This window comes from Dolosigranulum pigrum ATCC 51524, from assembly GCF_000245815.1.
In the GTDB taxonomy this organism is placed as follows: Bacteria; Bacillota; Bacilli; order Lactobacillales; family Carnobacteriaceae_A; genus Dolosigranulum; species Dolosigranulum pigrum.
The window spans coordinates 799,984-915,326 of the sequence record NZ_JH601103.1 but is presented as its reverse complement, the minus strand read 5'-3'; the positions used below and the strand labels follow the sequence as shown (position 1 = coordinate 915,326).

The 115,343-nt window shown below is 39.4% G+C and carries 114 protein-coding genes, 1 tRNA gene, 1 pseudogene and 1 riboswitch (2 of these 117 only partly in view); of the genes and pseudogenes, 12 read left to right on the top strand and 104 right to left on the bottom strand.

Annotated elements, in window-relative coordinates:
- The 4 genes from HMPREF9703_RS04205 to HMPREF9703_RS04190 form a co-directional block, all read right to left on the bottom strand.
- Window positions 1–1,175, bottom strand: the 5' portion of a protein-coding gene (locus HMPREF9703_RS04205) for a YcjF family protein (protein ID WP_004635888.1). Its footprint begins 43 nt before the window's first position; only the first 1,175 of its 1,218 coding nucleotides appear in the window; its start codon is at window positions 1,173–1,175; the stop codon falls past the left edge of the window.
- 61 nt (window positions 1,176–1,236) lie between these two features.
- The gene (locus HMPREF9703_RS08600) at window positions 1,237–1,959 is read right to left on the bottom strand and encodes a YrrS family protein (protein WP_004635887.1); all 723 of its coding nucleotides are present in this window, start codon (window positions 1,957–1,959) and stop codon (window positions 1,237–1,239) included.
- An 11-nt stretch (window positions 1,960–1,970) separates the two neighbouring features.
- Window positions 1,971–2,549 (bottom strand): ECF transporter S component, encoded by a 579-nt coding sequence (locus tag HMPREF9703_RS04195; RefSeq protein WP_004635886.1) that lies wholly within the window; start codon window positions 2,547–2,549, stop codon window positions 1,971–1,973.
- Window positions 2,550–2,570: 21 nt separating this feature from the next.
- Window positions 2,571–3,008 (bottom strand): MarR family winged helix-turn-helix transcriptional regulator, encoded by a 438-nt coding sequence (locus HMPREF9703_RS04190; protein WP_112767634.1) that lies wholly within the window; start codon window positions 3,006–3,008, stop codon window positions 2,571–2,573.
- A 148-nt stretch (window positions 3,009–3,156) separates the two neighbouring features.
- Here HMPREF9703_RS04190 and HMPREF9703_RS04185 point away from each other — a divergent pair, with 148 nt between their 5' ends.
- Complete coding sequence (locus tag HMPREF9703_RS04185; protein ID WP_004635884.1) at window positions 3,157–4,863, top strand: Rqc2 family fibronectin-binding protein; 1,707 nt, start codon at window positions 3,157–3,159, stop codon at window positions 4,861–4,863.
- Window positions 4,864–4,920: 57 nt separating this feature from the next.
- On the opposite strand, the gene cbpB is transcribed toward HMPREF9703_RS04185, so the two are convergent.
- The 15 genes from cbpB to HMPREF9703_RS04110 form a co-directional block, all read right to left on the bottom strand.
- Window positions 4,921–5,394 (bottom strand): cyclic-di-AMP-binding protein CbpB, encoded by a 474-nt coding sequence (gene cbpB, locus HMPREF9703_RS04180; protein ID WP_004635883.1) that lies wholly within the window; start codon window positions 5,392–5,394, stop codon window positions 4,921–4,923.
- 14 nt (window positions 5,395–5,408) lie between these two features.
- Window positions 5,409–5,915, bottom strand: a complete 507-nt coding sequence (locus tag HMPREF9703_RS04175) for a metallophosphoesterase (RefSeq protein WP_004635882.1) — start codon at window positions 5,913–5,915, stop codon at window positions 5,409–5,411.
- Entirely contained in the window at window positions 5,916–6,539 is a 624-nt protein-coding gene (locus HMPREF9703_RS04170) for an XTP/dITP diphosphatase (protein ID WP_004635881.1), read from the bottom strand.
- A gap of 8 nt (window positions 6,540–6,547) precedes the next feature.
- Window positions 6,548–7,366 carry a glutamate racemase gene (gene racE / locus HMPREF9703_RS04165; protein WP_004635880.1) on the bottom strand — a complete coding sequence of 273 codons (819 nt, stop codon included), beginning with the start codon at window positions 7,364–7,366 and terminating at the stop codon, window positions 6,548–6,550.
- Between the two features lie 103 nt (window positions 7,367–7,469).
- On the bottom strand, window positions 7,470–7,778 hold the full coding sequence (gene trxA / locus HMPREF9703_RS04160) for a thioredoxin (protein WP_004635878.1): 309 nt from the start codon (window positions 7,776–7,778) through the stop codon (window positions 7,470–7,472).
- Window positions 7,779–7,864: 86 nt separating this feature from the next.
- Window positions 7,865–10,237 carry an endonuclease MutS2 gene (locus tag HMPREF9703_RS04155; protein ID WP_004635877.1) on the bottom strand — a complete coding sequence of 791 codons (2,373 nt, stop codon included), beginning with the start codon at window positions 10,235–10,237 and terminating at the stop codon, window positions 7,865–7,867.
- 97 nt (window positions 10,238–10,334) lie between these two features.
- Window positions 10,335–10,910, bottom strand: a complete 576-nt coding sequence (locus HMPREF9703_RS04150; RefSeq protein ID WP_004635874.1) for a CvpA family protein — start codon at window positions 10,908–10,910, stop codon at window positions 10,335–10,337.
- Between the two features lie 10 nt (window positions 10,911–10,920).
- Window positions 10,921–11,202, bottom strand: coding sequence for a cell division protein ZapA (gene zapA, locus HMPREF9703_RS04145; RefSeq protein ID WP_004635872.1), 282 nt, complete (start codon window positions 11,200–11,202; stop codon window positions 10,921–10,923).
- A gap of 84 nt (window positions 11,203–11,286) precedes the next feature.
- Window positions 11,287–13,698 carry a phenylalanine--tRNA ligase subunit beta gene (gene pheT, locus HMPREF9703_RS04140; RefSeq protein WP_004635870.1) on the bottom strand — a complete coding sequence of 804 codons (2,412 nt, stop codon included), beginning with the start codon at window positions 13,696–13,698 and terminating at the stop codon, window positions 11,287–11,289.
- A gap of 5 nt (window positions 13,699–13,703) precedes the next feature.
- Window positions 13,704–14,756 (bottom strand): phenylalanine--tRNA ligase subunit alpha, encoded by a 1,053-nt coding sequence (gene pheS, locus HMPREF9703_RS04135; protein WP_004635869.1) that lies wholly within the window; start codon window positions 14,754–14,756, stop codon window positions 13,704–13,706.
- Between the two features lie 322 nt (window positions 14,757–15,078).
- Window positions 15,079–15,405, bottom strand: coding sequence for a winged helix-turn-helix transcriptional regulator (locus tag HMPREF9703_RS04130; RefSeq protein ID WP_004635867.1), 327 nt, complete (start codon window positions 15,403–15,405; stop codon window positions 15,079–15,081).
- A gap of 90 nt (window positions 15,406–15,495) precedes the next feature.
- Entirely contained in the window at window positions 15,496–16,857 is a 1,362-nt protein-coding gene (mgtE, locus tag HMPREF9703_RS04125) for a magnesium transporter (protein ID WP_004635865.1), read from the bottom strand.
- A gap of 133 nt (window positions 16,858–16,990) precedes the next feature.
- The gene (locus HMPREF9703_RS04120; protein WP_004635861.1) at window positions 16,991–17,515 is read right to left on the bottom strand and encodes an HDIG domain-containing metalloprotein; all 525 of its coding nucleotides are present in this window, start codon (window positions 17,513–17,515) and stop codon (window positions 16,991–16,993) included.
- A 134-nt stretch (window positions 17,516–17,649) separates the two neighbouring features.
- On the bottom strand, window positions 17,650–18,402 hold the full coding sequence (locus tag HMPREF9703_RS04115; RefSeq protein WP_040376814.1) for a TrmH family RNA methyltransferase: 753 nt from the start codon (window positions 18,400–18,402) through the stop codon (window positions 17,650–17,652).
- Between the two features lie 64 nt (window positions 18,403–18,466).
- Entirely contained in the window at window positions 18,467–19,822 is a 1,356-nt protein-coding gene (locus HMPREF9703_RS04110; RefSeq protein ID WP_004635857.1) for a M23 family metallopeptidase, read from the bottom strand.
- 320 nt (window positions 19,823–20,142) lie between these two features.
- Here HMPREF9703_RS04110 and HMPREF9703_RS04105 point away from each other — a divergent pair, with 320 nt between their 5' ends.
- Together HMPREF9703_RS04105 and HMPREF9703_RS04100 are read left to right on the top strand one after the other, a co-directional pair.
- Window positions 20,143–20,898: a GNAT family N-acetyltransferase gene (locus HMPREF9703_RS04105; RefSeq protein ID WP_004635855.1), complete on the top strand. Its 756-nt coding sequence runs from the start codon at window positions 20,143–20,145 to the stop codon at window positions 20,896–20,898.
- A 308-nt stretch (window positions 20,899–21,206) separates the two neighbouring features.
- Window positions 21,207–22,346 (top strand): acyl-CoA dehydrogenase family protein, encoded by a 1,140-nt coding sequence (locus tag HMPREF9703_RS04100; protein ID WP_004635854.1) that lies wholly within the window; start codon window positions 21,207–21,209, stop codon window positions 22,344–22,346.
- Between the two features lie 71 nt (window positions 22,347–22,417).
- Here the strand turns inward: HMPREF9703_RS04100 and HMPREF9703_RS04095 are convergent, their stop codons facing one another.
- From HMPREF9703_RS04095 to HMPREF9703_RS04080, 4 genes are all read right to left on the bottom strand, one after another.
- Window positions 22,418–23,275: an aldo/keto reductase gene (locus HMPREF9703_RS04095; protein WP_004635852.1), complete on the bottom strand. Its 858-nt coding sequence runs from the start codon at window positions 23,273–23,275 to the stop codon at window positions 22,418–22,420.
- An 82-nt stretch (window positions 23,276–23,357) separates the two neighbouring features.
- The gene (locus HMPREF9703_RS04090) at window positions 23,358–24,395 is read right to left on the bottom strand and encodes a M42 family metallopeptidase (RefSeq protein ID WP_004635850.1); all 1,038 of its coding nucleotides are present in this window, start codon (window positions 24,393–24,395) and stop codon (window positions 23,358–23,360) included.
- A 126-nt stretch (window positions 24,396–24,521) separates the two neighbouring features.
- Window positions 24,522–24,983 carry a Dps family protein gene (locus tag HMPREF9703_RS04085; RefSeq protein ID WP_004635847.1) on the bottom strand — a complete coding sequence of 154 codons (462 nt, stop codon included), beginning with the start codon at window positions 24,981–24,983 and terminating at the stop codon, window positions 24,522–24,524.
- 105 nt (window positions 24,984–25,088) lie between these two features.
- Window positions 25,089–25,637 carry a cysteine hydrolase family protein gene (locus HMPREF9703_RS04080; protein WP_004635845.1) on the bottom strand — a complete coding sequence of 183 codons (549 nt, stop codon included), beginning with the start codon at window positions 25,635–25,637 and terminating at the stop codon, window positions 25,089–25,091.
- Window positions 25,638–25,818: 181 nt separating this feature from the next.
- Here HMPREF9703_RS04080 and HMPREF9703_RS09220 point away from each other — a divergent pair, with 181 nt between their 5' ends.
- Window positions 25,819–27,009, top strand: coding sequence for a PAS domain-containing protein (locus HMPREF9703_RS09220; RefSeq protein WP_004635844.1), 1,191 nt, complete (start codon window positions 25,819–25,821; stop codon window positions 27,007–27,009).
- Window positions 27,010–27,063: 54 nt separating this feature from the next.
- Here HMPREF9703_RS09220 and mnmA read toward each other — a convergent pair whose 3' ends face one another.
- The 8 genes from mnmA to HMPREF9703_RS04035 form a co-directional block, all read right to left on the bottom strand.
- Window positions 27,064–28,188 (bottom strand): tRNA 2-thiouridine(34) synthase MnmA, encoded by a 1,125-nt coding sequence (mnmA, locus tag HMPREF9703_RS04070; RefSeq protein WP_004635842.1) that lies wholly within the window; start codon window positions 28,186–28,188, stop codon window positions 27,064–27,066.
- A 59-nt stretch (window positions 28,189–28,247) separates the two neighbouring features.
- On the bottom strand, window positions 28,248–28,592 hold the full coding sequence (locus HMPREF9703_RS04065; RefSeq protein ID WP_004635839.1) for a hypothetical protein: 345 nt from the start codon (window positions 28,590–28,592) through the stop codon (window positions 28,248–28,250).
- A gap of 17 nt (window positions 28,593–28,609) precedes the next feature.
- Window positions 28,610–29,752, bottom strand: coding sequence for a cysteine desulfurase family protein (locus HMPREF9703_RS04060; protein ID WP_004635837.1), 1,143 nt, complete (start codon window positions 29,750–29,752; stop codon window positions 28,610–28,612).
- Window positions 29,753–29,769: 17 nt separating this feature from the next.
- Window positions 29,770–32,061, bottom strand: coding sequence for a bifunctional glutamate--cysteine ligase GshA/glutathione synthetase GshB (gshAB, locus tag HMPREF9703_RS04055; protein ID WP_040376935.1), 2,292 nt, complete (start codon window positions 32,059–32,061; stop codon window positions 29,770–29,772).
- 202 nt (window positions 32,062–32,263) lie between these two features.
- Window positions 32,264–33,613: an NADP-specific glutamate dehydrogenase gene (gene gdhA / locus HMPREF9703_RS04050; RefSeq protein ID WP_004635833.1), complete on the bottom strand. Its 1,350-nt coding sequence runs from the start codon at window positions 33,611–33,613 to the stop codon at window positions 32,264–32,266.
- Window positions 33,614–33,687: 74 nt separating this feature from the next.
- A complete protein-coding gene (locus HMPREF9703_RS04045; protein WP_004635831.1) occupies window positions 33,688–34,377 on the bottom strand; it encodes a 5'-methylthioadenosine/adenosylhomocysteine nucleosidase in 690 nt (229 codons plus the stop codon).
- 11 nt (window positions 34,378–34,388) lie between these two features.
- A complete protein-coding gene (locus HMPREF9703_RS04040; protein ID WP_004635829.1) occupies window positions 34,389–34,583 on the bottom strand; it encodes a hypothetical protein in 195 nt (64 codons plus the stop codon).
- Window positions 34,583–35,137 carry an NUDIX hydrolase gene (locus tag HMPREF9703_RS04035; RefSeq protein ID WP_004635828.1) on the bottom strand — a complete coding sequence of 185 codons (555 nt, stop codon included), beginning with the start codon at window positions 35,135–35,137 and terminating at the stop codon, window positions 34,583–34,585. The genes HMPREF9703_RS04040 and HMPREF9703_RS04035 overlap by 1 nt, the downstream gene beginning before the upstream one ends.
- Before the next feature lie 130 nt (window positions 35,138–35,267).
- Here HMPREF9703_RS04035 and HMPREF9703_RS04030 point away from each other — a divergent pair, with 130 nt between their 5' ends.
- From HMPREF9703_RS04030 to HMPREF9703_RS04015, 4 genes are all read left to right on the top strand, one after another.
- Window positions 35,268–35,999, top strand: coding sequence for a 5-bromo-4-chloroindolyl phosphate hydrolysis family protein (locus HMPREF9703_RS04030; protein WP_004635825.1), 732 nt, complete (start codon window positions 35,268–35,270; stop codon window positions 35,997–35,999).
- A gap of 23 nt (window positions 36,000–36,022) precedes the next feature.
- Window positions 36,023–37,192 (top strand): toxic anion resistance protein, encoded by a 1,170-nt coding sequence (locus HMPREF9703_RS04025; protein WP_004635823.1) that lies wholly within the window; start codon window positions 36,023–36,025, stop codon window positions 37,190–37,192.
- A gap of 103 nt (window positions 37,193–37,295) precedes the next feature.
- Complete coding sequence (locus HMPREF9703_RS04020; RefSeq protein WP_004635821.1) at window positions 37,296–37,532, top strand: GlsB/YeaQ/YmgE family stress response membrane protein; 237 nt, start codon at window positions 37,296–37,298, stop codon at window positions 37,530–37,532.
- Window positions 37,533–37,670: 138 nt separating this feature from the next.
- Window positions 37,671–38,273 carry a lysophospholipid acyltransferase family protein gene (locus HMPREF9703_RS04015; RefSeq protein WP_004635819.1) on the top strand — a complete coding sequence of 201 codons (603 nt, stop codon included), beginning with the start codon at window positions 37,671–37,673 and terminating at the stop codon, window positions 38,271–38,273.
- A 40-nt stretch (window positions 38,274–38,313) separates the two neighbouring features.
- Here the strand turns inward: HMPREF9703_RS04015 and HMPREF9703_RS04010 are convergent, their stop codons facing one another.
- From HMPREF9703_RS04010 to HMPREF9703_RS04000, 3 genes are all read right to left on the bottom strand, one after another.
- Window positions 38,314–38,538 (bottom strand): YneF family protein, encoded by a 225-nt coding sequence (locus HMPREF9703_RS04010; protein ID WP_004635817.1) that lies wholly within the window; start codon window positions 38,536–38,538, stop codon window positions 38,314–38,316.
- Window positions 38,539–38,664: 126 nt separating this feature from the next.
- Window positions 38,665–40,671: a transketolase gene (gene tkt / locus HMPREF9703_RS04005; RefSeq protein ID WP_004635815.1), complete on the bottom strand. Its 2,007-nt coding sequence runs from the start codon at window positions 40,669–40,671 to the stop codon at window positions 38,665–38,667.
- A 12-nt stretch (window positions 40,672–40,683) separates the two neighbouring features.
- Window positions 40,684–40,956, bottom strand: a complete 273-nt coding sequence (locus HMPREF9703_RS04000) for a DUF896 domain-containing protein (protein ID WP_004635814.1) — start codon at window positions 40,954–40,956, stop codon at window positions 40,684–40,686.
- Window positions 40,957–41,166: 210 nt separating this feature from the next.
- Here HMPREF9703_RS04000 and lexA point away from each other — a divergent pair, with 210 nt between their 5' ends.
- Both lexA and HMPREF9703_RS03990 read left to right on the top strand, forming a co-directional pair.
- Complete coding sequence (gene lexA / locus HMPREF9703_RS03995) at window positions 41,167–41,805, top strand: transcriptional repressor LexA (protein WP_004635811.1); 639 nt, start codon at window positions 41,167–41,169, stop codon at window positions 41,803–41,805.
- A gap of 55 nt (window positions 41,806–41,860) precedes the next feature.
- A complete protein-coding gene (locus tag HMPREF9703_RS03990; RefSeq protein WP_004635809.1) occupies window positions 41,861–42,229 on the top strand; it encodes a DUF6568 family protein in 369 nt (122 codons plus the stop codon).
- A gap of 54 nt (window positions 42,230–42,283) precedes the next feature.
- On the opposite strand, the gene HMPREF9703_RS03985 is transcribed toward HMPREF9703_RS03990, so the two are convergent.
- From HMPREF9703_RS03985 to HMPREF9703_RS03815, 35 genes and pseudogenes are all read right to left on the bottom strand, one after another.
- Window positions 42,284–43,360, bottom strand: a complete 1,077-nt coding sequence (locus HMPREF9703_RS03985) for an LLM class flavin-dependent oxidoreductase (RefSeq protein WP_004635807.1) — start codon at window positions 43,358–43,360, stop codon at window positions 42,284–42,286.
- Between the two features lie 30 nt (window positions 43,361–43,390).
- Window positions 43,391–43,906, bottom strand: coding sequence for an adenine phosphoribosyltransferase (locus tag HMPREF9703_RS03980; RefSeq protein ID WP_004635806.1), 516 nt, complete (start codon window positions 43,904–43,906; stop codon window positions 43,391–43,393).
- On the bottom strand, window positions 43,906–46,224 hold the full coding sequence (gene recJ, locus HMPREF9703_RS03975; RefSeq protein WP_004635803.1) for a single-stranded-DNA-specific exonuclease RecJ: 2,319 nt from the start codon (window positions 46,222–46,224) through the stop codon (window positions 43,906–43,908). The genes HMPREF9703_RS03980 and recJ overlap by 1 nt, the downstream gene beginning before the upstream one ends.
- Window positions 46,225–46,239: 15 nt before the next feature.
- On the bottom strand, window positions 46,240–47,055 hold the full coding sequence (locus HMPREF9703_RS03970) for an SDR family NAD(P)-dependent oxidoreductase (protein WP_004635802.1): 816 nt from the start codon (window positions 47,053–47,055) through the stop codon (window positions 46,240–46,242).
- 78 nt (window positions 47,056–47,133) lie between these two features.
- On the bottom strand, window positions 47,134–48,072 hold the full coding sequence (gene rnz, locus HMPREF9703_RS03965) for a ribonuclease Z (protein WP_004635800.1): 939 nt from the start codon (window positions 48,070–48,072) through the stop codon (window positions 47,134–47,136).
- A gap of 26 nt (window positions 48,073–48,098) precedes the next feature.
- Window positions 48,099–49,394, bottom strand: a complete 1,296-nt coding sequence (obgE, locus tag HMPREF9703_RS03960; protein WP_004635798.1) for a GTPase ObgE — start codon at window positions 49,392–49,394, stop codon at window positions 48,099–48,101.
- Between the two features lie 36 nt (window positions 49,395–49,430).
- Entirely contained in the window at window positions 49,431–50,456 is a 1,026-nt protein-coding gene (locus HMPREF9703_RS03955; protein ID WP_004635796.1) for a glutamyl-tRNA reductase, read from the bottom strand.
- Window positions 50,457–50,458: 2 nt separating this feature from the next.
- Complete coding sequence (yihA, locus tag HMPREF9703_RS03950; protein WP_004635795.1) at window positions 50,459–51,052, bottom strand: ribosome biogenesis GTP-binding protein YihA/YsxC; 594 nt, start codon at window positions 51,050–51,052, stop codon at window positions 50,459–50,461.
- A gap of 161 nt (window positions 51,053–51,213) precedes the next feature.
- The gene (gene clpX / locus HMPREF9703_RS03945; protein ID WP_004635793.1) at window positions 51,214–52,473 is read right to left on the bottom strand and encodes an ATP-dependent Clp protease ATP-binding subunit ClpX; all 1,260 of its coding nucleotides are present in this window, start codon (window positions 52,471–52,473) and stop codon (window positions 51,214–51,216) included.
- 100 nt (window positions 52,474–52,573) lie between these two features.
- Window positions 52,574–53,899 carry a trigger factor gene (gene tig, locus HMPREF9703_RS03940; RefSeq protein WP_004635791.1) on the bottom strand — a complete coding sequence of 442 codons (1,326 nt, stop codon included), beginning with the start codon at window positions 53,897–53,899 and terminating at the stop codon, window positions 52,574–52,576.
- Between the two features lie 101 nt (window positions 53,900–54,000).
- Window positions 54,001–54,927 carry a hypothetical protein gene (locus HMPREF9703_RS03935; RefSeq protein ID WP_004635789.1) on the bottom strand — a complete coding sequence of 309 codons (927 nt, stop codon included), beginning with the start codon at window positions 54,925–54,927 and terminating at the stop codon, window positions 54,001–54,003.
- Between the two features lie 61 nt (window positions 54,928–54,988).
- Window positions 54,989–55,348: a DUF2187 family protein gene (locus HMPREF9703_RS03930; RefSeq protein WP_004635787.1), complete on the bottom strand. Its 360-nt coding sequence runs from the start codon at window positions 55,346–55,348 to the stop codon at window positions 54,989–54,991.
- 182 nt (window positions 55,349–55,530) lie between these two features.
- Window positions 55,531–55,604 (bottom strand) — tRNA-Arg (locus HMPREF9703_RS03925).
- A gap of 177 nt (window positions 55,605–55,781) precedes the next feature.
- The gene (gene glnA / locus HMPREF9703_RS03920; RefSeq protein ID WP_004635785.1) at window positions 55,782–57,122 is read right to left on the bottom strand and encodes a type I glutamate--ammonia ligase; all 1,341 of its coding nucleotides are present in this window, start codon (window positions 57,120–57,122) and stop codon (window positions 55,782–55,784) included.
- Window positions 57,123–57,196: 74 nt separating this feature from the next.
- Window positions 57,197–57,475, bottom strand: coding sequence for a non-specific DNA-binding protein Hbs (hbs, locus tag HMPREF9703_RS03915; RefSeq protein WP_004635784.1), 279 nt, complete (start codon window positions 57,473–57,475; stop codon window positions 57,197–57,199).
- 157 nt (window positions 57,476–57,632) lie between these two features.
- Window positions 57,633–58,946, bottom strand: a complete 1,314-nt coding sequence (gene der, locus HMPREF9703_RS03910) for a ribosome biogenesis GTPase Der (RefSeq protein WP_004635782.1) — start codon at window positions 58,944–58,946, stop codon at window positions 57,633–57,635.
- Window positions 58,947–59,046: 100 nt separating this feature from the next.
- Window positions 59,047–60,294 carry a 30S ribosomal protein S1 gene (rpsA, locus tag HMPREF9703_RS03905; protein ID WP_004635781.1) on the bottom strand — a complete coding sequence of 416 codons (1,248 nt, stop codon included), beginning with the start codon at window positions 60,292–60,294 and terminating at the stop codon, window positions 59,047–59,049.
- 88 nt (window positions 60,295–60,382) lie between these two features.
- Window positions 60,383–61,051: a (d)CMP kinase gene (cmk, locus tag HMPREF9703_RS03900; RefSeq protein WP_004635780.1), complete on the bottom strand. Its 669-nt coding sequence runs from the start codon at window positions 61,049–61,051 to the stop codon at window positions 60,383–60,385.
- Between the two features lie 10 nt (window positions 61,052–61,061).
- Window positions 61,062–61,745 (bottom strand): LysM peptidoglycan-binding domain-containing protein, encoded by a 684-nt coding sequence (locus HMPREF9703_RS09260; protein ID WP_004635779.1) that lies wholly within the window; start codon window positions 61,743–61,745, stop codon window positions 61,062–61,064.
- A 27-nt stretch (window positions 61,746–61,772) separates the two neighbouring features.
- Complete coding sequence (locus HMPREF9703_RS03890) at window positions 61,773–63,227, bottom strand: RecQ family ATP-dependent DNA helicase (protein ID WP_004635778.1); 1,455 nt, start codon at window positions 63,225–63,227, stop codon at window positions 61,773–61,775.
- Window positions 63,224–64,243, bottom strand: coding sequence for a helix-turn-helix domain-containing protein (locus HMPREF9703_RS03885; protein ID WP_004635777.1), 1,020 nt, complete (start codon window positions 64,241–64,243; stop codon window positions 63,224–63,226). Before HMPREF9703_RS03885 ends, HMPREF9703_RS03890 begins: the two co-directional genes overlap by 4 nt.
- 140 nt (window positions 64,244–64,383) lie before the next feature.
- A complete protein-coding gene (locus HMPREF9703_RS03880) occupies window positions 64,384–65,010 on the bottom strand; it encodes an ECF transporter S component (protein WP_004635776.1) in 627 nt (208 codons plus the stop codon).
- A 133-nt stretch (window positions 65,011–65,143) separates the two neighbouring features.
- Window positions 65,144–65,257: riboswitch (FMN riboswitch) on the bottom strand.
- 113 nt (window positions 65,258–65,370) lie between these two features.
- Window positions 65,371–66,090 carry a pseudouridine synthase gene (locus tag HMPREF9703_RS03875; protein WP_004635775.1) on the bottom strand — a complete coding sequence of 240 codons (720 nt, stop codon included), beginning with the start codon at window positions 66,088–66,090 and terminating at the stop codon, window positions 65,371–65,373.
- Window positions 66,091–66,108: 18 nt separating this feature from the next.
- Window positions 66,109–66,660: an SMC-Scp complex subunit ScpB gene (scpB, locus tag HMPREF9703_RS03870; protein WP_004635774.1), complete on the bottom strand. Its 552-nt coding sequence runs from the start codon at window positions 66,658–66,660 to the stop codon at window positions 66,109–66,111.
- The gene (locus HMPREF9703_RS03865) at window positions 66,657–67,448 is read right to left on the bottom strand and encodes a segregation and condensation protein A (RefSeq protein ID WP_004635773.1); all 792 of its coding nucleotides are present in this window, start codon (window positions 67,446–67,448) and stop codon (window positions 66,657–66,659) included. The genes scpB and HMPREF9703_RS03865 overlap by 4 nt, the downstream gene beginning before the upstream one ends.
- A gap of 11 nt (window positions 67,449–67,459) precedes the next feature.
- Complete coding sequence (locus tag HMPREF9703_RS03860; RefSeq protein WP_004635772.1) at window positions 67,460–67,864, bottom strand: GNAT family N-acetyltransferase; 405 nt, start codon at window positions 67,862–67,864, stop codon at window positions 67,460–67,462.
- Between the two features lie 245 nt (window positions 67,865–68,109).
- Entirely contained in the window at window positions 68,110–69,279 is a 1,170-nt protein-coding gene (gene deoB / locus HMPREF9703_RS03855; protein WP_004635771.1) for a phosphopentomutase, read from the bottom strand.
- A 71-nt stretch (window positions 69,280–69,350) separates the two neighbouring features.
- Complete coding sequence (gene xerD, locus HMPREF9703_RS03850) at window positions 69,351–70,250, bottom strand: site-specific tyrosine recombinase XerD (RefSeq protein WP_004635770.1); 900 nt, start codon at window positions 70,248–70,250, stop codon at window positions 69,351–69,353.
- Between the two features lie 26 nt (window positions 70,251–70,276).
- A complete protein-coding gene (locus HMPREF9703_RS03845; protein ID WP_004635769.1) occupies window positions 70,277–70,738 on the bottom strand; it encodes a Fur family transcriptional regulator in 462 nt (153 codons plus the stop codon).
- Between the two features lie 125 nt (window positions 70,739–70,863).
- Complete coding sequence (locus HMPREF9703_RS03840) at window positions 70,864–71,718, bottom strand: CvfB family protein (RefSeq protein ID WP_004635768.1); 855 nt, start codon at window positions 71,716–71,718, stop codon at window positions 70,864–70,866.
- 125 nt (window positions 71,719–71,843) lie between these two features.
- Window positions 71,844–73,262, bottom strand: a pseudogene (pyk, locus tag HMPREF9703_RS03835) (pyruvate kinase); the annotation flags it as partial.
- A 47-nt stretch (window positions 73,263–73,309) separates the two neighbouring features.
- A complete protein-coding gene (gene pfkA, locus HMPREF9703_RS03830; protein WP_004635766.1) occupies window positions 73,310–74,275 on the bottom strand; it encodes a 6-phosphofructokinase in 966 nt (321 codons plus the stop codon).
- A gap of 65 nt (window positions 74,276–74,340) precedes the next feature.
- Window positions 74,341–77,655, bottom strand: coding sequence for a DNA polymerase III subunit alpha (gene dnaE / locus HMPREF9703_RS03825; protein ID WP_004635765.1), 3,315 nt, complete (start codon window positions 77,653–77,655; stop codon window positions 74,341–74,343).
- A 12-nt stretch (window positions 77,656–77,667) separates the two neighbouring features.
- A complete protein-coding gene (locus tag HMPREF9703_RS03820) occupies window positions 77,668–79,890 on the bottom strand; it encodes an ATP-dependent Clp protease ATP-binding subunit (protein ID WP_004635764.1) in 2,223 nt (740 codons plus the stop codon).
- 67 nt (window positions 79,891–79,957) lie between these two features.
- Window positions 79,958–80,299, bottom strand: coding sequence for a metal-sulfur cluster assembly factor (locus HMPREF9703_RS03815; protein WP_004635763.1), 342 nt, complete (start codon window positions 80,297–80,299; stop codon window positions 79,958–79,960).
- Window positions 80,300–80,489: 190 nt separating this feature from the next.
- On the opposite strand from HMPREF9703_RS03815, the gene HMPREF9703_RS03810 reads away from it, so the two are divergent.
- Window positions 80,490–81,308 (top strand): Cof-type HAD-IIB family hydrolase, encoded by an 819-nt coding sequence (locus tag HMPREF9703_RS03810; protein ID WP_004635762.1) that lies wholly within the window; start codon window positions 80,490–80,492, stop codon window positions 81,306–81,308.
- An 82-nt stretch (window positions 81,309–81,390) separates the two neighbouring features.
- Here the strand turns inward: HMPREF9703_RS03810 and HMPREF9703_RS03805 are convergent, their stop codons facing one another.
- The 32 genes from HMPREF9703_RS03805 to HMPREF9703_RS03655 form a co-directional block, all read right to left on the bottom strand.
- Window positions 81,391–82,920 (bottom strand): flavocytochrome c, encoded by a 1,530-nt coding sequence (locus tag HMPREF9703_RS03805; protein WP_004635761.1) that lies wholly within the window; start codon window positions 82,918–82,920, stop codon window positions 81,391–81,393.
- Between the two features lie 212 nt (window positions 82,921–83,132).
- Complete coding sequence (gene tsf, locus HMPREF9703_RS03800; protein ID WP_004635760.1) at window positions 83,133–84,008, bottom strand: translation elongation factor Ts; 876 nt, start codon at window positions 84,006–84,008, stop codon at window positions 83,133–83,135.
- A gap of 55 nt (window positions 84,009–84,063) precedes the next feature.
- On the bottom strand, window positions 84,064–84,819 hold the full coding sequence (gene rpsB / locus HMPREF9703_RS03795; protein WP_004635759.1) for a 30S ribosomal protein S2: 756 nt from the start codon (window positions 84,817–84,819) through the stop codon (window positions 84,064–84,066).
- A gap of 255 nt (window positions 84,820–85,074) precedes the next feature.
- Window positions 85,075–87,855, bottom strand: coding sequence for an isoleucine--tRNA ligase (ileS, locus tag HMPREF9703_RS03790; protein WP_004635758.1), 2,781 nt, complete (start codon window positions 87,853–87,855; stop codon window positions 85,075–85,077).
- A 275-nt stretch (window positions 87,856–88,130) separates the two neighbouring features.
- On the bottom strand, window positions 88,131–88,793 hold the full coding sequence (locus HMPREF9703_RS03785; RefSeq protein ID WP_004635757.1) for a DivIVA domain-containing protein: 663 nt from the start codon (window positions 88,791–88,793) through the stop codon (window positions 88,131–88,133).
- A gap of 79 nt (window positions 88,794–88,872) precedes the next feature.
- On the bottom strand, window positions 88,873–89,655 hold the full coding sequence (locus HMPREF9703_RS03780) for a YlmH family RNA-binding protein (protein ID WP_004635756.1): 783 nt from the start codon (window positions 89,653–89,655) through the stop codon (window positions 88,873–88,875).
- Between the two features lie 4 nt (window positions 89,656–89,659).
- Window positions 89,660–89,947: a YggT family protein gene (locus tag HMPREF9703_RS03775; protein WP_004635755.1), complete on the bottom strand. Its 288-nt coding sequence runs from the start codon at window positions 89,945–89,947 to the stop codon at window positions 89,660–89,662.
- A gap of 15 nt (window positions 89,948–89,962) precedes the next feature.
- Complete coding sequence (locus HMPREF9703_RS08585) at window positions 89,963–90,442, bottom strand: cell division protein SepF (protein ID WP_004635754.1); 480 nt, start codon at window positions 90,440–90,442, stop codon at window positions 89,963–89,965.
- Window positions 90,443–90,465: 23 nt separating this feature from the next.
- Window positions 90,466–91,689, bottom strand: a complete 1,224-nt coding sequence (gene ftsZ, locus HMPREF9703_RS03765; protein ID WP_004635753.1) for a cell division protein FtsZ — start codon at window positions 91,687–91,689, stop codon at window positions 90,466–90,468.
- Between the two features lie 37 nt (window positions 91,690–91,726).
- Window positions 91,727–93,049: a cell division protein FtsA gene (gene ftsA, locus HMPREF9703_RS03760; protein ID WP_004635752.1), complete on the bottom strand. Its 1,323-nt coding sequence runs from the start codon at window positions 93,047–93,049 to the stop codon at window positions 91,727–91,729.
- Between the two features lie 161 nt (window positions 93,050–93,210).
- On the bottom strand, window positions 93,211–94,035 hold the full coding sequence (locus tag HMPREF9703_RS03755) for a cell division protein FtsQ/DivIB (protein ID WP_004635751.1): 825 nt from the start codon (window positions 94,033–94,035) through the stop codon (window positions 93,211–93,213).
- Complete coding sequence (gene murG / locus HMPREF9703_RS03750) at window positions 94,035–95,189, bottom strand: undecaprenyldiphospho-muramoylpentapeptide beta-N-acetylglucosaminyltransferase (protein ID WP_004635750.1); 1,155 nt, start codon at window positions 95,187–95,189, stop codon at window positions 94,035–94,037. The genes HMPREF9703_RS03755 and murG overlap by 1 nt, the downstream gene beginning before the upstream one ends.
- Window positions 95,173–96,561 (bottom strand): UDP-N-acetylmuramoyl-L-alanine--D-glutamate ligase, encoded by a 1,389-nt coding sequence (gene murD / locus HMPREF9703_RS03745; protein ID WP_004635749.1) that lies wholly within the window; start codon window positions 96,559–96,561, stop codon window positions 95,173–95,175. The genes murG and murD overlap by 17 nt, the downstream gene beginning before the upstream one ends.
- Window positions 96,562–96,654: 93 nt before the next feature.
- A complete protein-coding gene (gene mraY / locus HMPREF9703_RS03740; RefSeq protein WP_004635748.1) occupies window positions 96,655–97,623 on the bottom strand; it encodes a phospho-N-acetylmuramoyl-pentapeptide-transferase in 969 nt (322 codons plus the stop codon).
- Window positions 97,624–97,668: 45 nt separating this feature from the next.
- The gene (locus HMPREF9703_RS03735; protein WP_167535650.1) at window positions 97,669–99,837 is read right to left on the bottom strand and encodes a penicillin-binding transpeptidase domain-containing protein; all 2,169 of its coding nucleotides are present in this window, start codon (window positions 99,835–99,837) and stop codon (window positions 97,669–97,671) included.
- 77 nt (window positions 99,838–99,914) lie between these two features.
- Entirely contained in the window at window positions 99,915–100,307 is a 393-nt protein-coding gene (gene ftsL, locus HMPREF9703_RS08580) for a cell division protein FtsL (RefSeq protein ID WP_167535649.1), read from the bottom strand.
- A 5-nt stretch (window positions 100,308–100,312) separates the two neighbouring features.
- Window positions 100,313–101,269 carry a 16S rRNA (cytosine(1402)-N(4))-methyltransferase RsmH gene (rsmH, locus tag HMPREF9703_RS03725; RefSeq protein WP_004635745.1) on the bottom strand — a complete coding sequence of 319 codons (957 nt, stop codon included), beginning with the start codon at window positions 101,267–101,269 and terminating at the stop codon, window positions 100,313–100,315.
- An 18-nt stretch (window positions 101,270–101,287) separates the two neighbouring features.
- The gene (gene mraZ / locus HMPREF9703_RS03720) at window positions 101,288–101,719 is read right to left on the bottom strand and encodes a division/cell wall cluster transcriptional repressor MraZ (RefSeq protein ID WP_004635744.1); all 432 of its coding nucleotides are present in this window, start codon (window positions 101,717–101,719) and stop codon (window positions 101,288–101,290) included.
- Between the two features lie 260 nt (window positions 101,720–101,979).
- Window positions 101,980–102,357 carry a DUF3397 family protein gene (locus HMPREF9703_RS03715; protein WP_004635743.1) on the bottom strand — a complete coding sequence of 126 codons (378 nt, stop codon included), beginning with the start codon at window positions 102,355–102,357 and terminating at the stop codon, window positions 101,980–101,982.
- 88 nt (window positions 102,358–102,445) lie between these two features.
- Window positions 102,446–102,625, bottom strand: a complete 180-nt coding sequence (gene rpmF, locus HMPREF9703_RS08735; protein ID WP_004635742.1) for a 50S ribosomal protein L32 — start codon at window positions 102,623–102,625, stop codon at window positions 102,446–102,448.
- A 24-nt stretch (window positions 102,626–102,649) separates the two neighbouring features.
- Window positions 102,650–103,213, bottom strand: coding sequence for a YceD family protein (locus HMPREF9703_RS03710; RefSeq protein ID WP_040376810.1), 564 nt, complete (start codon window positions 103,211–103,213; stop codon window positions 102,650–102,652).
- Window positions 103,214–103,400: 187 nt separating this feature from the next.
- Window positions 103,401–104,573 (bottom strand): nucleotidyltransferase, encoded by a 1,173-nt coding sequence (locus HMPREF9703_RS03705; protein ID WP_004635740.1) that lies wholly within the window; start codon window positions 104,571–104,573, stop codon window positions 103,401–103,403.
- Between the two features lies 1 nt (window position 104,574).
- Window positions 104,575–105,303 carry a class I SAM-dependent DNA methyltransferase gene (locus tag HMPREF9703_RS03700; protein WP_004635739.1) on the bottom strand — a complete coding sequence of 243 codons (729 nt, stop codon included), beginning with the start codon at window positions 105,301–105,303 and terminating at the stop codon, window positions 104,575–104,577.
- Window position 105,304: 1 nt separating this feature from the next.
- Window positions 105,305–105,661, bottom strand: a complete 357-nt coding sequence (rsfS, locus tag HMPREF9703_RS03695; RefSeq protein WP_004635738.1) for a ribosome silencing factor — start codon at window positions 105,659–105,661, stop codon at window positions 105,305–105,307.
- Window positions 105,662–105,673: 12 nt separating this feature from the next.
- Window positions 105,674–106,279: a bis(5'-nucleosyl)-tetraphosphatase (symmetrical) YqeK gene (gene yqeK, locus HMPREF9703_RS03690; RefSeq protein WP_004635737.1), complete on the bottom strand. Its 606-nt coding sequence runs from the start codon at window positions 106,277–106,279 to the stop codon at window positions 105,674–105,676.
- Window positions 106,266–106,904: a nicotinate-nucleotide adenylyltransferase gene (locus HMPREF9703_RS03685; RefSeq protein WP_004635736.1), complete on the bottom strand. Its 639-nt coding sequence runs from the start codon at window positions 106,902–106,904 to the stop codon at window positions 106,266–106,268. Before HMPREF9703_RS03685 ends, yqeK begins: the two co-directional genes overlap by 14 nt.
- A gap of 15 nt (window positions 106,905–106,919) precedes the next feature.
- Window positions 106,920–107,234, bottom strand: a complete 315-nt coding sequence (locus tag HMPREF9703_RS03680) for a YhbY family RNA-binding protein (RefSeq protein ID WP_004635735.1) — start codon at window positions 107,232–107,234, stop codon at window positions 106,920–106,922.
- 53 nt (window positions 107,235–107,287) lie between these two features.
- Complete coding sequence (yqeH, locus tag HMPREF9703_RS03675; RefSeq protein WP_004635734.1) at window positions 107,288–108,406, bottom strand: ribosome biogenesis GTPase YqeH; 1,119 nt, start codon at window positions 108,404–108,406, stop codon at window positions 107,288–107,290.
- Window positions 108,399–108,929 (bottom strand): YqeG family HAD IIIA-type phosphatase, encoded by a 531-nt coding sequence (locus HMPREF9703_RS03670; protein WP_004635733.1) that lies wholly within the window; start codon window positions 108,927–108,929, stop codon window positions 108,399–108,401. The genes yqeH and HMPREF9703_RS03670 overlap by 8 nt, the downstream gene beginning before the upstream one ends.
- Window positions 108,930–108,951: 22 nt before the next feature.
- Window positions 108,952–109,191, bottom strand: coding sequence for a YkuJ family protein (locus HMPREF9703_RS03665; protein WP_004635732.1), 240 nt, complete (start codon window positions 109,189–109,191; stop codon window positions 108,952–108,954).
- A gap of 167 nt (window positions 109,192–109,358) precedes the next feature.
- Window positions 109,359–111,080, bottom strand: coding sequence for a phosphoenolpyruvate--protein phosphotransferase (gene ptsP, locus HMPREF9703_RS03660; protein ID WP_004635731.1), 1,722 nt, complete (start codon window positions 111,078–111,080; stop codon window positions 109,359–109,361).
- 3 nt (window positions 111,081–111,083) lie between these two features.
- Window positions 111,084–111,350 carry a phosphocarrier protein HPr gene (locus tag HMPREF9703_RS03655; protein WP_004635730.1) on the bottom strand — a complete coding sequence of 89 codons (267 nt, stop codon included), beginning with the start codon at window positions 111,348–111,350 and terminating at the stop codon, window positions 111,084–111,086.
- A 317-nt stretch (window positions 111,351–111,667) separates the two neighbouring features.
- On the opposite strand from HMPREF9703_RS03655, the gene HMPREF9703_RS03650 reads away from it, so the two are divergent.
- Window positions 111,668–113,845, top strand: coding sequence for an ATP-dependent Clp protease ATP-binding subunit (locus HMPREF9703_RS03650; protein WP_004635728.1), 2,178 nt, complete (start codon window positions 111,668–111,670; stop codon window positions 113,843–113,845).
- Window positions 113,846–114,015: 170 nt separating this feature from the next.
- Here the strand turns inward: HMPREF9703_RS03650 and coaD are convergent, their stop codons facing one another.
- The 3 genes in view from coaD to HMPREF9703_RS03635 are tightly spaced (at most 33 nt apart) and all read right to left on the bottom strand, a layout consistent with a single transcriptional unit that may run on beyond the window.
- Window positions 114,016–114,498, bottom strand: coding sequence for a pantetheine-phosphate adenylyltransferase (gene coaD / locus HMPREF9703_RS03645; RefSeq protein ID WP_004635726.1), 483 nt, complete (start codon window positions 114,496–114,498; stop codon window positions 114,016–114,018).
- Window positions 114,498–115,055: a 16S rRNA (guanine(966)-N(2))-methyltransferase RsmD gene (rsmD, locus tag HMPREF9703_RS03640; RefSeq protein WP_004635724.1), complete on the bottom strand. Its 558-nt coding sequence runs from the start codon at window positions 115,053–115,055 to the stop codon at window positions 114,498–114,500. Before rsmD ends, coaD begins: the two co-directional genes overlap by 1 nt.
- A gap of 33 nt (window positions 115,056–115,088) precedes the next feature.
- Window positions 115,089–115,343, bottom strand: the 3' portion of a protein-coding gene (locus HMPREF9703_RS03635; protein ID WP_244325310.1) for a YlbG family protein. 69 nt of this gene lie beyond the right edge of the window; the window shows 255 of its 324 coding nt (coding positions 70–324); its start codon lies beyond the right edge, outside the window — the gene reads right to left on this strand; the stop codon is at window positions 115,089–115,091.

Genomic DNA, 115,343 nt, shown 5'->3' with positions numbered 1-115,343 from the left:
GTTGCTTGCGTGAAAATATTTTTCATCTTTGACTTTTCTAATACGACTTCATCTGTATTGATCGCATCTTTTCGCCGATTTAATTGCTTCTTAAATTGTTTAACCATCATTTTTTGGAGCGTTCGGATGTTCAATGTACCTACTTTTTCTTGTTTTACTAGTAAAGTGAGCACTTCAATATAGCTAAATCCTAATGCGCTAGTAATTGTAGAAGCAGTGGCCCCACTAATTAAACCAACAACAATTGTGCCTACACCTGGCATAAACTTAAAGGCATTGGATACAATCGTGCGTCCCAAAAATGTAGCTGAACTTGTGCCTCCAACTGCTCCTATTAAACTCACTAATGTTGATTGGTCCATCGTAATACCAAAAATCGCTGTAATATGGGCAAGCATCGTCACTTGCATTGGCACTAAAAGCGATGCATCCGCGAATGGTATGGGGACAAACCCGATGCCAAAGGTTGAGGTTATATAGCCATTTGTCCACTTCCGTGCTGCCGCTACTTTTCGTTTCAAATCAACTATTTGAATATTATTTAAAGTATGATAATGATCTGTCGGCACTAGTTCAAAAGACTTATCTAACAACTCCTTTAACCCAAACGGCTCCACTGTCACCTCATCATTAATGACAAACGGTTTAGCCATCACTTGTTGAATAGCCGCCACATGTAAATTAAGCGTTTCTAAAGATGCCTGGAAATAATCTGTTCGTCCTTGAATAGATTGGGTGAGTACTAGAATAACCGGTGTTTTTTTAGCCAATTTATTTATAAATTTAATCTCTAACTCTTCAATTCGATTCGAGAAGGCATTCACACAATAATAAACGAATTGAATGGCCTCTTCAGTCCCTTGATGTTCATCGATCAATTCAAAAATTTCTGTCTGAATCTCTGCCTGTACACGTGCATCCATCTCCAACCCACGTGTATCATACAAATTAAGCGGCATGTATTGCTTTGTTATTTTGCGCAAATGTTGGGTGACTGGTTTACCCACTCCCGTCTCCGCTAAATTATCACGAAATAAGTGGTTAATTAACGTGCTCTTGCCTACTCCTGTTTTCCCGACAACTAATATATTAATCGGTGGCATATTTTCAATTTCTTGTTGGGTTTTCTTCAAAATATCATCAACGACATCAAATGGTGCACTATATTGTTTCATTTTATCTCTCCCATGTTTAAAAACCTTGTTACATGTAACAAGGTTTTTATCATTCATCTAGCTAGTTGTTATGAACACTCTCAACATGCCATTGTCCATTACCATATTGTAAATACACAATATATTTTGCGCCAGTCGATCGACTTTCAACTGTTGCTTCAACTCGTGCAATACCATCATTTCCAATCCAACGCTCGATCATATCGGACTCTGATATTCCAGTCACAGTACTGACCTTATCTCTAATTTCAAGACGATCGCTAGAGCCATCGCTAAAATCAGTATAATGATTCGTATCATGCGGAGGGGTTTCGTTCACGATAGAGGTGTCCCCACTAGTGGTTGTTTGGTTCTGACCACGTTGAGGTTGTTGTCCTTGCTGATTCATCCCTTGCTGTCTTTCTTGACCTTGTTGTTGGTGTGATGGCTGATGTGATTGTGTTTGTTGCTGATTTTGGTTTCGGTTCTGTTTTTGTGTAGCTTGGTTTTCGTCTGTCTTAGCTGCGTCTTCATCATCTTCATTATCATCATCAGCTTTATCATTTTTATCAGTAGACTTTTCTTTCTTAGCCGTTATTCCCGCACTATCGCTACTTTCTTCTGTTTGTTGGACTAAATCATCAGACACTTGCTCAACAGAATCGCCGCCTGAGACAAATATAAAGATAATAATCGCAATTAAGACAACAAATAAACCCGCAATGAGCCAATAGAATAAGCGATCAAACGAATTTGACTCATCTTTTGGTTGTTTATAACGATCTGATCGTTTTTTCATACTCATAAACAGTCCTCCTAATAAATTTTCTTCAACGGTTTAACGACAATTGGTGCAATAATCGCTGCAATAATTGCTTCTGGAATACCTGATGTCACAACAATAGCTAATAATCCATAGACAATATTGTCCATCTGAATATTCATCAAGTAAGCAATATCTTCGGTAAAGAAAACGTAGATAAATAACATCACAAATACTGTATTGGTTAACGAGCCTAAAAAGGCAGAGATCCGCAAGCTACGTGCATCTGGCCATTTTTTGCGCAACCATTGATACGTTACACCGACTGTTAAGCCAATCAATAATCTAGGTAGTACGGCAATCATTGGATTTGTCCAAATCAGTGGATCAAGTGGACTCGCCGGCATTGCAAACGCACGAATCATGCGAATAATCCCCCAAATCGCACCAATTATCATGCCATCTCTTGTTCCTAACAAAAAGGTAAAAACAATAACGGTTATATGAATGATCGTTGGATTAAGTGGTGGCAACGGTAAATTTCCTAAAAAAGGAACAAAATTTTGAATTAATAAAATAGCTGTCGCAATGGCCATCATGGTCAAGCGTTTTGTGTTTATAGTTTGTTTCATCGTTTTATATCGCCTTTCTTCTTATAATGCTGTTCTATACAATCGATTCACACGATTGAGTAGAATTGATAATTTTTGTTGTTCATCATCCGTCATGCTCGCCAATAAATCAGCAAAGCCACGCACAGATTCTTCTCTGAACTGATGATAAAGTTGCTTCGCTTCCGGTGTCAACTTAAAATAAGAATAGCGCTTATCTTCACCGTCTGCTTTCGTCACCATATCTTTGCTTACTAATGAATTCACTTGTCGGCTAATAGTTGACTTATCTAAATAACTTTGCTCCGTAATTGCTTTAAGTGTCAATTCCTCATCGCCAATAATGTCAAATAACAGCAAGCTCGACTCAGTTAACCCAAAATGAGCTAACAACAAGCTATTTAACTTCTTATACAACCGTGTAAATTCATCCATCCGCTCTAACAACAGTGATGTATCACTAAATTGTTCCACCGACATCCTCCTTTATCAGTAGCCTTTAATAATTGCTCAATACAAATATATCAGTTTTAGCTCTCGAGTGCAATCCTATTTTGAAAATTAGTCAAATCCACATATCAATGGTATAATAAAACCTACTGCTTTTCAACGAAAGGAGCATGTCTATATGTCATTTGATGGCTTATTTACACACGCAATGATTAATGAATTAAACCATGAACTTGTCGGAGGACGCATTACCAAGATTTATCAACCCTTTGATAATGAAATTATCTTACGCATTCGAGCCAACCGCAAAAATCACGATATTCTAATCTCAGCTCACCCACAATACGCTCGCATCCAAAAAACGCAGCGAGATTTCGATAATCCACAACATCCACCTCATTATTGTATGATCTTGCGAAAATACTTGGAAAATGGATTCCTCACTGAGATGAAGCAAGTGGGCAATGACCGAATCATTCATCTCAGTGTCTCAGGACGGAACGAACTAGGTGATGAACAGTCCACAACTCTAGTAATCGAAATTATGGGGCGTCATAGTAATATGATCTTAGTCAATAATGATGAGAATCGCATTATCGACAGTATTAAACATCTCCCACCAAGTCAGAACTCTTACCGAACGATTTTACCAGGGAGTGACTTTATTTCGGCACCGACACAAGATAAACTAAACCCATTTACTGCCGACTTAATAGAGCTAGACTTCCCGGTCACAGATACGGTCAAAGCAACAACTAAATGGATTCAAGAGACTTTCCAAGGGTTCGGTCGCCAGTCAGCCCGCGAATTAGCCGAACGATTAGCGCAAGCACCTGAAAAAGATTATGTAAGGGTTGCTACAGCATTTTTCCAGCAATTCGACCAACGACCGTACACACCAACACTTTATCCTAAGAGAACCCCTACCTTCTCTGCCTTTAACTATATCTCTGAAGAAGGTCCGGCACAAACCTTTGAATCATTAAGTCACCTCTTAGACAAATATTATGACAAAAAAGTAACCCAAGACCGTATTCGTCAAAAATCTCAAGATATTACTTCACTCGTCAATAATGAGTTGAAAAAAAATGCGAATAAACTAGAAAAAATGCGGGAAGAATTGGCAGAAACGGAGCGCGCTGAAGAATATCAAGTGAAGGGAGAAGTTTTAACTGCCTTTATGCATGAAGTACAACCAGGTCAAGAATCTATCACCTTACAAAACTTCTACAATGATAATGAACCGATTGATATTACACTTGATCCCGAAAAATCACCTGCCCAAAATGCTCAAGACTACTTCAAGCACTATCAAAAGTTGAAAAAACGCAAAAAACACCTCACATCGCAAATCAAACTCACTAAACAAGAATTGACTTACCTGGAATCTGTTCTAGCTGGTCTTGATACGATCACCCTGGCTGACATCGAAGACATTCGTGATGAACTCCGCGATGAAGGCTATCTAAAACAGAAAAAGAATTCACACCAAAAGAAAAAACAGTCAAAAGCGTCTAAGCCCTATCATTTCCGCTCATCGGATGGTGCGGATATCTATGTTGGCCGTAACAACCGACAAAATGATCAATTAACACATCGCACCGCTAATCGTGAAGATTGGTGGCTTCACGCCCAAAACATCCCGGGGTCGCATGTTATTATTCGTGGATCAAATCCAAGTGAAAAAACCTTTGAAGAAGCTGCGCACTTAGCTGCCTACTTCAGTAAATATAGAGAATCTGCCAATGTGCCCGTCGATGCCGTCCAAGTGAAGTATGTTAACAAACCAAACGGCGGAAAACCCGGCTTTGTCACTTATGAAGGACAGGATACTTATTTTGCAACGCCGAGTGAAGGCTATATCGAGTCGTTAGAACAACTCTAATCCCTAACTAACCATTAAAGCTAGACTACAGACGTAGCCTAGCTTTAATGGTTTTATTTATTTTTCTTTCTTAATTAACTCATAATCACTTTCTAACATATGCACAATTCGGTTGGTTCCCTTAAGCATCTCACTTCGGGTAATAATTCCCTTAAACGTTCCTTCACGATCAATGACGGTTAAAAAGGCTGTACGCACTAATTTTTGTAAGATATCTTCTAAATCAAAATCATCATAGACATAGGGGAACTCCTCGCCATCAATAATATCCCCGACTGTAATCTCACTTAATCGGTTAAAATCAATGGCCTCATTTCCCATAATAGCCTTAATAATTTTAGGCATCGAAATAAGACCTAACACCTTCGAGTCCCGATCTAACACCGGAACAGTAGAATACTGATCGGCCGTCAAGATCAAAATAGCATGCTCCAATGTGTGCCACGAATTGACAACAGCCACTTCCTCTTCTGGCTTTACTAGCGTTGGTTCGTCGGATAATAAATATTCTTTCATTACATCTGAAATCATCTATATTCCCTCTCTTATAGTTCTTGACTGAGCTCATCATACGCTTGGTGATCGCGGTCATAATAAGTTATCCGTCGTTCTGTATCCGTCCATTCTAAGACGGCATACGTTCCCACTGAATAAGGATACCGCGGTTGTGCAATACTTCCTGGATTAATCACATACACATCACCTATCTGATCAACTTTCGGAATATGGGTATGTCCATAAAAAGCAAACTGCAAGCCTTTCTGTTGGGCAGCTTCAGCTAAATAAGACAAATCTTGCTTCACTCGGTGACGATGACCATGGACTACTAGAAACGATGCATCACCAATTTCAACAATGCGTTCAGTTGGATAATCACCATAATAATCACAATTTCCCTCAACAGGTTGATATGTCTCCCAGATGCCATCCGTATCGTTTAGTTCAGAATCGCCACAGTGAATCATCCCGTCCACTTGATCTTGATACTTTTCTTTAATTTCATCTAGAATGGTCTTATCCCCATGATTATCACTAATAATCAGTACTTTCATCTACAACACATCTCCTTCATCTGCTAGCCACTCACTCAACTGTTGTTTCAACTGTTTAATCGCATGTGCGCGGTGACTAATTTTATTCTTTTCAGCTGCTGTTAGCTGGGCCATGGTTTGATCACGGTCCGGCAAATAAAAGAGAGGATCATACCCAAAACCGTGCTCGCCTTGTGGTAATTTAGCAATCTCCCCATCCACTTGACCTTTAATGATTAAAGTCTCTTTATCTGGGTGGGCCAAAGCTAACGTACAATGGAAGTGTGCTGTCCGGTCAAGACGCAAATCTTCTCCTAATTCAGCTAATAGCTTGGCATTATTCGCTGCATCACTCGCCTCTTCCCCCGCGAATCGTGCTGAATGTACTCCAGGTAACCCATCTAAGCCATCAACTGCTAAGCCGGAATCATCCGCTAATACAAAGGTTCCCATCTCTGCAGCTACCGTTTCAGCCTTCAACCGAGCATTCTCTTCAAAGGTCAGCCCCGTCTCTTCTACTGGCTCTATATCTGGGAAGTCATGCATGGTCTTCACTTCATAGCCCAACGGTTCGAATAGCGCTTCAAACTCTGCTGCTTTTCCTTTATTGTGTGTTGCAATAATAATTAATTTATTCTGTTCCATATTTTCCTTCAATCTCCTTCAATCTCCTTCAAATTAATGTGATTCACTACAAGATGATCTAACCCTAACCAAGCAGACGCAATTCGTTTGAACATCTCTGCGGAACCTGTCGTATAAAATTGATGCAATGGGTCACTATTAGGGGTATCTTCCGCTAAGTTATAATAATCCAACAAAACACTCACTTCATTAATGGTCTCTGCTCCAGAATCAATTAACTGAATCTCTTGTCCCACCACATCCTGAATAATCGGTCGTAATAACGGATAATGAGTACATCCTAAAATTAGCGTATCCATTTTTGTTTTATGTAGTGGCATCAGTGTCTCTCGTACCACACGCTTAGCAAGCGGTCCCGTATATTCATTGCTTTCAACAACCGGCACAAACTTCGGACAGGCTAAGCTAACAACATCAATCTGCTGATTTTTGCGGAAAATTGATGTTTGATATTCATTGGATGCAATGGTTCCCTCGGTTCCAATCACAGCAATACGTTGATTGCGTGTTGCTTTAATCGCGGCTCGACTTCCAGGTAAAATAACACCGACAATCGGAATCGGGAGCAACTCTTTCAAGGTTGTGAGCGCCGTTGCAGTTGCTGTATTACATGCAATAACTAACAACTTAATATCTTTTTCCATCAAAAAATAAGCTAATTCTATCGTAAATTGTCTAACTTGTTCCGGTGTTCTCGGCCCGTACGGACAGCGCGCCGTATCACCAATATAACAGAACACTTCATGCGGTAATTGTCGCATCGCTTCCTTCACTACCGTCAAACCACCGACACCAGAATCAATAAATCCAATCGGTCTCTTCTTCATAAATAATTCCCTCTTATCCTTCTAGCTCCATTATACCAAATATTATCCCATATCAAAAAGAGTTCACCTATTTCAGATGAACCCTTTTGTCCTGGTAATATAATTATTTATGTTTACTCAAGATGGCTTTTAATTGTTCTTTATCGTGGAAGCCAACTAATTTTTCGACAATTTCTCCATCTTTTTTGATTAGCAATGTCGGAATACTCATAATGCCCAATTCTTGAGCAGTATCTTGGTTCTCGTCGACATCTATTTTGTAAATGTCAGCAAAATCAATTTCTTCTGCTAATTCTTCAATAATCGGTGATTGCATCTTACATGGACCACACCATGTTGCCCAAAAATCTGTCAAGGTCAATCCTGCATCTGTTTTTGTTTTGAAGTTTGAATCTGTTATTGCTTGTACCATTATCATTTCTCCTCTCGATTTCAATCGTACACTGCTTACAGTGTATCATAGTTCATCTCTTTTCGCTAATAATTGAACTAGCATCATTATTTGAAGGTGACAATTGTTGCACCGTTCCCTCCTTGGTTAGCCGGTGCATCATTAAAGGAAGCAACTCGAGGATGTTCACGCAAGCGCTTATGAACAGCTTTACGCACAGCACCTGTTCCCATTCCATGAATAATAGTCACTTGATGATAATTTGCCAACAATGCTTGATCGATGTACTGTTCAAGCGATTTAACCGCTTCATGGACGCGTTGACCGCGCAAGTCAACTTCTGTTCGAATAGAGCTCTTCGATGCACGGACGGTTGTTTTTGGTTGCTTCGCTTTTTCTTTCGTCTCTTTTACTTTCAATTCTGATTCATCAATCTTCATCTTCAACATCCCCATCTGAACAACCCATTCTTTCTCATCGGTTTGTTCCACCAATATGCCCGGTTGATCGAACGAGAGAACATGCACTTCATCCCCAGCCGCCAATTCTTTTTTCTGTTTTTCTTTTTGCAGAACTTTATTTTGCTTCAAGTGTTCTTGTTCGTAATGCAAATTAGATAGACGGGATTTAGCATCGATAAATTCATGTTCTTTCACATTTGGTGCTTGCTCACCTTCAAGTTGTCGATGACGCAACTCTTCAATAATACGGTCTGCCTCTTTTTGTGCTTCTTGAATTATCTCATTTGCTTCTTCTTGCGCTTTTTGTTCCAAATGATCTTTGTGTTTTTCATAAGAGGCATAGAAGTCTTTTAACTCATTATGCAGTTGTGTCGCTTGGTATAATTCTTGTTTTAACTGTTTATTTTGTTTTTCGGCTTCTTTTCGCTTCTGTTCTAAGTCACCAATCATATTATCAACACTCTGGCTCTCCCCACTCATTAATTGTTGTGAGGAAGCGATAATGTGTTCTGATAAGCCCAGACGTCGAGCGATTTCAAACGCATTACTACGCCCTGGCACACCAAGCAATAAGCGATAAGTTGGACTTAAGGAATCCACGTCGAACTCCATACTGGCATTAATCGTCTGAGGCCGGTTATAGCCGTAAACTTTTAGTTCTGGATAGTGCGATGTAATCATTACTGTACTGCCTTGACTTGCAATATAATCCAACATCGCGATCGCTAAGGCCGCTCCTTCTTGTGGATCAGTTCCGGCTCCTAGTTCATCTAACAAAATCAAACTCTTCTCATCTAATTGATTTAAGATGCTGACGATATTTGTCATATGACTAGAGAATGTCGATAGACTCTGTTCAATCGATTGTTCATCTCCAATGTCAGCAAACCATTTTGTGAATAGACCGATCACACTCCCCTGTTCAGCTGGAATATGTAGTCCGGCTTGCCCCATCAATTGCATTAACCCAAGTGTTTTCAAAATAACAGTTTTCCCACCAGTATTGGGTCCAGTGACGACAATTGCCTTATAGTCTTCACCAATTATAATATCATTCGCCACGACTTCATCTGCCTTAATTAAGGGATGACGTGCTCCTATTAAAGAGACACTTAAATTCTCACTAATCTCCGGACGACTGGCATCCAGTTGCTTCGCGTAAGTTGCCTTGGCTTGAATAAAGTCAAACTGAACTAATCTGCGCAAGTTCGCTTCAATCTCATTCGTATGCGGCGCGATTAATTCACTTAATTCAGCCAAAATTCGGTCAATCTCAGCTTGCTCTTCACTGCGATATTGTTTTAATTTATTATTCAAGTTCAAGACAGATTGTGGTTCGATAAATAATGTCTGACCTGTTGAGCTCTGATCGTGCACAACACCGCCGAAAACAGCACGGCTATCAGCTTTTACCGGGATCACATAGCGATTATTTCGAATCGTAATAATTGAATCTGTTAAATACCGCGATTGCTTCCCGCGAACAATGCGGTCTAACTTATCACGAACCGACTGCTCCATCTGCTTAATACCCGTACGAATACCACGGAGCTTGGGACTCGCATCATCACTCACTGTCCCGGACTCATCGATCACTTCTCGAATTTTTCTTTCCAAGCTTTGCAAGGAATACAGTGCGTCATTGAGTTGGTACAATTGCTTTAGTTCAATGGCTTCTTCCTTTAGCTGGCTAAAAAATTGTTTCAATTCGCGACTGTTTTTGATGACTCGGGCAATATCGACAATTTCACCCTCACTCAACACACCACCGATTGTCAAACGTTTTAGATGTGGTTTAATGTCTTCAAAAGCAGCAATCGGTAAGCCACCTTTCATCCGCAATAATTTCGCAGCATCTTCGGTTTCATCTTGCCACTTTTGGACTAACGCCTTATCCGCAGACGGTTTAATATTGCCAGCATGTTTTTTTGCTAAGGAAGAGACAGTTAAGCCTTGGAGTTGTTTTTTAACTTTAGGAAATTCTAATGTCTGAATCGAATCTTTCACACTGTTTCGCATGTAAAAATCACCTTTCATTCCATGTAATAATATAGAAGTATTGATAAAAGACAAAATCTCTTTTCATCAATACTTCTTTATCATTATTTATATCGATTTATTTTTGATCGGTTAATTTTTGATCTGTCTTTGTCACCCAATTTTGATACGCATCTTCTGATAAGAGCGGCGTATATTGAACAATTGCACGCGACAAGCTACTCGATCTAAACTGTCGCTGAATAAAGTTCAGTGGCAATGCTGATAAGACAAATAAAATAAAGAATAGTGCCACATAATGAACAAAAAAGCTAATAATTGCTCCTCCGATTAAATTCACATAACTATCCACTTGCAAATCAGAAATGAACTGCAACAATCGTCCGACTAAGCGGGTAATGAACCAACCTAATGCTAAGACAATAAAGAAAGACAAGCCGTGATAGAACGCATGTCGCATATTAAAAATCAAGTCTTGTGAATAAAGAACAAAGGGATTCTCATCCGCGGAAGTGGGCATTCCGTAAGGGACAATGAGCTCCACATAATATGAAATGACCTTATACTGATTAATCGCTATCCAATATGACAGTACAAAACCAATTGTCATAATCAGTTGGTAAATAATTCCCCGTTTAATTCCTACATAAATACTTAGTAGCAAAATAATAATGATCGCTAGTGTAAAAAGCATGGCTAAACTCCTAACTAATTGACTTGTTATTCAATTTTTCTTGTAGTTGTTGTAATTGATCTCGAAGCTGAATCACTTCTTTTTCTAATTCTAGTTGTTCTGATTTGGCATTGATAGCCAGTAACACTGCTCGTCGTTCATCATCCAATTTGTGAGTTAGTTTTTTTAATTCGGCTAATTCTGCTTGGATAATCTCAACGACAACTTGCATATGTTTTTGGGGTTTCAAGCCAACAATTGTATAGTCTTTTCCATTAATTTCCGCCTTTAAGCGACTCGGCTTCTGACTCATTCTAACTCCCCCTATCACTTGCTTTCTTCACCATTTTATCATGAAAGAGATTTTTTTGCATCTTTTCTTTATCACTCAATTAAATTATCGAATCGTTGCATCTAATTGCTCAACTAAAGCTTGCTTAACACGGTTAAATGCAACGTCAACTTCTTCATCTTTCAAGTTTGCCTCAGGATTCTGGTAAGTCAGTGAATAAGCGACTGATTTTTTGCCCGCTTCAACGTGTTCTCCCTCATATAAATCAAACAGCTTAATATCCACTAACAGCTCATCAGAATGGGCTTCAATCACATCAACAATCGCTTGATGCGTGACGGATTGATCAACCAATAAGGCTATATCACGCGATGAAGCAGGGAATTTTGCAATTGGGTGATATAGACGCGTAGTCTCATTATCAGTTGCTAATGCTGTTAGATCTAATTCAGCTACATACACCTCTTCTAAGTCATATTGAGCGGCTAAGGTTGGGTGTAGTTGCCCCATTAATCCAATCAATTTCTCACCGCTATATATTTCAGCTGCCTGACCCGGATGTAGTTCTGAGTAAGCTTTTGTCGCTTGGAATCTAACAGCTTCTCTAATCCCTAAAACAGTTAATAATTCTTCTATAATTCCTTTTAGATCAAAGAAATTAACCGCTTTTGCATCGGTATTCCATGATGCAGCCAATTGTTCCCCTGATAGTAATAAACCTAATTGTTCTTTTTCACTAATAGAGCCATCTTCGTGACGGAAGAACGTTCTTCCTAATTCATAAAAACGAATATTTTTCATTTGGCGGGCATGATTGTACTGCGCATTATCAAGCAAGCCACTAACAATACTTTGGCGCAATGTTTTATGATCTTCACTCATTGGATACGCCAGCTCAACAGACTGCTCGGTTGGTGACAGATTGAATAAGGTTGCCTTTTTGGGAGTAGTCAGTGCATAACTGATAGCTTGGTGCATTCCAGCTTGTTCCAAGAAGTATTTAACATGGCGTTTCATACGTTGCATCGCTGTTAATTGTCCCGGTGTCGACGCCATCTGTGGTAACGTAGATGGTAGACGATTATAGCCATATATCCGAGCGACTTCTTCTACAAGATCAGCACTCATCCGAATATCTGGTCGACGCGGCGGGATAGCCACCGTATAGACATCATTATCTAACGTGAAGTCAAAACCAAGTCGGCGCCAAATAGAAGCCAACGTCGCTTCATCAAATTCAATCCCAATGGTATGTTCTAATTTAGTTTTTGCGATTGACACAGCTGTATTTTCTGTCTTCAATTGACCGACTTCAGCTCGATTATTAACAACTTGCCCACCTGTTAACTCTGCAATCAGTGTTACTGCTAAATCAGCCGCTTCTTTCACAGCAGCCGTATTTAATCCTTTTTCAAATCGCATACTTGACTGACTGCGCAAGTTTAACTGTTGCGCCATTTTTCGAACAAGGGTTGGGTTGAATTGAGCCGTTTCTAACGCGATAGTCGTTGTATTGGACGTCACTTCTGAATTCTCGCCCCCCATAACGCCAGCAATAGCGACCGGTGTGTCACCACTAGCAATGACTAACTGTTCAGCAGTCAGGGTCCGTTCTTTCTCATCCAAGGTTGTCATTGTCTCGCCATCGCGACTGCGACGAACGTGCATCTCTTTAGCAGGTAAACGATCGTAATCAAAGGCATGCAGCGGCTGACCATATTCCAACATGACGTAATTCGTCACATCAACAGCGACATCAACAGGTCGAATCCCTGCATTCATCAATTTTCGCTGTAACCAAAGTGGACTTTCGCCAATTGTCACATTTTCAATCACTCGCAATGAATAATAAGGAACATCATTCGCATCTTCAACCGAAACATCTACATAATCAGCAATATCTGCACTTGATTCAATCACCTCTGGCTGCTCAAAAGTCGGTTCTTGATCTAAGATGGCACCTACTTCATGTGCCATCCCTCGCATACTGAGTGCATCAGAACGGTTAGGCGTCACATCTAATTCGATAATCGTATCATCTAAACCTAAATAAGGTGCGACTGGCATTCCCACTTCCAGCTCATCCGGTAGACTAAAGATCCCTTCCTCAGCATATTTAGGAATAACATCTTCTTTAATCCCTAATTCTTCTAGCGAACAAATCATCCCATGTGACTCAATATCCATTAATGTTGTCTGTTTAATCTGGAAATCTCCTGGTAGAACAGCTCCCGTTTTAGCTACAATGACCTTCATGTCCGTTGCTACATTGGGTGCTCCACAGACAATTTGTAAGGGGTGTTCGTCTCCAACATTAACTTTTGTCACATTTAGATGATCTGATCCAGGAACTGCTTCACATGAAATCACCTCACCAACAACAACACGCTCATCGAGTGAACGCTGATAGATATTATCTACTTCTATCCCAGTTAAAGTAATTTTGTCGGCTAATTCTGCTGCGGATACATGATCTAAGTTTAAATAATCATTTAACCATTTGTATGATACTAACATATTATCTACCCTTTCATCTTAAACTGACTTAAAAAGCGTTGGTCATTTGTGTAGAAGTGACGAATATCATCAATTTCATGCTTGAGCATCGCAATTCGATCAGGTCCTAACCCAAAGGCAAATCCACCATACACGGTAGGATCAACTCCGCTCATCTCTAGCACATGTGGATGCACCATTCCGGCACCCAAAATCTCAATCCATCCTGTATTTTTACAGACTGAACAATGCTCATCGCTCCCCTGACACTTAAAGCACGTGACGTCGACTTCGACTGATGGTTCAGTAAAAGGGAAATAACTTGGACGCAGGCGAATGTCGTGCTTATCACCAAACATCGCTTTGGCTACTTCTTCTAATGTCCCTTTCAGATCGGTCATCGCAATATCTTTATCGATCACTAAGCCTTCTATTTGGTGGAACTGGTGGGAGTGTGTCGCATCATCTGTATCACGACGATAAACTTTCCCCGGACTAATCATCTTCAGTGGTCCTTCTTCAAAATTATGCTGCTCTAATGTGCGCGGTTGCGTGCCTGATGTCTGTGTTCGCAACAGGTACGACTCATCAATATAGAAGGTATCTTGCATATCACGAGCCGGGTGATGCTTTGGCACATTAATTCGTTCAAAATTGTAATGTTCCGTCTCTACTTCATTTCCTTCCACAATCTTATAGCCCATTCCTAAGAATAAGTCCTCTATTTCTTCGATCACTTGCAAGATAATATGGGTTTGAGCAACTGAATGCGTCGTCCCTGGCAATGTCACATCAATCGTTTCTTCTTCCAACTGTTTATTAAGCGCTTCTTGATGTAACACGGCTTTTCGCTCACTAATTTTTGCTTGAATCGTATCACGTACATCATTGGCTAATTTCCCTACAATCGGACGTTCTTTTGGCGATAAGTCCTTCATGCCTTTCAGAACTTGGGTCACATCTCCTTTTTTTCCTAAGTATTTAATACGAATATCTTCTACAGCTTGCGTTTCTTTCGCTTGCTCCAAGCGCTCAATTGCTTTTTGTTGAATTGCCTGTAGTTGTTCTTTTAATGTCATATTTTTTATCCTTTCTGTTCACTAGTTCATCTAATCGTTATCATTATCCTGGCACAAAAAAATCCCCTCCCAGTATAGGGACGAGATTTTCACGCGGTACCACCCAAATTCAGATATACTATCTGCACTTCATGCATAACGGCGCATACCGAAATTTCTTGTGTTGAAATTTAATGTGTATCTTGATACACGGAGTGAATCCACGTACGCTTCCTTATTATCCTTTTCAGCTACTAGATAATCTCTGTCTAATTCCACGTAGGCACTTGCTCCATATGACTGATATTTAATTATACTTGACACATCTAATTGTCTCAACCTTTTATAAGGTGATCCATCGATTGGCCCATTGTTGGATATGAACTAGAGATTGTTCTAAATCATAGCCTTTTTCTGTTAACATATAACCACAATTCAGTTGACACGTCTCATCTAAATCTTTCGTCACAATATCAACTGCCTCTAATTCTTTCAAGCGTTCTACTAAGACACGATCACTGACTTCGGGAATTTTTTCGGTAATATCTCGAAATCGGTGCGGTCCATCTAATAACACTTGAATTATTAATCCGTTCCATTTTTTCCCTAAAATAGCAAATGCTTGCTGAAATTTTGGACAAAGGGTTAATGATTCATTATCTCGACTCATTATCTTACTCGCCTCTACTTTCACTACTTACATCTCGTTCAATACCATTATAACACTAATACGGCCAAGATAAAACCATTAGATTTCATCTTATAAGTAATGTAGCAAGGAGGTGGCAATCATAAAATATACCACTAAACCAAATATATCATTTATGGTTGTAATAAAAGGACCACTCGCTACAGCTGGATCAATATTAAACTTATCAAATAAAATCGGAATCGTTGTTCCTACAACTGCAGACATAATTGATACCAACACCATTGACAAACTCACAATAACCATCAAAGCTAAGTTCTGATACAAGATGAGTGATACAATAGCTAAAATCAGTGCTAAGATAATGCCAATAATAGACCCTGATACGAGTTCTTCCCGCACTGTCTGTAAAATTGGCTGACTGGACACATTATTGTCAGAAATATTTTTAACTGTTACTGCTAAGGCTTGTGTTCCGATATTTCCAGCTGTTCCCATAATCATTGGAATAAAGGCCGCCAACACAACAACAGATTCCAATGTATGCTCGAAATAACCGATAACTCCACTTGTCAATAGTCCCAAAATCAACAAAATTAAAATCCACGGTGTTCGTTGCTTCGCTGCTCGAAGCGCCGTTACTTCCTTATCATCGGAATCATCCGGTTTAATCGCCGCAAACTCAATAAAATCCTCGACCGCCTCTTCTTCAATAACGTCAATAATATCATCAACGGTTACAATCCCTTGCATTCGAGAATCATGGCTTAGCACCGGAATAGCCAGCAAGTCATAATCTTGAATAATTTTAGCAACATCCTCTTGATCTTGATCAATTCGTGCGCTCACTACATGTGTCGACATAATCTCTTTGACGATATCAGACTTCTCTGCTAACAATAAATCTCTCAAGGATAGCACACCAACCAAGTGATTTTCATCATTTACCACATATAAATAATAAATTGTCTCGGCATCATGGCCTACCTCACGTAATTGTACCATTACCTCATCAATTGTCTGCTCATGGTGAATAGCGATGTACTCCTTGGTCATGATGGATCCGGCTGTATCTTCCGCATAAGACAGCAATTCGCGAACACGACGGCTCTCTTCACTATCCATCATTGCCAACAGCGCTTCTTGATCACTATCACTTTGCGTTAAATATTCTACCAAATTATCATTGGCAATATGATTGAACATTTCAGCAACATATTCGTTCGATAAACTTTGGACAACTAATTCCTGAGCTTCAACATCCATCCACTCAAATACTTCTGAGAATTCTTGTGGTGTCAAAAATTCAGCGATTTTTTGTTTTTTCTCCGGATACAAAGAATCAAATAATTCATGTTGGTCACGGTCGTGTAATTTTAAATATAATTCGCGAAAAGTTGTGCGATCATTATTATCAATTGCCGTATAAATATCCTCGTAATAGACATCTTTATCTAATTGTAAAAAACTCATCGGGTCACCTTCTTATCATCTAATAAATTCCTATTCCTATCTTTATTATCATACCTAAAGATAACAATAAGTGCAAGATATGATTTATTTTTCATTAAAAAAGCAGCAGATCCCTCTGCTACTTTAAATTTAATTACCAGTTTGTTAATGTGATGGTTCGTTTGAAGCGATTAAGTATCTCCATAGAAGATTGACGGAACGGTTTAGTCACTTCAGCTAGGGCACAATACTTATCAACACAAGTTACAACAGCACTCTCTTGATAACTTGGGAAAGCACAAGTGGTGCATAAGAACATATGTTTCAAGATAATATCTTCTTCTAGCTTTGAAATAGGTGTAATTTCTTTCGCATTTTTTAGTGCAATCTTAGGATGTACATAATTATGCGACCCTTCCTCCATTGCTTCAATCTCTTCTCTAGATTCCAAAAAGAAATCATGCAATAAGCCTGCTCTTGCAATAGCTCTTACATCAAGATTCATTCGTTTGGCTAATTTATAGCTGACATACGAAACGTAAATCGAATGTTGCAATCGCGTAGTGTAATGATGGTGGGTGATGTCACCAAGCTTTTGAAATTTTTCATTTTCAAGTAAATCTTCTACTAATGCTAAATATTCTTTATCCGCTTGCCAACGTCCTTTTAACAACCCCATAGACACTCTCCTTATCCATTTACTTTCTCTAAGAACCTACAATATCTATTATACCTCAGATAGTACTTAATTAAAAGAATAATTCTTAACTATTTTATGGTTCCTCTACTAAGTTTTTTCATGATAGTCTTCCGTTATGAAGCTAGGTGAAACATTAATATACTACCCGCTATAGCTACATTTAACGATTCTGCTTGTCCTTTCATCGGAATATAAAGGTTATGATCGGTCTGCGCTAAAACATCTGCACTGATTCCATTACCTTCATTCCCGACAATTAATGCAAACTTCGACGGAGAAGTCACCTCTTTAAAGGGTTTAGCCCTTTCATCCAAACAAGAGCCAAAAATATCAAATCCCACTGCTTGCGCTTGCGGAATCCACTGCTGCAAATCAGCCTCTATAATAGGCATGTGAAAATGACTTCCTTGGGCGGAACGGAGGACTTTTGAGTTATAAAGATCGACCGTTCCCTGTCCCAGAATAACCGCCTGAAAACCAGCCGCATCTGCTGTGCGAATAAGTGTCCCAACATTTCCAGGATCTTGTACAGCGTCTAGCACTAATATTTGTGTCATATCAGCTAGCTCTATCTGTAAATCCGGCATATCAATCGTTGCAAAAATGCCCTGATTCGTTACCGTATCACTAATATCCTCAGCGACTTGCTTCGAAATAATATATACATCTCGACCCTGTAATGTCGCTTCATATCGTTCTAAGGCTTCTTCTGTCGCAATCAATTCATGAATCGCTAAACCTGAACGAATAGCTTCTTCCACTAAGTGATCTCCTTCGATCAGATAACGGTTAAACTGATGGCGATATTTTTTTCGTGTTAATTTTCTCCATTCTTTCATCTGTTTATTACTCGCTGGTGTTAACATAGTGCCTACTTTCTTTTTAACAAAAAAGACCACTGCTGGCCTTTTTTATATAGTGATTGAATTATTAATTAATGTAACTTGCTGGGTCAACAAGAGATCCATTTTGGTGGATTTCAAAGTGTAAGTGAACACCTGTTGACATACCTGTTGTTCCCATGATACCTAAGGACTGACCTTGTGAAACAGATTGTCCAACAGAGACGTGGATGCTAGCTAGGTGAGCATACAAGCTGGAGAAACCATCTCCATGATCAATTCGAACATAATTACCATATGATGGGTGATACCCGGCAATAGTGACACGACCTGCTCGAGAGGCTAAAATAGCTCCACTTCCTGCGATATCAATACCACGGTGAAAATCTGAATAGCCGGAAACTGGATGTGAACGATAACCAAATCCACTTGATACATAACCGCTTGCTGGTCTTAACCATCCCGATGAAGAAGGGGTTGACGACACTGATTGTGAAGTGTTCACGGTTGATTGTGTTGTTACTTCTTGCGCTGAGTCAGTAACTGCTTGTTGTTCAGCTGCTTGTCTTGCAGCTGCTGCCTCTGCTTCTTGTCGACGTTGTTCTTCTAGTTGACGTTGACGTTCCGCTTCTTCTCGCTGGCGACGCTCCTCAGCTATTCTTGCTTCCTCTGAAGAAATGGCTTCATCTACTTGAGCTGAGAGGTTGGCTAGTTCATCCTGCTTATTCAGTTGTGACTGCAACTCTTGAGCCGTCATATTACGCTCAGCTGCTACTTGTTCAATATTATATTGTAGTGTTTGTTGTTCGAAGACTAAACTTTGGCGATCAAGCTCTAAGTTAGACTTCGCTAAATTCAAGGCTTCTTTTTCTTCAGCTAACTTCGCTTCTTTTTCTTCTAAAGCTTGAACGTCTTCTTTTTGGGCCTCAATAATTTCTTGGTTATTTGATACGATACGTGAGACAAAATTAACACGGCCCACAAGCTCACTAAAGTTCTCCGAAGATAAGATCATATCAACAATTTTATCAGAGTTACCTGATGTTTGAACCGAACGTGCTTGTTCTTTTAGCTTTTCACTTCGACGCGCAATTAACTCTTTCAATGATTCAATTTCTGCTTGTAATTGCTCAATTTCTGCTTCTTTTGCAGCAATTTGTTGCTCTTGCTCATGAATTTGAGCAATTAATGATTCAATATTCCCCTGAATAGAAGCAATCGCTAATTCAAGTTCTCCTTCAGTCTGTTCAAGTGCGTGAATCTGACTTTTAGATGATTCGATGTTTGACTTTACACTAGAACTTTCTTGTTCAATTTTTTTCTTTTCATCCTGCAATTTTTCTAACTTCTCTGATGATTCCGCCAGAACGCTATTCGCTTGCATAAAAGTCGGTGCCGCAAGTGAGGCAACGATTGCTATTTTAAGTAGTTGTTTACGTTTCAACCCATTCATCCCTCTCATCGTAATCTATGTAATTCGCAGACATTAACTCGTCCACCTATTTAATCTTATCACAATTCAGACACTCATCATATTTAAATTCAGTAACAAACTATTGTGATTTGTAATATAATTGTAGTAATTGCTCAAGATATTGCACATAACTTATTTTCTAAGTAATTGGGCTACACTTTATAAATACACGACAATAGTACGGATTCACTTTTTCACTGATACTTTTTCCTGACTGCACTTACTTCTAGTATTTGTACTGGCACTTCGGTATACTAATATCATATATTTGGAAAGAAAGTTGGTCCGTTATGATCACTTTTGACAATATTACCCATATAAGCACGCTCATTGATGACAATGAATTTTTTAAACAATATTACAACGATCAAGCTTTATTTAAATATGATTGGAACTTTTTTCAACTAAAATTCCAACCGTATTTACAAGAATTCAAGTTAATTGAAGAAATGCATTATGTTTTCAGTAAGCAACATCATTTAGACCATATGAAATTCTTTTGGCCTGATAATACCCCGTTAAAACGAGAATTAACAACTTATTTTGATCAGCACGACTATCAGTTACAGATGTTAGAACTCTTCAGCTTAACGTCCAGTCAATGGAAAGCTACCCCTTCACCATCTCTTCAAATTGAATGCGTTAATGACCAGACTTTGGAAGTATTTAAACAAATTAACTTTCGAGAAGATCAACTTGTGAGTGATTCATTCGCCATTAGCCATCAAGCCGCATATGACCAAATTTATCAAAAAGAAGGCACCTCCATGTACCTCGCTTCTTGGGATGGTCAAATCGTGGGAAGTTTTCACCTATACGAACAAGCGGATACATTGGAGATTGATCAATTACTCACTGTCCCGGAATATCGCCATCGTGGAATCGCACGCAGTATGATAGAATTCGTGGTGACACTCAGTCGTAAGCACAATAAACCCATTATTCTCTTAGCTGACGCTGAAGATAGTACACCAGAAATGTATCAAAAATTAGGATTCCAACGACACAGTTATATCATCGGGGCTTTGAAAGAACTAAATGAATGATTGACTTCTTTATCATGTCATGAATATTTTTAAGCAGTGCCAAGACTAACACATCGGAGAAGACCGCTATTACGAAACTAACTTATCGAAGAATGATAATTAAACATTGGAAATTCAATTCCTCAACCTAGATAAACAATATTGCATATATAGTATGTCATCTCAAGTCGTTCAATCCTATACTGACAAGCATTCCCGAACTTTATTTTTTAATCATTCTTTATAATATTGTTCTAAACATGCTATACATATCATTTTTACTGACTAAATGATATGATGAAATAAAATAGACTGAAAGGGTTTGAGATATGTTTTTATCAGATGAATTACTCACACAAATTCACGAACGTGCGGACAAATATGATTGCGAGAACAGCTTCTCCTATGAAGATTATGAGGCACTCAAAGAAGCAGGCTATTATAAAGCTTTTGTGCCGGAAGAATATGGTGGAGCTGGCCTAAGCTTGAAGGAAATCGCTAAGGAACAAACACGACTAGCCAAAGCTGCTCCTGCTACTGCACTTGGCATTAATATGCACCAAATTATTGTCGGACTAGCAAAATTTATGGTCCGAAAAGGCAACCAGCGCGGTGAACAAATTTTAAGAGATGCTGCAGATGGTAAGTTACTTGCCTTTGGAATCTCTGAACCATCGAATGATCGTGTTCTCTTCGGATCAATCTGTGATGCCAAGCCGATTGATGATGGTGGCTATGAATTCTTCGGACCAAAAGTCTTTATCTCTATGGCTGAACAATGTGACCGCCTAGTAACTTATGGGATGGATACATCTGGTGATGAGCCAAAGTCTGTCTTTGCCTACATTAAGAATGATCCAGACACAATCGATTATTCCCCAGACTGGGATGTCTTAGGTATGCGAGCAACCCGTTCTTTAAATATTAAACTGAATGGAGCGAAGGCGAGCGAAGAAGAAATTTTAACTAAAGTTGATCCGGGGCCGAGCTTTGATCCGGTTGTATTCGGAATTTTTGCTCATTTCGAGATTCTTCTAGCAGCCACTTATCATGGTATTAGTGAACGGGCTCTTGAACTTGGTATTGAAACCGTTCAAGGACGCAAATCCATTGCCAATGATACAACTTATGACCAAGATAAAGATATTCGTTGGCGCATTGCTGAAGCAGCATTGAAGGCAAATCAAATTCCACCACAAATTAATGCATTAGCTGAGGATATTGAACAAGATGCTGATCACGGTAAATTCTGGCTACCACGACTTTCCGCCATTAAGAATTATGCCACAGAAACCGCACTTGAGGTCGTTCAAGAAATTATACGAGCAAGCGGCGGTCGCAGCTATTCTAACAACCAGGAACTCTCGCGCTTATTGCGTGATGTTCACGCTGGTTTGTTCCAACCATCTGACCAAGAATCGCTCCATAATGCTTGGGCGAAAATCTTACTCGGTCCAATTGAAGATTAAGTTAAAATAATGCATTTAAATAAACAGGATGCTAGCCTTAAAAAGCTAACATCCTGTTTAATTTATGCTTTTTAGAAATCTACTTCATCTGGATTTTTAGCAGTGCCGGCTTGGCCTTTCAAGGCACTGATACGCTCCATATCTTCTTCAGAAATTTCAAAGTCAAATAAATCAGCGTTTTCTGGCACACGTTCCGGTGTACTTGTTTTTGGTAGTGGCAAGTATCCTTTTTGAAGACTCCAACGTAAGACAACTTGTGCGATAGTTTTGTCATATTTCTTCGCCAAGTCCGCCAAGTCTTCTATTTCGAAAACTTTCCCCGTTCCAAGTGGGCTGTACGCTTCACTTAAAATATCATGTTGTTCATTGAAAGCCACAATTTCCGGTTGTTGATCACTTGGATTTAAGAAAATTTGGTTAATAACTGGTTTAATCTTTGCCTCTTCAAGTAATGGCGTTAAGTGACGCTCATGGAAGTTAGAAACACCGATTGATCTTACTTTACCTGCTTCAACCGCTTCTTCCATTGCTCGCCAAGCACCTAAGTTAGCTTCTTGCCAATTGTCCCGGTGCTCTTTAGGGTTTGGCCAATGAATTAAGTACAGATCCACATAATCCAAGCCTAATCGCTCAAGTGACTCATCTATGGCTACTTTTGCCTCTTCATAGCCGTGTGCATCATTCCACAGTTTTGTAGTAACGAAGAGCTCACTTCGGTTAACGCCAGACTCGCGAATACCTTTTCCTACTGCTTCTTCATTTCCATAAACAGCAGCAGTATCAATATGCGTATACCCCTCTTTGATAGCTTGTTTAACAATGTTTGTTGTATTTTCATCATTGTCCATTTGCCATGTTCCGAATCCAACGACTGGAATCTCATGACCATCGTTTAATTTATACGTACTTGCTAAACTCTGTAATGTCACATCAATCACTCCTTTTTGTTATTATAGCAAAGATCTACTTAATTGTTGAATAAAAGGTCCTGATGCTGACTATCAAGCTGGTCTATTTTACTAAGTCACTCTTGAGGTAAGCATCTACCAATTGTTCAGTTGCTACAATAGAATCTAAATGTGTTCGCTCATACGAGTGACTCGACTCAATCCCAGCTCCAAGTAAGGCATGCTTCACTTCGGCTCCAGCACTCATAGCTGCGGAAGCATCACTACCATAATAGGGATAAATATCTAATTGATACGGAATCTCATGTGCTTTTGCTAAACCAACGAGATGTTGTCTAAATTCATAATTGTATGGTCCAGACGCATCTTTCGTACAGATTGAGACAGTGTATTCGTCAGTTTGTTGATCATCCCCGATAGCTCCCATATCAATCGCCAAATATTCAACAGCGTTCTCATGTAAGCTACTATTAGCACCTAATCCTGTCTCTTCAATACAACTAAAGATGAAATGCGTCGTCTGTGGTAATTGTGTTCCTTCTTCTTTATACTGACGTAATAAGTTCAACAAGACAGCTGCACTCACTTTATCATCTAAGAAGCGACTCTTTACAAAACCTGTCTCGGTCACTGTTGTTCGTGGATCAAACGAAATAAAGTCTCCAACATCTATCCCTAACTTACGCGTTTCATCTTCATTTGTTACTTTAGCATCTAACCGAACTTCCATGTTATCTTGATTACGTTCTGCGCTACCCGCATCTTTGTATACATGACAACTGGTCTGATGAATCATAATGGTCCCGGTAATCTGCTCGCCTGTGCTTGCCACATGCACAGTACAGTTCTCACCTTCAATCATATTCCAAGGAAATCCACCAATTCGATCTAACTTCAAGCGTCCATCCGGTTTAATTCCACGTACAATAGCTCCTAACGTATCAACATGAGCAGTAACAATGCGGTGTTGCTCATTATCTTGGCCGTTCACTCGTACCACGGCCATTCCTTTCGGTGTTCGTTGGACCTCATAATCCAAACTTTCTAATGTCTCCTGTACATAATCCATCACCTCTGTCGTAAAACCTGTTGGCGATGGAATCGCAAGTAAATTTTGTAAATAAGCAAGCGTTTGTGTCATTTGAATACTCCTTCTTATAGCGTTTAACTCATTTTATCATAAAAATTATAAAATCAGAATAACAACAAAATTGCTCGTAAAAATAAAAAAGCCGAAGCCCAAAAGCTCCGACTCTTTATTATTTATTTACGCTTGAACGTTTGTTTTGCTGTCTAGGAATGCTTGTAGCATCCAGATTTGTTTATCCATGTTAGCACGAATAGCAATCAACATATCATTCGACACATCATCGCCGGCTTCATCAGTTAATTCGATACCTTCTTTTAGTAATTCTGTGTAAGCTTTCAAGTCTGCTACGACAGCTTCTGCCATTTCTACAGCAGAAAGATGCTTGTCTTCCACATTTTCAGAAATTACTGAGTTCTCTGTAAATTCGCTAAAGGTAGCTGAAGGGGATCCACCAACTGTGAGTAAACGCTCGGCTACTTCATCCATATCAACAGTCACTGCATCATATAACTCTTCAAACTTAACATGTAAGTCAAAAAAGTCTGGTCCTTTTACATACCAGTGGAACTGGTGTAAGCGTGTGTAGAATACATTTTGAGTAGATACGATTTTGTCTAATACTGTGTTAACTGAAGTCATTATAACATTCCTCCTAAAGAATTTCTTTCCTCATTGACTATATTCATTATAATTTACTTCCGTAACAAATGCAAGCTTAACGATTTTTATTTATAATAATTCTAATTAAATAACTTTTGCCCCCAAAGCTTGCTTAAAATGTTCCAAGGCCCATTGATGCCCTGCCTCATTGAAACTAGCGACGCCTTGTTCATGTACAACAATATCAAATCCTAAATTATAAGCATCGATAGCTGTATGAAGCACACAAATATCAGTCACCACACCAACAAGATGCACCTCATTAATTCCCCGTTCGCGCAATCTTAAGGCTAAATCTGTCCCCGCAAAAGATGAATATCGCGTCTTATCACGATAAATGACGTTAGATTTTTCTTTTAACTGATTATAAAGAGATTGAACTTCTCCATAATGCGCTCGCCCTGATGATCCTACTACATTATGTGGTGGAAACAATGCCGTCTCCGGATGATAGGTATCTTCTTTATAGTGCAAATCCACCATAAAGGCAATAAATTCATCGGCCTGAGCAAATTCATTAATCTGATTGGCAATATAATCGTGGAGAGCTTGGGCTGGTTCTCCACTTGTTAAAGCGCCATCTTCGTGGACGAAATCATTTGTATAATCAATGACAATTAGTGCTTTTTGCATGTAATAACCTCCTACAAACTTATTAACATTATTATAGCACAGCGCGGTTGAGACACAATTAATTCACCTTTATAAATTTTTTTTATAATAACTGTTGAATTTATTTATAAGTTTTGTTATATTAAAGTTAGATGTAAGAAATATGCGAAAAAACTCATATAAAAAGTAGGAGGACTCAATTATGAAAAAATGGAGTAAATATTTGGCCATTCCAGCGACGTTAGCTATTTTAGCTGGATGCCAAGATAACGGAGCAACTGACACTGATTCAACAGCTGATCAGACTGAACAGGTAGAAGAAACAGACCAACAAACTGACGAGCAAGTAAATGACGATTCTACTATTAATGATGATACAACTAATGCTGGCGCTGATGACATTGATTTATCAACTGTTGAAGATGGTACTTACGAAGGAATTGGCCATGGACGTAACGGGGAGGTTGCAGTAACAGTTGAAGTGAGCAACAATGAAATTACCGATATTACTGTGGACCATGAAGAAACACCTGAGTTTATTGATGAAGGCTTGGATGATTATCTAGAAGCGATTAAAGCTGAAGGTTCAACTAATGTCGATCAAATCTCTGGTGCAACTATGACATCAGGAGCGATTAAAGAAGCCTTATTCAACGCACTAGGTCAAGAACTGGCAAGTGCCGATGCTGATTCTGGTGCAAGTGAAGACGGTGAAGAAGGTGGCTGGGCAAGTACCACATCCGACTATGACGTTTCACCAGAAGAAGCGCTTGAACGTGAAGATCTATCAGCTAGTGGCGAAGCAGCAAAAGGATCCACAATTGCTGATGTCGATAAATCAGACGATGAATGGGTCGAAAAAGCAGCAGAAGCAACTAACGCTGTTGAAGGTGACACTTACGTTAAATTAGATCGTGGTGTGTTAACTGTTGACCAAATTGATCATTTCTTAAAAGCGATGCCAATTGAACTCACTTATGCCGATGATAATAATCAATTCCTATACTACAACAATCATATTGAAGATCCGACTGAAATGTTAGGAACACGTTTACCCGGACAAGCAGGAGATCCATTAGAAGCCGTTCACCCAGAAGGAACGTATGCAAATGTTGCATGGGTTATTAATCAACTCCGTGAAAAACATACTGACAATATACGTATGGCTGTTCCATCAGGTGGTCCCGGACAATTTGTTGTTCACGACTACTACGGCATTTATGATGATGAGGGGAACTACATGGGAATCAATGAATTAATCCATGACATCTTCCCTCATGTTGAGTTTTTCTTAAAAGAAACAGGCTATAAATTAGTCGATGAAGATGATAACGTAATTGACTTCAAAAACCTTGATAAAGAAACAGATGCAGATTCTAGTGCAACAGAATAATTAAGAATGCATTTAAAAAGAGTGTCCAACTAAAAATTGGACACTCTTTTCTATTTATACATATTGTAATTGTTTATCTTCTTTATAAGCTCGGTCAATCGTGCCACCGCCGAGGCATTCTTCTCCGTCATACAGTACAATAGCTTGACCTGGAGTAATCGCTCGCTGCGGTTCATCGAATTCAACAATTGCTTCCGTACGGTCATCGTTCATCTTAATCGTAACGGGGACATCATCTGTACGGTAGCGGAATTTTGCCGTACAACGAAATTCTGCTTCTGCGGGTGCTTTCACTGTAAATGAAAAATCACTTGCTTCTAAGTGTGTCGCATATAGATGCTCATGATGAAAACCTTGGCCGACTAACAAGACATTCCGCTCTAAATCTTTCCCAATTACAAACCATGGTTCATTGCCATATTCTTTACTGCCACCGATACCAAGGCCTTGGCGTTGTCCAATTGTATAATACATCAACCCATCATGCGTATTCACAACATCCCCGTCCAAAGTTTGCATCTCTCCTGGTTGAGCTGGTAAATAATTCATCAAAAATTCTTTGAAATCACGTTCTCCAATAAAACAAATTCCCGTTGAATCTTTCTTATCTGCTGTCTTCAATCCCGCTTCTTCAGCTAATTGACGGACATCAGGCTTCTCCATCTCACCAAGGGGAAACATGACACGCTGCAACTGATCTTGGCTAAGCTGATTTAAGAAATAGGTTTGGTCCTTATTCGAATCAACCCCGCGTAACATATGAACCGTCCCATTATCGTCACGCTCCACGCGAGCATAATGACCTGTCGCTACATAATCTGCCCCTAGATCCATCGCATAATCCAAGAAAGCTTTAAACTTAATTTCTTTATTACATATTACATCAGGATTAGGTGTGCGTCCTTTTTTATATTCATCCAAAAAATATTCAAACACTTTATTCCAATATTCTTTCTCGAAGTTAACAGAGTAATACGGAATACCAATTTGATTGGCCACAGCCTGCACATCTTTATAATCTTCTGTTGCTGTACAGACCCCATTTTCATCCGTATCATCCCAGTTTTTCATAAAAATTCCGACCACATCGTATCCTTCACGCTTCAACTTCAAAGCGGTTGCCGATGAATCGACTCCACCACTCATTCCGACAACCACTCGAATATCTGATTTATTCATTATACATCATCCTTTTACTGGTCCTACAACTCTACCTCGCAGTACTCAACACTAATTTGTTAAGCCTCTGCTTTTACTAATACACCTTGTTCTACTAAATCATCAAGTACATATTCAGCGAACTCACGTGCTTCTTGTCGATCATCTTTTTTATATAAATCAATCTTTCGCAGACCGCTCTGAGTAACCGCATTAATCGTTAATTCTGAAAAATCTTTACTCACAGAAATTTTTAATTTAGGTGCTGACTGATCGTGCCCACGTGGAGATAACACCCGCTCATATTGAAAATTACCTCGTGGTGTTTGTTCAAAAAAGTTATCCAACATAGTATAACGCTTAGCCTCGTCGCTGACCGCATACTTCACTGTACTTCCTAATAGACCTGATTGATTGGATCGCATCGCTATCACTCCTGTATTTACTTTCGCAACTTTTCAATCGCTTGTTTCACTTTTACCGCAACTTGTTCAAGTTGTGCTATCGTTGTCTGCGCTCCGATACTAAAACGCAAACTCTCTGTTACTTGTGGACTATCTTCGCCAAACATTGCTATCAAAACATGGCTTGGATCCGTGTTACCTGCTGTACAAGCACTCCCGGCAGCGACTTCTACCCCCATCAAATCCAGTTGAATCAATAATTTTTCGGCAAGAATTCCTGGAAATTGTAAGTTACAAATATGAGGTAATGATTGCTGAATGTCGCTCGCCCCATTAATTGAAAAAGAGACACCATTCTTATTTAACTGCTCTAAAAAATAGGCCATTAATTTACGATATTGCTTGGATTGTTTTACCGGTGCATGAGCTAAGACAGCTTGTTTAAAAGCAATAGCTCCCGGTACATTTTGGGTCCCAGCGCGTCGCTTCAATTCTTGATTCCCACCTAACAACAAGCGAATTCCTTTTAAATGCGGGCGTGCATATAAAAATCCCATTCCTTTCGGCCCACCAATTTTGTGGGCTGAGACAGATAGTAGATCAACTCCTAGCTGATTAACATCTAACGTTTGTGTACCGTATGCTTGAACAGCATCGGTATGAAAAATCGCTTGATGCTCTGCCAAGATTTGCCCAATAGCTTCAATTGGATTGATAGCGCCAGTTTCATTGTTTCCATACATAATCGAAACAAGAATGGTCTCATCAGTCAAGGCCTTCGCTACCTGCTCAGCTGTTACATGGCCATATTCATTAACAGGTAAATAAGTGACCGTAAACCCTTGTTGTTCCAAGTATTGCATTGGCTCCAACACGGCTTTATGCTCCACAGCTGTTGTGATAATATGACGACCATTTGCTTTATATGATTCTGCTACTTTCAAGATGGCTGTATTATCACTCTCTGTTCCACCACTTGTGAAAATAATATCATCCTGTTCAGCTCCAATGCTCTTAGCCAATACACTTCGCACTTGCATTAATTCATACTGAGCATCACGACCGCTTGTATAAATGCTCGACGCATTACCAAAATATTGCTGCATCCCTTTAGAATAAGCCTCTATGGTCTCCTGAGACATCGGGGCTGTTGCTGCATAATCTAAATAAATTCGCTCCACATGATCACCTTTCTGTATTAGTTCCTGCGCTTGGGTAGTTCCGGGAATAATAAGTTCAACACATCTTGTGTCACTCGTCTTCCTTTTCCTTTATAAACATAAGCATGCATATTCATGGCCGGATTATAATTCATCTCAATCAACGTATAACCTGGTTTCATGTGAGTAGATGGTTGTTTAATATCCGGAATAATTAAGTCAATACCTGTTATCTGAACGTCTATTGTTCGAGTCATTGCTTCAGCTATGCGTTTATAGGATGGATCGACGTCATCAGTCACATCGATCGAGTCTCCACCCGTTGAGATATTTGTATTTGCTCGCAACAAGACACGTTGATCTTTACCCGGTATGCTTTCAAAGGTTAAGCCTTGTTCTTTCAGTACCATGCGTTCAATTTGACCACACTCAATTTTTGTCAGGGGGGCGCGATGTTCCTCGCCACGTAATGGATCTTGATTTTTAGCTGCTATTAACTCGGCAACCGTTCGTTTCCCATCCCCTATTACATTAGCTGGTTGCCGTAACAATACCGCCCGACAAACTCCACCGATTACAAGAAACCGATATTCCGTACCAGCAATATAATCTTCAATTAAAACCGTCTCATCTTCTGCCAAAGCAATTTCTAATGCTTCCTTATAAGAACTCTCTGACATTCCTTGTTTAAAAATTGAAATCCCGACACCGTAATTAGTTGATTTAGGCTTGATAACAGTTGGCTTGTCAGCAAATCGTGGGTAATTTGCCATAGCTTCTGTGAGACTTCGATACTCAGCGCCACCTGGGACCTTAAAACCAGCTCTGGCCAAAATACGTTTGGTCGCTGTCTTATTTGACATTAAGAAATGACTGATCGTTGAGTCAAGGCGTGTCATATTCCCATTGCGCACATATTCAATATGATCAGCTACCGATAATTTCAATAGTTGATCCTGTCGATCAATAAATTCAACCCGGATTCCTCGTTCAATCGCATCACTCATTAATAATTGCGTGGACATTTCCAAATCATCAAACCCACGTAAACGATACGGTTCCGCTGTGGATAACTGCTTATATTTTTGAGCCAGTAATTGACCGAATTCTATATAAGAACTTTTTTCTATTTCATGCACTATTTGGGCAGCATACGTTTTAGTCGGGTCCATTAAGGCTGATTGGACAAATGCAATCTCAGCTTGTGCTTTATCGTTGGCTTCAACAAATTCAGCTACTTCTATCATCTTTTCCAATAAATGTAAACCTTCTGCCTGGAATGCAGTCTCAGCGAACGGATGCTCTGAAGCAACCTGTTCATTCATTGTCATCCCACGTTCAATATCTGCTTCCGATGCATCCTCATCAAGCCATACGAGCATCATAAAAAACAGACGGAAAAACTCAGCTTGTTGACGCGATAAGCCGAACTGATCGAATGGATTCACATCAATAGAACGGAACTCGACATATTTAATGCCGCGTTCCATGAGATCTTTCGTATATTTGCCATGCCCTTTTAGACGAGCATTGCCATAATATTCACGCTCTTCACTAATTTTTTTATCTTTAACTAGCTGCTGAATGACCGTACTATAATCAGCTACTGACGTTAACGGCACCCGTACATCAGAAAAGTTATTATAGCCATACGAACTATTGCGCAAGCTTCTAACATACTGATCCGGCGGTGTCTGCCCATGCTTCTTGCTTGTATAAAAAGACTCATCTGCCACAGGTGATGCACCGTACACATAGGTTATTAGCCAATGATAGCGCAAAAAATTACGCGTTAATTTCAGATAAAGCGCATTTTTAAAGGAAATCAACTCACTATACTCAGTCTGTTCTTCAAACAATCGTGTAACAAACTGCTCAGAAAAGGAAAAATTAAAGTGAATCCCACTAATCATTTGAAGTTTTTTGCCATAATGATTAGCTAAATATTCACGATACGCAATCTCTTCTTGCTCCGGCACATCAATAATCGGAATATCTGCTTCATCTGGTAATAAGCACGGCATACTAAACGGCCACAAATATTCATCCGCATTCATTGCTTGGATATACACATCATGAAGTGCCGCTAACCAATCAAATGTCCGGTCTAAACAACTACAACTCGGCGGCGTAACGAATTCAGGTTGTGACTCACTAAAGTCTGTCAATAAATAAGGATGACTTGCTCGTGGTCCGATTGAGGAAGGAACCTTCGTAAGTGCTAATGTAGCATCTTCCTGTACCCGGAGAGACTCTCGTTCAATACCTAAACAACACCGCTGAAACTCTCGTCCTAAATTATTTTGTGTAATTAATGCTTGCATCTTCATAACTTTTCCCACCTTAATTTCCCCAGTCATTCCTTTTCTGAAACTCCAACTCATTATACCACTTAACATCAATTAATATCAACAATCCAAACAATGAGTCTGTACTAGTCTTTATATGTAGCGAAGAGGAAGTAAAAGTTATCGATCAAGCCGTCACTCTTACTTCCTCACAAAACATATGTTCACTAAAATAGCGTGTTGTTTATACTAAGCCTTGTGTTTCCATTGCTTTTAATACTTTTTCGGCTCCAGCAATGTTCGCTCCGAGACTTAGATTCCCAGGTTCGCCATATTCTTCCGCTGTTTCACTACATTTTTGGTAAATGGTTGCCATAATATCTTGGAGACGTTGATCCACTTCATCAAAGTCCCATTGCAGACGTTGCGCATTTTGGGCCATCTCTAGTGCTGACACAGCAACCCCACCAGCATTAGCTGCTTTACCTGGACCGTAAAGAATTTCTTGCTCAGCCAAGACTTCTAGTCCTTCATCATTAACCGGCATATTAGCACCTTCCATGACATACGTAACGCCCGCTTCAACTAGATTTTTAGCCAATGACCCATCAATCTCGTTCTGGGTTGCGCACGGAAGCGCAATATCGTATGAAGCATCAATCGTCCATACTGATTCATCTGTGTGATAGGTAGCAGAAGAATGTTCTTCAATATATTCAGCTAGAGAGCCTCCTCGTTCTTTAATCGCGATGACTAACTCCTCATCAATACCTGATTCATCGCGAATATAACCACCTCGATCAGAACAAGCAAGGACCTTAGCACCTAAATCTTTGGCTTTTTTCATCGCATATTGTGCCACGTTCCCACTACCAGAGACCACGATTGTCTTGCCTTCTAAGCTATCCCCGCGATCTTCCACGGCATTCTGAAGGAAATATACTAAACCATAACCAGTCGCTTCAGTTCGGGCATAGCTTCCCCACATTTCAAGCGGTTTACCCGTTAGTGTGCCTGAATCATATTGTTGCAATCGTTTATATTGACCAAATAAATAACCAATCTCACGGCCACCCACACCAATATCTCCTGCCGGTACATCCGTAGTGGGCCCGATATGTTTGCTCAATTCGGTCATAAAGCTTTGGCAAAAGCGCATAATCTCTGCATCTGATTTTCCTTTCGGGTTAAAATTACTTCCCCCTTTTCCGCCACCAATCGGCAAGCCTGTTAAGCTGTTTTTGAAGATTTGCTCAAAACCTAAGAACTTAATAATACTTTCATTAACAGATGGATCAAAGCGCAACCCACCTTTATACGGTCCAAGCGCCGAGTTAAACTGAACACGCATCCCTGTATTAACGTGCCATTTCCCGGCATCATCTTGCCACGGCACACGAAACTTCACGACACGCTCTGGTTCCACCAATAGTTCAAATAAATTATGTTCAATTACTTCGGGATGCTTATCAACAAATTTTTCCAGCGATCGAAGAACCTCTTTTGTTGCTTGTTGGAACTCTACCATATCTGGATATTGTTTGTTTAATCGATTCAATACGCCATCGATGTACTGTTTGCTTGCTTGACCCATGTATATCACCTTTCTTTTCTCATCACTTTTTTTGCGTTTTGTTACAATTTTTTATTATAGCATAATTTATCAAATTATACCTGCTTAATCACTTCACGGACTAACTCAGCTGATTTTTTACCCACTTTTTCGATAAATTCATCAAATGAAATAGACGCTTCTTCATCCCCCAAATCACTGATCGCACGGATGACAACGAAAGGCACATCAAATTGCCAACAACATTGGGCGATTGCAGCACCTTCCATTTCTACAGCTAATGCATTGGGGAAATGTCCGATAATCGCTTGACGCCGCTCCTGACTAGAAATAAATGAATCGCCAGATAAAACTTCTCCGGCTTGGGCTGACCAGCTCAATGATTCAGCTGCTTGTTTTACTTTTGCTTGCAGTAAGTTATCAGCCGGATAATAGAGTGGCATGCCCGGTACTTGACCATAAGCATAATCGAATGCACGTGCATCCGCATCATGATAAGCCAATTGTGTGGAAACAACCAAGTCTCCAACCGCTAAATGAGTCCCAATTCCACCCGCTGATCCTGTATTAATCACATGCGTCACCCCTAGGCGTTCAATTAATAGAGTGGTGGCAATGGTAGCATTCACTTTGCCGATTCCCGACTGAATTAACACGACTTCTTTCCCTGCAATCGTTCCTTCATAGATAAGTTGGTTCGCTACTTCCTGCGTTCGCTGATTTTCTAAACTCTCAACTAAGCTTCTAACTTCTGGTTCCATCGCAGCAATAATTCCTAATTTCAATGCATTCACTCCTAAATATAAAATGTAAATAACAACACAATAACTAATGCAATAAAGACAGCAATAATCGCTAATGTTAACCGTTTTTCAACAGCTCGATAGCGTTCCTTTTCTTCATAACGGCTCTTGTTAGTCTGACCTTTCTTCGCCAAGCGCCGTTCTTCCCGCCAATCACGCCACCGCTCTAACAAACTTTTTTTAGCCATTATACGTCCCCTTTTTTCTCTAACTGTTTCATTTTCCAATAAAATAAAGCAAATACCGTCTTCGAATCACAAATTCTGCCCGACTCCATTAACTCCCAAGCTTCCTCAAACGTCAATGTCATCACCCGTAAATTCTCATCTTCATCTTGCGCCAACGGATTATCTACTGCCACCAGCTCACTCGCTTCAAAAATCGTCAATTTTTCATTACAAAAACCCGGTGTATTATAAAAACTTGTCACTTCTGACCAATTTTTTGCTTGATAAGCCGTCTCTTCTTCTAATTCACGTTGGGCCGCCTCCAGAGGGGTTTCGCCCTTATCAATTAACCCCGCCGGAATTTCTATACTTGTTCGTTCTAAGGGTTTTCGGAATTGCTCTACACAAAGTAACTTCCCATCAACGAAGGCTATAACCGCTGAGGCATCATCATGCAAGACAATTTCTCGCGTCACTCGTCTGCCATCCGGTAATTCAACTGTTTTTACTACATATTCAGTAATATTTCCTTTATAAATAGATGTTTCTTCAATTGTTCTCTCCTCAAAGTTCACCAATCATCGCTCCTTTTTTTCTTATCATACCATAGACATGACACAATTGCATAAATCATTCCTAAGTCCTATAGGTTCGCACGGATACCTATGCTATAATAAGGTCAAAGACTATCTAGGAGGAACAACGATGAACCGATTTTTTAATAATAAATTTGCTCGCTTAATTGGTATCTTTATTGTCGTTATGATGATTATCACAATGGTAGAGGACGTAGTAGAGGACACAGTGGAGGGGTTTGGTTATTATCATCCCCTTTATTCAGCAGACATTATAAAGACGATGGGCGTGATTATAGTAATCTTAGTGGGAATGATTATTGCCGGCACTATTTATATTTATCGCCGAAAAAACTCCTCAAAAACAGCTGAAAAAATGCCCCCACTGACCACTGAGAAGCAAGCTTTTTATCAAGCAAAAGGCTTAACGAAAGAAGATATGGCCTTCTTCCGTCATACCATGCAAACAACAAAAGAAACGATTCAACACATTGACACCACCATGGAAAAAGCCTCAAAACTCCAAGCAATCGAAAAACGCAACCGAACAATAACTACTTTGAAAGCTTTCTTCCAAGATATTACAACACAACCCGAACGACTACATGAAGTTGATCAGTTCTTGTACGTTCACTTACCGGCTCTAGATGATCTAACCCAAAAATATATCAAAGTTGACGCACACAAACCAAAAAGTAAAGCTACCTTGGATATTTTACACAAATCAGCTGAAACAATCGACATGATTTGCCAAAAAATAAATGATGAATATGAAACATTCCACCAAGGTAATGTCAATCACTTAACAACAACTATTGAACTGACGGAAGATTCATTAGATAATCCCTCTAACTTATTTTAATTATTGACGAAAGGACGATGAGAATGACTAAACAACATTCATCAACACATTTAAATGACTTAATTGCCAATCCATTTAGCACGAAAGAAGCGACTGATGCCACAAAGACACCCGCTAAACAAGATAACTCTCCAGTGCTCTCCAAAAAAACTTATGATAACTTATCAAAAGATAATCAACACCATGCACAAGAAATTGCCCAAAAATTAACCAATACAGATTATGAATCGGTTATGCACTACGGCGCTGCTGCCCAAGAAAAAATTGGCGAGTTCTCCCATGCAGTTCTAAAACATGTTCAAACGCAAGAAACAGGACACATCGGCGAAACCTTAAATGACTTAATGTATCAACTCCAATCTGCTGATCCGGACGAACTAAAAGCCGAAGATGCTAATATCTTCAAAAAAATATTCGGCAAAATTAACCGATCTATCTATGAAACTACCGCAAAATACCAAAAAATTGGTGCCCAAGTGGATAAAATTGCCGGTAAATTAACCGTCGAAAAAGATGCCCTACTCAAAAATAATCAAATGTTAGCTGACTTATATGACCAAAACTTAGAATTCTATGATGCCTTAAATATTTATATTGCTGCGGGAGAATTACGCTTGGAAGAATTACAAGAAGACGTCATTCCTTCCTTGACTGAACAGGCTCAACAAAGCGATAATCAAATGCTTGTCCAAGAAGTCAATGACCTGCATCAATTCCAAAGTCGTCTAGAAAAACGTGTCCATGATTTAAAAATTGCACGACAACTAACGATTCAACAAGCACCACAAATTCGACTCATCCAAAATACGAACCAAGAATTAGCTGAAAAAATCCAAACATCCATCAATACCGCTATTCCGTTATGGAAAAATCAAGTCGTTATTGCACTGACATTACTGCGTCAGAAAGAAGCCAGCACTGCTCAACGACAAGTATCTGAAACAACTAATGACATGCTGAAGAAAAACTCTGAGTTATTGAAACAATCCAGCATCGAAACCGCACGCGAAAACGAACGCGGTATTGTCGATATTGAAACCTTACAACATACTCAAGCTAACTTGATCGAAACTCTAGAAGAAACCTTACAAATTCAACAAGAAGGTCGCCAAAAACGTCAAGCTATTGAAACTGAACTACACGCCATGGAAAACAGCTTACGTAACCAACTACTGACCTTATCAGAAGACTAATATCTTGCAGAATAAAAATCAGTTTAATCTTAAAATTGACATTTATTGTTAATAAGTTTATAATGAATTGTACACCATTTATTTAGAAAAGGAGATGTGTATTATGATTGGTTTACTCTTATCGTTAATCGTCGGTGGTATCTTAGGTGCATTAGCTCAAAGTCTTATGAAAAAAGATGTACCCGGTGGAATTTTTGGTAATATCGTTATCGGATTTATCGGTTCATGGCTTGGTGGATCATTATTAGGATCATTCGGTCCAACTTTTAGTGGCTTTGCCATTATTCCAGCCATTATTGGAGCAGCTCTTGTTGTCTTCATTTACGACTTAATCTTTTAATAGCTATTAAAAAGCTAGCGAAAATAATCGCTAGCTTTTTTTGATGCCAAAATAGAGACTTTCGACATAACCGTTCTTGATTTTTCACCCCATTTCTATCATAATGGAAGGAAAGTTAACATATCGGAGTGAAGTATTATGTTTTTTAGAATTACTGTTAGTATCATCCATTTCTTATTGTGGATTTTTAATGGCACCATTGATGTGCAAGGTAAAGAGCACTTGCCTGAAGATGATACATACGTCCTGATTGCCCCGCACCGTAGTCTACTGGATCCAGTTTTTATCGTTATCGCTGCTGCTCCACGTGAATTTACTGTTATGGCTAAAGCTGAACTCTTCGAAAATGCTCTATTTGGTTGGTTTATTCGCAAGCTCAATGCTTTTCCTGTTGACCGTGAGAATCCAGGGCCGAGTGCAATAAAAACACCGGTGAAAGCTCTAAAAAATACGAACAAGAGTTTTTTAATTTTTCCGTCGGGCACCCGACACTCAACTGATTTAAAAGGTGGTGCAGTGACCATTGCCAAGATGAGCAAGAAGCCAATTGTTCCCGCTTATTATGACGGCCCTCTTACCTTTAAAGAGCTTTTCTTACGTAAAAAAGCACGTGTTCGCTTCGGGCAACCCTTCATCGTCGAGCGTAAACTGGATGGCGTCAAGGATATCACAGCTCATTACAATGACCATATCCAAGCTGCTTTTGACCAGCTAGCACAAGATATTCAACCAAAAAAATAAGAGAAAGCCGCCAAGCTCTCTCCTACTTCTATCTCACGTATTATTTTTTCTTAGATTGGTGCTTCATCTGATTGAGAATTTGTTGAATTTTCTTCTCAGACGGCTTCTGTCCCATCGATAGCATCATCATGCGTAACATATCAGCATCGATCGGTGGATTCTCTTGGAAATAATTCATCATATATTTCCGCGCTAAGAAAAAGCCGCCGATTCCGCCACCAATTAGCGCAAGAATAATTAACAAAATCGCTAACCATAAACTCATTCTACCATTCCTTTCATCATAAGCTACATTACTAGTTTACAATAAGTGTGAGAAAAAATAAAGGCACTGCTGAAACATTGCAGTGCCTTTTTTGATTAATCCAAGTTCCTGAATGAATGCTTGACTTTAATCTTCATTTAAAGCTAAGAAAGATTGAACCACTTGATCTACAGTGAAGCCATATTTCGCGATAACTTCATCGCCAGGTCCACTCGTTCCGAACTGGTCAATTCCTAAAATCTTACCATCTAAACCAACATAGCGTTCCCAACCAAAGCTTGAACCCATCTCAATCGCGATACGTTTACGAACTTTTGTCGGTAAGACCGTTTCTTTATACGCATCTGATTGCTCATCGAAACGGTTCGTTGCGGGCATAGAGACCACTGAGACATCGACATCATGCTCTTCGCGTAGAACTTCTTGAGCGTTCATTGCCAGTTCAACTTCTGATCCAGTTGCTATTAAAATACCGTCAGGACGATTACCTTGTTGTGGTGACAACACATATCCTCCGCGGTCAACGCCCTCAAAAGCTAACTCTTGTGTTCCCACTAAGTTTGGTACATTTTGGCGAGTAAAGACAAGCATGGTTGGACGATCTGTTGACTCGACAGCTACTTTCCAAGCAGCGGATACTTCATTGGCATCAGCTGGACGAATAACATTGACATTATGCATCGCACGGAAACTTGCTAATTGTTCAACCGGCTCATGCGTTGGCCCGTCTTCCCCAACTGCAATTGAATCATGCGTGAAGACATAAATCGCTGGAATGTGTGATAATGCCGCTAAACGAACAGCTGGACGTAAGTAATCACTGAAAACAAAGAATGTTCCCGCATATGACTTCGTTCCTCCATGCAGAATAATACCGTTTAAGGCACTTGCCATCGCATGTTCACGTACACCATACCAAATATTTTTGCCAGCATAATTATCTGGACCAAAGTCTCCCGCCGCTTTAATCATGGTCTTGTTTGAGCCAGATAAATCAGCTGATCCTCCCCACAGACTAGGAACTGCATCAGCTAATGCATTAATTACTTCATTGTTGCTGGCACGCGTTGCTAATCCTTTCTCATCAGGGCTGTAAGATGGCAATTTACTCTCTAAGTCAGCAGGCAATTCCCCTTTAATAGCTTCGTCGAATTGGTTCGCACGCTCAGCATCTTCCTTACGGTAATCTGCCAATAATTCCTGCCAGTTAGCTTCTGCTTCTTGACCGGCTTGAGCCAATACATCACGGAAATGTTCATACACTTCAGCCGGTACATGGAATGATTCCTCATATTCCCAGCCGAGCGCTTCTTTTGTTTCCTTAATCTGCTCTTGATCCAGAGGTGCTCCATGTACATCACTCGTTCCCGCAAGTGGTGAACCAGCACCAATTACTGTTTTCAATTCAATAATCGATGGCTTATTAGATTGTTTAGCTTGTTCAATCGCTTGATCGATCGCTTCTAAGTTCATTCCATCTTCTACGTAAATATGCTCCCAACCAGCTGATTTAAAGCGACCTTCAATATCTTCTGATACTGCTTTATTGGTTGGTCCATCCAATTGAATATCATTCGAGTCAAATAAAACAATTAGTTTGTCTAACTGCAAGTGCCCGGCCAAGCTCATCGCTTCATAAGAAATCCCTTCCTGCAAGTCACCATCACCCACTAAAGCATAAGTGTAGTGATCAACAACAGCATGCTTGTCAGTATTGTACGTCGCTGCTAAGTGTGCTTCTGCCATCGCAAAACCAACTGCATTCGCCAAGCCTTGACCTAATGGACCCGTCGTTGTCTCAACTCCTTCAGTCTCATGAACTTCTGGGTGACCTGGTGTTTTTGAGCCCAATTGACGGAAATTCTTCAAGTCATCAATCGATACATCATAGCCAGCTAAGTGAAGCATACTGTAGAGTAAAGCAGAACCATGACCAGCTGACAAAATAAAACGATCGCGATCAAACCACTGACTATTTTTTGGATTAATTTTCAAATGATTTTTCCACAGCACATAAGTCATCGGTGCGGCACCAAGAGGCAAACCTGGGTGACCCGAATTAGCCTCTGCTACTGCTTCAATACTTAAAAAACGTAATGTATTAACTGCTAACTGATCTACTTCATTAAACATATATCTCTCTCCTTATTTATCTTCTGATATCACAATTTGACCATCTTTATCGCGTAAACCGCTCTCTTGTTGTGCCTGTCTAATCTTATCTGGCGTCACATCTTCTCCATCATTGTTAACGAACTGAATCCCTTCTAATTGTGACTTCAATCCTTCACGGAATGATTTTAAATACTGCTTACGCAATGATTCTTGCTCATTCTTTTCCTCACTAGTTAATCCTTCATCTGTCCGCTCTTTACGCGCTAACTCATTAATACGATCAAGTTTATCTCGTTCGATCATCTTGTTTAAATACCTCCTAAAAATCTCAACGTGCCTCTTCATTTTAACATGATCTTGTAAAAAATTATAGTGACAGGCTTCTAATAAATCCCCAAACAAAGATAATTTGCAATACTTCTTCAATTCATTTTCCGAACAAATGTTTGAGGTTAGCTTTGATTTATGGTAAACTGAATAGGAATAGAGATTACACGGAAAGGACTGGGGATGATGGGTAAGCGTGGTCGAACAGGCGTTAAACAACTTGAAATTTTAGAATATATTTATCAAACAATTGAGGAGAATGGTTATCCACCAACTGTACGTGAAATTGGTGATGCAACGGAACTCTCCTCAACTGCTACTGTTTACGGACATCTCAAACGTTTAGCTGACAAAGGGTTCATTAATCGTGGAAGCTCTAAAATGCGAGCTATTGAAGTGACCACGCAGGGACTAAAAGAGCTAGATATTTCCCCTTATGAAGATGAATTAATACCATTATTAGGAACGGTTTCTGCCGGAGAGCCTATCTTAGCTTATGAAGAGGCCACTGATTATTTCCCGTTACCGACAGACTTAGAGTTGGACAAAGGGCAACTCTTCATGCTAACTATTAGTGGTAATAGTATGATTGAGGCTGGAATTTTTGATGGCGATCAAGTTATCGTACGACAGCAAAATACCGCTAATAATGGTGATATCGTGATTGCCATGACGGATGAAGATGAAGCAACATGCAAACGATTCTATAAAGAAGCTAATCATATCCGACTCCATCCAGAAAATGAACTGTTAGATGATATTATTTTAGACCAAGTGACCATTTTAGGTCGTGTAGTTTCACTCTACAGAAGCCAAGTATTTTAATCTAGCAGCCGTATTCGGTATAATGTAGTTATAAGAATTGAAGGAGGAATTTTTGATGAATAATGTTAGTCCAGAACAATTTTTACAGTTAGCTGAGGATTTTAAAGAAGTTACACCATCTGAAGCGGATCGTGTTTTGCAAGAGGGCGATGAAAAACCAGTAGTTGTTTTCTTTGGTCGTGAAACATGCCCATATTGTCGTAAATTTATTCCAAAATTACACAATGTGACACAAAAACATGATATACTTGTTCATTTCGTTCACAGTGGTCACCCTGATTATCAAGAGGAGATTGCTCAAGTGCGAGATAAATATGATGTTCCAACTGTGCCTGGCTTAATCGTACGCACTGGAGACAACATTGCGGTTCGTTGCGATAGCTCATTAAGTGAAGATGCCATTGCAACATTACTTCAAGTATAAATCCGTCCTAGATGAACTAAAGAGACCACATCAAGTGTGATGTGGTCTCTTTTTTTACTTTTTAGCAGTATATTTTTTTACTTCCGGTATGACTTTTTCTCCTATTAAATCGATGGTTCGTCTAATTTCATCAAAGGTCACCCCACCGAAATCAATCTGCCCAACAAATCGCTGGTGACCCAGTTCTTCATGTTGTTTTAGTAATTTATCAACAACTAGTGATGGTGAACCTACGTTGATTAAACTATCAACAGACTGAGCATGTTCAAAATCAACACTCTCATAAATATCCGTCTGTAACCGATCATATCCAGCTGAAATATAATGCTGATAGTTTTTAGTGGCTTGCTGACTACCTGGCCCTACATACAAATACCCTGCTGTTGCAATTGGCATGTCATCAGGTTGATATCCAGCATTAGACAATTCTTCCCGATAAACATTAAGATACGCTTTCATGGTATCCAAGTCTCTATCTAATTGCGCACAGTATATGGGTACTCCCATCTGAGCAGCTTCTCGAAGTGAATTGACCGATCCACGCACCGCTCGATATATAGGTAATTGTTCTTGATTATAAGGGCGCGGCAGAATCAATTGATCTTCCAGTGGTGGACGGAATTCCCCTGTCCAATTAACTACTTCCTGGTGATTGAGAGCTAAAAGCAACTGAAATTTTTCATCAAATAACTCTTCATAATCATCTAGAGAGTAGCCCAACAGCTTAAATAAACCTAAACGCTGAGAACGGCCACAGACAAGCTCCATACGACCATTAGAAATTAAATCAATGGTTGCTGCATCCTCAAAGACTCTAACAGGATCCGCTACGCCAATAATTGTTGCCCCTGTTGATAACTTAATCTGATTGGTTGTTGCAGCAATACTGGCTAAAATCGTCATCTGCGACTGTGATAAAAAATGCTTCTGGTGAGCTTCACCTACTTGAAATATATCCAAGCCTGCCTGTTCAGCAAGTTGACCCATCTGAATGATTTGTTGAATGCGCTCTGATGGTGTTTGGCACTTTTTTGTTGTTGGATGTGGCAAATAATCACCGGATGTAAACAGACCTAGCTCTAATCCATTTGTCTTATGAATTCGTTGTTTATTATACATTGTTTGCTTCATAATACCACCTTATACTGCTTTCACCTGCTATTATTCGTATTGAGCAAGTGATAAAATGTCGTATCCTTCAATTTTTTCACGACCATTAAGCGATAATAACTCGATAAAGAAAGCTGTTCCGACAACTTCTCCACCTAATTCTTCAATAAGATCAATTGTCGCTTTAATGGTACCACCCGTTGCAAGTAAATCATCGCAGACAAGTATACGTTGTCCTGGAGTGATCGCATCTTTATGAAGTTGTAAGACATCATCCCCATACTCAAGCCCATAACTTTTTTCGATAGTTTCTCGTGGTAATTTTCCTTTTTTACGTGCGGGTGCGAACCCAATTCCCATCTCATAAGCAACTGGGCACCCTACGATAAACCCTCGAGCTTCTGGCCCAACAATCATCTCAACTTCTTTGTCTTTACAAAATGCTACAATTTCTTGAATTGCTGATTTAAACGCTTGACCATCCGCTAAAAGTGGTGAAATATCGCGAAACACAATACCTTCGCTTGGATAATTTTCAATACTTGCAATATGTTTTTTGATGTCCATTACTGAATCTCCTTATTCCATAACATAAATTGTGTAATTAGTTCATTTATTGAGCTGTATACGAATAATTCTTCTGCTTTCATAAGAGAATTAAGTCGCTGATACGTCATTGTTTCATGTAAATTTACTTCAGTGGGCTGCTCTTCTAATATAAGCATATCCCCTTTTATTTTAACAAACTTTGCTTCTAAAAACATCTCTAAGAGATATTTAATCATATTTTCTTTTATTCCCAAATAATGGGCAATTTTTTTCGGTAAATTTTTAATAGGTAACTGCTTATGCTTGAACAAATATTTATAAAGCGTTGTCTCTTGCTCACGATTAGGCAGACCAGTCATATAGACATCTTCATGGGAATATAAATATAATATGAGTTCATTGTCCTTAATTATGGGCCAAATTTGTCGGAATTGTTCAATTGAGTTCGGACAATCCACGAGAGCTACTTTAGTTGTCGATAAAATTTTGTCCGTCACTTGCTTAGTTACTAAGATAGCTTCTGACTGTGGATGAATATGTGCTATAGAAGCTTGGTAAATCTTTGGATGAAAGAATACATAAGTTGTATTAGGGTGCTTAAATAATGACTTGAAGAGATCCGTCACACGCTTGTCCGTTACAAGTGGCGTAAGTACCTCAATATCCGAAATCATGAATTGCGCTTTACGATGACCATTCCATTCGTTAATATCTAGTTCTCCAACCAAACTCATTTGCGATTTTGGCGTTAAATACTCCGCAGCCGAGCCCAAGCCAAACCCGATCGCATCTAGTGACTGATTAGCCTTATCAGATACTGTCAGCTTCAGATGACTCTTATCCGCCCCAATTCGTCTCACTTCAGACGGATGAACCGCTTCAATCAGATGAATTGGCTTCTTATTGTTCATCCCAAATGGTCTTAACAAATTAACTTCTTCAATTGCTTCAACAGAGACTGTCGCAAGATCCAATTGATTGTCAATCGCAATAGTTGGTTTAAAAGCTGTCTCTTTTTTTATTCGAGTCGCCTCTTGCGTTAAGTACTCTCGTAATGTCTCAACATTTTCGAGAGGAATTGTCATACCAGCCGCCATATGATGCCCCCCAAAGCTCGTAAATAAATCTCGTTTTTGATTACAAATATTAAATAAATGAAAGGCTTCAATACTTCGAGCAGAGCCTTTCACTACTCCTTGCTCTGGCTTCTTTTTCATTACAATAGCTGGCTTCCCAAATTCACGAACAAGTTGGCTTGCAACTATTCCTAATACGCCTTCGTGCCACTTTTCATCCCATAACATAATAATATCTGGAGGGGATTCACCAACTTGCTCAAGGGCTTCTGCGACTATTTGGTCGACAATCGCTTTTCTCTCTTCATTCCATTCCAATAATTGCGGAACTAATTGATTAATTTGATCATCATCAATTGATACTAATAACTCGACTGCCGGCGTAGCATCTTGTAATCTACCCACTGCATTCAAAATAGGGGCTATCTTGAAACCAATTGCAGTCTCATCAATGTCCTGCAACTTAAGCTCTAATTGCTCACATAATTGCCAGATTCCCGCTCGACTAGTCTGATTCAATTGTTGCAAACCAAATTTTACAATGGCTCGATTTTCACCCAATAAACTAACCATATCGGCTACTGTTCCAATCGCCGCTAAATCAAATACTTCAACTGGAAAATCTCCCAGTAAAGCATGGGCAATTTTCAAAGCCACACCTGCTCCCGATAAATCGCCGAATGGATAATGAGCAGCAGGATGTCTAGGATGGACTATAGCATAAGCATCAGGCAAGTCATCTGGCAAATCATGATGGTCTGATACAATAACATCAACCCCTTGCGCTTGAGCAGACATAATGGCTTCCTGTCCAGATACTCCGTTATCAACTGTTAGAATCAGTTCGGTCCCTTCCTTAATCAATTGGTTAAATACCTCTTTATTAGGCCCGTAACCATCTGTAAATCGATTAGGAATATAATAATTAACATGAGCTCCCACTGACAGCAATGTCTCATACATAATAGCAGTACTCGTCACGCCATCCGCATCATAATCACCATAAATCGTAATAAGCTGCCCTTCTGCAATCGCTTCTTCCAATCGATCAATAGTTCGTTGCATATCATGTAATAAGAAGGGATCATGCAACCATGTTTCATCTGGTTGAATAAAGGACTCTATTTCCTCGATTGTACGCAAGCCTTTTTGATAACAAATACTTAAAAAATAAGGTGAATAACGGGTTTCGTCTGCTAATGCTTGAACAGTTGTATTATCCGGCAATGAATGAACATCCCATTCCATTTGTTTGATCAAGAGAATCCCCCTTTCTTATTTACTAAATAATGTTTGTAAAATCTTGTCGCCTACACTTGGCATTACGTGATACAGTGCATTACCTAACTTCAAACTCCACGGCACTGTAATTTCTCGCTTAGCATGACCAATTGATGCCACAACTTTGCTAGCCACTTCTTCACTGGATAACATGAACCGCTCCACACGCTCTAAATACTGTTGCCCTGAACCAATTCGTTCAAAAAAGCGTGTATCAACGGGACCGGGATTAATCGTTGTAACGTGTATATTATATGGTGCAAGCTCTACTCGCAAAGCATTACTAAAAGCAATGACTGCCGCTTTTGTAGCAGAGTATACAGCTGTTTTAGGTGTAGCTACCTTTCCCGCCATCGATGCCGTATGAAACAGATGACCACCACCATGATCTAACATTTGGATGGCAATTCGTTGCGTTACATACATCAACGATAAAATATTTACTTGAAATAACTTCTCAATATCTTGGTAATTATTTTCGACGAATAATTCAGTTATCCCATATCCTGCATTATTCATTAAAACATCCACCCGATGCTGGTCTAAAATAGTTGATAGCACCTTATCCACTTGATCAATATCGGCTAAATCTAGCTGATACATATAAGCTTTATGCCCGCTTGCTTGTTCACATGCTTCTTTCACTGCACTTAATCGTCCATAATGGCGTCCAGTTAATATTACCGTTGCTTCTTTCGTAGCGACTTGTTTGGCAATTTGTTCACCGATTCCTGAGCTAGCTCCGGTAATGAGTATAGTCTGCCCTTTAAGTGATGGTGATGCTTGCACAAAACTAAATAATGATTGCATAATGTCCCCCTTCAAAAGTGAAGAGCGAACTGACAAACGTTCGCTCTCTTATTATTATTGGTTTAAACTATCTATCGATTACGACTCCTGCTCGACGTGCAAAACCTCATACTCATCCAAATCATTCATCACATATGTTTCTTCAAACACTTCGCGAGCTCCCTGTTCTAAAGCTTTCACATCATGGTACAAATAGCGTGAACTAATATGGTTTAACAATAAGGTCTTCACCCCAGCTGATTTTGCTTGATGGGCGGCTTGCACATTAGTCGAATGATTATAACTACGAGCTAGCTCCTTATCCGGGTGAGCAAAGGTTGCTTCATGTACTAAGACATCTGCTCCCTTAGCGAGGCGGTAAATAGATTCAGTTGGTTTCGTATCTCCTAAAATGGTAACAGTTCTCCCTTTAATATCCGGACCAATATAATCTTTCCCGTCTATTTCACGACCATCATCCAAGATAACAACCTCTCCTTGCTTTAGCCGACCAAACAATGGCCCAAATGGTACACCAGCTGCTACTAATCGCTCGGCATCTAAAGAACCAATCTTGTCTTTCTCTTCAATCCGAAAGCCATAAGCATCGACTCCGTGGTTCAGTCGCTCGACACGAACCGTGCAATAATCCGTATCCATTAATACGTCCCCATCTGTAAACTCAACAAACTTTAATCGGTACGAAACACGGGTATGAGACAATTTCAATGTTGACAAGACAAAATGTTTAATTCCTTTAGGCCCGTAAATAGTCAACGGATCTTCTCCACCTTGAAAAGAACGACTACTTAAGAATCCAGGTAAGCCATAAATATGATCGCCATGCATGTGTGTGATGAAGACTTTATTAATTTTTCGCGGCTTCAATGTCGTGTGCAGTATTTTATGCTGCGTTGCTTCGCCACAATCAAATAACCAAATTTCATTTAACTCATCCAATAATTTCAAAGCTAAACTTGACACATTTCGATGCTTAGAAGGCACACCAGACCCTGTTCCTAAAAATAATAACTCCATACTGCGTCATCCTTTAATGCATCTTTTTATTCGACAAACTCAAATACAAAATCTTCAATTCGAACCAAATCCCCATGAAGAGCACCTTTTTCACGGAGTTCAGCATCAATTCCCATACCACGTAATTGTCTAGAGAATCGCATAATGGCTTCATCATGGTCGAAGTTCGTCATCGCAAATAAGCGCTCTAATTCATCACCATAAAGAACCCATGTCCCGTCTGGATCTTGTGTAATGTGGAATGGTTTTTCTTGAGTCTCATGTTTATAAACAACGCGATCTTGTTCTTCTTTTGCATGAGGCACATAATCCGGTAAGTCTTCAACCAAATCAGCTACTCGTCTTTTTAACTGATCTAAACCGGTTTTAGTTAAAGCAGACACTTCAATAATTTCATGATCTAATCCTGCTTCTGTCATTTCTTCTTTGAAAATCTCTAAATTATCAGCTGATTCAGGCATATCCATCTTATTAGCGACAATAACTTGTTTTCGCTCTAACAAGTTTAGTTCATAACTTTCCAGCTCTCGATTAATCGTCTGGAAATCTTCGAATGGATCACGTCCTTCCATTCCACTCATATCGATAACGTGTAATATTAATCGCGTGCGTTCGATATGTTTTAAGAAGGAAATACCTAAACCGACACCTTCTGAGGCCCCCTCAATCAAGCCAGGAATATCAGCTAATACAAAACCGCGTCCATCATCTAAATCGACTACTCCTAAATTAGGCACTAATGTCGTAAAATGATAGGCTCCAATTTTAGGTTTTGCACCTGAGATAACTGATAATAAGGTTGATTTCCCAACTGATGGAAAGCCAACTAGACCTACATCAGCCAAGACTTTCAATTCTAACTCGACATCACGTTCCTCACCAGGTTCGCCATTTTCGGCAATAGATGGCGCGGGATTATTATGTGTGGCGAAGTGTACATTTCCTTTACCCCCACGACCTCCCTTAGCAATAATAGCTGACTGGCCATCTTCTTTCAAATCAGCAATAAATTCACCAGTATTGGCATCTCGAACAACTGTGCCTGGTGGGACAGCTATCTCAAGAGCTTTAGCATTTTTTCCATGCATATTTTTACGCTTTCCTTTTTCGCCGTGATCAGCTTTAAAATGAGGATTGTAGCGGAAATCAACTAACGTTCGCAAACCTTCATCCACGACGAAGACAACATTTCCACCACGACCACCATTACCTCCAGCCGGTCCACCATCTGGCTCATATTTTTCACGACGGAAGGCCACCATCCCGTCGCCTCCTTTTCCTGCTTTTACATTTACTTTCGTATAATCAACAAACATACTCATTATTACGCCTCCTTTCAAAAATTTTGCTATAGTAACCTATAAAGTATCTTCTATAACAATGCGATTCAATTCATTGGCACTAAATGTCACGATTAATTCGGTCAATAACTTATGGGCTTCTTCACGTTGTTCATCATTGTAAGAAGAAGCTGTTAAATCTGACTTAGTTACCCACTTAAAATGAGCCAATGCATCCTTGCTAATAGCTTCCGAATCAAGATTGCTAATGACCGTTACTTGCTTTGGTGTCTGTCTAACTTCTTCAATCATTTCAGATAGTTGTATAGGTGAAATAGACTGCGCATCCATCAATATAAGATCCGCTGTTGCTAGACGATAACAGTACCCACACTCAGCAATTTTCAACCGTTGCTGGGCTGTATTGATAAGTTCTGTTATCGATTTAAGTTGTTTAGATTGAGCATTATCAGATAGACAAAATATGACAGACGCATCCGTTAAATACAAGATTAAAAAAGCGCGATAAAGCGTCTCATATGAACGTCCCATTATAACAACATTTTGCAACGAAGTATTCTGTTCCACATACTGCTTCAACCAATGATCGCTTGCTGTTAACAACGGATTCAATCCACTATTGTCATATAATTTAAAATTAAATATCAATACCTGTTGAAAAAGTTGCTGCAAATAGTTCCCCATCGTCTGAGAAGTTTGAGCTAACAAAATAGCTTCTGAAAAATCTTTGAATGCTAACTCTTGCCCATAATTATCTCGTTCTTGACCACTTATTTGAGCTAACAAATGTTTCATTACATCATCAGCAAATTTACTATATGTTTCCAAGATGACTTCTTTCAGCGATTTCTCAGCATAATTAGCCAAGTACCGCAAAAAATCACCATGTTTAAATTGTGCTTCATCTACGTATAGATAATATTCATTCTGAAATTCTGATGTGAGCAAGAGTACTTCTTCCACCCCAGCGAATTGCTTGATATCAATGAGATGATTGGCTTTATCCTGAGCTGACAGTCGGTATCGGGCAATATCTTGTTCCGAAACCGTCTCTAAGCTGACACCATACATAATTACTTTCATAACTAGTCATTCCTTATATAATCCAACATGATAGACCATGCTTCTTCTTTCCCATCCAATGTATGTGATGAGTAAATAACAATATGATCCTCATCATCAACGTTCAACGCCTTTTTCAATTGACTTAGATGTTTGTTATAACGTGACTTTTTAATTTTGTCAGCTTTAGTTGCGACAATTAATACCGGCAAGTCAAAGTACTTTAAATACTCGTACATCTGAATATCCAACTCAGTGGGTTCATGTCTAAAGTCTACAATTTGCACTACGAGAGATAATTCTTCTCGAGCGGAGAAATAATCTTCCATCATTTGACTCCACTTCTCACGTTCACTCTTAGACACCTTAGCATACCCATAACCAGGTACATCGACAAATAAGAAATCATGATTAATATTAAAAAAATTGAGTGTCCGTGTTTTTCCCGGTTTACTCGATGTTCGTGCTAACTTTTTTCGGTTAATCATCGTATTAATAAAGGATGATTTCCCAACATTTGACCGCCCAGCTAATGCAATTTCGGGAAGCCCCTCATCAGGATACTGTTCCGGTCGAACAGCACTTATTAAGATATCTGCATAATTTACTTGAACCATTTCTGTTGCCTCCTTGCATTTGCTGAAATCTCCCTACAATTATATCACAAAATAAGAACAAGTAAAAACACTCACTGCCTCCTGATGTCGCCCCAAAAGTTAGAGTAACCCTTCTAATTTTATAGGCCCATCTCCGGACAATGAGTGTTTATGTTTATTTGCTATGAAGCAATTAAATTACCTTCTTCATCATAGAACTTCGGCTGTTCTTCATGATTAGCAGCTTCTTTGGTGACAACTACTCGTTTCACGTCATCATTGGATGGTACATCGAACATAACATCCATCATCACACTTTCAATAATTGAGCGTAATCCACGTGCTCCTGTATCGCGTTCGATCGCTCGGCGACCAATAATACGCAAAGCTTCTTCATCGAACTCCAACTCTACATTATCCATCTGGAACAACTTACGGTATTGTTTAACTAGCGAATTTTTCGGTTGCGTTAAGATCTCAACTAAATCCTCTTCCGTTAATTTATCTAATACAGAAGTTACCGGAAGACGACCAATAAATTCTGGAATTAAGCCGTATTTCAATAGATCTTCTGGAATAATGTGGCGCATAATGCTTTCTTTTGTGCTTAGATCTTTCCGCGTACTTGAGGCACCAAATCCGATTACTTTATCACCGAGACGTTCTTTCACAATATTTTCGATCCCATCGAAAGCTCCACCTACAATGAACAAGATATTGGTTGTATCGATTTGAATCATTTCTTGTTGAGGATGTTTACGTCCTCCTTGTGGGGGAACACTTGCTGTCGTCCCTTCCAAGATCTTGAGCAAGGCTTGCTGAACACCTTCACCACTCACATCACGTGTGATAGAGACATTTTCCGATTTACGGGCAATTTTATCAATCTCATCAACATAAATAATGCCGTGTTCTGCTTTATCAACATCGAAGTCAGCTGATTGCAACAACTTCAATAAGATATTTTCCACATCATCTCCGACATATCCCGCTTCGGTTAAGTTTGTGGCATCCGCAATAGCAAATGGGACATTCAGAATACGAGCAAGTGTTTGTGCAAGATACGTCTTACCTGATCCAGTTGGTCCAATCAGACAAATATTACTCTTTTGAAGTTCAATATCATCGTCCTCGCCCGTCATCTGATCTAAGTAATTGACCCGCTTGTAATGATTGTAAACCGCAACAGAGAGTGCTCTTTTGGCTGCATTCTGGCCAATAACATAATCATCTAAAATGTCACGAATCTCAGCCGGCTTCGGCAAATCTTCAATTGTTTGGGCCGTATCTACATCAATATCTTCCATAATGTCATTACACAAATCGACACACTCATCACAAATATAGACTCCTGGGCCCGCTACAACTTTTTCTACTTGATCTTGGGATTTTCCACAGAATGAACAAGTTACATTCTTCGGAGCATCTGTATCTTTCTCCATTAGTTCATCACACCTCTACTTCATTGTTCATATTTTTAGTGTAAAAAAGGAATGCACGAGCATCCCTTTTTTCTTTCTCATCACTGTATTGTAAAATAAATTATTCGCTATCCTCATCAGATGCTTCAACTGGCTCAAGTACTTCTTCAGCCGTTGTTGTAATTAGATCAATTGATTTTTTCAATGAAATATCGTGTTTCAATAGATCTTCTGATAGAATGCCGCGAACACGGTCTTCTTCCATACCATATTGTTCAGCTAGATCTTTGATTTCAGCATCAATATCTTCAGTTGTTACATCGATATTTTCTGCTTTAGCAATCGCTTCTAAGACCAAGTTTGTCTTCACATTGAAGTCTGCTTCATTGCGGAACTGATTGCGCAACTCTTGTTCAGACGTACCAATCATACTCATGTATTGATCTTTGCTGATACCTTGTTGTTGCAAGTTATTAATAAACAAGTTGAATTGACGGTCAACTTCTTCATCAATCATTGCTTCAGGGATTTCAGGAACTTCTGCATTTTCAACTGCTTTTTGAATTGCTTCATCATCTGTTGCCTCAGTTGCAGCTCGGTCTTTAGATTTCTCTAACTGCTGACGAATCTTATCTTTTAATTCATCCAATGTTTCAACTTCATCATCGACATCTTTTGCAAATTCGTCATCCAACTCTGGAACACGTTTTTCTTTTACTTCGTGGACAACAACTTTGAAAACAACATCTTGGCCAGCTAACTCTTCTGCACCATACTCTTCAGGGAAAGTGACCTCGACATCTTTCTCATCGCCTGATTTTGCCCCAATTAATTGATCTTCAAAACCTGGAATGAATTGACCTGATCCAAGTTCAAGTGAGTGATTTTCTGCAGAACCACCGTCAAATTTTTCACCGTCTTTGTAACCTTCGAAGTCAATCACAACTGTATCGCCTTCTTCAGCCGCATCATCTTTTAATGCTAATTCAACGGCACGCTGGCGACGAGATTCTAATTCATCAGCAACATCTTCATCCGTTACTGTACGGTCTTGTTTAGTTACTTCGATATTTTTGTAGTCACCTAAAGTCACTTCTGGCTTCAACGGAACTTCTGCGATAATTTCCCAGTCAGCATCTTTTTCCATTGACTTAATATCAATACTTGGCTCACCAACTAATTCGAAATCTTCATCTTCAAGTTCTGCCAATGCTTTTTGGTAAGCACGTGGTAAGAGGTCGTTTAATGCATCTTCGTACAATGCCTCTTCACCATACATCTTGTTGAATAACTTACGTGGAACTTTCCCTTTTCTGAAACCAGGAACGTTCAAGCGACCACGTATTTTCTTAAATGCACGGTCCAATCCTTCTTCGATTGTTGCTCTTTCAATTGTAAACTCAATTTGTCCAGTTACTGGACCCTTTTTTTCAAATGTTGCTGTCATAGACTCTATAACCTCCGAAAACAATTTATTATAATATTTTTTACTTTATAAACATACTCTTTAATCATACAATAGAGTACGCCATTTGTAAAATTTTTTGCTCAAATTATGGCAATTAATTTATTAAACCACTTTTTTTGTTGATTTTGTTGTTCATTTTCTGCTGTCAAGAACGTATGCTGTATAAATTTTTGTTGATAGAGCAGTACCCAATGATCAATATCTTGAATTACCTCCCCAACAAAAGGATATAACTGCATAAGATGAAAGACAGCTTCTTGAATAATAACTTGTCGCTGATTAGGATACTCCATTAGCTGGTGATCAAGCTGATGAATGATCTCTTGCGATAAAGGTGCTTCTTCGAATACATCAAGGGTTGCTAATACAATCTGTCGCTCCTGCCCGTGCCAATATAAATCAAGTGCTTCCTTACAATTTTTTTGCAGCAACACTTGAATAAAGCTAGTCTTCACCAATTGAGACAAATCTGTCGCTGTTAAAATAGCAGGAGCTAAATTAAGTAATGTGTCACTGCTTAATAAATGAGCCTGCGAGATAACCTCTAATTGATGGGGCTGCTCAAGGGAACGAAGCCTCCTCAGTTGCTGATTTAGATCGTCCATGTCTACCTGATCATACCTTCGTAACGTCGATACGGCTTGAATATCATCGATCAACGTTGCCCACTCAGGATCACTACGATTCCCTTCCTGCAAAACCGTTGCTATTTCTAAAGCTGTCTCCGTTTGACCCGATGCCATAAGCAGCTGACAATATTGTTTACTTAACCTTTCATGGGATAAGACGTCTTCTATTCTATCATCCATGAGGGTAAGTGCCTCGTCATATGCTCCTATTTTATTGGCGAAAAAACTCACCAAATGTAGCACTTCCAAATCGTCTGTTTCTTGAAGGAGCAACTTAGCATAGTGATAACTTGCTACATAATCCTCATTCTCTTCGGCTTGTCTTATCTGCTGTCTAAGTTGTGCCGAATTATACGGAAATTGATACACCTTACCCAAAACTGTAATCTCCTTTTATGGCGAAAAGCGCCAGTACTGTGACTAACGCTTCTAATACTAATTATTCTGTCTCATCTTCATTAGCTTGATATTTAAAGCCTTCGATATCTTTGAAGTTGACAACTGTTTTTTCTTCCATTAAATCATGCATCTCTTTTGAAGAGTTCTCCCAGTCGATCCGAACAATCGCACTGTTAGTCAATAACTTCTCAATTTCTCCCTCCATAGGTTCTTCTCTAAAGGAGAACATTATTACGTCTCCGATATCTGGACGTAAATTTTCTTTAATTGTATCGATAATTTCGACGGCTTCTTTGTAATCAAGCTCCAACAAATTAGCAATTCGCGAATTACTGGCACCTTTTCGCAGTTCTGTTTCTACTAAATTTTGAATTTCGTTTGTAATTTTTGGTTTAGCCATAAACATCCCCTCTTCTTAATCAAGTCGTGTACCTACACCATTTTATCATAAATCTCTTAACAAAGCCACTGATAGCCATTATATCTGTCCCCTTCCCCCATAAAAGAAGTTCATATTAACGAATGATTTTCTAAGTCAAACACAGAAAAAGCCTTACAATCGCAAAGATTGTAAGGCTTTAGCGTATCCGAGAGGATTCGAACCTCCGACCGTTCGCTTAGAAGGCGAATGCTCTATCCAGCTGAGCTACGGATACATCACTCAATCACAAGTAATATTTTACCATCTTAATTTTAAAAAGTCAAGATATTGTTCAGAAATCCTTCATTTTATATAATACCCGAGAATTAAAGTAGATTCCTCCAATTCTCGGGTTACTATTTAGATAAGAACCATTCATATTAATTGAATTGAGCGTTAAATTTTCGGCACATTAATACAATTCCAAGTAACGATCTTTTTCCCATTCAGACACACTGGCACTATACTCTTTCCATTCAAGTTCTTTCATCTTGACAAAATGGGTATAAATATGATCGCCTAATGCATCTTGCATGAGAGGACTCGCTTTTAGTTCATTAATTGCTTCTTTCAATGTGGATGGTAATTGTTTAATACCTTCTTCTTCCAGTTCTTTCTCATTCAAGTCATACATATTTTGGTTTTTAGGCTGTGGGGCTTCCATTTTGTCTTTGATCCCTTGTAGACCTGCCTTTAAAATACAGGCCATTGCTAGATACGGATTGGCACTTGGATCAACTGAACGCACTTCAATACGAGTGGATTTACCACGCGAACTTGGAATGCGAATCATCGGTGTACGATTTTGGCCGCTCCACGCAATGCTAGTTGGTGCTTCAAAGCCAGGAATGAGTCGTTTATATGAGTTGACGATTGGATTCGTAATAGCAGTCAGTCCCATCGCATGATCAATTAACCCAGCGATAAAATGTCCCGCATCGATTGATAATGTCTCACCATCTTCATCAACAAATGCATTCTCTTCCCCTTTAAATAAGGATACATTCATATGCATCCCAGAACCATTAATCCCTTCGATCGGTTTCGGCATAAAGGTCGCATGTAAGTTATGTTTACGTGCCACTGTTTTAACAATTAATTTAAAGGTTTGAATATTATCACACGCTTCAATCGCTCCTGCATATTGCCAATCAATCTCGTGTTGACCAGGTGCGGCTTCATGGTGACTCGCTTCAATCTCGAACCCAAGTGCTTGCAGTTCTAATACAATATCACGACGACAGTTCTCAGCTAAATCATTCGGCGCTAAGTCAAAATATCCCCCATTATCATTCAATGTATCAGTTACTTTTCCGTCTTCATCAAATTTTAACAAGAAAAACTCTGGCTCTGGTCCTAGGTTAAACTCGGTAAACCCAAGTTCTTCAGCTTCTTTTAAAACACGCTTTAAGTTTCCACGGGGGTCCCCTTTAAAGACTTTACCATTCGCATGATAAACATCACAAATCAGGCGTGCTACCTTAGCTGGCGTAGACGTTTCTGTCTCCCATGGAAAAATAAGCCATGTATTCAAATCTGGTTTTAAGTACATATCCGACTCACTGATACGGACAAAGCCTTCGATTGAACAACCATCAAACATCATTTGGCCATCCAGAACTTTATCAATCTGTGAAACAGGGACTTCCACATTTTTGATTGTGCCTAAAATATCGGTGAACATTAAGCGTAAAAATTGAATATTTTGTTCTTTAATATCATTTTTTATCATCTCTGGGCTAACTTGTCTCATCTTATCACCTATTCTACTTTTAATGAAAAAAACCAAACCTGACGTGCAGGTTTGGAAAATATGCGTTTGCATTTTTATTCTTTAACAGCTTCTTTAAGGTTCTTACCTGCTTTGAAGGCAGGCACTTTAGTTGCTGGGATTTGAATTTCTTCGCCAGTTTGTGGGTTACGTCCTTTACGAGCTGCACGTTCACGCACTTCGAAAGTACCGAATCCAATTAACTGAACTTTTTCTTCTTCAGCTAAGAATTCTTGAATAGAGTCAAATACTGCTTCAACTGCAGCGTTTGAGTCTTTTTTAGTCAAGCCAGTCTTATCTGCAACTTTATCTACTAAATCTGCTTTATTAGCCATAATCTATTTTCACCTCCACGATTGTAGCTTATTGTAAGCTACTCATTCTACTCCCTCTATTCGAGAAAATAGTTGAAAGAGTCATATGTGACTTTCCATATACTAAGATACCATATAAACCTTGATACTGCAATGATTTCACACAATTTTTAAAAAATTATTTTCGAGCTCGCGCAATAATTCTGATCGGCGTACCAACAAATTCAAAGTTTTCACGGAATCGGTTCTCTAAGAAACGCTCATAAGAGAAATGCATTAATTCTGGATCATTGACGAACACAACAAATGTGGGCGGACTCACTGCAACTTGAGTGCCGTAATAAACTTTCAGTCGCTTACCACCGCTTGCAGGCGCTGGATTGGTCGCAACAGCATCCATCATTACATCATTTAGGACACTTGATTGAACACGTTGGGTGCGATTATGGTAGACCGCTTCAACATACTCTGGGATGCGAACTAAGCGTTGACCCGTTTTAGCAGATACAAATAAAATTGGGGCATAGCTTAAATATCTGAATTGATCGCGAATTTTCAACTCAAAATCTCGCATAGTATGATTATCTTTCTCAACAGTATCCCATTTATTCACAACGATAATAATTCCTTTACCTGCTTCATGAGCATAACCAAACACTTTTTTATCTTGTTCACGAATACCCACTTCAGCATCAATTACACATAAAACAACATCAGAGCGTTCAATCGCACGCATGGCTCGCATAACACTATATTTTTCCGTCTTTTCATAAACTTTTCCACGTCGACGAATACCAGCCGTATCAATCATAACAAATTCACGGTCATCTTGGGTAATGAATGGCGTGTCAATTGCATCACGAGTTGTTCCTTCAATATCAGATACAATGACTCGATTCTCACCTAATATTTTATTCACTAAACTTGATTTCCCTACATTAGGGCGACCAATTAATGAAAACTTAATTGTATCTTCACCATAAAGTTCTGGTTCGTCGGCTGGGAATTGAGCGATCACTTCATCTAATAAATCACCTAAACCCGTTCCGTGCGAACCTGAAATAGGATAAGGATCACCCAAGCCTAGTGCATAAAATTGATAAATATCTGTTCTCAATTCCGGATTGTCTGCTTTATTAACTGCTAGAATAATTGGTTTGCCTGATTTATATAGAATAGGCGCTACTTGATCATCCATATCAGTAATGCCATCTTGAACACTTGTCATCATAATAATAACATCTGCTTCTTCAATCGCAATTTCAGCTTGTAATTTAATCTCTTTGTGTAAGGGTTCTTCATCCATTGTGATACCACCCGTATCAATAAGAGAAAATTCTTTCCCTAACCATTCCGCATCGGCATAAATCCGATCACGTGTGACTCCCGGCTCATCGCGGACGATTGATATACGTTCTCCAACAATACGGTTAAAAATAGTTGATTTCCCTACATTCGGTCGACCTACAATTGCTACTAATGGTTTAACCATCTGATTCACCTTCTTTCATTAATTATCTTGTAATAAATAACTACCCAACTCAAACTGCAAAGCAGGGAGCTGGGTAGATGTTTTATGATCGTATATTAAATTAGTCGTTATCTCCGAATAATCCAGCTAATTGATCTCCGATTTGATCTCCAACAGAGAATGCTCCTTCACCATCGTTGTCGCGTAATGATGGTTGTTTAACATTTACTGATGAATCTTTTTTACGTTGTTTTGGTTGTGGGTTGCTTTCTGAACGAGCTGGTGCCTCTTTCAGAGCTTTCACACTAAGTGAAACGCGCTGACGGTCTCCATCTACATCAAGAATTTTCACTTCAACTTCTTCACCAGCTTCAAGTACCTCATGTGGTGTTTCCACATGTTTGTGAGCTAATTCAGAAATGTGAACAAGTCCTTCAACACCAGGCTTCAACTCAACGAATGCACCGAAATCAGTGATACGTTTGACAAGACCTGTAACAGTTGATCCTGCTTTGAATTCTTCTTCCACGTTATCCCATGGTCCCGCAATTAGTTCTTTAATTGAAAGCGATACACGTTCACGTTCAACATCAACGCTAAGAACTTTCACTTCAATTTCTTCGCCTTTTTTCAAGCGGTCTTTTGGATGGTTAATACGTTCATGAGCAATTTCTGAAACGTGAACTAATCCATCAACGCCACCTAAGTTAATAAATGCACCGAAGTTAGTTAAACGAACAACAGTTCCTTTAACAGTTGAACCTTCTTCAAGTGCTTCAAGCGCTTCTTGACGTTCAGCTTCTTCTTCTTTTTGAAGTAATGCTTTACGTGAAAGAATTAATTGACGGTCACTTGGGTCAATTTCTAAGATTTTGAATTCGTAAGTGTTGCCTTCAAATTCGCTTAGGTCACTAACAAAGTTTGTATCTAAGTGAGATGCTGGAACAAATCCGCGAACACCTAGATCAACGGTTACCCCACCTTTAACAACGCGAGATACTTGTGCTTCGATTGGCTCATTGTTGTCTGCTTTTTCCTGTAATTCTTCCCAAACTTTACGTTGGTCTACACGTTTTTTAGATAAGATGAAGCCACCTTGCTCTTTATCTTTAACATCTTTTAAGACAACTAGTTCAATTGAATCGCCAACTTCTACTTCATCAGCTGGGTCCTCAACATAATCAGTTGAAAGCTCACGTAGAGGGACAATTCCTTCTTGTCCGCTACCCAAACCAACAACAACATTCTTTTCGCTATCGATAGTTAAAACCTCGGCAGTAACTAAATCACCGGGTTTAACATCAACGACATCAGCCATAACCTGATCCATTGATGCGTTTTGTTCTAGATTTTTGTTCTCTTCTGACATTTACGACGTCCTCCCAATTGTACTTATTGCATACATCTATTATTATACATTATTATCGGCTCAATTGCCAACATTTATTAAAATCTTTTTAATTTTTTTGGATATTTTGGATAATTGCTTCTACTACCTCATCGATTGTCATTGTAGTAGTATCAATAACAATCGCGTCATGAGGCTTCTTAAGCGGTGATATTGCGCGATTGGAATCATATTGATCGCGCGCTTGAATATCAGCTAAGACTTGCTCGTATTCAGCTTGAATACCTTTTTGTTTATATTCATCTGTTCGCCGGCGTGCACGCTCTTCTGCACTTGCTTTCAAGAAGAATTTTTGGGTTGCATTAGGCAAGACTACTGTTCCAATATCGCGCCCATCCATAATGACATCTTTAGCTTCAGCCATTTGTCGTTGTTGTTCCACTAATTTTTCGCGAACTGTGCGATAAGATGAGATTAAAGAAACATGTCGCGTCACATCTTCTTGGCGTATGGCTTCGGTAACTTCGGTATTATTTAGCCAAACTTCCTGCCCCATTTTTCCATCTTCAAGTGTAATGGTTGTGTTATCCAACAAACGTGCTACCGCTACCTCGTCATCTAAATCGACATCTGATTGTAAGGCATATAAGGTCACGCTACGATACATTGCTCCTGTATCGATATACGTTAATCCTAAACGATTAGCAACGGCCTTTGCCACAGTGCTTTTACCTGATGAAGCCGGTCCATCAACTGCAATTGTAAGGTGCTTACTCATACGACACTCCTTAATTCACTTGCAAGGTATCGCCCGGTTGAATGGTTGAGTTCGCTGATAGGCCATTCTTTTGCAATAACTCATCCAACGTCATACCGTGGTTAACTGCAATTCGGTATAAGTTATCCCCTGCTTGGACCGTGTATGATGACCCACCGGATTGTTGCTGTTGCTGTGTTTGTTGTGTTTGTTGTGTTTGTTGCTGCTGATTGGACTGTTCTTGTTGTTGCGTTTGTTGCTGTTGTTCTTGTTGACGTGCCTGTTCAGCCTCACGTTCTTGTTGACGTTGTTCTTCGCGTTGTTGTTTTTTGCGCTCTTGTTCTTTCTCTTTTTTCTCTTGCTCTTCTTGTTTTTCTTGTTTTTCTTCTTCAGCTTTTTTCTCTTTTTCTTCTTTTTCTTTTTGACTGTCGCGTGCTTTCAAATTCAAGTCTTTAATATCATTTGAATTTTCTTGCAACGTCACTTGATCAGATGTTTGAGCTACTTGTGCCCCGTCTCTTCCGCGATAATATACATAGAAGAAAATCATAACGACAATCAACAGTCCTAATAAGGCTACTGATCCTGTTAAAATAGGTGAAATTTTTGATTTCTTTTTCTTGTGTTCGGACGTATCTTGATCCGCTTCTTCCATTTCTTCATCAAATTTCTTTGACCATAACTCTTCTTTATCGTTCATATCTTTTTTTGACATAATATATCCTCCTCATAACTTGTAATACTATTGTAACATATTTCCATACTCAATTTCATCAAGATTGAATAATCTCTTTAATATTTTTTTCTTCGGCCAAACTTGGTGTTGATGCAAGACAGCAATATTCGTTGTTTGCTTAAATTGGCCTAATAAGTCTTCATTACACGAATGACAACACTCCTCTGAGCTTTCGCTTGTCGCACCAAAATAATTAAGCAGTATCTCTCGTTTACAGGTTTCAGCCGATATATATTGTTTCATATAATCTATTTGGTGAGCCACTTGCTGTTGGCGCAATTTAAAATGCTGAATGGTCTCGGCAACACTATAATCATGTTGCTTGAAGTACTCTAACAAATGAACTTGTGGATCGTCAGCTACTTCGAGCGACTGACTATTTCGGTAAAAATAACGAATTGTATTTTCATCTGGAATATTCTGCTCTTTCAAAAAAGATTGCAACTGAGCATCTCCTGGTTCATAAAGTAAAATGGCAATACTCGGTTGACCATCCCGGCTGGCACGTCCAATCTCTTGCATATACATTGCTGGACTTGCCGGCATATGATAATGAATAACGAAGCGCACATCCGCCTTATTAATACCCATTCCGAACGCACTTGTCGCACATATAATTTGTAGTTTATTTTGAATAAACTGTTGCTGAATTTTAACTTTATCTGCTGAGGTTCGGTGCGAATGATAACTCTCTGCTGCCACATCTAACCGCTCATTAATCAGTTGACTCATCTGATCGGCTAACTTACGACTTGAAAAATAAATGATTCCTGGTTTTTGTAAGTAGTCAGCTAACTCTAATGTTCGCTCGACTTTATTCCCTTCTGTATATTCCGTCATTAATTTAATTTCCGGTCGATCAATAGTTGTTAAAATTTCACGCGATGAGTCAGGATCAAATGTCAACAACTCTTTTATCTCTTGTCGTACTTCTTCTGTTGCTGTAGCCGTTAGCGCCATAATAGGTGGTCGCCCTAGCTCTTGACAGTAATCACCTAACTGCAAATAATCTGGCCGAAAATCCATCCCCCAATGTGAAATACAATGCGCCTCATCTACAACAAACAAATTAATTTTAACTTGCTTTAAATATTTGAGCACATAATCTTGCTGCAACATCTCTGGAGATAAATACACCCATTTATATTGTTTTAAGTGATTTAAAATATATTGCTTCTCTACTTTTGTCATAAAACTATTTAAAGCAGTAACTTCTTGATGGCCACTTTGCTTTAACTTCTCAACTTGATCTTGCATTAATGACAATAAGGGGGAAACAATTAAAGTAATTCCCTCTCTAATATAAGGAAACAGTTGATAACAAAGCGATTTCCCTGATCCTGTCGGCAGCATCACTAAGGTATCATGTCCCGCCAAGGCTGATTGAATAGCCTCCTCCTGTCCAGAACGAAAAGATGAGAAACCAAATGAATCATTCAATACACGCACTAAATCTGTCACTCTCTCATCCTTTCTAGTTCAAACAATCGGTAATGCATAAACACCAATGGATCTAATTGTTCCTTAACCTTACTGTAAGAGAAGTCGCCCGTCCGATAGATTTCATCCAATCTATCATAGACCGAATCGGGAATAAATGAGCGATACGAAAAATCAGGTAGTACAAAAGCCATTTCAATAATATGCTCATGAATTGTATTGAGCTTCAGACGCCTCTCTCGCGCAATAGCGGAAGGAGATATCCCATTAGATAAATACTGCGCTGTTTCAAAAGTGCTAGGAGATAAGTGATACATCGATCGTGCTTCACAAGTAGCAAGTAATAATGATAATTGCGGAAAATCATCGTCTATTCGATTCAGTAATAGTTGAATAGCACCTTGCTTTTTTAGAAAAAAGGTAAACGCCGACAGGTCAAAATGAGCCTGAAGCTGCTTATCTGTACTACCAATTACTCCATTACCTGCTAGTTCATTGCTCAACAACTCACCTAATTGATCCGGCAATGTTTCAACCATTCGAACAACCTCACTCACCCACTGTTCAGAATCAAACTCAGCATGCTTCAATAATAGTTTTGCTTCACTTTGTAAAGTGGGACTTGTTGTCATCGGTGAAAATTGACGATTGGAAAATATTTTTTCTGACACAATTTGAGTTATTAATTGGAAAAAGTCCCATACATATTGCCGATAATGTGCCGTGAAAAATCCCATTGAGGGAATAAGCCAAGCAGGATTAAACAATCGCTCAAGTTGCTGCTGACCAAAAGCGGTTAGCTCAAATTTTTTATCCACGGAGCGAATGGTTTCTTTTGCTAAAAACAGTTCTTGTAACTGATCAAGCTGTTTCCGATTCACGTCATTAAATAAGCCAAAATGACCATGCCACTGTTTTTTCTCAACTAAATATAGCATGGTCGGCGTCGTTCGGCCAATTAAGACATTATAGATTTGCCCCGTATTTGTTGGTTGATTATACATCGCTAATATATACATCATAAACTCTTGATCCATCTGCATCCCCCCTTATATTCATTATACCGTTGTTAGTAAAATTATGAAAGGGCTCTTTTTGTTAATTTTCCAAATTAAATACGACCTAAAAATGAAAAACTCCCAACAATTAGTCCCCTAACTGTTGAGAGTTATAGATTTTATTGAAACTGTTCGTGATGTGTTACTATTGCTTCGTCATCAGTATTCAATCGTTTCTTCGTTCGGTCAAGCCAAGCTTTCATTTTGTACAATACAGCAAAAGTTATAAGACTAATGATAGCTCCTTTAATAAAGTTAAAAGGGATAAGTGCTGTGATAAAGTAATTATACATTGTGCCAAACATGTCCCCGACATTAAATCCCATTACTGATAAATAAGCTGGAAGTACAAAGGTATAATTTAATATGGACAAAATAATGGTTAGAGAAATTGTTCCCATTACACCTGCTAGAATATTTCGACCCATCTGAAGTGGTTTATGTCGAATAATATAGTAAATCGGGAGTGTATACGCAAGTGACGCTACAAATGCAGCTGTTGACCCGATTGGATATCCCATGTTTCCTCCAGTTGCTGCATACTGCAAAGCCGAGCGGAAGAAAGCAATAATCACTCCACTTATCGGTCCAAGCAAGTACATTCCAATAAAGACCGGCACGTCACTGAAGTCAATCTTCAAAAAAGGTGCATGTCCCAGAATTGGAATCTCCAAAAAGGCAATCAAAAATGCTATCGCTGATAACATCGCTACCGTCACTAATCGTTTCGTTTTTCCGTTTTCCATTCTAAATCCTCCTATAATTTTGCCAATTCAGGCATTAGTCGGATTCATCGTAGGGTCTCTGGGTATTTATATAAATAAAAAACTGCTTACATCCAGGGTAGGATATAAACAGATGGTAGACTTATACAAATAGCCCCATCTTCTTTATGCCAGACTGTACTGTCGGTACTGGAATTACACCAGCTCAGCTTACGCTCGTGGACTGTTACCACCGGTCGGGAATTGCACCCTGCCCCTGAAGATGAATCATTTATTAACATTTCTACTTGTATTTTATCATATACTTACAATTTGTCAAGTCATATATCAAAAAGTATTGACCTCCTGATGTTAATTAAGGCCACGCCCATTTAGGATACTTTATGAAGAAACAGTTTTGCGGAGTTTAGCCACTTCTTTGTCCTTCAAATGACGCCACTGTCCTAATGATAAGCCAGTTGTTTCTAGAAAGCCATATTTCTCGCGCGTCAATTCTTTCACTGGATGACCAACTGCTTGCATCATCAACTTCACTTGATGGTTGCGTCCTTCATGAATAACCAGTTTGACAATAGAATGATCTGTTTTTTTATCATAAGACAGCAATTTCACTCGAGCCGGCGCGGTTTCTTTCCCTTCAATTATAACACCTGTTTTTAATTGCTGAAGTGCTTCTTCAGTTACTCGACCGTTCACTTTAGCCACATAGGTTTTTTCGAATTCATAACGTGGATGCATTAATTTATTAGCTAATTCACCATCATTAGTCAATAACAAAGCGCCCGTTGTATCATAGTCTAAGCGACCTACTGGATAGATTCTTTCTTTTATACCCTCTACGCTATCAATCACTGTATCTCTATTTTGGGGATCATCCACTGTTGAAATCACTTGACGATCTTTATTCAGTAATATATATACTTTTTCTTCTCGTTCAATGGGTTCACCGTCAACTGTTATATGATCATCTGGTCCCACTTTGCACCCCATCTCAGTGATCACAATCCCATTAACTTTCACGCGACCTTTACTAATAATGTTTTCTGATTCTCGCCGGGATGCAACTCCCGCATGTGCCATAACTTTTTGCAATCTCTCCACTGTATCAATCCTTTCATCTTAAGTTTCTTCAGGTGTAAATAAAGTTGTTTCTTCAATAACTTGTTGGTCAGATAATTCAGGTAATTCATCAAGCTGATTTAAGCCAAAATAATCGAGAAAATAATCGGTCGTACCATAAACAACTGGATTCCCAGGTGCGTCTAATCGGTCAACTTCTCGAATAAGTTGTCGTAATTTCAATTTTTGCAAAGCTGAAGTTGCGGATACACCTCGGATTTCTTCAATTTCCATTCGGGTAATGGGCTGTTTGTAAGCAATAATTGATAGTGTTTCAATTAGGGCTTTAGACAACTTTTGCATAAGCGGTGATTGGGCATATCGCTTAACACTTGCTTGATAAGCTTGTTTTGTCACCATTTTGTAAGTAGATGCCGTTTGAATTAACGTGATGCCATGCGCTGGATTGTCTGTATACCGCTGCTTGAGTTGCGCTAAACAATTTGCAATGTAATCTGTCGTGCTATCTGTTAGCTGGGCGATATCTGCCAGACTTAATCCTTCATCACCAGCCACAAATAATATCGCTTCAATTTCAGCTAGATCATTCATTGAACTTCCTCTTTCTTCACCTTTTTTTGAATATAACGTAATGTGATTTCCCCATACACATCACTTTGGTTAGCTTTAATTGTTTGAGTTTTTATTAGCTCTAAGATGGCTAAGAAGGATGCCACCAACTCTGTACGCAAGACACCTTCTATCAAGTATGAGAACGTCATCGGTGAGTCAGCTTCGCGTAATTTAGTTGCGATTTCTGTCATTTTATCCGAGACACTGACTTGCTTTCGTTCAATTATAGTGGGGGGAGGGTCTTGTAGGGCACGTTCATTAAGTAGGCGAGTAAATGCAGTTCTTAAGTCTTCTAGTGATATTTCGTCTGCTTTTAAGGGGATATGTTCTTGATACTTTGTCACATCTGATTCTTCCTTAGTTATAAAAGCTGAACGAGCTTCCTCACGTTCTTGTAAATCCTGGGCAACCAGCTTAAACTTACGGTATTCGAGAAGTAACTCCATTAAATGCTCACGCGGATCTTCTCCCTCGTACCACATCTCTTCCTCATCAGCCAATGACTCATTACGCGGAACCAATAATTGGCTCTTAATTGCCATTAACGTTGCTGCCATGACGAGATACTCTCCTCCAACATCTAGCGCCAACATATTAGATTGTTCCAAATAAGCTAAATATTGCGTCGTTATTTCGGTAATAGGGATATCATAAATATCAATTTCAAGTTCATTGATTAAATGCAAAAGTAAATCTAGCGGTCCTGAAAAGACATCTAGATTTACCTTCCAACTATTATTTGTTTCCTGATTATATGTTGTTGCCATCTTATCCCTACTTACTCTGTTGCTGTATCCTCAATTTCTTGTTGTAACGCTTCTTGTTGATTGCGGCGCTTTTGCCACTTTTTGACGAATGAGCCCGATTCAAGTGTTCCCATTAATGTCTTATGCTCATATCGGTCACTTAATTGATCTAACATACGATATGTCAATCCTTCCCCTCGATAAGATGGGTTAACAGATAAGTGACGTAACAAAATAACATCTTCTTCCTCTTCTATACCTAACACTGCACATAAGTCATCGGTTTCTTCACTACGCCAGAGGAATAATTGTCTGGAATCATCATTTTTGTACATATCTAATTCTTCTGTTAAACGCGATGTTTCTTTCAAATCTGCGGTGTACGACAGCAATCCCATAGCGATTTTATCGTAGTCAGATTTAAATTCAATAAGCATTCATCTAACCTCCTTTTGCAGAGATTCTACCGTATCTCTAGTCCTTAGACAGATTACCATATTCCAGTAATAATCGCAATAAGTGATTATACTTAGCAAATTCTTTCGTAATGAATCGATTGCTACCCCAAGCGTCAACTATCTCCTTTATTACTCTGAGAGGTGAAAACTCCCAGAATAATAAAAGATTTAGCTATAATAACTGAGTAATTGCTTGATATCTTGGCAAATAATATTGTATTTTTTTATAGCAATTGATCGAGATAACTAGTTCCATTTTCGGTACTTTCGACATTAAAGTTCTCCGAAATAGTTTGGCTTGTATCAGCGAAGTACCCTTGAGCAATTTCACCAGCTTCTTCAAATGATGGGCTAATTGCTAGCAATGGCACGTATTCACGCGTATGATCTGTTCCTTGATGTGTTGGATCAGTACCATGATCTGCCGTAATGATAAGCAAATCATCTTCACGTAAGCTATCCATCAATTCAGGCAAGCGACGGTCCAAGTGCTCTAACGCATCGCGATACCCTTCTGGATTACGACGGTGCCCGTATTCTGAATCAAAGTCCACCAAGTTCGTAAAGCTTAATCCGGTAAAGTCTTTTTTCATGACTTCAAGTAATTTCGTAATACCATCATCATTATTTTTGGTCTTAATCGCTTCGGTAATTCCTTGACCATTGAAAATATCATTGATTTTACCGACTGCGATAACATCTTTACCCGCATCAGATAGGAAGTCCAGCGTTGTCTGACCAAATGGATTGAGTGCATAATCTTTCCGGTTACTTGTACGTGTAAAATGACCAGGCTCACCAACATATGGACGGGCAATAATGCGTCCAATCATATACGGATCTTCATTCGTAATTGACCGAACATATTCACAAATATCATATAACTCCTTAACTGGAATAACTTCTTCATGCGCCGCAATCTGTAGCACGGGATCAGCCGATGTATACACAATCAAATCACCCGTTTTTATTTGATGCTCGCCCCATTCTTCAATAATCTGAGTTCCAGATGCAGGGCGATTAGCTACTATATCGCGTCCAGTATACTTTTTAATTTTATCTAGCAAGTCATCCGGGAAGCCATCCGGGTATGTGCGGAAAGGGGTGTCAATTTGAAGCCCCATAATTTCCCAGTGCCCGGTCATGGTATCTTTCCCGACTGATTGTTCTTCTAGCTTTGTATAGTAGGCTGTTGGATGGTCGGTTGGAGGCACGCCTTCAATTGGCTCAATATTACCTAATCCCAGTTGTTGAAAATTCGGTAAATTCAAGCCAACTGTTTGGGCAATATTTCCTAATGTGTGAGCTCCCTCATCGCCAAATTCAGCAGCATCAGGGGCTTCTCCAATTCCGACTGAATCTAAGATAAGTAAATGAATACGATTAAATCTCATGATGTTCTCTCCTTCGATAGTCTGTTATCCTTAGCATAAGTGACTTCTCTAATAATTGCAACTGTTTTACTCTACGCTCGGGGATGGTAATCGCTATAAACTTGTTTCAAGCGGGTTTTCGTAATATGTGTATAAATCTGGGTGGTTGAAATATCCGCATGACCGAGTAATTCCTGAACCATACGCAAATCAGCCCCATTTTCCAACAAATGGGTTGCAAATGAATGACGCAATGTATGCGGGGTGACATTTTGATCGATACCTGCTTCTAGCGCTAACTGTTTTACTTTTTTCCAGACACCTTGTCGTGATAAGCCCTTGCCACGCGAATTCAAGAATACATATTCGGATGTTTCAGCCGACTGATCTTGCAAATATACTCGAGCACCGTCCAAATAATGATCTAACCATTGACTGGCAATCTCTCCTAAGGGAATAATCCGTTCTTTTTCCCCTTTTCCCATTGTTTGGATGAATCCCATTGTCAAGTGCATATCAGATAATTTCAAGTTGACTAATTCACTAATGCGCAAACCTGTGGCATACATTAATTCCAAAATCGTTCGATCACGTACTCCTAGTGGTGTTGTTGTATCTGGTGCCTCTAGTAACTGTTCGACTGCTTGGGGGGAGATTGCTTTGGGTAAAGTGGATGCTTTCTTTGGTGTGTCAATTAATTGCATCGGATCATCAGACACGATTGACTCACGTTTCAAGTATTGATGAAACTTACGCAAGCTACTGACCATCCGAATAATTGAGTTATCAGCTGCCCCAGATTGACGAAGTGTTTGTAAAAAATCTAAAATTTCAAATCGTGAAACCTCATCTAACTGAGTGATTTTTTTCTCCGTTAAAAACGTCAAATACTTTTCAATATCACGCTTATAACTGGTGACAGTATTAGCTGACAAGCCTCGTTCAATTTTTAAATAAATAATATATTCCGCTAGTGCTTCTTGACCGATCATCTCTGTTCCTTTCGTCATCCTTCTAATTATTCTAAAGCTTCTGCATTAGATTGACATTCACGACAGACCCCATGAAATGTTAAGCGGTGATCTTGCACGTCGAACTGGTATCGCTTCGCAATGGTTTGTTCGATACCAATAAGTAAATCTTCTTTTACTTCTTCAATTTTTCCACATTTAAGGCACAGAAGATGATGTGGCTGATGTTTTTTATCGTCGCGATTTAAGTCGTAACGAGCAAGGCCGTCCTGGAAGGTTGCTTTATTGATCACTTTCAGATCCGTTAAGATTTCTAAAGTTCGGTAAACTGTTGCCAGTCCGATACCCGCATTACGGCTCTTAACTTCCATATAAATTTCTTCTGCACTTAAATGCTCATGCTCAGCCATAATTTGTAGTGTCATTTCGCGCTGAGGAGTGAGCTTATAGCCCGCATTAGCTATTTTCTTCTTAATCGATGTTAGTTGAGATGAGGCGTTGTCTGCCATAGTATACTCCTTCATTTATAATCGTTCTAATGAAATAATTATTATTCTTATGTTTAAATTCCTATTAATAATTATTATAAGGTATTTAGCTACTACTCTCAACTTTTTTCGTATTAATTGATTATTTAGTCCAGTTGTGTCGCTTTTGTTCCCGTCTCATCTTGTTCAACTAAGTCCTGTTTCATTAATCGACCCACTGCACGCTTGAAAGCCCCTTTACTAATCCCAAAAAATGCACGAATAGTTTCAGGATCGCTTTTATCATGGTATGGAATTTTATGGTTATCACTACGCTTAATCACTTCATAGATCATTTGGGCATCATCATCCAGCACCTCATGAGCACGTGGCTTGAGCGAAGCATACAGAATACCATCTTCGCGCAACCCAATCACACGACCAGTCACTAATTGTCCTAATCTTGGCTCTTGCTCACGCTCTTCAGTTGGGATATAAGCTAAGTAAAAGTCACTAGTTATAATATATGAGCCTGATTGTCGCAGTTCAAAGACATGTCCTTTAATATCATTATTGTGCTGCGTTTTTGACCCTTTATGTGCCTTTTGTTGGAAAATATCTTGCGTGGCCATACGTCCCCATAATCGTCCCGCTTCATCCACTTCCAACGTCACATACAAGCGATCGCCTGCTTTGGGCCACAATTGTCTAATATCTGGCAAGTGATCTCGCGATACGACAATATCTTTATTCTGTAATCCGATATCAACGAAGACACCAAGGTCTCTCTGTACATTCACGACTTCTGCCCAATCATATCGATCTTCGGCGATTGGAATATCAATAGCTAATGATAGACGATCATTTTGGTCTAAGTAAGCTAAGCCCGTCACTTCCTCCCCGACCTGCTTTTCGACTTCAGATGTTACTTGATAGGTCTGCCCATTTTTTTGTGCAAAAACTGCTTTTTCGGTTATTTCAGAAATAGCGGCTGTAATAATTTGTCCTAATTGCTTATTCATATCTGCCTCTTCCTTTTTGATAAAAACAAGAGATGATTCTATTTTAGTCAGTAGAATCATCTCTTATCTGATATTGCGCCATACTAATTATAATTAGCTAGACCCAACTTATTTGTTTATTCTTCAATGGTTTGAATTTTCATAACGTTGGTAGTACCTGTTTCGCCAACTGGTACACCTGCTGTAATGATAATGTGATCACCCGGTTTTGCGAAGCCACCTTCAACAGCTTTTTCAGTTGCTAAGTCGAACAAGGCATCCGTTGAGTCAGTGCGTTCAGTAATAATTGGTTTTACACCCCATGAAAGAGCTAATCCACGTGCAGTACGCTCTGAGAAGGTGACAGCTAAAATTGTAGAAGCTGGACGTACTTTTGAGATCATACGTGCTGTGTGACCTGAATTTGTCGCTGCAACTACTGTTTCAATGTTCATATTCTTCGCAGTATGACCAACAGCTTGACCAATTGCTTCTGTTGCGTCACAATTATCTACATCATCTAAGTGTGAAATGCCGTTCATTTGGTTCAAGGCTAATTCTGTACGTGTCGCAATGTTGGCCATTGTTTGAACTGCTTGAACTGGATAATCTCCAGCAGCTGTTTCACCTGAGAGCATAATTGCATCGGTTCCATCATAAATCGCATTCGCAACGTCTGAAGCTTCTGCTCGAGTTGGTCGTGGGTTGACTTGCATAGAATCAAGCATTTGAGTAGCTGTAATAACCGGTTTACCAACTTTGTTCATGTAATGAATCATCATTTTTTGAACAACAGGGACTTCTTCAGCAGGAATCTCCACACCTAAATCACCACGTGCCACCATTAATCCATCAGACACTTCAACGATTTCTCGTAAGTTATCAACACCTTCTTGGTTTTCGATTTTAGGAATGATTTGAACGTGTTCCATATCATATTCTTTCAATAAATCGATAATTTCTTGAACGTCAGATTGACGACGAACAAATGATGCTGCGATGTAGTCGATGTCATTTTCAAGACCAAACTTAATATCAGCACGGTCTTTTTCGGTTAATCCTGGTAATTTAACCGATACACCTGGTACGTTAACACCTTTTTTGTTTTTTAAGACCCCTGTATTTAAGGCTTTTACAACGATTTCGTTATTCTCTTTGTCAAGCTCTTTAACTTGTAAATCAATTAGACCATCATCTAACAAGATGCTTGATCCTACATTTACATCATTAATCAAGTCAGAATACGTGATGGAGAATTTTTCTTCTGTTCCGACAACTTCTTCCATCGCGATACGGAGTGTGTTCCCCTTGATAATAGTAATAGCGCCATCTTTCATTGTGTGGGTTCTAATTTCAGGCCCTTTAGTGTCTAACATAATTCCGATATGTTTATTTAACTTATTAGAAATTTCGCGGATGTTTTTGATCCGTCCTAAGTGCTCTTCATGATCCCCGTGTGAAAAGTTTAATCGAGCAACATTCATTCCTGATTCAATTAACTTCTCTAAGATCTCTGGTGATTCACTCGCTGGTCCGATTGTACAAACAATTTTTGTGTTTTTCATTTTTAATAACTCACCTTCTATTAAATTATTATGCTTTTTTAGTTTAATTAGTTAGAAATTTCTTGGTTCAATTGATATAATGCTAAGTTTGGTTCATTACGGTGTTTACCACTTGTGACATCGGTAATATCATTTTCAACAATTTTTTCTCCTTGGATACCAAGAGCAATGCCACCTTTACCGTCAATTAAACAATCTACGGCATGAGCACCGAATTGACTTGCAAGTACACGGTCACGCGCTGTTGGTGATCCTCCTCGCTGAACGTGTCCTAATTCAGTCACGCGAACATGGAAGTTGTCAATTGCATCTAATTTTTCAGCAAATTCATTTCCTCCCATCACACCTTCCGCAAGTACAATTAAGGTGTGTTTTTTACCCCGTTGACGACCTTCTCGAATTGAGTTAGCTATCTTCGTAATATCAAAATCAACCTCTGGAATGATGATTTGCTCTGCACCACTTCCGACACCCGTCCATAGAGCAATATCACCGGCATCACGACCCATAACTTCGATCACGAATGTACGCACGTGACTGGTTGCCGTGTCGCGAATTTTGTCCAATGCATCTAAAACTGTATTGATGGCTGTATCGAATCCAATCGTGTAATCTGTACCAATAATGTCGTTATCAATGGTACCTGGAATACCGACACACGGATAACCATGTTTTGTTAAGGCATTTGCCCCTTTAAAGGTCCCATCTCCACCAATTGTCACCAATCCTTCAATGCCATACTTCTTCAATTGCTCAATCCCTTTCAACTGACCTTCTTCAGTTGAAAATTGCGGATAACGCGCAGAATAAAGCATTGTTCCACCTTTTTGGATTATATCACTAACATCTTTGCTTGTTAATTTGCGGATGTCACCGGCAACTAAGCCTGCATAGCCATAATTAATTCCGTAAACTTCAACACCTCTGTAACTTGCTTTACGCACAACAGCACGGATAGCTGAGTTCATTCCGGGAGCGTCTCCCCCACTTGTTAGTACACCTATTCGTTTCATTAATTTGTAAACCACCTTTTTTATTGTTTCATTTCTCTAAAATGTCTACCGCCAACCCTCTTACTCTATTGTAACACAACGTTGCCATTACCTAAAATGTCTTCCATTGCCGTAAGCGTTTTTTCATCTAAATTATAATAATATTCTTTTTTTAACCGGTTTTTTCGCCCGGTAGACGCATCAAATATGATAACTGGACACATTCCTAAATCTTTTTTAAGTAATGACTGAATGTGTTTGAATGCTTGAGCTTGTTCTTGCAATGAATTGAATCGCAAAAATAATTTATGTGATGCTTGTTCCAACAATGGAGCAGCTTGTTTTATATCAGAAGCAATTATATTCAAGTCTTCTTTTTGTTTAATATCTGGGGTAACTTTCCCTTTTATAATGAGGATATCATCTTGTTTAAATGTTTTAATAAATTGGCGATGCTGGTCAGGAAATAGAATCATTTTCATTACACCGGTTTCATCCGCCAATGTCACAAATGACATCGGTAACCCTTTTTTCGTTTGGATAATATGAATATCGGTCACACTAGCTAAGATGTACTTCGGCGAGCCTTCTTCTGCTTTGGCAATATAACTCAGTGGCAATACTTTGCGTAAAGATTGATATTGCTTTGTCGGGTGTCCGGAAAAATAAAACCCTGTTAAATCCATCTCCATATCCAACTTTTCTTTGAGCGAAAAGTCAGACGCTTGTTGCATTCGAGGTTTCATCATATGGAATAATTCCATATTTTGTCCACTAATCTTAACTGATTGAATAATATCCGCTAATGAATTTAGTAATGTCTGACGGTTGTGTGGTAAGTTGTCAAATGCGCCCACTTCGATTAATGGACGAATGTATTCAACCTTCAACCACCGCTCATCTAGCTGCTCAATAAAATGAATTAGATCCTTAAATTGTCCAACGACTTGTCGCTTTTCGATAATGTGCTTCGAGAATTCACTTGTAATCCCCTTAACCGTACTTAAACCAAATAAAATACCTTCATTAACAACCGAAAACAAGCCAAAACTTCGATTAATATCTGGTCCCATCGCTGTAATCCCACGATCTTTCATCTCTAAATTATAGAGCGCTTGTTTTTTATCATGACCAAATTCAGATTTTAATATTGCAGCAAAAAATGACTTCGGATAGTGCACCTTCATATAAGCTAATTGATAAGCTACCATTGAATAGGCCACCGCATGCGCTCGATTAAATCCATAATTAGCAAAGTGTTCAATGTAATCATACACTTGATTCGCTATTGTTTGACTATAACCTTGCTGTAATGCCCCTTGAATGAATGAGTCACGTCCTTGATCCATTTCTGACTGAATTTTTTTAGACATCGTACGTCTTAATTGGTCCGCTTCAGAAAGTGAATACCCGGCCAAGGTGGTCGCTACTTGCATAACCTGTTCTTGATACACCATGACGCCATACGTCACTTCAAGAATAGATTTCAAATCTTCATGTGGATATTGGATGGCTTCTTTCCCCTGTTTCCGATCAATAAAGTGCTGTATTTGCTTCATCGGTCCGGGGCGGTAGAGCGCGTTAGTCGCCACAATATCTTCAAATGAGGACGGGCGCATACGCTTAAGTACTTGCTTGATCCCTTCCGATTCAAACTGGAAAATACCATTCGTATCGCCTCTCGCAAAAAGCTTTAATGTCTCTGGATCATTAAGTGGAATGTCAGCTTTTGTCAGAGCACTACTTGATCCCTCATATGCGGAATAATGAAAACAATTGGCCAAAATTGTCAAGTTCTTCAACGCCAAGAAATCCATCTTTAACAACCCAATCGCTTCAGTATCTTCCATTGTATATTGGGTGGTCAATAATTCCCCACTCCCTAATTGCAAGGGAACATTTTCTTCAAGGGGAATATCAGAGATTACTACCCCGGCCGCATGAGTGGAAACATTTCGCGGTAAGCCTTCAATTGTTTTAGCGATTTGAAAAATTTGTTTATTACGGTTGCTACGCGCTACTAACTCGCGTAAGGAAGCTGATTCCTCATAAGCAATTTCCAGACTAATATGGCGTTGTTGGGACGTGGGAATTGCTTGTGACCATTGCTTCATCTCCTCGCTATCTGCTCCAAATACGCGCAACGTATCACGAACAGAACTTTTAGCAGCTAGCGTACTAAATGTTGAGATTTGGGCTGCGTGCTCATCGCCATAGGTATCGCGCACATATTGTAAAATTTTATCTCGTTTATTATCAGGAAAATCCAAATCAATATCCGGCATTGTATACCGCTGCTCATTCAAGAAGCGCTCGAACAATAAATCATACTCAATTGGATCGATATTGGTAATTTCAAGAGCATAAGCAACGAGCGAAGCCGCCGCTGATCCCCGCCCAAAACCTGTTTCAATCTGCTCACGTCTTGCATACGTCATAATATCCCATACAATTAAGAAATAGTCCGAAAAACCCATCGTCGAAATAACCGACAATTCTTTATCCAGACGCTCACGATAATCTTCTGTTACATCTACTATCCGACGCCGCAAACCTTCTTCAGCCAATTGTCTTAAATAACTATCCGCATCCATCTGCTCCGGTGTCTGATACTTCGGTAATAATTGTTGCCCCAGAGGAAGCTCAATATCAATACGATCAGCAATTAAGGCAGTACGATCTACCGCTTCTTGTAACCCCATTTTATGAAAAACTGCGCTAAATTCTTCTGGAGTTTTCAGCGCGTACTCACCTGTCAAATCAGCTTGACGATCAACCGGCTGACCACGATCAATTGCCTTTAGCACTTCGGTCGCAAACGCATCCTCAGCCTTAAGATATTGCACATCTCCCAAAGCAACCAACTCGCCACCTGCTGCTTCTAGTAATTGAACAAACGTATTCTCCTGCTCCGGACTGATTCCTAAAAAACTATCTGGGAATTGAGCGGCTATATCCGCGACTAATTCCCTAATAGCTTCTTCTTTGTGCCCAAGATATAATTGATGTAACTCACTTTGAAGTGTTGGAACAATGATAATTAAAGTTGACGACAGTTCCTTTATACGCTCAAGTGACACAGCTTCTTGCGCTTTACGTTGGTAACTGGACAATTTTATTAGTGCTTGATACCCTCTAAAGTCTTTCGCTAACAAAATAAGCGGATAAGTTACACTCGCACTAGTGAAACCTTCTGCATCCAATGTTAGACCAATTATCGGTTGGATACCGTACTTTTTGGCTGCCTGGTAAAACTCAACTGCACCATATAAGACATTGTGATCCGTCAGTGCAATGGCACTATAATTCATCTCAGCTGCTTGTTGCACTAAGTCTTTTACCTTAATCGGACTCTCTAACAATGTATATGAGCTTTTTACCTGTAGATTCACAACCGTCATCTTGCTTACTCCTTACTGTACATTAATCTTCAAAGATTCATCAGTTACATCTATCGTCAGCTGCTGACCCGCTTCAATCTCTTCAGCAATGATCATTTTGGCAATTGGGGTTTCTAAATGTGTTGTCAAAAAGCGTCTGATCGGTCGTGCCCCATAAGCTGGATCATAAGCTTCTTGAGCAATCCACTTCTTAGCCTGATCGGTAATGGCTAACACAATATTTTGAGCTTGGAGTCGCTCTTGCAGCGTTGCTAATTGTAATTCAACAATTCCCGCCATGACTGCCATTGAAAGTGGTTTAAAGGTCACCACTTCATCAATGCGGTTTAAAAATTCTGGTCTAAAATGCTGACGCAACATTTCATGCAACGCCTCTCTTACCTCTGAGGAAATTTCAGGCGTATCGTCTCCTGCCTTCACTTGATCGAGCAATAAATGCGCACCAATATTACTCGTCAAAATAAGAATGGTATTTTTAAAATCAACACGGCGTCCTTTTGCATCTGTTAATACACCATCATCTAACACTTGTAATAGTAAGTTAAAGACATCCTTATGCGCTTTTTCCACTTCATCAAATAAAATAATACTATATGGATTAAATCGAACAGCCTCTGTCAACTGACCACCATCATCATGACCAACATAGCCTGGTGGAGAACCAATTAACTGTGAAACTGAATGTTTTTCCATATATTCACTCATATCTAAGCGAATCATATTATCCTCTGATTCAAACAATTCCCTAGCTAGTACTTTTGCCAGCTCGGTCTTTCCCACTCCAGTAGGGCCTAAAAATAAGAATGATCCAAGTGGCCGGTTCGGATCTTGAATACCGACACGCGAACGAATAATCGCGTCCGAAACGGCACTGACCGCTTCCGTTTGACCAATAACCTGCGAAGATAATGTCTCTTCTAAGTGCATTAACTGCTTGCGTTCATCAGACTGTAACTTATGAACTGGAATCCCCGTCTTCTTCGCAATCAAACTATAAATAGCCTGATCATCCACCACGCGCTTCGCGGTATCTATCTCGGTAGTAATGCGCAACTTAGCAGCTGCTTCATCCATCACATCGATCGCTTTATCAGGTAAGTGACGCTCTGGAATATACCGCTTCGATAAGGTCGCTGACAACTCTAAAGCTTCATCTGAGATACTTAATTGATGAAATGCCTCATACTCCGGACGAATCCCGCGTAAAATTGTTATTGTCTCTTCCACGGATGGTTCTTTAATTTGAATAGGTTGGAAACGACGAACTAGTGCCCGATCTTTTTGGAAGTGCTTGCGATACTCTGCTCGCGTTGTTGAGCCAATCACTTTAATCGTTCCCCGTGCTAAGAGAGGTTTCATCAAATTACCCGCATCCAAAGATCCTTCTGCATTCCCTGCTCCAACAATCGTATGTATCTCATCGATAAATAATATCGCCTTCTCCTCCGCTTGCAATTCTTCCAGTACGGCCTTCATCCGGGCTTCGAATTCCCCACGAAAAGAAGCTCCCGCTACTAAGGCCCCTAAACTAAGCGAATAAATAGTAGCTCCTTGTAAATTAGCTGGTGCTTCAGTTGAAGCAAGCCGCGCTGTCAATCCTTCCACAATTGCTGTCTTCCCCACTCCAGGCTCACCAATTAGAATCGGGTTATTTTTTGTCTTCCGCGAGAGAATTTGAATCATATGATCGGTCTCCTCATCACGTCCGACCACATGACCGATCTCTCCTTGACGGTTCAATGCCGATAAATTAACCGCATACTGGTCCAGGTAACGTTCTTCCGACTCTTCAGACATATTACTCTCGCCATTTAAAATTCGAATAGCCCGAAAAATCTCAGCCCGACCAATCCCATACTGTGCAATCTCTTGTACAATCGGATGATAATAACGATTCATCACACTTACTAATAATAAATCAATATTAATCGATTCATACTCATATTTCGTCGCTAAGTCCCGTGCATCTTTGAACACATGGTAGAGTTGATGACTCATCTGTTTATCTTGAGGTGATTGTTCCTTAGATGTAGTGGATAATTTCGCCATCTCTGCTTCAACCACTTCTTGTAATTTCTCTAGATCCACTTGAAGTTCCTGATAAATCGCTTGCGTTCGTTCCTCTTCAATCAACACACTCCACATATGCGGTATCTCTAATCGACGATGAGACTGGTCATATGCCTTTTGTCTTGCTTTCTCAACCGCCAACTCAACCCCCGCTGTATAGTTCATCCACTCACCTTCATTCCTTCTACTTATCTGCCCTTATTCATACTTAATAACTTGTCATTTTCAAAAATTATCGAATTCCTAATGCAATTCGCGCATAACGTGTCATTCGCGATGTATCCCAAGCTGGGTACCAGACGAGCTTCACATCAGTTTCCGTAACCTCATCTACTTTATCCACTGCTTCAATAATATCTCCCGTAATCACATCTGCAAGTGGACATCCCATCGTCGTCAGTGTAATTTTAATCTCACAATACCCACCATTGAAAACATTCACTTCATAGACCAATCCCAAGTTAACAATATCAATTCCTAACTCCGGATCAATCACTGTCTCCATCGCTTGCAGCACTTTTTTCTTAACCTGTTCAATATCTGCGTCTGTCCATGTTGCATTTTCTTCAGACATAATGCTCCTCCTTATTCTTCCTCGCCTACTAGTTTACCATATTCACCTTAAATGTCTAATTAATCATTTTATCACTTCTATTAATAATTACTCTGGGATTTCCTCCTCATAACAAGCTTAAGTTCATCCTTTAAGTTCTAAAATAATCATGGTACACTTATATATACAAAAGAAGATGGAGGCCACCTGAATGAATAAAAAGTTAATTGCTATTGATCTAGATGGAACAACTTTAAATGAACAAACAACGATTGATCCGCTAACTATCGACGTTATTCAACAACTGCGTAAACAAGGACATATTGTCTCAATTGTCACTGGACGCCCGTATCGAACCAGTTATCAACATTATGATACACTAGGCTTAGATACCCCTATCGTCAACTTTAACGGGGCTTGGTGCCATTTCCCAAATCATGCTGATTGGGCATATGCGTACCATAAATATTTATCAACTGATTTAATGCACGACCTATTCCAGTTAAAAGACAAAAAAGAAATTCAATTAATTTCTGCCGAGGTGGGACAACACGTCTATACCAGTAGCCCATATGTTCCTTATGAGGACTTTTTCCCTGATGGATCAGAAGCTGCTGAGCCTTATACTAAGGACTTACAGGCACAACCAACCGCTGTAAATGCCTTTACACCAAGCAAGCACCTTCAACATAAAATTGAAAAACAAATTATTAAGGACTACGGTGATAAAGTAGAAATTAGAACTTGGGGCGGTAAAGCACCTTGCGTAGAAATTGTTGCAGCCGGTGTGCAAAAAGCCATGGGAGTTGAAAAAATAGCCGACTACTACAATATTCCTCAAAAGGATATTATCGCACTTGGTGATGAAGATAATGACTACGAAATGATTCAGTTTGCTGGACACGGCGTTGCCATGAAGAATGCCATCCCATCCATTAAAAAAATTGCTAATGATATCACTGATTATACCAACGACGAACAAGGTCTTGCTCGATACTTGGCCAAATACTTTGGGATTGAACTAAAATAGTGGACTTAATAAAATTGAGCATAAAAAAACCCGTAAGATTATTGAAAATAAATAATCTTACGGGTTATCTTTTTACTCTATCCTATTTCGCTGCTTCTTCACCAGCATGACGGCCGAAGACAATAATGTCAGCTACTGCATTTCCGCCGATGCGATTCTGACCGTGAATTCCGCCTGTTACTTCTCCTGCTGCGTATAAGCCTGGGATAGCTTCTCCAGCTTCATCTAATACAGCTGTTTCAGTATTAATTCGCAAGCCACCCATCGTGTGGTGTACGCCTGGTGCTATTTTAATCGCATAATAAGGGGCTTCAGAAAGTTGGTGCTCCATTCCTGTCTCTCGTCCAAAATCCGGATCTTCTCCTGCTTGAACATGTTCATTCCAAGCTGTAACGGTTGCTTCCAACGTTTCAGCATCTACATCAATTTCTTCAGCTAATTTAGCTAAGGTTTCTCCCTTCTGAACTAATCCTTGTGACTCATAAAAATCAATAGCTGGCACGCGTTCACGCAATGCTTGGTCAACAATCAAATACGAATAACCTTCATCTAACGATTGAATAGCTTCAGACACGGCATCTCTCGTATCCAGTTCATTAAAGAAGCGTTCGCCTTTCTGATTAACTAAGATAGCACCTTCTCCACGAACAGCCTCAGTAATTAAAAAGCCCTCCGTTTGATCCACAGTGGGATGTACTTGAACGTGCTCCATATCAACTACATCAGCACCAACTTCTTGAGCCATCTTAATCCCATCTCCAGTTGCTCCTTCATGGTTCGTTGTGACAGAATCAGCTGCATCAGGTTCGAATTCTTGTAACATGTCAGGACTTGCACCAAATCCACCCGTTGTTATAATAGTTGACTTCGCTTGTATGGACATTTGATTCGTCTGTCCGACTGCAACATCAATCCCAGTCACTACCCCATCTTCTTGCATTAAACCATTGACTTCTGAGTTTAAAAATAACGGAATATCACGCTCACTCAAGTTTTCAATTAAACCATCTACCAAGTATTCTCCAACAGGTGACCCATCTTCTGGTCGATGGGCGCGTGGAACACTCATACCACCTGTTGTTGTTAAATTATTTAATGTAATCCCTAAGCTGTCTAACCATTCAATGGCATCTGCCGCATTGTCTGTTAAATAGCGCAGCAATTCTTGATCATTGGTTCCTTTTCCACCTTCAAGTGATTCCTCAAAGAATTTTTCTTTTGAATCTTCAATCCCTTCAGCTTCTTGGAAGATGGTCTCGGACGCATTCATCCCTGCACTGGCTCCATTCGTATTCCCACCAGCAACCGGCATTTTCTCGAATACCGCTACACTAGCACCAGCATCATGAGCTGAAATAGCTGCCGCTAATCCAGCTCCACCAGACCCAACCACTACTACATCGTATGAATCCTGTACTTTATCAGGATCAGTTGCATACATATCTTCCGATGCACTAGAATTAGAATCTGTTTCTGCTGTTTCTGTTGTTGTTTCATCCTGTGGTTCTTCCGGAATTAATTCGGTCTTCTCCTTTGTCTGATCTACTTCCCCGCTACAAGCACCTAATAAAAGAGTCACACTGGCTAATGTTGTTATAATTGATTTTTTCATGATATAAACTCCCTATTTTTATTATAATTGTGATTTTTTACACATATAATATTAACAAATGATCATTTGTTTGTCAATGAACAATAAAAATAGGAATAGTTACTTTATCGTTTAAATCACTAAAAATATTAGTAATGACCAACACGAAATGTTGAAAAGTCAAAAACAACCCTGCTATTTGTGCAGGGTTGTTTTCTGTCATCGTTATGATTTTATTTTTTAATTTGGCTTTGAACTTCTGCTGCGAAGTCTTCTTCTTTTTTCTCGATACCTTCGCCCACTTCGTAACGGTAGAATGTTTTAATCTTACCATCTTGAGTTGCAAGGTATTCTTCTACAGTTTGGTCTTGGTCTTTTACATAAGGTTGGTCTGTCAATGAGATTTCAGATAACCATTTGTTCAAGCGACCTTCAACCATTTTTTCAACAATGTGCTCAGGTTTACCTTCGTTTTTAGCTTGTTCTTTTAAGATTTCAAGCTCACTATCACGCTTGTCTTGTGGAACATCGTCGCGAGTTGTAAATTCTGGGTTTAATGCTGCAACGTGCATCGCAACGTTACGTGCTGCATCAACATTGCCACCATCTACTACAGTTAATACCGTAATATTTCCACCCATGTGCTCGTAGTCACCAAAGACTTGTGAGTCTTCTTTTTCGATAACTTCAAAACGACGGAAGGTAATTTTTTCACCAATTGTTGTTGTCGCTTCTAGAATAGTTTCTTCAATTGTTTTACCGTCAACATCAACTTTCATTGCTTCTTCTTGTGTTGATGGTTTAGCTTTCAAGATAGCGTTCGCAAGCTTGTCTACTAAGGCCAAGAATTTATCATTTTTAGCTACGAAATCTGTCTCAGCGTTAACTTCTAAAATAACCGCTGTATTCCCGTCAACTTTAACAGTTGTTAGCCCTTCAGCAGCAATACGATCAGATTTTTTCGCAGCTTTTGCCATACCTTTTTCGCGTAGGTAATCGATTGCCGCATCCATATCACCGTCAGTTTCAACTAAGGCTTTTTTCGCGTCCATCATACCGACACCAATTTTGTCTCGCAATTCTTTTACTTGTGAAGCTTTAATACTCAATTTAGTTCCTCCTAATTAATTATTCTTTCATCAACTAATCGTTGCTATTTATGGATTATTCGTTATCTCCTTCAACAGCGTCAACCATTTCTTCAATTGAATCATTTGTTTGTTCTTCGAATGACTCTTCGCCTTGGTTTCCTTCAACATAGGCATCAGCTAATGTTTTTGTAATTAATTTAACGGCACGAATCGCATCATCGTTAGATGGAATAATGACATCAACTTCTTCAGGATCACAGTTAGTGTCAACCATTGCTACTACTGGGATATTTAATTTACGTGCTTCTTTAACAGCGATTTCTTCTTTACGTGGGTCCACAACAAAGAGAACATCAGGTACACCTGGCATATCTTTAATACCACCTAAGTTTTGTTCAAGCTTTTGACGTTCTTTAATTAAAAGACCAACTTCTTTTTTCGGAAGAACTTCAAAAGTTCCGTCTTCTTCCATTGCTTCTAATTCTTTCAAGCGATCAATTCGTTTAGAAATTGTTTGCCAGTTTGTTAAGGTTCCACCTAACCAACGATGGTTTACATAGTAGATTCCAGCACGTTCACTCTCTTCTTTAATAGAGTCTTGTGCTTGTTTTTTAGTTCCAACAAATAGAACATTTCCACCGTTAGCTGCAATGTCACGAATGAAGTTATATGCTTCATCGATTAAACGGACAGTTTGTTGTAAATCGATAATGTAAATACCATTTCTTTCTGTGAAAATGTATTGTTCCATTTTCGGATTCCAACGTCTTGTTTGGTGTCCAAAGTGAACACCTGATTCTAATAATTGTTTCATTGATACGACTGTCATAAAATATTCCTCCTGTTTGGTTTTATTCGTCCTCTAGCTTCGGCTAGATCAGATACTTCCTCATAAGAAAGCACCATCTCATCTATCCACTAAAGTGTGAAATACAGCGACTTATCGCCATCCATTATTATATGATAGATTGAGTTAAAATGCAAGTCCTAACGCTCACATTCGCTAACAACTTTTCGAAAAAGCAAACAAGCTCCCTATTGAGGTAGGGAGCTTGTTTGTCAGTTTATTATTTTAGTTCTTTTATTAACTTAATACTTCAGGATAATGTTCTTCACAAATCGCATGGCAACGAGGACACAATACATCTTCGCCATTTGGTAATGTCACCACATCTTCAGAAGTGATACGACAACGTGTACAGACTTCACCTGACATGCGCTCTACTTTTACAGAAACACCATCAAAATCAATCACCTGATCATCATCAGTCGGTTTATCCGCAAGCGGTTTGATCGTTAATTCTGATGTAATTAGAATTAAGCGTAAGTCAGCATCCAATGATTCTAATAATTCTTTATTTTCTGCGTTAACGTAAAGTGTCGTTTTAGCTTCAAAGTCTTTTCCGATCACTTTTTTCTCTCGAGCAACTTCATTAGCTTTCAAGACATAATCACGAATCGTCATGAATTTATCCCATTTTGCCACAAGTTCAGCAGAACCAGCTAATTCTTCAACATCCGGCAAATCAGATAGTTGGGCAAATTCTTCTTCCTCATCCAAGTAGGACCAAATTTCTTCCGCTGTGTGCGGAATAATTGGTGTTAGTAACTTAGCTAACTTCAAAACAACTTCATAGAAGACAGTCTGCATTGCGCGACGTTCATAGCCATTCGGAGCATCGATGTAGAGCACATCTTTGGATACATTCATGTAGAAATTCGACATAACAACTGTACAGAACTGATTAATTTCCTTGTAAATCTCTGAGAAGTTGTAATTATCATAAGCCGCCAGCGCATCTTTTACCGTCGTATTTAATTGACTCAAGATATATTGGTCAAAACCACGTAAGTTATCATAAGCAATGCCATCCGTTGCATAATTAAAATCTTCCGTATTTTGGATTAAGAAACGAATCGTATTTCGAATCTTACGGTAAACTTCCGCCACTTGTCCTAAGATTTCCTCACTAACACGGACATCGGCACTTGTATCAACACTGGCAGCCCAAAGACGAATCAAGTCAGCTCCCAGATCATCGGCTACATCATTCGGATCAATAACATTACCGACTGATTTACTCATCTTACGACCGTCCCCATCGAGCACAAATCCTTGTGAGAGACATGCTTTATAAGGGGATTGTCCATTCACAGCTACTCCAGTGGTAATACTAGAGTTGAACCACCCACGGTACTGATCAGAACCTTCCAAGTATAAATCAGATGGATAGCTCAAGTTGTCGCGTCCTTTTAAGACTGCTTCATGTGAGGAACCTGAGTCGAACCAAACATCCATGATATCTGTTTCTTTGCGGAATTGACCATTTGGACTACTTGGGTGGGTATATCCGTCCGGTAAGAGATCTTTTGCCTCGCGTTCGAACCAGACATTTGATCCGTGTTCAGCAAAAAGTTGTTCAATATGATCAAAAATTTCTCCATCTAAAATGGGTTCATCATTTTCACCGTAGAAAATCGGCAATGGCACACCCCAAGCCCGTTGACGTGAGATAACCCAGTCGCCTCGGTTAGCTACCATATTGTGGATACGTTTCTGACCCCATGGCTGAATCCAGTCTGTTTCTTCGACAGCTTTTAGGATATCATCACGGAATTTGTCAATAGAGGCAAACCATTGTGGAGTTGCTCGGAAAATAACCGGTTTTTTCGTCCGCCAGTCATGTGGATAACTGTGGGTAAAGAACTCTAAGTGAAGTAATTTATTCTGTTCTTTTAATAGATCCGTTGATTTAATATTGGCATCATCATAGAACATTCCTTCAAATTCAGGGATCTCGTCTGTGAAGTAACCTTGTGCATCAATCGGTGAAATAACGGGTAAATTATATTTCTGACCAACTACAAAGTCATCATCACCATGACCTGGTGCGGTGTGAACAAGTCCGGTTCCAGCGTCGAACGTCACGTGATCCCCTAAAATCAAGTGAGAATCGCGGTCCAAGTAGGGGTGATGCGCAACTAAGCCTTCCAACTCAGCTCCTTTGAATGATTTAACTAACTTAATGTCTTGCCATCCAATTTTTTCCGCTACTTCTTCAGCTAAGCGATCAGCTAAGACATATCGTTGTCCGTCTGCTTCATACACGGAGTAATCGCCATCGCCACGAACAGTAATCGCCACATTAGATGGAATTGTCCAAGGAGTCGTCGTCCAGATCACAAATTGTGTGTCATCTTCCAGTACATCGCCACCATCTTTCACATCGAAAGCAACGTAAATGCTGGGACCACGGACATCTTGGTATTCAATCTCTGCTTCAGCTAAGGCAGACTCACTGGATGGTGACCAATAAATCGGCTTCAATCCACGGTAAATATACCCTTTTTTCGCCATTTCACCGAAAACGCGAATTTGAGCTGCTTCATAATCCGGTGTAAGGGTAACATAAGGATTATCCCATTCTCCTTGTACACCAAGTCGCTTAAAGTCTTTACGCTGCTGTTCAATTTGCTTCCAAGCATATTCTTCACAGAGTTTACGGAATTCAGCAACAGACATCGACTTACGGTCAACACCGGATTTGGTCAGCGCTGTTTCAATCGGCAAACCATGCGTATCCCACCCCGGAATATATGGCGTGTAGAAGCCAGCCATATTTTTATAACGAACAATAATGTCTTTTGAAATTTTATTTAAGGCGTGACCAATATGAATATTTCCGTTCGCATATGGCGGACCATCATGCAGAATAAATGGTGTATTGTCCTGATTTCGCTCCAACATTTTCTCATATAATTGTTTGTCATCCCAATTTTTTTGCATTTTGGGTTCTTTTTCAGATAAATTTGCTCGCATCGAAAAATCGGTCTTCAATAAATTTAACGTATCCTTGATCTTCATACAATCACTCCTATAATTTGATATAAAAAAAGCCTCATCCGCAAAGGACGAAGCAACGTGGTACCACCTTTATTCGAAATAGTTCACTGAAAATGATTCATGACTATTTCCTCCACTCATTAACGCTGAGACACGTTGACGATTACTTCATTCATCGTCAAATGAGGCGGATGATATCTATTCTAACTTGCTTAAGGCTGACTTCTCACCAACTGTCAACTCTCTGTCATGTAAGCTACATTAAAAATGATGTGTTCCGACTATATATTTTATAGTTATCCATTATCTTCATCGAAATTAGGCAGTTCAACTGCTTCACGATTGCCTAATTCCTCATTATTTGTTTGCTCATGTTCGGCTTCTTCACTTATCTCAATCTGTTCGTCTTCACTAGCGAGTCTTCGCACGGCTTCTATCGTATCTTGCAATTCAATCTGATTGATTGTCTCAATCGATAATAAATTCTTCCACTTATCATCGCCTATAACAGTTTGGTAAGCTTCCAACATCTTATTGAGTTCAATATTAAACTGTACACTTTGTTGTCTGAGTGCTTCTGTTTCATCTTGAATACGATGTACTTTAGCAATCGCCTCTTGCATCATCGTACGAACCTTCTCTTCAGCTGCCTGCTCTAACGCTCTAGCATCCGCTTCTGCTTGTGCGATTAAATGATTTGCTTCATTGTGTGCTTCTTCTTTCAAGCGATCAGCTGCATCTTGTGCCACAACAATGGAACGATTCAGTGCATCTTGTTTGTCCTCATAATCAGAGATCTCATCGCTAGCTAATTCAAGCTTACGCTCTAATTCTTTTTTTTCTTGCTGAAGTTCATAAACCTCATCAGCGACCTTACTTAAGAAAGCTCTAACTTCTTCTTTGTCGAAACCTCTCAATTTAACACTAAATGAGCGGTTTAAGATATCGTTGGATTTCATGTGTATGATACCTCCTACACTAATTGCCTATAAGTATATCCAAAAAATGATAAAATGGCAAGAAATTTTGATTAATTGACTATTTTTGAAGTAATGTCCCTATCTCAACAGCTAACTTATCTTTCCGTGTACGGTAATCGATACTCAAGAGCGTCAATCTCCCAAATCCTCTCACGGAGATAATATCTTTCTCATTTACATCTTCGCTAACATTCTCAGTTGATGTCCAATTTAATTTAACCTTACTGCTAGCAATCAATTGTTTGGCTTGATCACGAGAAATCCGTAATCCGCCAGCTATGAAGACATCCAAACGCCGTGAACTAATGACAATATTCTTTTTTTGCCAATGCTCGTTAATAGGAACAGCTTCTTTTAATGGTTTTTCAATTAATGACACTGTGGTGCGCCCTACTGTTGTAACGTGTAAAGTCAAAAATGAAACGAGTGATGCATCTACAAAAAGTTGCCACCGTCCATCATCTTGTATGATATCACCTAGTTTTTTTCGATCAATTCCTGTTCCTAAAATTGCGCCTAAAATATCGCGGTGACTCAACTGGCTAAATTTTTCAGGATATGAAATTTCACACAGAGCAATATCGTAATGACCTTTGACGTCTTCAATATATGACGGTTTTATGAGTGCTCGCTGACGCTCAGTACCGGTAGTCCCACCGAAGAAGGAGACGGATATAGCATCTGACTGCCCCACAATAGCCTCAACTATAAACTGTTCACGTGGATTCAAAAATGAAGTCAAGTAAGGAGTGTATTGATAATCAACTTGATTTAGCCAATCCGTTACTTGATCAACAAATGACTGCTCTTCTTTTCGAAAATGTTGATATAAATGATTCATTCGATCACCTAATAAGTTGGATTAATGTTCTGAAGATACCATCAATACCAATCTCAACAAATCTCAATGAAATGAAGGCAACCATTCCAGCGAGACTAACCATTCCAATATTAGGAATGTACGGCCGAAACAATCCAACAAATGGTTCACATATGCGAATTAAGAACTGGCCAAGTGATGATTGATAGCCTCCAGGAAGCCAAGATAATAAAAAGTACGCCAATAATACATAACGATAAATCTGAATCCCATAAATCAGAAACACACGCAAGTAATGAAGTAACGCAATCATCTAATGCCCCCTTTCTTAATCAGCTAAGTCACTATTTTTTAAAGCTTGCAGTTCGCTACCTTCGATCTCGATGCCATCCGGTGTACATAAGAAGATATCATCACCAATTCGTTGAATATCTCCACGTACCGCATACGTAATTCCCATCAAAAAGTCAATCACTTTTTTCGCTTGATCTTTATCCATCCGACGAAAATTCAATACAACCGACTCATCTGCCAAAATAACGTCCGCAATATCTCTCACTTCTGAGTACAAGCGTGGTTCCATAATTCGAATGCGGGTCTTAAATCGCCCTGAGTGCTTATCTTCTCCTGCCAAATTAAATTCTCCATTCTTTGACTCTCGATTATCTATCTCTGAACTCTCTGTTGTTGACTGATTTCTTGAGAAGAACGAAGGAGCCACGTCTTCTCGTGACTCCTCCTCATAATACGTCTCTTCGTCAGCGTCAGTCATAGCCAGAAAGCTTTTTAGTTTATCTGCTAAACTCATCGCCTCTAACTCCTTCTACCTTATTAATTCTTACGGCGACGTCTGAAAAATGGTGGTGTATCTAATTCATCATCATTCGAGTTCGCCTGGTGGTTAGTCTCTTGACGAGTTTCTTGTGAAGATCTAAATAAATTTTCTGAGCGGTCAACTTCACGTCTTGGTTGTTCAGGTTGGGGTTGTTCATCTGAACTTGATGAGCGCCAACTTGCAGTCGATTGACGACGCTGCGTTGGGCTTGGACGATTTGTTGTACTAGAGTTCGATTGGCTAGCCGATTTATCACCCATGTCTTTGCCGTTAATTCCTGTTGCAATAACAGTAACAACAACATCATCGCCTAAACTTTCATTAATGGATGTACCGAAGATAATATTCACATCACCACTTGCAGCTGCGGACACAATATCTGATGCATCTTGTGCTTCGAATAAAGTTAAGTCTTCGCTTCCAGTAATGTTTAATAAAACATTCTCTGCTCCGTTCAATGATACTTCTAATAATGGTGAGCTAATTGCTTTTTTCGTTGCCTCAGACGTACGGTTCTCTCCAGATGCTGAACCAATTCCCATTAAGGCAGATCCTTGGTTCTCCATAACAGTTTTCACATCAGCGAAGTCCAAGTTAACGTAACCTGGGTTCGTAATTAAATCTGAAATTCCTTGTACCCCTTGACGCAACACGTTATCTGCTTCACGGAAAGCTTCCATCATTGGTGTCTTCTTATCAACAATTTCAAGCAAGCGGTTGTTCGAAATGGTTACCAATGTGTCAACATTCTCTTTCATCTGGGCAATACCTTCTGCCGCAAAACGTCCACGCTTTGGTCCCTCGAAAGTAAACGGACGGGTAATCACACCGACTGTTAGTGCACCTTGTTCTTGGGCGATTCCAGCAATAATACCTGCTGCTCCCGTTCCGGTTCCACCACCCATACCAGCTGTAACGAAGACCATATCTGCTCCTTCGAGCGCTTTAGCAATTTGTTCTTCACTTTCTTCAGCTGATTTACGGCCTACTTCTGGATTAGCTCCAGCTCCTAATCCACGAGTTAATTTAGATCCGAGTTGAATTTTTGTCTCAGCACGGTTCAAGTCTAAGGCTTGAATATCGGTGTTCGCTACGATAAATTCAACACCTTCGACACCATCTTCAATCATACGGTTAACGGCATTCCCGCCGGCCCCACCGACACCAATTACTTTAATTTTTGCTCCATTTGATACGTTATTGTCTAAACCTAAGTCCATTATCTGATTCCTCCTGAAAAATTATGCTCATTAATGACTATTCAAAGAACGACGAGAAGAGATTTTTTACTTTATCTCCAAAAGTGCCCTCTTCACGATTGAATGACTCCACTTGTTGTGTAGATGTTGAATGTTCGGGTGATTTTGTTGTTTGAGTAGAAACTTTTGGTTGCGCCACCTGTGAAGGAGTTGGCACATAAACGCCCATTTTCTTCAATAAAGCTACATCAACAACACGTTGTACATCTGTTAAACTTGCCTCATAACGTGTCAATCCAACTGCTACAGTGTACTGTGCTGAACGAATCCCCATATAATCAGGGATATATACAGTCGTTCGTACACCAAATATATCTTTTGCTAATTGTTTAATCCCTGGTGTTGAAGCAGCTCCTCCAGAAATAATAACACCACCTGGCAAGTCTAGCGCACTAATCTTATCAAGTTCTGCTTTAGCTTTCTCAAAAATCTGAACTAATCGTGCTTCAATAATTTCACCAATATATGATTCTTCTACAAGTTCTGGATCATTCTTTCCAACAACATCTACGTGAACCGTATTATCTGACGTTTGACCAATAAAGCCTACTTCACGTTTTAAGTTCTCAGCGTTACGTTGCGATGTATTCAAAACGATAGAAATATCTTTTGATACATATTCGCCACCTTCTTGGATAACAGTTGAATACTTCAGTTGGTGATCGTGTACGGCTGATACAGTGGTCTGTCCTCCACCCATATCAATTTGTACAGCTCCAAAATTTCGCTCATCATCACTTAAGGCTACTTGCGCCATTGCTTGTGGTTGCAAGATTAAATTTTGCACGACAAAACCTGCTTGTTCCACACATTTCTTAATATTATGAAGAATTGTCTTCGGAACTGATATGGCTGTACCATATAGTTCTAGGCGCTGTCCTACCATTCCTCTTGGATCGTTAATTTCATCAAATCCATCAACAATAAATTCTTCTAACATCACTGATAGTAAGTCTCGCTCAGCCGGAATAATATTAGCTATTGATTGTTCTAATACTTGAATCACATCATTTGAGCTGATTTCTTTTGAATGTTCCTTGACTGAGATAACGCCATGACACGGTTCGATAACGACATTTGAAGCAGGTACTCCGACAACTAAGTGCTCAATAGCAATTCCTGATTTATCGGATGCTTGCTTAACTGCACTTTTAATCGCGCGAACAGTTTGGTCAATATCAACAATCATTCCCCGCTTGAGTCCGTTTGATTCTGCACTGCCGACTCCAATAACATTTAACTGCCCATTATTTATTTCACTGACAATCACTTTGATTGAAGTGGTTCCAATGTCTAGGCTTGTATAAACCCCATTTTTCATCGTAATTGAAACCTCCTATATCCTATAGATATTTATTTTTCTATCTATCCCCTATATTTTACCATAAACATTTAATTTTGTTTAATGTTCTTCTATTTTTTTGCATAAAAGACACTACTTTCATTATATCTTAAAAGTTTCAAGATAAAAAGAGCTAACTATTACGATTCGGTAACATTTTCGGGTTCATTAGATTCTACTGGTTCTTCAGAAGGATTGGAGTCTTCGCCTACTTCAAGTGATTCATCGACTGATCGCTCTTGTTCATAATCGAGACTTTCAATTGTTGCGCCAAGAATGAAGTATGCACCAGCCTCTAAATCAAAGACACCTGTTTGGCCATCTACTTCAGCTACTAAACTTGGATATAAATTAATTCTTTCTGAAACACTGGATATACTGGCCAATACCTGATTCCCATCATTCATAGAAATACTAATTAATTGCGGATTCCGCTCTGAATCAAGCAACTTAATATCTGACATTAATTGTAATACTTCGACATTAACATCTGCTAACTCAGCAATTAAATCAGTTAGCAACTCCCCTGTTTCAAAATCAACTAACACAGGCTTGTCTACGTACGGTGCTTTTTCACTATGAAATAATTCCCCATTACTTAACGCCGCAAGATATTGCTCTTCTCCTGCTGTTTTCAAATTAGCAACAATTTCGTATTCTTTAATGGTTAATTCAATATGATTTGGATAGCGCAATGACATATCAGCTGATTTTATTTCCGGACTGCCGTTGACAATACGATTGGTAATGTTATCTTTTCTTAGTAAATTAGTCCATAATTCGTCACCAATGTTTAAGGTCGACTGCTCTACAATCGTCTCCTCTGCAGCATAGTGATTCCCCGAAATATTAATACTTGCAATTCTATTAAGTGGTGAAAGCAAATAAATTGCCCCAACTAGAATCAAGCCAAAAATACTATATAATATAATTGCACGATAGGTATTGGTCTTATTTATTTTCATTAGGCCTCACCTTCACTTAACTGTTGCTTAATTAAGGATAGCATTACTTCAATTAAATGATCTGCCGCTTCAGGCCGACCTAACGACTTTGAATGTTGTGCCATTTCAATTCGTAAAGCCTCATTAGACATTAATTGATCAATCGCACCCACCAATACTGAACCGGTTAATTCTGGCTCAGGAATTAATTTAGCCGCCTTATTTTGAACCAGACTCATTGCATTTTTTGTCTGGTGATCAGCTGTTACATTCGGACTAGGAATCAAGATACTTGGCAAACCTAATGCTGTAATCTCGGCTAATGACGTCGCACCACTTCTCCCAACAACTAACTTAATTTCAGTAAATACTTCCGGCATGTTCTCAATATACGGAAAAACGTGGATATTATGGTTGTCTTTAATCATCGTGTTTACTTGTTTTTGAATATTATCGTAATGAACAGCTCCTGAGACGAATAAGACTTGATAATCTTTTTCTGCAAATTGCTCATATGCATCGATGAATGCTTGATTAATAGCACTTGCTCCACGTGATCCACCAAAAATAAGTACGGTTGGTTGATCAGCTGTCAAGCCCAGACGTTCTAGTTCACCCGGTTGGATATCTTTCACCACTTCTTGCGCCCGAGGATTACCGGTTAACACGACTTTTTCTGTATATTTTCCAAATTGATCCTGCGCTTCTTCAAAGCAGATAGCAATCTTATCTACAAATCGCGCCAAAAACTTATTGGTTATCCCGACAACACTATTTTGTTCATGGATCACAGTCGGTATATTCATCCGACTGGCCTTATAAATGACCGGTGCACTAACGTAACCTCCTGTACCTACCACAACATCTGGCTGAAAATCTCGCAAAATTTTTTGAGCACGTTTCAGACTGGTAAAAAATAATTTCATTGTTTTTAGGTTGTACTTCAACCCTTCAAGGCTTATCTTACGACTAAATCCTTCAATATGAATGGCCTCGAATGAATAGCCTTTTGCCGGAACAACATGACTCTCTAAACCTCGCTCTGTCCCAACGTAAAGAAACTCCACCTCTGGCCGAAGCATTTTCAGACGATCAGCAACTGCTAATGCTGGATAAATATGGCCGCCTGTTCCGCCACCCGTTAGTAGCACACGTAATTTACGCTTGCTCATCATTATCATCCTTTCGCTGTAGATTTGTCACTAACTCAATAAATTCATCGCCTCGTTTTTCAAAGTTTGGATATTGATCCCAACTTGCACAAGCCGGTGATAAAAGAATCACATCACCCGGGGCACTCTCAGCATAACCCACATCTACAGCTTGCGTTAATGTATCTACTTTTTTTGCAGAGGGGACACCTTGTTCTTTGGCAAATGATTGCAACCGCTCACCGGTCTCGCCAAAGGATATAACTGCCTTAACTTGCTTTAAGTACGGAATCAGATCATCAAATGATTCTCCTCGATCAAGCCCACCCGCAAGCAAAATAATAGGTTGGTCAAAGCCCGCCAATGCTTTACTTGTCGCTAACGCATTCGTCGCTTTTGAATCATTGATAAATTGACGCCCATCAATAGTTGCCACATATTGACTACGATGCGCCACTCCAGAAAATTGTCGCAAAACCACCTGAATAGCTTCATTACTGACACCACTTAGCTTAGCAATCCCAACAGCAACTAACACATTTTGCAAATTATGACGGCCAGATAATGCCACATCGGAGACCGCTGCCACAACTTCCTCTTTAAAATAAATATATTGCCCATCACTATAACAACCATTAACTTCAGCACGTTCAATAGAGAAAGGGATTAATTGAGCTTGTGATTTTTCTTTGATTAATTGTGTTAACTCGTCCTGATCACTGTTATAAATTAAATAATCATCATTGGTCTGATTAGCTGTAATATTTAACTTTGCTCCCACATACTCTTCACGGGAACCGTGGTAATCTAAGTGCGCTGAATATAGATTCGTAATAGCTGCAATCGTAGGGCGAAGCGAAGGAGTTGCTAACAGTTGAAAACTTGACATTTCCGTTACTAAATCATCAACCGATCCCGCCTCACGGACAACTTGACTAATAGGTACGCCAATATTTCCTACCGCATATGCTTGTCCTTCTGTTCGGTTTTCGTTCAATATAGCCGTTGTCAGAGCTGTCGTTGTCGTCTTACCATTCGTTCCAGTGATAGCAATCATCCGCGACTCAGCGACTAAACTTGCCACCTCTACTTCTGTAACAATCGGAATATGACGTCTTAGCGCAGCTTGAACGACCGGATTAGAATAAGGGATTCCGGGGTTTTTAACAACTAATTCGAACTGTTCTTCCAACAAATCAGTGGGATGCTCTCCCGTAATTACCTTAATCCCTAAGTTCAGTAATTCTCTCGCTTCTGGATTCTCGTCAAACGGCTTATAATCATTTACGGTCAACAAGGCACCTAATTCGTGTAACAATTTCGCTACATTTAAACCACTCTTAGCTAAACCTAACACTAATATTTTCTTATCCTTAAATTGATCTATTCTTTTCAAAATATCTCCCTCTCAATCTAGTAAATCGCTGTATACTTTAGACTATTGGTATTAAAAAGCTGGAGCATACACTCCAGCTTTACTCTCTTCATATTATATCACAGTTAACCAAACCGTCGCGATAGAAACTATCAACGTAATTAATGAAAACAATCCGACAATTTGCCATTCACTTCGCCCATCCAACTCAAAATGATGGTGAATTGGTGTCATCTTAAATATACGCTTGCCTGTCCGCTTAAAGTAAGCAACTTGAATCATCACACTGGCTGTCTCTACTACATAAATGATTCCAATGAATAACAATGACCATTCTCGATTTAACAAAATAGCAATCGCTGCGAAGGATGCACCAATAGCCAGTGAACCAACATCCCCCATAAATATATGCGCAGGTTTTTTGTTAAAGAGAAAGAATCCAAAAATTGCTCCCATCAATGCCAAAATAAAATACAAGACACCAATTTGATCTTGAACAATGGCAATATAAGCATAAGCACCCAGAGCAATTAAGCTAGTCGCTGATAATAAGCCGTCAATTCCATCCGTTAAATTAGTTGCGTTAGAAAATCCTGCCATCCAAAATACAATAAACAGCGCATAAAAGAACCCAATATCCACACTTCCGACAAAAGGTATATACAGCATAGAATGGACTCCTGCTTGGCGTAACAAGAGATAAAAAATAATTCCACCCACAACTTGGGCGATAAATTTTTGTTTGCTTGTAATACCAAGATTTCGCTTCATAATGACTTTAATATAATCATCAACAAAGCCAATCCCACCAAATAACACAAGTACGAATAACAACATGAATAATTGTGGGTCAAACGTACCATCAATTATTGCTGTCAAAACAATGGTTAACGTAGCTGCTAAAATAATAGCTACTCCTCCCATTGTTGGAGTTCCAGATTTTTCGCGGTGCCAACTTGGTCCTTCATCCAAAGTCGTCTGTCCTAATTGTTTTTTCCGAAAATACTTAATTAATGGTCGCATGATTAAAATCGTACTCAATAAACTGAATAATAATGGCCAGACATAGACAATTTGCTTCATAATAACCCTCCACTGTTAATAACTTTCAACTTTTTACAACACATTTTATTGGACCGAGACATCTTCTTGCATAAACGTCGACTCATCCCATAATTCATCTGGAGATGCCTCTGTATCAATGCGATTAGGCTGACTTAAAGTAATATCCACCGTTGTTCCGGGTTCAATCACTTGTCCCGGTTCAATGCTTTGGGCATTAACAAAACCTTCCCCCTCGAATTTAAAATTAATATCCATAAATTCTGCCAGCCGTAATAAATCATTTCGTGACCAACCTGTTAGATCCGGTAATGTTAATGGCCCTTCTGTTAACAAGAATACACGCTCACCATCATATGTTGTTGCATTAGCCAAAGGTGATTGTGCTGTGACCGCTTCCCCACTACCAATCACGGTCACCCGCCGCTGCCCCAATAGTTCCTGGGCTTCTTGAACACTTACTCCCACCACATTGGGCATATCGGTTTGTTCAACAGACTGCTGTGTGCTAATCTCTTCATCTAAAGATTGTTCCTTCATTAAAAGACGATCTTTTAGTCGATGGAAAATATCTTGTACAATCATCCCACCTGTTTTATCAATTAATTGTGGCTGTTGTACTGTGATATAGACAACATATTTCGGATCATCGCTTGGGAATGCTGATAGAGAGGAATAAATAAAGTTCGGAGCTGTCATATAATATGCCCCTGTCTCTGGATTAATAAATTGTGCTGTTCCTGTTTTGGTCGCAATTCGTATCCCTTCTGTATGATACCCAATTGCTGTCCCTTGCTCACTCTCAACCCCTTGTGCTAAGTATTCTAACACTTGATGTGCGGTTTCTGCTGAGATTGGTTTTCCTTTTGTGGTCACCTCCACTTCACGATGATTACCTGCTTGATCAGAAATTCCCGATACAATTGTCGGTTGTACCATTTCACCGTCATTCGTAATCGCCGTCATTGCTTGTAACATCTGTATCAGCGTAACCGTAATCCCTTGTCCAAAGGCAGTATTAGCTTTTTGTAATTCCCAATTGAATGGATTACTTCCCATCTGTTCATTCGGTAGTGAGATGCCCGTTAATTGACCAAAACCAAATTGGTCAAGATAACTTTTCCAAGTGTCATATCCCATTTTTTCTACTAATTTGATAAAAGCGGCATTACTGGAACGATGCAGCCCTTCTAAATAACTAATTGTTCCCCAATCTCTATTCCAGTCATTAACCACTCCATCACCTACACGATATTGCCCCGATTGGTAGAATTCATTCGGATTAAAGACCCCTTCTTCGATTGCTGCAGCTAGAGTAAATATTTTCAAGGTAGATCCTGGTTCATACTCATATTCTGTCAAGTAGGTTTGCCATGTATCATCCAGTCCCTCTTTCGTCATGGGATTGAATGTTGGCCGCTGTGAAGTAGCTAATATTTCACCTGTCTTCGCATCCATCACAGTGGCTGTCATATTAGCCGGATGGTATAGTTTGTCTTGATCATCTAATATATTTTCTAAGAATACTTGCAAGCGACGATCCAATGTTAGATGTAAATTCATGCCATCGATAGCTTCTTCTCGCTGTTCTTTTTCATTCGGAAGTGCATAACCGTCACCATCCTTTTGATAGTGTTGTACACCATCTTCACCACTTAATAAATCATCAAAATAGTATTCTAACCCCATCACCCCTTCAAGATGATGGTTCGAGGCATCTTCATCGCTATCTGATTGAGCTAACCCTACCATATGCGATGCAAAGACCCCATTTGGATAAAGACGAGACTGACTTTCTTGAAATTCTATCCCCGTTAATCCTTCTGCTTCAAGACTTTCTTCTATTTTAATTTTTTGATCATAGGATAAGTTACTTCCATCAGCTCCAAATTCAACTTGCGCTGCTGAAGAGGTTAGTTTATCTAGAATATCTGACTTCTTCATAGTCAAATACTCATCTAATACATCAGCAACTGCTTCAGGTTCTTGAATATGGATCGGCTTCTCTATCGGCGACCAAGCATCTGTCAACACAGCAATCATCTTATATGATAGTGCATCTGTCGCAATTGTCTGTTCATTTCGATCAAAAATTGTCCCTCGTCTGGCTTCAATCACTTGTCCTATACTGTGTAGAGATGTCCCTAATTGATTCAAATCAACTCCATCTATAGTTCCAGTCAGCATAATGAATGAAAAACGTAGCATAAATGAAAACATTATAAATACAGACAACGAAAAAAGAAGCCATCCAAAAATTTTTCTGTTTCGCTTTGCATTGTTTTTTGAATGATGCTTCTTAAATTTTACCATTATTCGACATTCCTTATATTATCTTCTGAATAGTTTAAACCTGATTGTTCCCCAATACTATATACACGATCATAACGTGATAATTCTTGGATATTTTGTTCTAAATTATTATTTTCAGTCGTCATAACTTCAATTCGCCCTGTTAAATTTTGTACTTGTCGGTTAGCTTGAGCAACTGATACCGCGCTTGATAAGTACCATACTACCATCGCAATCAATGCTACCGAGAAGATACTAATAACAATTTTTTCCGCTTTCGTTATCCCTTTATGTACCAGTGTATGTCGCGGCTTAGCTGTTGCTTGCTCTTGTGAGTGCAGACGTGGCGTTGCAGTTGTTTCTGCTCGGTAATTATGATTATATTGTCGGTCTACATTATAATTAGTTGCCACTATCATCAATCCTCCATACGCTGTTTTTCAGCAATTCTTAAGAGCGAACTTCTTGCTCGATTATTCATCTCAAGTTCTTCAGTACCGGGTGTAATCGGACGTGTGTTAATTAAAGTTAATATCGGTTGCTTGTGATCAGGAATAATAGGTAATCCTCGTGGTAAATCTGGAGTTGTCGAATACTCTCGCAATAAATGTTTCACTATTTTATCTTCTAATGAGTGAAAGGAAATCACAGATAATCGACCACCCACATCTAGGGCTGTAACGGCTTGCTTTAAGGAGTCTTCTAAAGCATTCAATTCATCATTTACAGCAATACGAATTGCTTGAAAAATACGCTTTGCTGGATGCCCACCCGATCGTCTTGCTGGAGCGGGAATAGCTTCTTTAATGATATCAACTAAGTCTTGAGTTGTTTCAATTGGTCCATTTTTGCGTGTTGCTTCAATCTTTCGTGCAATTTGTTTTGAGAATTTTTCTTCACCATACTTAAAGAAAATACCCACTAAGCGATTATAACTCCACTCATTGACTACTTCATAAGCACTTAAATCTTGCTCACGGTTCATCCGCATATCTAACTTTGCTTCTTGATGGTAACTAAATCCCCGCATTGCTTCATCTAACTGTGGGGATGAAACTCCCAAATCATACAAAATACCGTCAACTGTTTTAATCTCTAAATCATTTAATACTTGTTTTAGGTGTCTAAAGTTAGACTTCACCAATGTTAATTGTCCAGATGCTATCGATTCACGTAACACTTCTTGAGCGTTGTCAATCGCCCACTGATCTTGATCGAAGGCAATCAAACGTCCCTGTTCATTCAGTTGATCCAAGATAAGTGATGTATGGCCTGCTCCACCTAGCGTCATATCGATATAGGTGCCTTCTGGTTTTATATCTAATCCCGCTACAGCTTCGTGCAACAAGACCGTTGTATGATCAAAATCTGCCATATTAGTCACTTACTCCTTCTAAAATCCAAAATCTATCATATCTTCTGCCAAATCTTCAAAAGAGGCTTCTGCTTCATCCGTTACACTATCCCAGCGTTCTTGACTCCATATTTCAATGCGTTCTGAAACGCCAATAATGTAGCAGGTTTTCAAGAGAGCTGCATGCTCCATTAATGTCTGGGGCAAATTAATGCGCCCTTGTTTGTCCAACGTACACTCAACAGCTCCTGAATAGAAAAAACGGGTAAATTGACGTGCTTCTTTTTTAGCTAATGGTAGTTTTTTTAATTTTTCCTCAAGTTCTTGCCAAGCTTGCAGAGGATAACCAAATAAACACCCGTCCAAGCCCCGTGTAACAATGAATGAGTCGCCCAGATTATCTCTGAACTTTGCGGGCACAATTAATCGACCTTTGCTGTCAATATTATGTTTATACTCGCCCATCAACATTCATTGTCACCTCCTATTCTTCCTACACACCCATTCTACCACAACCCACCACAATCTACCACCTCTCTCCTCTAATTTCTTAGAATAATTTCAAAAAACACTTCATTTACCATCTATACATTATTGTTCGTTTTAACCCAAATAAAAAGTCACTATTCCTTCGAATAATGACCTCATCTATCAGATAATTAATGTTTTTTTAAATCCAGCCATTCGTTTTTAAACAACGAATCAGTTTAAATCGGTGGAGCACAATCCCATCAATGACTACTCAACGTTATAATGGCTGCTATTCCACAAATAATGTAGAATACCATACCGATTAAAAAAGTTAATCGCCACCACACGCGCAAAAACCTTACATATTCAATCATCTGTTCATTTCTAAGATAATAAGTGATCAATCCAATTGCACTTAAAGCAATAACAACTATAAATATTAAAAAACCACTCGTCCCAAATGCAATACTACTAAATAAGTAAATAGTGAAAAACAAAAAAATTGTAATTAAATCTGGTGTTTTCAACTTTAAACCAGAGACTTTCAACCAATTATTGAGCCACCGATGATAGTACAGCACAATAAAAGGAGTCAGAAACAATAATATTAAAAGTAACAAATAGAAAATGTGTCCCATCTTCCTCAACCTCTCTAACTACTGTACATTTATTATAACAAAAAAAGCAACCTTTGAACATCATCAAAGACTGCTTTAAAATGTATCATTATGCATTTTTTGCGATAACTTGTTCGCCACCGTAGTGTCCACATGATGGGCATACGTGGTGGTTACGTTTCATTTCACCACAGTTACGGCATTCATTCATGTTTGGTAATTTCAATCCTAGGTGCGTACGGCGTTTTCTCTTACGTGTTGTTGACGTACGTCGCTTTGGTACTGCCATAGTGGGTACACCTCCTTAGTTAATCTATTCTCGTTCTCCCTCGTCTGCTTCCGGGAATAAATCCCTCAAGGCAGAGAATGGAGAGTCTTCATTCATTGATGATGTTGCTTTCTCATTTCCTTCCTCTAGCACTTGCCAATCATCTCCTTGTGGGAAAATGTGAGATTCTCTCTCGTCTTGGGTAAGTACTTTTGTAGGTAATGAAATAAGAATTGAATCTTCAATTGGCTTCTGAAGATCTAAGATATCTCGGTCCAATTCGATCGACATATCTTCTGCTTGACTATCTCCGACAACATTAGCGCCTGGCGAGATATAGGTTTCTGAGAGCGCCACTTCATAAGTGATATCAACTGGTTCAAGTGAACGTGTTGACGGTAGCGTCATTTCTACAGTTAAGGTCGCATCAACCGTAAACTCATCTTCACTATCAACGATTAACCATCCATTGATATGAATATCAGCTATATCTAAAATACGATCTGAGCGATCTTTTATACTGGAGATTAACTCTGACAAATCGCCTTCCAACTTAATGGCTTCATGCAATTTTGCTCTCAATTCATTCAGTGCCCATTTGATTTTCATCATTATCACCTCTATGCCTAAATCATTTATCACTTACTACTTAATCACTATAAGTTACTGACATAGGCAACACTAACAATTATACTCCTTATGCCCTACTATGTCAACTCTTTCTAGATAATTCGCGAGATTTTTCGATCAAAAATTTATCATCTAAAAATATCCTGCCTCATCCTCGTATTATCCACTACAAAATCACAGGATGTCTTGTAAAATCTTGCTTAGGCACGTTCAAGCCCAGCCCTAAGCGGTAAATATTTCCTGCTTTAATATCCTGCGCCCAATAACTAGCTGTTTGCTGATTGATATTAGCTAACAATGGATTCGACACGTGATGCTTTTGCTCATTAAGAAAATTTTTTCCTGCTGATGTAAAGCCAAGTATATGTAGTGGGATAGGGTCACAAAATACTTCCTTAATCATATCATCGGTCAGTTCTAATAATATATACAGACATAACCGCTGAATTTTTACCCGTGTCGTATGTTTTTCTAACAACGCTTCAACAAACTCTATAAAGCTTGACGACTCAGCGGCAACATATTTTAATTTCCGAGGAAGTCCTGCCGGCATTTCATAGATTGCTGCCAGTTGTTCTTCAGTAGAAACGGTTATTTGATATTGTAACATCGGCCACCAGCAAGCCCACGTTGCTAATTGATGCTGCTTAATGGATTGCACAACAGTCGGTGGTAGAAAGCGGTCTACTAGGTTAGAATTAGTTATTAATCCTTGTCTAATCGCTGTTGCACTAGCGATTGCTTTTTGGGGATCAAGAGTTGACTGATGATACCCAGCATCTTTGCGCTCAAGAGTAGTAACCGTCATAGTACTTGCTTGTTTAATAAGTTGTTTACAATAAGAGAAGCCTAAAGTATTATTGGGCTGGGTCATGTCAAGGGGAAATGTTGGATGAAGTGTTCTTACTGCATCAGCTAGTCTTTGTGGATAACTTTCACCACAATATTCCTCTTGTAGGATCGCTTCAATCTCCTGCTCATGATTGACAAACCAATCAGCTGCCATTATAAACTCCGCAGCTGAGCCCGATTCGACCCCAAAATTAATCCCCGCTACCCCAAGCGCCTCTAAAATTTGAATCCCACCCTGGGCAAAATAATCAGCCGACTGCACACTGTAGGCAACGGGTAACTCAATGACCAGATCTGCGCCAGACTGCAAGGCCCAAGTAGCTCGTGTCCACTTATCATAAGCAGCTGGTTCTCCTCGTTGCAAAAAATTCCCTGACATCACTACGACAATAACATCTGCCGATAACTGTTGTCGAATATGCGCTAACTGATAAGCATGTCCGTTGTGAAAGGGATTATATTCTGCTATGACACCGATACTCTTCATCTTATCCCTTCTTCACTGCTTTAAAAAACCAACGATCAGCCTCTGGTAATAAAGATGGCAAAAAGTCTCCTGTAACTTCAACATCAACAAATCCTGCTTCAGCAAGTAATTCTTGATATACCGCTATTGGATATGTCCGTTCATAATGACACTCATCATATCGTTCATACAACCCGTCTTCTCGTTGCAAAAAAATACGAATATCATGTTCGCAAGACAGCGGTTCTTCTCCAGCATAACTATCCCATACTAACAGCTGCCCATTCACTTCACCATGATACGAATAATCCGCAAAAGACTCTATCTTCTGAACGGAATGTACATCGAACATTAACACTCCACCAGCTCTTAATGCATAATAACTCTGCTTCAGCACCGCTCTTAAATCAGCTGGCTGGCGCAAATAACAGAATGAATCATTAAACGAAATCACTGCCGAAAAATGATCAAATCCTGATAAGTCAGTCATATCACGCTGAATAAGTGGAAAATGAATACCCATTTCTTGTTGCCGTTGTTGGGCCAAAGTTAACATATCAATTGATACATCTAATCCTGTAACGTTATAGCCTTTTTGTGCCAGTTGTATACCAAGTTGTCCCGATCCACAGCCCAATTCTAGAATTGAGCCTGGAACAGGCATATGATCGGTCACATAAGTTGTCCATTTAGCGTACAAAGAGGTGTCCATCAACTCATCATACAATTGAGCAAACTGTTCATACACCATCTTAGATCCAATCACTAATATCGACAGTCGCCGCTTCTGCCCATAAATCTTCTAACTGATAAAACTCACGTTCATCTTGTGAGAAAACATGCGCTACGACACCACCGAAATCAATCAACACCCAGTTACTACTTCCTTTTCCTTCAATACGCTTCAGCTCATATCCTGCTTCTTGACCAGCATCTGCTATCCCTTGGGCAATTGCTCCAATTTGTCGCTCGCTATTTCCATGAGTAATGACATTATAATCTGTCACAATTGAAATATTACTCATATCAAGTGCCACGATATCCACAGAACGCTTATCATCGCTTGCTTTTACAATAATTTCTAGTAATTCAGTCATTTTATCGCTCATATCTTTCACTCCTTATTTATTTTTTACTGCATAGGCATTATATGTTTCGATGGTTGCTGGATAAACAGCAATTCCTCGATCAATTAAGTATAAAATTTCTTGGGTAATAATATAGGCTAACGCTTTATCCAATGACTCCTTAGCGTAAGCTCGTGCGACTGGAGCAGTTGGCGCCTGTCGCTCAGGTTCAATATAATCTGCAATAAAGATAATCTTCTCAAGTTCACTCATTTGTTGGCTACCGCATGTATGATGACGGATAGCATTTAAAATATCCTGATCTTGAATATTAAATTCTTTTTGTGCAAATACAGCTCCAACCGGCCCATGACAAATAGCTCCACCAAAATTTAGCATCTCCAAATTTAAATTCTCGCTAATGACCTTATCGCGCATGGTTTCTTGTTTCAGCTCTTTGGCATAATCATGAAGCAAGGCAGCGATACTTACTTTTTGCGGGTCAACATGGTACCGTTCAGCCAATTCAAGAGCCGTTTTTTCTACCCGGATGACATGATCAAACCGTTGCTGACTTAACTGACTCTTTACTTTTGCTACAAGCTGTTGACGCGAAAAAGAGGTATATTCATTAGAATACGTTATATCAGTTATTGTCATGAATGTACAGCCCTTCTGTTTTGATATAGTCAATCACACGTGGAGGGGTCAAGTATTGAATTGATTTCCCTTCACTAACTCGTTGGCGGATCAGACTCGAACTTAGCGCTAATTCTGGTACATCCACCCAAATAATCGGATATGGACTTTCTCCTTCGTAACCGGGACGCTTAGCTGCCACGAACTGTACCAATTCCATTAACTCATCGATTCCATCCCAAGTGGGCAAATCCAATACCATATCTTGCCCGATGATGAAATAATACTCTACATCAGGATTAGCTTCTGTCAGCGCACGCATCGTCTCAACCGTATAACTCTTACCTCCCCGCGAAACCTCTGTTAAGTCTAAGCAAAAATTCGGATTATCTTCAATTGCAAGTTCCACCATATCCACCCGATAATCAGCTGGAATGGTCGTTTTCCCGTTCGTATGACTAGGCTCCGCTGTAGGCAAAAAATGTATACGATCCAGCTCTAATTCCTCTTGAATGTGTTGGGCAATAACTAAGTGCGCATAATGCGGCGGATTAAATGTTCCCCCAAAGATGCCCACACGCTTATGTGGTTTTTCCATCGTCGTCACTACTGTTTTAGTTTGTGTCTCTACTGTTGTGATTCCCATGATGACTTCCCAGCCTTATTGTATATTGCGTACTTGATCTGAAATGAAACGGTTATTTTCATTCGACGAAGACTTGTAGAGCACGAGTACATTCCCGATTGATTGGATCACTTTTATCGGTGAATGCTCTTCAATATATGTCTTCACATCCGCATTTGTTTCCAATGTATTTTGCAGTAGCTGCACTTTAATTAATTCCCGTTTTTCGATCGCATCGGTTAGTTCACTTAGAATTGTATCTGTCATCCCATTTTTTCCGATTTGAAAGATTGGATCAATGGTATGAGCTCTCTTCTTCAAAAATTTTACTTGTCGTTTATTTAAAGCCATGTATCTCGTCCTTTCTTTTGTTATATCCCTTGCTAGTAGCGATCATAATCTGTTTAGATCATAGGTTTTCGTACAAAAACGTCGACTCCTTTAGGGGCATGTCCGGATACATCAACATTTGATGCATTAACCTTCACCCAACCTAACCCTGAGAAGACAATATCAGACGGTCCGTCTAACTTAAAGTGATACTGCTTCATATCTGGTAAATGTTCAGCGTTTTCTGGAAGTGGTGGTGTGAACATTTTTCCTTTTTGTGCCTGATACAACGCATCTGCCTTCTCTAGCTTCGTTCGGTGAATATCTAGGGCATTCGATGCATAAACCACGAAGGATTGACGACCGGCTCCACCTTTATAATCAAACCGAGCTACTCCACCCAAAAATAATGTTTGTTTTTCATTTAACTGATACGTAACTGGCTTGATCGTTTTTTTCGGTGTAATGATACTCATTTCTTTGTGCGATAAAACATGCGCCATTTGTCCTGATTGGAAGATACCTGGCGTATCAACTAGTACATGTCCATCATCTAACGGAATCTCAATCTTCCCAAGCGTTGTGCCCGGAATATATGACGTAGTGATCAGGTCTCTTTGGTCGGTAGCTAGTTTTACAATTTGATTGATTAGAGTAGACTTCCCTACATTAGTGGTTCCAACGACATAAACATCACGGTTCCCACGTATTTTTTCAATCTTATCCAATAACTGTCCAACTGAATCACGCTTCACGGCACTAATTAAAGAAATGTCAACTGGACGTAACCCTAGTTCATGAACACGTTCTGTTAGCCACTGTCGGATATGATTATGCTTCAGTGATTTTGGCAATAAGTCTACCTTATTGCCCACAATCATGACGGGATTATTCCCCGCAAAACGTTCAATCCCGGTAATCACACTACCGTTAAAATCGATAATATCAACTATATTGACAATTAGCGCCCGTTGATCATTAATATTATTTAGCATATTCAAGAAATCATCGCTCGTTAATTCAACGTCTGATACTTCATTATAATGACGCAACCGAAAACATCGCTTGCAATATAAATCATCTTCGTTGCGATTTTCAAGTGCAGATGCAGGCACATAGCCCATCTTATCTTTATTGTCAGATTGAATGGTTGCACCACATCCAATACAAATTAATTCATCATGTTTACTCATGTAATGATTGACTCCATTTCATTTCTGGGTTTTTCTTCATTAAGTAATTTAAAATTTTGGATTCGATATATCGGTTCAACTTGGTATTCCACGCATCAGATTCAACAAGTGGTTTTACCAAAGCCACATCAATTCCCATCCGATTCGCTCCAATCACATCTGTAATCATTTGATCTCCAACTAAGAGGATCTCCGACTTTGGTACATCCACTAGGTTTAGTGCCTGTTTTAACCCAAATTTAAACGGTTTCTTCGCTGAAGCAATCACAGGTGAATCAAGTTGTTGTGTAGCCACATGTACCCGACCTTTCGTATTATTCGAGATGACAATGACCGGAATATCACTAGACTGCAAATCATCAATCCACACGAGTGCACGTTCAGTTAAATGCTTATCATCCCAAGCAATTAGCGTATTGTCCAAATCTGTCAATATCGCCTTATATCCGCGTGCTTTTAAATTGTCGGGTTGTAGATGATACGCTGATTCCAACATCCACGTCGGTTTAAAAATACTTAGCATAGTCTCTCCTAATTTCTAGTACTTACTCAGTTGGTTGAATAAGCTCCAAGATCTCAATAGCCACAAAATCAATATCATCAAACTCATACACTTGACCATTCGTACGATCTTCCAACTCAAACATATCCCGGGCATTATCATATGTCACTAAACAACGCTCGCGTTCATTAACTTCAAACCGTCTAACTTGACGTTCTCCTGTTTCATCTTGAATCATCGCTTCTAAGCGGTTAACAATAGGTACTAATTTAGACTTTTTCATATTCATTCTCCTTTTTTAAAAAACATCTTTCATCGTTTCATTATCCATTGTAACAAATAAATGGATAAATATCATTCCTAAATCTAAAATTTCCTTTTAAGATACAATATTTGCACAAAAAAGAGCCAGGTAATGACCTGACCCTCTCTTATTTTAATCTATCTTAATTAAAGGTTGTACTCATCTAAGAGCGCAATCACATCATCTTGTGTGCCACAATCATTCAATGCTTTCTCAGCTAGAGCTTCCATTTCTTTAGAGTCTAACTTAGAAAGAAGTGATCGAGTCTTCAAGATACTGGTTGCACTCATAGAGAACTCATCTAAGCCCATACCAAGCAATAGTGGTACAGCACGTTGATCGCCAGCAACTTCTCCACACATACCAGCCCATTTACCTTCTTTATGTGCTGCTTTAATAACAAAATCAATTAAACGCAACAATGAAGGGTTATAAGGTTGGTATAAGTATGATACGCGTTCGTTCATACGGTCAGCTGCCATCGTGTATTGCATTAAATCATTTGTTCCAATACTGAAGAAGTCAACTTCCTTCGCTAGTTGATCAGCAATTATGGCTGCCGCTGGAATTTCAATCATAATACCTACTTGGAAATCATCCGCTACATCAACATCTTGGTCGACAAGCTTCTGACGTTCTTCTTCCAAAATAGCTTTTGCATCACGCAACTCTTGAATGGTTGCAATCATCGGGAACATAATGCGTAATTTTCCGTGAGTAGATGCGCGTAGTAATGCACGAAGTTGGGTACGGAAAATCTCGTCCTCTTCTAGGCTGATTCGAATCGCTCGGTAGCCTAAGAACGGATTCATTTCATCCGGTAAGTCAAGGTAAGGTAATTCCTTGTCCCCACCAATATCCATTGTACGGACCACAACAGGTTTTCCATCCATTGCTTCTAGAACTTTCTTGTACGCTTCGTATTGCTCATCTTCTGTTGGCAACTCGTTGGAATCCATGTATAAGAATTCTGTTCGGTACAAGCCAACACCTTCCCCACCATTTTCGATGACGCCTGGGACATCTTTAGGTGTTCCGATGTTTGCTGCTAACTCAACATGTTTGCCGTCTTTTGTACGAGTTTCTTCGTCTTTCAACGTTTCCCACTGCGCTTTTAGCTCTTCAAACTCGGCAGCTGCTTTTTCAAAAGTAGCTACTTGCTCGTCAGTCGGATCAACAATAACTTCTCCCGTCGTTCCATCGACAAGTAGATCAGTGCCGTCTTGAATTTCTTCCGTCACAACACCAGCTCCAACAATAGCTGGGATCTCCAATGATCGCGCCATAATTGCTGAGTGAGATGTACGGCCACCAATGTCAGTTACAAAGGCTTTTACGTAATCTTTGTTCAACTGAGCTGTATCACTTGGTGTTAAGTCTTCAGCAATGACAATAACTTCTTTGTCAATTGTAGACGGATTTGGTAAAGTGACATTTAGCAAGTGAGCAATAACCCGTTTACGAACATCTTTAATATCCGCTGCTCTCTCTTGCATATATGGATTATCTTCCATCGCTTCGAACATTTGGATAAAATTATCGGTCACTTGTTCGAAGGCAGCTTCAGCATTCATTTGATTTTCTTCAATAACGCTCTTTGTCTGATCGAATAAATCTGGATCATCTAAGACCATAATATGCGCATCAAAAACTTGTGCTTCTTCTTCGCCTAAGCTTTCTTCTGCTTTCTTACGAATTGCTTGAAGTTCTTCTTTTGACTTGCTGAAGGCATCTTTTAAGCTTTCAATTTCAGCATCCGTATCGTCAATTTTTTCTTTAGAAACTGTCAAGTCAGGTTCGACTAATTTATACGCTGGTGCGTGCGCGAACCCATCGCTTGCAGCTATACCAGTTAATGTCTTCGTCATAAATTATTCTGCCAATCCTTCTTTTTTGATTGTTTCGTCAATCGCTTCGATTGCTTCTTTTTCGTCTTCACCTTCTACAGTAATTGTTACGTCAGATCCTTGACCAACACCAAGTGACATAACACCCATAATAGATTTCAAGTTAACACTCTTACCTTTGTACTCAAGTGTTGTTTCTGCACTGAACTTGCTCGCTGTTTGTACTAATAACGTAGCTGGACGTGCGTGAATTCCTGTTTCTGCAACAATATTGTAATCTCTTTTTTCCATTGAAAATTTCCCCTTTATATATAATGATATTTTGAAAGCACACAAGTGAGCAGCTTATACGACTCCTCACTAACTTCCATCACTTATAAGATTACCAGATATTGCTTAAAACAACAACTCATTCACTTATTTTTTGCAAAAAAATTTATTTTTTAAGTAAAAAGACTTGAAAGTCAGAAAAGGTCAGAGTATAATATAGATAGAAAGTCAAAGAAGGTCAAATTTCGAATGACTTTTACTTGTCTACTCTGACTATCATGTATCTTAAAACGCAATAGACAAGTACTAAAATTGAATATTAAAGGAGAATGATTTTTATGTTATGTCAACGATGTAATCAACGTCATGCAAGTATTCACTTAACAACTGCCATAAACGGCCAAAAACGCGAAATTGAACTATGTAAACAATGCTATTCTGAAATCAAAGCTATGCAACGAGGTCAACAAACTCCGCAAGAACCACGCGGCTTTGACAACTTAAATGACCTACTCGGTGCAATGCTCGGTGGTAACATCCCACAAGGAATGGCCCAACAGCAAGCTAATGGAGGCAGTCACAGCCATGCTTCTCATGGAGGAGTTCAAGATGGTGGCGTGCTAGCTGAATTTGGAATTAACCTCACTCAAATGGCCCGCGAAGGCAATATTGATCCCATTATTGGCCGGGATAGTGAGATTGAACGTGTGATCGAAATTTTAAATCGTCGTACGAAGAACAACCCTGTTCTTATCGGAGAAGCCGGTGTAGGGAAAACAGCTGTTGTGGAAGGATTAGCGAACAAGATTGTCAACGCTGAAGTTCCTGAAAAATTGATGGATAAAGAAGTTATTCGTTTAGATGTTGCTTCACTTGTATCCGGAACAGGTATTCGCGGACAATTCGAAGAGCGTATGCAGCAACTCATCAAAGAGCTGAGTGATAATAATAATATTATCTTATTCATCGATGAAGTACACGAATTAGTAGGTGCAGGCACCTCACAAGAAAGTAGTATGGATGCCGGTAACATCTTAAAACCGGCCCTGGCTCGTGGTGAAATGCAAATGGTCGGAGCAACTACGCTCAGTGAATATCGTAAAATTGAAAAAGATCCAGCGCTAGAGCGTCGTCTCCAGCCAGTTAAAGTCAATGAGCCAACCCCCGAACAAACCTTAACGATCTTAGAAGGTATCCAAGAAAAATACGAAGACTTCCATCACGTAAAATACCAAAAAGAAGCACTAAAAGCAGCTATTCAGCTCTCACACCGTTATATTCAAGATCGCTTCTTACCCGATAAAGCTATTGACTTAATGGACGAAGCCGGGTCAAAGAAAAACTTAACGATCCAACCATCGAATCCAGCTGAATTAAAAGAAAAAATTGAAGATGCCGAAATGAAAAAACAAGCAGCCTTAGAACGCGAAGATTACGAAAAAGCCGCCTTCTTCCGCGATCAAATTAGCAAATTCGAAGGAATGTTAGAACAACAATCACCTGAATCTAAAACACCTAACGTTACCGAACAAGATATTATTAATATTATCGAAATTAAAACCGGTATTCCTGTGGGTGAATTAAAAGAAAAAGAACAAACACAACTGAGAGACCTTGAAGACAGCTTAGCAGAACAAGTTGTCGGTCAAGCTGAAGCGATTGAAAAAGTTGCAAAAGCTATTCGTCGTAACCGCATTGGCTTACGTAAAAAAGAACGCCCAATCGGATCTTTCCTATTCCTCGGACCTACCGGAGTCGGAAAAACTGAGCTAGCAAAAAGTTTAGCACAAGAATTATTCGGTAGTAAAGAATCACTCGTCAGACTCGATATGAGTGAATATATGGAAAAACACAGTACATCTCGTCTGATTGGATCCCCTCCAGGCTACGTTGGCTATGATGAAGCAGGCCAATTAACCGAAACAGTGCGCCGAAATCCATACAGCTTAATTCTTGTTGATGAGATTGAAAAAGCACACCCTGATGTCTTAAACATGTTCCTACAAATTCTTGATGACGGCCATTTAACAGATTCACAAGGACGAACAGTGAACTTTAAGGAAACTATCATCATTATGACAAGTAATGCCGGTTCGAGCGATAATCTAGCTGCCAGCGTTGGTTTTGGGGCCAATTCATCCCCTACAACAGCTGACTTATTAGAAAAATTATCGAACTACTTCCGCCCTGAGTTCTTGAACCGCTTAGACGGTATCATTGAATTCAATGCCTTAAGCAAGGAAAACTTAATCAATATTGTCGATATCATGATTGATGAGATTGATCAAGCGATTGCTGAGCGTAACTTGACGCTAACTGTCACTACTGAAGCTAAAGAACAATTAGTCGAATTAGGTTACAATCCTAAAATGGGCGCACGACCACTACGCCGAGTTATCGAAGAGCAGATCGAAGACCAAATTGCTGCCTTCTACCTCGATCACCCTGACCAAAAACATCTAAAAGCAACCCTTAATGATGACGGTGAGATTATTATCCAATCTACTGAAGAATAAATTATTAACTTTTAACCAACTATTCAAAACACTAAGAGGAGGTTAAACTCACACAAATATGTGAGTTTAACCTCCTTCTTTTATTATTACCCCTATGAGTTAGTAGAGTGCCCGTCATATACTAGCTCTACTCCATTACAAATAATTTCCTCACGAGCTTCTAACAACATTTACTGCAACTTTTCTTTCAAAAGTCTAGCTACCTCAGCAGGAACCAATTCATCCAAGTTCCCACCAAACTTAGCCACTTCTTTAATCATACTAGAGCTTAAATAACGATATTGTTTGTCCGCCATAAAAAATACCGTCTCAACATCCGGATTTTGTACCTTATTCATTGATTCAATATCCATCTCGTACTCCATATCCTTAACTGAACGAATACCACGAATCAAAATTCTAGCTCCGTGTTGCTTAGCAAAATCAACTGTCAATCCCTCACTCAATTGCATGACCGAGACATTATGTAACTGACGATCATGCATTAATGATTCAAGAACAACTTGCTTTTCCTCTGCTGTAAAAAGTGGCGCTTTAGACGTATTCGTTGCAATTGCTACAATCACTTCATCGAACACGTTAGCACTCCGTGTAATAATATCAATATGCCCATTCGTTACCGGATCAAAACTTCCTGCATAGACTGCCTTCATTAGAACTCACCACGACTATATATGGTTAGTAATGTTTTTCCGCAATGACGCTTTTTGTACACCGTAAGATCGCCAATCTCTTCTGGAAGTTCAACGCTAGAATGTGTTTCACATGTAATCAGCGCACGTTCAGCAACCATCTCATGCTCCAACAACCATTCGATGTCAGATACAATGGTCTGTTCTTTATACGGTGGATCTAGAAAAATTAAGTTAAACTGCAGTTGCTTGTGCATCAACATCATTAAATGGTTTGCAGCATTTCCTTTGAATACATTGAATTTTTCAGGCGCTTTTGTTATTTCAATATTTTTATTTATGGTCTCGAAGGCAACTGCATTTTGGTCAATTAAATAAGCTTCTGCTGCTCCACGCGAAATAGCTTCAATCGCCAAAGCACCCGTTCCTGCATAAAGATCTAACACCACGCCTCCCTCGAAGTATGGCCCAATCAAATTAAACATGGTCTCTTTAATATTATCAGAAGTTGGGCGAGTATCTTGTCCCACTAGCCCATGCAACGGTCGCCCCCCGTATTCACCCGCAATAATTCTCATCTCATTAGCTCCTATCTTCTCTTCTTTCGTCTCTTACAAACGCGTAAACAATCCGATACTTTGCTCTTCTTTTTCCTTATTGACCGCTTGTGCTTGTTTATCAAGTTCTTCCAACAAACCGTCATACGTATATGGCATTTCTGTCTGGTAACTTCGCTCAATCTCGCGAACAAAGTGCAATGACTGTAATTGATTCATGGTCTTCTCTACCTCTTGCTCATCCACATATAAAACCGCATAATTCAACTTACGCGAAACATAATGAAGCAACCCAAAATTTTTCAACTT

Excerpts from the sequence above, each read along its gene's own strand:
- HMPREF9703_RS08600 (WP_004635887.1), bottom strand. The coding sequence starts at position 1,959 with ATGAGTATGAAAAAACGATCAGATCGTTATAAACAACCAAAAGATGAG.
- HMPREF9703_RS04195 (WP_004635886.1), bottom strand. The coding sequence starts at position 2,549 with ATGAAACAAACTATAAACACAAAACGCTTGACCATGATGGCCATTGCG.
- HMPREF9703_RS04190 (WP_112767634.1), bottom strand. The coding sequence starts at position 3,008 with ATGTCGGTGGAACAATTTAGTGATACATCACTGTTGTTAGAGCGGATG.
- HMPREF9703_RS04185 (WP_004635884.1), top strand. The coding sequence starts at position 3,157 with ATGTCATTTGATGGCTTATTTACACACGCAATGATTAATGAATTAAAC.
- cbpB (WP_004635883.1), bottom strand. The coding sequence starts at position 5,394 with ATGATTTCAGATGTAATGAAAGAATATTTATTATCCGACGAACCAACG.
- HMPREF9703_RS04175 (WP_004635882.1), bottom strand. The coding sequence starts at position 5,915 with ATGAAAGTACTGATTATTAGTGATAATCATGGGGATAAGACCATTCTA.
- HMPREF9703_RS04170 (WP_004635881.1), bottom strand. The coding sequence starts at position 6,539 with ATGGAACAGAATAAATTAATTATTATTGCAACACACAATAAAGGAAAA.
- racE (WP_004635880.1), bottom strand. The coding sequence starts at position 7,366 with ATGAAGAAGAGACCGATTGGATTTATTGATTCTGGTGTCGGTGGTTTG.
- trxA (WP_004635878.1), bottom strand. The coding sequence starts at position 7,778 with ATGGTACAAGCAATAACAGATTCAAACTTCAAAACAAAAACAGATGCA.
- HMPREF9703_RS04155 (WP_004635877.1), bottom strand. The coding sequence starts at position 10,237 with ATGCGAAACAGTGTGAAAGATTCGATTCAGACATTAGAATTTCCTAAA.
- HMPREF9703_RS04150 (WP_004635874.1), bottom strand. The coding sequence starts at position 10,910 with ATGCTTTTTACACTAGCGATCATTATTATTTTGCTACTAAGTATTTAT.
- zapA (WP_004635872.1), bottom strand. The coding sequence starts at position 11,202 with ATGAGTCAGAAGCCGAGTCGCTTAAAGGCGGAAATTAATGGAAAAGAC.
- pheT (WP_004635870.1), bottom strand. The coding sequence starts at position 13,698 with ATGTTAGTATCATACAAATGGTTAAATGATTATTTAAACTTAGATCAT.
- pheS (WP_004635869.1), bottom strand. The coding sequence starts at position 14,756 with ATGACATTAAAAGAACAACTACAGGCAATTCAACAAAAAGCAATTGAG.
- HMPREF9703_RS04130 (WP_004635867.1), bottom strand. The coding sequence starts at position 15,405 with ATGAGTCGAGATAATGAATCATTAACCCTTTGTCCAAAATTTCAGCAA.
- mgtE (WP_004635865.1), bottom strand. The coding sequence starts at position 16,857 with ATGAGTTTTTTACAATTAGATAAAGATGTCTATTACGAGGATATTTAT.
- HMPREF9703_RS04120 (WP_004635861.1), bottom strand. The coding sequence starts at position 17,515 with ATGGGGTTGTTAAAAGGACGTTGGCAAGCGGATAAAGAATATTTAGCA.
- HMPREF9703_RS04115 (WP_040376814.1), bottom strand. The coding sequence starts at position 18,402 with ATGTTAACACCAGCGAGTAATAAACAGATGAAAGAATGGAGAAAATTA.
- HMPREF9703_RS04105 (WP_004635855.1), top strand. The coding sequence starts at position 20,143 with ATGATCACTTTTGACAATATTACCCATATAAGCACGCTCATTGATGAC.
- HMPREF9703_RS04100 (WP_004635854.1), top strand. The coding sequence starts at position 21,207 with ATGTTTTTATCAGATGAATTACTCACACAAATTCACGAACGTGCGGAC.
- HMPREF9703_RS04090 (WP_004635850.1), bottom strand. The coding sequence starts at position 24,395 with ATGACACAAACGCTTGCTTATTTACAAAATTTACTTGCGATTCCATCG.
- HMPREF9703_RS04085 (WP_004635847.1), bottom strand. The coding sequence starts at position 24,983 with ATGACTTCAGTTAACACAGTATTAGACAAAATCGTATCTACTCAAAAT.
- HMPREF9703_RS04080 (WP_004635845.1), bottom strand. The coding sequence starts at position 25,637 with ATGCAAAAAGCACTAATTGTCATTGATTATACAAATGATTTCGTCCAC.
- HMPREF9703_RS09220 (WP_004635844.1), top strand. The coding sequence starts at position 25,819 with ATGAAAAAATGGAGTAAATATTTGGCCATTCCAGCGACGTTAGCTATT.
- mnmA (WP_004635842.1), bottom strand. The coding sequence starts at position 28,188 with ATGAATAAATCAGATATTCGAGTGGTTGTCGGAATGAGTGGTGGAGTC.
- HMPREF9703_RS04065 (WP_004635839.1), bottom strand. The coding sequence starts at position 28,592 with ATGCGATCCAATCAATCAGGTCTATTAGGAAGTACAGTGAAGTATGCG.
- gshAB (WP_040376935.1), bottom strand. The coding sequence starts at position 32,061 with ATGAAGATGCAAGCATTAATTACACAAAATAATTTAGGACGAGAGTTT.
- gdhA (WP_004635833.1), bottom strand. The coding sequence starts at position 33,613 with ATGGGTCAAGCAAGCAAACAGTACATCGATGGCGTATTGAATCGATTA.
- HMPREF9703_RS04040 (WP_004635829.1), bottom strand. The coding sequence starts at position 34,583 with ATGGCTAAAAAAAGTTTGTTAGAGCGGTGGCGTGATTGGCGGGAAGAA.
- HMPREF9703_RS04030 (WP_004635825.1), top strand. The coding sequence starts at position 35,268 with ATGAACCGATTTTTTAATAATAAATTTGCTCGCTTAATTGGTATCTTT.
- HMPREF9703_RS04025 (WP_004635823.1), top strand. The coding sequence starts at position 36,023 with ATGACTAAACAACATTCATCAACACATTTAAATGACTTAATTGCCAAT.
- HMPREF9703_RS04020 (WP_004635821.1), top strand. The coding sequence starts at position 37,296 with ATGATTGGTTTACTCTTATCGTTAATCGTCGGTGGTATCTTAGGTGCA.
- HMPREF9703_RS04015 (WP_004635819.1), top strand. The coding sequence starts at position 37,671 with ATGTTTTTTAGAATTACTGTTAGTATCATCCATTTCTTATTGTGGATT.
- HMPREF9703_RS04010 (WP_004635817.1), bottom strand. The coding sequence starts at position 38,538 with ATGAGTTTATGGTTAGCGATTTTGTTAATTATTCTTGCGCTAATTGGT.
- tkt (WP_004635815.1), bottom strand. The coding sequence starts at position 40,671 with ATGTTTAATGAAGTAGATCAGTTAGCAGTTAATACATTACGTTTTTTA.
- HMPREF9703_RS04000 (WP_004635814.1), bottom strand. The coding sequence starts at position 40,956 with ATGATCGAACGAGATAAACTTGATCGTATTAATGAGTTAGCGCGTAAA.
- lexA (WP_004635811.1), top strand. The coding sequence starts at position 41,167 with ATGGGTAAGCGTGGTCGAACAGGCGTTAAACAACTTGAAATTTTAGAA.
- HMPREF9703_RS03990 (WP_004635809.1), top strand. The coding sequence starts at position 41,861 with ATGAATAATGTTAGTCCAGAACAATTTTTACAGTTAGCTGAGGATTTT.
- HMPREF9703_RS03985 (WP_004635807.1), bottom strand. The coding sequence starts at position 43,360 with ATGAAGCAAACAATGTATAATAAACAACGAATTCATAAGACAAATGGA.
- HMPREF9703_RS03980 (WP_004635806.1), bottom strand. The coding sequence starts at position 43,906 with ATGGACATCAAAAAACATATTGCAAGTATTGAAAATTATCCAAGCGAA.
- HMPREF9703_RS03970 (WP_004635802.1), bottom strand. The coding sequence starts at position 47,055 with ATGCAATCATTATTTAGTTTTGTGCAAGCATCACCATCACTTAAAGGG.
- rnz (WP_004635800.1), bottom strand. The coding sequence starts at position 48,072 with ATGGAGTTATTATTTTTAGGAACAGGGTCTGGTGTGCCTTCTAAGCAT.
- obgE (WP_004635798.1), bottom strand. The coding sequence starts at position 49,394 with ATGAGTATGTTTGTTGATTATACGAAAGTAAATGTAAAAGCAGGAAAA.
- HMPREF9703_RS03955 (WP_004635796.1), bottom strand. The coding sequence starts at position 50,456 with ATGAAAGTAATTATGTATGGTGTCAGCTTAGAGACGGTTTCGGAACAA.
- yihA (WP_004635795.1), bottom strand. The coding sequence starts at position 51,052 with ATGGTTCAAGTAAATTATGCAGATATCTTAATAAGTGCTGTTCGACCG.
- clpX (WP_004635793.1), bottom strand. The coding sequence starts at position 52,473 with ATGGAGAAAGATACAGATGCTCCGAAGAATGTAACTTGTTCATTCTGT.
- tig (WP_004635791.1), bottom strand. The coding sequence starts at position 53,899 with ATGACAGCAACATTTGAAAAAAAGGGTCCAGTAACTGGACAAATTGAG.
- HMPREF9703_RS03930 (WP_004635787.1), bottom strand. The coding sequence starts at position 55,348 with ATGGCTAAACCAAAAATTACAAACGAAATTCAAAATTTAGTAGAAACA.
- glnA (WP_004635785.1), bottom strand. The coding sequence starts at position 57,122 with ATGAGACAAGTTAGCCCAGAGATGATAAAAAATGATATTAAAGAACAA.
- hbs (WP_004635784.1), bottom strand. The coding sequence starts at position 57,475 with ATGGCTAATAAAGCAGATTTAGTAGATAAAGTTGCAGATAAGACTGGC.
- der (WP_004635782.1), bottom strand. The coding sequence starts at position 58,946 with ATGGTTAAACCATTAGTAGCAATTGTAGGTCGACCGAATGTAGGGAAA.
- rpsA (WP_004635781.1), bottom strand. The coding sequence starts at position 60,294 with ATGTCAGAAGAGAACAAAAATCTAGAACAAAACGCATCAATGGATCAG.
- cmk (WP_004635780.1), bottom strand. The coding sequence starts at position 61,051 with ATGAGTAAGCACCTTACAATTGCAGTTGATGGACCGGCTTCATCAGGT.
- HMPREF9703_RS09260 (WP_004635779.1), bottom strand. The coding sequence starts at position 61,745 with ATGTCAAAAAAAGATATGAACGATAAAGAAGAGTTATGGTCAAAGAAA.
- HMPREF9703_RS03885 (WP_004635777.1), bottom strand. The coding sequence starts at position 64,243 with ATGGATCAAGAGTTTATGATGTATATATTAGCGATGTATAATCAACCA.
- HMPREF9703_RS03880 (WP_004635776.1), bottom strand. The coding sequence starts at position 65,010 with ATGGAAAACGGAAAAACGAAACGATTAGTGACGGTAGCGATGTTATCA.
- scpB (WP_004635774.1), bottom strand. The coding sequence starts at position 66,660 with ATGAATGATCTAGCTGAAATTGAAGCGATATTATTTGTGGCTGGTGAT.
- HMPREF9703_RS03865 (WP_004635773.1), bottom strand. The coding sequence starts at position 67,448 with ATGGCAACAACATATAATCAGGAAACAAATAATAGTTGGAAGGTAAAT.
- HMPREF9703_RS03860 (WP_004635772.1), bottom strand. The coding sequence starts at position 67,864 with ATGCTTATTGAATTTAAATCTGACTACGATAAAATCGCTATGGGATTG.
- deoB (WP_004635771.1), bottom strand. The coding sequence starts at position 69,279 with ATGAGATTTAATCGTATTCATTTACTTATCTTAGATTCAGTCGGAATT.
- xerD (WP_004635770.1), bottom strand. The coding sequence starts at position 70,250 with ATGATCGGTCAAGAAGCACTAGCGGAATATATTATTTATTTAAAAATT.
- HMPREF9703_RS03845 (WP_004635769.1), bottom strand. The coding sequence starts at position 70,738 with ATGGCAGACAACGCCTCATCTCAACTAACATCGATTAAGAAGAAAATA.
- HMPREF9703_RS03840 (WP_004635768.1), bottom strand. The coding sequence starts at position 71,718 with ATGAATAAGCAATTAGGACAAATTATTACAGCCGCTATTTCTGAAATA.
- pfkA (WP_004635766.1), bottom strand. The coding sequence starts at position 74,275 with ATGAAACGAATAGGTGTACTAACAAGTGGGGGAGACGCTCCCGGAATG.
- dnaE (WP_004635765.1), bottom strand. The coding sequence starts at position 77,655 with ATGACGGTTGTGAATCTACAGGTAAAAAGCTCATATACATTGTTAGAG.
- HMPREF9703_RS03820 (WP_004635764.1), bottom strand. The coding sequence starts at position 79,890 with ATGAACTATACAGCGGGGGTTGAGTTGGCGGTTGAGAAAGCAAGACAA.
- HMPREF9703_RS03815 (WP_004635763.1), bottom strand. The coding sequence starts at position 80,299 with ATGTCTGAAGAAAATGCAACATGGACAGACGCAGATATTGAACAGGTT.
- HMPREF9703_RS03810 (WP_004635762.1), top strand. The coding sequence starts at position 80,490 with ATGAATAAAAAGTTAATTGCTATTGATCTAGATGGAACAACTTTAAAT.
- HMPREF9703_RS03805 (WP_004635761.1), bottom strand. The coding sequence starts at position 82,920 with ATGAAAAAATCAATTATAACAACATTAGCCAGTGTGACTCTTTTATTA.
- rpsB (WP_004635759.1), bottom strand. The coding sequence starts at position 84,819 with ATGACAGTCGTATCAATGAAACAATTATTAGAATCAGGTGTTCACTTT.
- ileS (WP_004635758.1), bottom strand. The coding sequence starts at position 87,855 with ATGAAGATCAAGGATACGTTAAATTTATTGAAGACCGATTTTTCGATG.
- HMPREF9703_RS03785 (WP_004635757.1), bottom strand. The coding sequence starts at position 88,793 with ATGAAATCCAACGATATCTTAAACCGCTCATTTAGTGTTAAATTGAGA.
- HMPREF9703_RS03780 (WP_004635756.1), bottom strand. The coding sequence starts at position 89,655 with ATGAATCATTTATATCAACATTTTCGAAAAGAAGAGCAGTCATTTGTT.
- HMPREF9703_RS03775 (WP_004635755.1), bottom strand. The coding sequence starts at position 89,947 with ATGATTGCGTTACTTCATTACTTGCGTGTGTTTCTGATTTATGGGATT.
- HMPREF9703_RS08585 (WP_004635754.1), bottom strand. The coding sequence starts at position 90,442 with ATGAGTTTAGCAGATAAACTAAAAAGCTTTCTGGCTATGACTGACGCT.
- ftsZ (WP_004635753.1), bottom strand. The coding sequence starts at position 91,689 with ATGGACTTAGGTTTAGACAATAACGTATCAAATGGAGCAAAAATTAAA.
- ftsA (WP_004635752.1), bottom strand. The coding sequence starts at position 93,049 with ATGAAAAATGGGGTTTATACAAGCCTAGACATTGGAACCACTTCAATC.
- HMPREF9703_RS03755 (WP_004635751.1), bottom strand. The coding sequence starts at position 94,035 with ATGAAAATAAATAAGACCAATACCTATCGTGCAATTATATTATATAGT.
- murG (WP_004635750.1), bottom strand. The coding sequence starts at position 95,189 with ATGATGAGCAAGCGTAAATTACGTGTGCTACTAACGGGTGGCGGAACA.
- mraY (WP_004635748.1), bottom strand. The coding sequence starts at position 97,623 with ATGAAGCAAATTGTCTATGTCTGGCCATTATTATTCAGTTTATTGAGT.
- rsmH (WP_004635745.1), bottom strand. The coding sequence starts at position 101,269 with ATGGCAGATTTTGATCATACAACGGTCTTGTTGCACGAAGCTGTAGCG.
- mraZ (WP_004635744.1), bottom strand. The coding sequence starts at position 101,719 with ATGTTGATGGGCGAGTATAAACATAATATTGACAGCAAAGGTCGATTA.
- HMPREF9703_RS03715 (WP_004635743.1), bottom strand. The coding sequence starts at position 102,357 with ATGGGACACATTTTCTATTTGTTACTTTTAATATTATTGTTTCTGACT.
- rpmF (WP_004635742.1), bottom strand. The coding sequence starts at position 102,625 with ATGGCAGTACCAAAGCGACGTACGTCAACAACACGTAAGAGAAAACGC.
- HMPREF9703_RS03710 (WP_040376810.1), bottom strand. The coding sequence starts at position 103,213 with ATGAAAATCAAATGGGCACTGAATGAATTGAGAGCAAAATTGCATGAA.
- HMPREF9703_RS03705 (WP_004635740.1), bottom strand. The coding sequence starts at position 104,573 with ATGAAGAGTATCGGTGTCATAGCAGAATATAATCCCTTTCACAACGGA.
- HMPREF9703_RS03700 (WP_004635739.1), bottom strand. The coding sequence starts at position 105,303 with ATGGTGTATGAACAGTTTGCTCAATTGTATGATGAGTTGATGGACACC.
- rsfS (WP_004635738.1), bottom strand. The coding sequence starts at position 105,661 with ATGAGCGATAAAATGACTGAATTACTAGAAATTATTGTAAAAGCAAGC.
- yqeK (WP_004635737.1), bottom strand. The coding sequence starts at position 106,279 with ATGACAATAACTGATATAACGTATTCTAATGAATATACCTCTTTTTCG.
- HMPREF9703_RS03685 (WP_004635736.1), bottom strand. The coding sequence starts at position 106,904 with ATGGGAATCACAACAGTAGAGACACAAACTAAAACAGTAGTGACGACG.
- HMPREF9703_RS03680 (WP_004635735.1), bottom strand. The coding sequence starts at position 107,234 with ATGGCTTTAAATAAACGACAAGTAAAATTTTTGAAGAAGAGAGCTCAT.
- yqeH (WP_004635734.1), bottom strand. The coding sequence starts at position 108,406 with ATGAGTAAACATGATGAATTAATTTGTATTGGATGTGGTGCAACCATT.
- HMPREF9703_RS03670 (WP_004635733.1), bottom strand. The coding sequence starts at position 108,929 with ATGCTAAGTATTTTTAAACCGACGTGGATGTTGGAATCAGCGTATCAT.
- HMPREF9703_RS03665 (WP_004635732.1), bottom strand. The coding sequence starts at position 109,191 with ATGAAAAAGTCTAAATTAGTACCTATTGTTAACCGCTTAGAAGCGATG.
- ptsP (WP_004635731.1), bottom strand. The coding sequence starts at position 111,080 with ATGACGAAGACATTAACTGGTATAGCTGCAAGCGATGGGTTCGCGCAC.
- HMPREF9703_RS03655 (WP_004635730.1), bottom strand. The coding sequence starts at position 111,350 with ATGGAAAAAAGAGATTACAATATTGTTGCAGAAACAGGAATTCACGCA.
- HMPREF9703_RS03650 (WP_004635728.1), top strand. The coding sequence starts at position 111,668 with ATGTTATGTCAACGATGTAATCAACGTCATGCAAGTATTCACTTAACA.
- coaD (WP_004635726.1), bottom strand. The coding sequence starts at position 114,498 with ATGAAGGCAGTCTATGCAGGAAGTTTTGATCCGGTAACGAATGGGCAT.
- rsmD (WP_004635724.1), bottom strand. The coding sequence starts at position 115,055 with ATGAGAATTATTGCGGGTGAATACGGGGGGCGACCGTTGCATGGGCTA.